At 63.1% G+C, this 115,343-nt stretch carries 99 protein-coding genes, 1 tRNA gene, 1 pseudogene and 1 riboswitch (1 of these 102 only partly in view); of the genes and pseudogenes, 47 read left to right on the top strand and 54 right to left on the bottom strand.

Translation table 11 applies throughout. From position 1 onward, the window contains the following. Positions 1-214: 214 nt before the first annotated feature. Positions 215-1,357, top strand: coding sequence for a DUF4432 family protein (locus ACFSOZ_RS38570; protein WP_379107150.1), 1,143 nt, complete (start codon positions 215-217; stop codon positions 1,355-1,357). Here ACFSOZ_RS38570 and ACFSOZ_RS38565 read toward each other — a convergent pair. Genes ACFSOZ_RS38565 through ACFSOZ_RS38555 form a run of 3 tightly spaced genes read right to left on the bottom strand, consistent with a single transcriptional unit; the run spans position 1,311 to position 5,186 of the window. Beyond that, on the bottom strand, positions 1,311-2,192 hold the full coding sequence (locus ACFSOZ_RS38565; RefSeq protein ID WP_379107148.1) for an alpha/beta hydrolase: 882 nt from the start codon (positions 2,190-2,192) through the stop codon (positions 1,311-1,313). The genes ACFSOZ_RS38570 and ACFSOZ_RS38565 overlap by 47 nt on opposite strands. Positions 2,193-2,217: 25 nt before the next feature. Further along, on the bottom strand, positions 2,218-4,269 hold the full coding sequence (gene fhuB, locus ACFSOZ_RS38560; RefSeq protein ID WP_379107145.1) for a Fe(3+)-hydroxamate ABC transporter permease FhuB: 2,052 nt from the start codon (positions 4,267-4,269) through the stop codon (positions 2,218-2,220). After that, on the bottom strand, positions 4,266-5,186 hold the full coding sequence (locus tag ACFSOZ_RS38555; RefSeq protein WP_379107143.1) for an ABC transporter substrate-binding protein: 921 nt from the start codon (positions 5,184-5,186) through the stop codon (positions 4,266-4,268). Before ACFSOZ_RS38555 ends, fhuB begins: the two co-directional genes overlap by 4 nt. A 225-nt stretch (positions 5,187-5,411) precedes the next feature. Between ACFSOZ_RS38555 and ACFSOZ_RS38550 the strand changes: the two are divergent. The 3 genes and pseudogenes from ACFSOZ_RS38550 to ACFSOZ_RS38540 form a co-directional block, all read left to right on the top strand. Next, positions 5,412-5,927 (top strand): annotated as a pseudogene (locus ACFSOZ_RS38550) (TonB-dependent receptor plug domain-containing protein); the annotation flags it as partial. A gap of 19 nt (positions 5,928-5,946) precedes the next feature. Beyond that, positions 5,947-7,563, top strand: a complete 1,617-nt coding sequence (locus ACFSOZ_RS38545) for a TonB-dependent siderophore receptor (protein ID WP_379107141.1) — start codon at positions 5,947-5,949, stop codon at positions 7,561-7,563. Between the two features lie 410 nt (positions 7,564-7,973). Beyond that, positions 7,974-8,318, top strand: a complete 345-nt coding sequence (locus ACFSOZ_RS38540) for a hypothetical protein (RefSeq protein WP_379107139.1) — start codon at positions 7,974-7,976, stop codon at positions 8,316-8,318. Positions 8,319-8,477: 159 nt separating this feature from the next. On the opposite strand, the gene ggt is transcribed toward ACFSOZ_RS38540, so the two are convergent. From ggt to ACFSOZ_RS38525, 3 genes are all read right to left on the bottom strand, one after another. Further along, positions 8,478-10,217: a gamma-glutamyltransferase gene (ggt, locus tag ACFSOZ_RS38535; protein WP_379107137.1), complete on the bottom strand. Its 1,740-nt coding sequence runs from the start codon at positions 10,215-10,217 to the stop codon at positions 8,478-8,480. Between the two features lie 91 nt (positions 10,218-10,308). Continuing rightward, entirely contained in the window at positions 10,309-11,601 is a 1,293-nt protein-coding gene (gene rhaI / locus ACFSOZ_RS38530; protein ID WP_379107134.1) for an L-rhamnose catabolism isomerase, read from the bottom strand. 114 nt (positions 11,602-11,715) lie between these two features. Then, complete coding sequence (locus ACFSOZ_RS38525; protein ID WP_379107132.1) at positions 11,716-13,818, bottom strand: bifunctional rhamnulose-1-phosphate aldolase/short-chain dehydrogenase; 2,103 nt, start codon at positions 13,816-13,818, stop codon at positions 11,716-11,718. A 183-nt stretch (positions 13,819-14,001) separates the two neighbouring features. Here ACFSOZ_RS38525 and ACFSOZ_RS38520 point away from each other — a divergent pair, with 183 nt between their 5' ends. The 7 genes from ACFSOZ_RS38520 (at position 14,002) to ACFSOZ_RS38490 (ending at position 21,147) form a co-directional block, all read left to right on the top strand. After that, positions 14,002-14,811: a DeoR/GlpR family DNA-binding transcription regulator gene (locus ACFSOZ_RS38520; protein WP_379107130.1), complete on the top strand. Its 810-nt coding sequence runs from the start codon at positions 14,002-14,004 to the stop codon at positions 14,809-14,811. Positions 14,812-14,866: 55 nt separating this feature from the next. Continuing rightward, a complete protein-coding gene (rhaS, locus tag ACFSOZ_RS38515) occupies positions 14,867-15,862 on the top strand; it encodes a rhamnose ABC transporter substrate-binding protein (protein ID WP_027055502.1) in 996 nt (331 codons plus the stop codon). 84 nt (positions 15,863-15,946) lie between these two features. After that, entirely contained in the window at positions 15,947-17,488 is a 1,542-nt protein-coding gene (locus ACFSOZ_RS38510; protein WP_379107128.1) for a sugar ABC transporter ATP-binding protein, read from the top strand. Beyond that, positions 17,485-18,465 (top strand): ABC transporter permease, encoded by a 981-nt coding sequence (locus tag ACFSOZ_RS38505; RefSeq protein WP_379107125.1) that lies wholly within the window; start codon positions 17,485-17,487, stop codon positions 18,463-18,465. The genes ACFSOZ_RS38510 and ACFSOZ_RS38505 overlap by 4 nt, the downstream gene beginning before the upstream one ends. Beyond that, entirely contained in the window at positions 18,462-19,457 is a 996-nt protein-coding gene (locus tag ACFSOZ_RS38500; protein ID WP_379107123.1) for an ABC transporter permease, read from the top strand. Before ACFSOZ_RS38505 ends, ACFSOZ_RS38500 begins: the two co-directional genes overlap by 4 nt. Further along, the gene (rhaM, locus tag ACFSOZ_RS38495; RefSeq protein WP_379107121.1) at positions 19,457-19,774 is read left to right on the top strand and encodes an L-rhamnose mutarotase; all 318 of its coding nucleotides are present in this window, start codon (positions 19,457-19,459) and stop codon (positions 19,772-19,774) included. Before ACFSOZ_RS38500 ends, rhaM begins: the two co-directional genes overlap by 1 nt. Continuing rightward, positions 19,771-21,147, top strand: a complete 1,377-nt coding sequence (locus ACFSOZ_RS38490; protein ID WP_379107119.1) for an FGGY-family carbohydrate kinase — start codon at positions 19,771-19,773, stop codon at positions 21,145-21,147. Before rhaM ends, ACFSOZ_RS38490 begins: the two co-directional genes overlap by 4 nt. Positions 21,148-21,209: 62 nt before the next feature. On the opposite strand, the gene ACFSOZ_RS38485 is transcribed toward ACFSOZ_RS38490, so the two are convergent. The 3 genes from ACFSOZ_RS38485 to galE all read right to left on the bottom strand — a co-directional run bounded on the left by ACFSOZ_RS38485 (position 21,210) and on the right by galE (position 25,387). After that, a complete protein-coding gene (locus ACFSOZ_RS38485) occupies positions 21,210-23,036 on the bottom strand; it encodes an alanine racemase (protein WP_379107116.1) in 1,827 nt (608 codons plus the stop codon). A gap of 2 nt (positions 23,037-23,038) precedes the next feature. Further along, positions 23,039-24,289, bottom strand: coding sequence for a D-amino acid dehydrogenase (locus ACFSOZ_RS38480; RefSeq protein ID WP_379107113.1), 1,251 nt, complete (start codon positions 24,287-24,289; stop codon positions 23,039-23,041). A gap of 102 nt (positions 24,290-24,391) precedes the next feature. Beyond that, a complete protein-coding gene (galE, locus tag ACFSOZ_RS38475; RefSeq protein WP_379107111.1) occupies positions 24,392-25,387 on the bottom strand; it encodes a UDP-glucose 4-epimerase GalE in 996 nt (331 codons plus the stop codon). A 265-nt stretch (positions 25,388-25,652) separates the two neighbouring features. Between galE and hemA the strand changes: the two genes are divergently transcribed. Beyond that, entirely contained in the window at positions 25,653-26,930 is a 1,278-nt protein-coding gene (gene hemA, locus ACFSOZ_RS38470; protein WP_379107109.1) for a 5-aminolevulinate synthase, read from the top strand. A 27-nt stretch (positions 26,931-26,957) separates the two neighbouring features. Here hemA and ACFSOZ_RS38465 read toward each other — a convergent pair whose 3' ends face one another. Both ACFSOZ_RS38465 and mscL read right to left on the bottom strand, forming a co-directional pair. Beyond that, the gene (locus ACFSOZ_RS38465; protein WP_379107106.1) at positions 26,958-28,124 is read right to left on the bottom strand and encodes a pyridoxal phosphate-dependent aminotransferase; all 1,167 of its coding nucleotides are present in this window, start codon (positions 28,122-28,124) and stop codon (positions 26,958-26,960) included. A 109-nt stretch (positions 28,125-28,233) separates the two neighbouring features. Next, on the bottom strand, positions 28,234-28,656 hold the full coding sequence (gene mscL / locus ACFSOZ_RS38460; RefSeq protein WP_379107104.1) for a large conductance mechanosensitive channel protein MscL: 423 nt from the start codon (positions 28,654-28,656) through the stop codon (positions 28,234-28,236). A gap of 276 nt (positions 28,657-28,932) precedes the next feature. On the opposite strand from mscL, the gene ACFSOZ_RS38455 reads away from it, so the two are divergent. Continuing rightward, positions 28,933-32,415, top strand: a complete 3,483-nt coding sequence (locus ACFSOZ_RS38455; RefSeq protein ID WP_379107101.1) for a PAS domain-containing hybrid sensor histidine kinase/response regulator — start codon at positions 28,933-28,935, stop codon at positions 32,413-32,415. Between the two features lie 32 nt (positions 32,416-32,447). Here ACFSOZ_RS38455 and ACFSOZ_RS38450 read toward each other — a convergent pair whose 3' ends face one another. Next, on the bottom strand, positions 32,448-33,107 hold the full coding sequence (locus ACFSOZ_RS38450; RefSeq protein WP_379107099.1) for a response regulator transcription factor: 660 nt from the start codon (positions 33,105-33,107) through the stop codon (positions 32,448-32,450). A gap of 126 nt (positions 33,108-33,233) precedes the next feature. Then, positions 33,234-33,662 (bottom strand): hypothetical protein, encoded by a 429-nt coding sequence (locus ACFSOZ_RS38445; protein WP_379107097.1) that lies wholly within the window; start codon positions 33,660-33,662, stop codon positions 33,234-33,236. 107 nt (positions 33,663-33,769) lie between these two features. On the opposite strand from ACFSOZ_RS38445, the gene ACFSOZ_RS38440 reads away from it, so the two are divergent. Both ACFSOZ_RS38440 and ACFSOZ_RS38435 read left to right on the top strand, forming a co-directional pair. After that, a complete protein-coding gene (locus tag ACFSOZ_RS38440) occupies positions 33,770-34,120 on the top strand; it encodes a DUF952 domain-containing protein (protein ID WP_379107095.1) in 351 nt (116 codons plus the stop codon). Continuing rightward, positions 34,117-35,196 carry a quinone-dependent dihydroorotate dehydrogenase gene (locus tag ACFSOZ_RS38435; protein WP_379107093.1) on the top strand — a complete coding sequence of 360 codons (1,080 nt, stop codon included), beginning with the start codon at positions 34,117-34,119 and terminating at the stop codon, positions 35,194-35,196. The genes ACFSOZ_RS38440 and ACFSOZ_RS38435 overlap by 4 nt, the downstream gene beginning before the upstream one ends. Here the strand turns inward: ACFSOZ_RS38435 and ACFSOZ_RS38430 are convergent. Continuing rightward, entirely contained in the window at positions 35,189-36,529 is a 1,341-nt protein-coding gene (locus tag ACFSOZ_RS38430; RefSeq protein WP_379107091.1) for an MATE family efflux transporter, read from the bottom strand. The two genes, ACFSOZ_RS38435 and ACFSOZ_RS38430, sit on opposite strands and share 8 nt — an antisense overlap. A gap of 132 nt (positions 36,530-36,661) precedes the next feature. Here ACFSOZ_RS38430 and ACFSOZ_RS38425 point away from each other — a divergent pair, with 132 nt between their 5' ends. After that, positions 36,662-37,564: a histone deacetylase family protein gene (locus tag ACFSOZ_RS38425; protein ID WP_379107089.1), complete on the top strand. Its 903-nt coding sequence runs from the start codon at positions 36,662-36,664 to the stop codon at positions 37,562-37,564. 2 nt (positions 37,565-37,566) lie between these two features. Here ACFSOZ_RS38425 and ACFSOZ_RS38420 read toward each other — a convergent pair whose 3' ends face one another. Further along, positions 37,567-37,830 carry a DUF6460 domain-containing protein gene (locus ACFSOZ_RS38420; protein WP_379107087.1) on the bottom strand — a complete coding sequence of 88 codons (264 nt, stop codon included), beginning with the start codon at positions 37,828-37,830 and terminating at the stop codon, positions 37,567-37,569. Between the two features lie 342 nt (positions 37,831-38,172). On the opposite strand from ACFSOZ_RS38420, the gene ACFSOZ_RS38415 reads away from it, so the two are divergent. The 5 genes from ACFSOZ_RS38415 (at position 38,173) to ACFSOZ_RS38395 (ending at position 42,007) form a co-directional block, all read left to right on the top strand. Continuing rightward, entirely contained in the window at positions 38,173-39,192 is a 1,020-nt protein-coding gene (locus tag ACFSOZ_RS38415) for a glycosyltransferase family 2 protein (protein ID WP_379107085.1), read from the top strand. Then, positions 39,185-39,886, top strand: a complete 702-nt coding sequence (locus ACFSOZ_RS38410; RefSeq protein WP_379107084.1) for a class I SAM-dependent methyltransferase — start codon at positions 39,185-39,187, stop codon at positions 39,884-39,886. Before ACFSOZ_RS38415 ends, ACFSOZ_RS38410 begins: the two co-directional genes overlap by 8 nt. Positions 39,887-39,896: 10 nt before the next feature. Further along, on the top strand, positions 39,897-40,340 hold the full coding sequence (locus tag ACFSOZ_RS38405) for a GtrA family protein (protein ID WP_379107082.1): 444 nt from the start codon (positions 39,897-39,899) through the stop codon (positions 40,338-40,340). A 39-nt stretch (positions 40,341-40,379) separates the two neighbouring features. Then, the gene (locus ACFSOZ_RS38400) at positions 40,380-41,861 is read left to right on the top strand and encodes a hypothetical protein (RefSeq protein WP_379107079.1); all 1,482 of its coding nucleotides are present in this window, start codon (positions 40,380-40,382) and stop codon (positions 41,859-41,861) included. A gap of 72 nt (positions 41,862-41,933) precedes the next feature. Further along, positions 41,934-42,007: transfer RNA gene (locus ACFSOZ_RS38395), tRNA-Gly, on the top strand. 2 nt (positions 42,008-42,009) lie between these two features. Here ACFSOZ_RS38395 and ACFSOZ_RS38390 read toward each other — a convergent pair. Continuing rightward, the gene (locus tag ACFSOZ_RS38390; RefSeq protein WP_379107077.1) at positions 42,010-42,246 is read right to left on the bottom strand and encodes a hypothetical protein; all 237 of its coding nucleotides are present in this window, start codon (positions 42,244-42,246) and stop codon (positions 42,010-42,012) included. A 142-nt stretch (positions 42,247-42,388) separates the two neighbouring features. Beyond that, a complete protein-coding gene (locus ACFSOZ_RS38385) occupies positions 42,389-43,378 on the bottom strand; it encodes a LysR family transcriptional regulator (protein ID WP_379107075.1) in 990 nt (329 codons plus the stop codon). A gap of 315 nt (positions 43,379-43,693) precedes the next feature. Here ACFSOZ_RS38385 and chvE point away from each other — a divergent pair, with 315 nt between their 5' ends. The 5 genes from chvE to ACFSOZ_RS38360 all read left to right on the top strand — a co-directional run bounded on the left by chvE (position 43,694) and on the right by ACFSOZ_RS38360 (position 49,381). Beyond that, positions 43,694-44,764, top strand: a complete 1,071-nt coding sequence (gene chvE, locus ACFSOZ_RS38380; RefSeq protein ID WP_379107072.1) for a multiple monosaccharide ABC transporter substrate-binding protein — start codon at positions 43,694-43,696, stop codon at positions 44,762-44,764. 121 nt (positions 44,765-44,885) lie between these two features. After that, positions 44,886-46,418 carry a multiple monosaccharide ABC transporter ATP-binding protein gene (gene mmsA / locus ACFSOZ_RS38375; protein WP_379107069.1) on the top strand — a complete coding sequence of 511 codons (1,533 nt, stop codon included), beginning with the start codon at positions 44,886-44,888 and terminating at the stop codon, positions 46,416-46,418. Further along, positions 46,415-47,707 (top strand): multiple monosaccharide ABC transporter permease, encoded by a 1,293-nt coding sequence (mmsB, locus tag ACFSOZ_RS38370; RefSeq protein ID WP_379107067.1) that lies wholly within the window; start codon positions 46,415-46,417, stop codon positions 47,705-47,707. Before mmsA ends, mmsB begins: the two co-directional genes overlap by 4 nt. A gap of 201 nt (positions 47,708-47,908) precedes the next feature. Then, on the top strand, positions 47,909-48,901 hold the full coding sequence (gene araD1, locus ACFSOZ_RS38365; RefSeq protein ID WP_379107188.1) for an AraD1 family protein: 993 nt from the start codon (positions 47,909-47,911) through the stop codon (positions 48,899-48,901). Positions 48,902-49,051: 150 nt separating this feature from the next. After that, positions 49,052-49,381, top strand: coding sequence for a hypothetical protein (locus tag ACFSOZ_RS38360; protein ID WP_379107065.1), 330 nt, complete (start codon positions 49,052-49,054; stop codon positions 49,379-49,381). 18 nt (positions 49,382-49,399) lie between these two features. Here the strand turns inward: ACFSOZ_RS38360 and ACFSOZ_RS38355 are convergent, their stop codons facing one another. Beyond that, positions 49,400-50,173 carry an ABC transporter substrate-binding protein gene (locus tag ACFSOZ_RS38355; RefSeq protein WP_379107064.1) on the bottom strand — a complete coding sequence of 258 codons (774 nt, stop codon included), beginning with the start codon at positions 50,171-50,173 and terminating at the stop codon, positions 49,400-49,402. A 99-nt stretch (positions 50,174-50,272) separates the two neighbouring features. Continuing rightward, positions 50,273-51,367, bottom strand: coding sequence for a 2'-deoxycytidine 5'-triphosphate deaminase (locus tag ACFSOZ_RS38350; RefSeq protein WP_379107062.1), 1,095 nt, complete (start codon positions 51,365-51,367; stop codon positions 50,273-50,275). 138 nt (positions 51,368-51,505) lie between these two features. Continuing rightward, positions 51,506-51,583, top strand: a riboswitch (SAM riboswitch). A gap of 57 nt (positions 51,584-51,640) precedes the next feature. Between ACFSOZ_RS38350 and ACFSOZ_RS38345 the strand changes: the two genes are divergently transcribed. Beyond that, positions 51,641-52,828, top strand: coding sequence for an O-succinylhomoserine sulfhydrylase (locus ACFSOZ_RS38345; protein ID WP_379107060.1), 1,188 nt, complete (start codon positions 51,641-51,643; stop codon positions 52,826-52,828). 14 nt (positions 52,829-52,842) lie between these two features. On the opposite strand, the gene ACFSOZ_RS38340 is transcribed toward ACFSOZ_RS38345, so the two are convergent. Beyond that, positions 52,843-53,994: a ceramide glucosyltransferase gene (locus ACFSOZ_RS38340; RefSeq protein ID WP_379107058.1), complete on the bottom strand. Its 1,152-nt coding sequence runs from the start codon at positions 53,992-53,994 to the stop codon at positions 52,843-52,845. 223 nt (positions 53,995-54,217) lie between these two features. Between ACFSOZ_RS38340 and apaG the strand changes: the two genes are divergently transcribed. Beyond that, positions 54,218-54,610, top strand: a complete 393-nt coding sequence (apaG, locus tag ACFSOZ_RS38335) for a Co2+/Mg2+ efflux protein ApaG (protein WP_379107056.1) — start codon at positions 54,218-54,220, stop codon at positions 54,608-54,610. A 43-nt stretch (positions 54,611-54,653) separates the two neighbouring features. Here the strand turns inward: apaG and ACFSOZ_RS38330 are convergent, their stop codons facing one another. The 3 genes from ACFSOZ_RS38330 to ACFSOZ_RS38320 form a co-directional block, all read right to left on the bottom strand. Then, positions 54,654-55,688 (bottom strand): Hsp33 family molecular chaperone, encoded by a 1,035-nt coding sequence (locus tag ACFSOZ_RS38330; RefSeq protein WP_379107055.1) that lies wholly within the window; start codon positions 55,686-55,688, stop codon positions 54,654-54,656. A gap of 108 nt (positions 55,689-55,796) precedes the next feature. Further along, positions 55,797-56,708, bottom strand: a complete 912-nt coding sequence (gene argF / locus ACFSOZ_RS38325; RefSeq protein ID WP_379107053.1) for an ornithine carbamoyltransferase — start codon at positions 56,706-56,708, stop codon at positions 55,797-55,799. 17 nt (positions 56,709-56,725) lie between these two features. After that, on the bottom strand, positions 56,726-57,925 hold the full coding sequence (locus ACFSOZ_RS38320) for an aspartate aminotransferase family protein (RefSeq protein ID WP_379107051.1): 1,200 nt from the start codon (positions 57,923-57,925) through the stop codon (positions 56,726-56,728). Between the two features lie 356 nt (positions 57,926-58,281). Between ACFSOZ_RS38320 and ACFSOZ_RS38315 the strand changes: the two genes are divergently transcribed. Beyond that, positions 58,282-58,803: a GcrA family cell cycle regulator gene (locus tag ACFSOZ_RS38315; protein WP_379107049.1), complete on the top strand. Its 522-nt coding sequence runs from the start codon at positions 58,282-58,284 to the stop codon at positions 58,801-58,803. 154 nt (positions 58,804-58,957) lie between these two features. Here the strand turns inward: ACFSOZ_RS38315 and ACFSOZ_RS38310 are convergent, their stop codons facing one another. From ACFSOZ_RS38310 to ACFSOZ_RS38300, 3 genes are all read right to left on the bottom strand, one after another. After that, a complete protein-coding gene (locus tag ACFSOZ_RS38310; protein WP_379107047.1) occupies positions 58,958-59,968 on the bottom strand; it encodes a magnesium and cobalt transport protein CorA in 1,011 nt (336 codons plus the stop codon). A 95-nt stretch (positions 59,969-60,063) separates the two neighbouring features. Continuing rightward, positions 60,064-60,786, bottom strand: coding sequence for a phosphate signaling complex protein PhoU (phoU, locus tag ACFSOZ_RS38305; protein WP_379107045.1), 723 nt, complete (start codon positions 60,784-60,786; stop codon positions 60,064-60,066). A gap of 113 nt (positions 60,787-60,899) precedes the next feature. Continuing rightward, entirely contained in the window at positions 60,900-62,165 is a 1,266-nt protein-coding gene (locus tag ACFSOZ_RS38300; RefSeq protein WP_379107043.1) for a sensor histidine kinase, read from the bottom strand. Positions 62,166-62,286: 121 nt separating this feature from the next. On the opposite strand from ACFSOZ_RS38300, the gene ppk2 reads away from it, so the two are divergent. Continuing rightward, entirely contained in the window at positions 62,287-63,189 is a 903-nt protein-coding gene (ppk2, locus tag ACFSOZ_RS38295) for a polyphosphate kinase 2 (RefSeq protein ID WP_379107041.1), read from the top strand. A gap of 78 nt (positions 63,190-63,267) precedes the next feature. On the opposite strand, the gene ACFSOZ_RS38290 is transcribed toward ppk2, so the two are convergent. The 3 genes from ACFSOZ_RS38290 to ACFSOZ_RS38280 form a co-directional block, all read right to left on the bottom strand. After that, a complete protein-coding gene (locus tag ACFSOZ_RS38290) occupies positions 63,268-64,035 on the bottom strand; it encodes an enoyl-CoA hydratase-related protein (protein WP_379107039.1) in 768 nt (255 codons plus the stop codon). Beyond that, entirely contained in the window at positions 64,032-64,670 is a 639-nt protein-coding gene (locus ACFSOZ_RS38285; RefSeq protein ID WP_379107036.1) for an acyl-homoserine-lactone synthase, read from the bottom strand. The genes ACFSOZ_RS38290 and ACFSOZ_RS38285 overlap by 4 nt, the downstream gene beginning before the upstream one ends. 97 nt (positions 64,671-64,767) lie before the next feature. After that, entirely contained in the window at positions 64,768-65,499 is a 732-nt protein-coding gene (locus ACFSOZ_RS38280) for a helix-turn-helix transcriptional regulator (protein ID WP_379107034.1), read from the bottom strand. Positions 65,500-65,793: 294 nt separating this feature from the next. On the opposite strand from ACFSOZ_RS38280, the gene ACFSOZ_RS38275 reads away from it, so the two are divergent. After that, complete coding sequence (locus ACFSOZ_RS38275; RefSeq protein WP_379107185.1) at positions 65,794-66,609, top strand: transporter substrate-binding domain-containing protein; 816 nt, start codon at positions 65,794-65,796, stop codon at positions 66,607-66,609. Between the two features lie 16 nt (positions 66,610-66,625). Here ACFSOZ_RS38275 and ACFSOZ_RS38270 read toward each other — a convergent pair whose 3' ends face one another. Beyond that, positions 66,626-67,039, bottom strand: coding sequence for a tellurite resistance TerB family protein (locus tag ACFSOZ_RS38270; RefSeq protein ID WP_379107032.1), 414 nt, complete (start codon positions 67,037-67,039; stop codon positions 66,626-66,628). 173 nt (positions 67,040-67,212) lie between these two features. On the opposite strand from ACFSOZ_RS38270, the gene ACFSOZ_RS38265 reads away from it, so the two are divergent. Then, positions 67,213-68,859, top strand: coding sequence for a lysine--tRNA ligase (locus ACFSOZ_RS38265; protein WP_379107030.1), 1,647 nt, complete (start codon positions 67,213-67,215; stop codon positions 68,857-68,859). On the opposite strand, the gene ACFSOZ_RS38260 is transcribed toward ACFSOZ_RS38265, so the two are convergent. From ACFSOZ_RS38260 to ACFSOZ_RS38225, 8 genes are all read right to left on the bottom strand, one after another. Beyond that, complete coding sequence (locus ACFSOZ_RS38260) at positions 68,825-69,676, bottom strand: thermonuclease family protein (RefSeq protein ID WP_379107028.1); 852 nt, start codon at positions 69,674-69,676, stop codon at positions 68,825-68,827. The two genes, ACFSOZ_RS38265 and ACFSOZ_RS38260, sit on opposite strands and share 35 nt — an antisense overlap. A 9-nt stretch (positions 69,677-69,685) precedes the next feature. Further along, positions 69,686-70,336: a S24 family peptidase gene (locus ACFSOZ_RS38255; protein ID WP_379107026.1), complete on the bottom strand. Its 651-nt coding sequence runs from the start codon at positions 70,334-70,336 to the stop codon at positions 69,686-69,688. A 195-nt stretch (positions 70,337-70,531) separates the two neighbouring features. Continuing rightward, the gene (locus tag ACFSOZ_RS38250; RefSeq protein ID WP_379107024.1) at positions 70,532-72,751 is read right to left on the bottom strand and encodes a 3-hydroxyacyl-CoA dehydrogenase NAD-binding domain-containing protein; all 2,220 of its coding nucleotides are present in this window, start codon (positions 72,749-72,751) and stop codon (positions 70,532-70,534) included. A 14-nt stretch (positions 72,752-72,765) separates the two neighbouring features. Then, a complete protein-coding gene (locus ACFSOZ_RS38245; RefSeq protein WP_379107021.1) occupies positions 72,766-73,974 on the bottom strand; it encodes an acetyl-CoA C-acetyltransferase in 1,209 nt (402 codons plus the stop codon). A 39-nt stretch (positions 73,975-74,013) separates the two neighbouring features. Then, positions 74,014-74,415: a DUF4259 domain-containing protein gene (locus ACFSOZ_RS38240; RefSeq protein WP_379107019.1), complete on the bottom strand. Its 402-nt coding sequence runs from the start codon at positions 74,413-74,415 to the stop codon at positions 74,014-74,016. Positions 74,416-74,425: 10 nt separating this feature from the next. Further along, complete coding sequence (locus ACFSOZ_RS38235) at positions 74,426-75,598, bottom strand: acyl-CoA dehydrogenase family protein (RefSeq protein ID WP_379107017.1); 1,173 nt, start codon at positions 75,596-75,598, stop codon at positions 74,426-74,428. 50 nt (positions 75,599-75,648) lie between these two features. Continuing rightward, positions 75,649-77,439 carry an acyl-CoA dehydrogenase gene (locus tag ACFSOZ_RS38230; protein WP_379107015.1) on the bottom strand — a complete coding sequence of 597 codons (1,791 nt, stop codon included), beginning with the start codon at positions 77,437-77,439 and terminating at the stop codon, positions 75,649-75,651. Positions 77,440-77,717: 278 nt separating this feature from the next. Further along, the gene (locus ACFSOZ_RS38225) at positions 77,718-78,179 is read right to left on the bottom strand and encodes a MerR family transcriptional regulator (RefSeq protein ID WP_095082335.1); all 462 of its coding nucleotides are present in this window, start codon (positions 78,177-78,179) and stop codon (positions 77,718-77,720) included. 454 nt (positions 78,180-78,633) lie between these two features. On the opposite strand from ACFSOZ_RS38225, the gene ACFSOZ_RS38220 reads away from it, so the two are divergent. The 4 genes from ACFSOZ_RS38220 to ACFSOZ_RS38205 all read left to right on the top strand — a co-directional run bounded on the left by ACFSOZ_RS38220 (position 78,634) and on the right by ACFSOZ_RS38205 (position 86,029). Further along, on the top strand, positions 78,634-82,641 hold the full coding sequence (locus ACFSOZ_RS38220) for a peptidoglycan-binding protein (protein ID WP_379107013.1): 4,008 nt from the start codon (positions 78,634-78,636) through the stop codon (positions 82,639-82,641). 193 nt (positions 82,642-82,834) lie between these two features. Next, entirely contained in the window at positions 82,835-83,758 is a 924-nt protein-coding gene (locus tag ACFSOZ_RS38215; protein WP_379107011.1) for a sulfite exporter TauE/SafE family protein, read from the top strand. Further along, complete coding sequence (locus ACFSOZ_RS38210) at positions 83,758-84,549, top strand: TIGR02186 family protein (protein ID WP_379107009.1); 792 nt, start codon at positions 83,758-83,760, stop codon at positions 84,547-84,549. The genes ACFSOZ_RS38215 and ACFSOZ_RS38210 overlap by 1 nt, the downstream gene beginning before the upstream one ends. A gap of 223 nt (positions 84,550-84,772) precedes the next feature. Further along, positions 84,773-86,029, top strand: coding sequence for an Hsp70 family protein (locus ACFSOZ_RS38205; protein WP_379107007.1), 1,257 nt, complete (start codon positions 84,773-84,775; stop codon positions 86,027-86,029). A 495-nt stretch (positions 86,030-86,524) separates the two neighbouring features. On the opposite strand, the gene ACFSOZ_RS38200 is transcribed toward ACFSOZ_RS38205, so the two are convergent. Further along, entirely contained in the window at positions 86,525-87,427 is a 903-nt protein-coding gene (locus ACFSOZ_RS38200; RefSeq protein ID WP_379107005.1) for a LysR substrate-binding domain-containing protein, read from the bottom strand. A 278-nt stretch (positions 87,428-87,705) separates the two neighbouring features. Between ACFSOZ_RS38200 and ACFSOZ_RS38195 the strand changes: the two genes are divergently transcribed. Genes ACFSOZ_RS38195 through ACFSOZ_RS38185 form a run of 3 tightly spaced genes read left to right on the top strand, consistent with a single transcriptional unit; the run spans position 87,706 to position 92,308 of the window. Beyond that, positions 87,706-90,636, top strand: a complete 2,931-nt coding sequence (locus tag ACFSOZ_RS38195) for a molybdopterin oxidoreductase family protein (RefSeq protein ID WP_379107003.1) — start codon at positions 87,706-87,708, stop codon at positions 90,634-90,636. Beyond that, the gene (locus ACFSOZ_RS38190) at positions 90,633-91,367 is read left to right on the top strand and encodes a 4Fe-4S dicluster domain-containing protein (RefSeq protein WP_379107001.1); all 735 of its coding nucleotides are present in this window, start codon (positions 90,633-90,635) and stop codon (positions 91,365-91,367) included. Before ACFSOZ_RS38195 ends, ACFSOZ_RS38190 begins: the two co-directional genes overlap by 4 nt. Before the next feature lie 5 nt (positions 91,368-91,372). Further along, the gene (locus ACFSOZ_RS38185) at positions 91,373-92,308 is read left to right on the top strand and encodes a dimethyl sulfoxide reductase anchor subunit family protein (RefSeq protein ID WP_379106999.1); all 936 of its coding nucleotides are present in this window, start codon (positions 91,373-91,375) and stop codon (positions 92,306-92,308) included. 2 nt (positions 92,309-92,310) lie between these two features. Here ACFSOZ_RS38185 and pdeM read toward each other — a convergent pair whose 3' ends face one another. The 5 genes from pdeM to ACFSOZ_RS38160 form a co-directional block, all read right to left on the bottom strand. Further along, the gene (gene pdeM, locus ACFSOZ_RS38180; protein WP_379106997.1) at positions 92,311-93,027 is read right to left on the bottom strand and encodes a ligase-associated DNA damage response endonuclease PdeM; all 717 of its coding nucleotides are present in this window, start codon (positions 93,025-93,027) and stop codon (positions 92,311-92,313) included. Positions 93,028-93,040: 13 nt separating this feature from the next. Further along, entirely contained in the window at positions 93,041-95,560 is a 2,520-nt protein-coding gene (locus tag ACFSOZ_RS38175) for a ligase-associated DNA damage response DEXH box helicase (RefSeq protein WP_379106995.1), read from the bottom strand. 271 nt (positions 95,561-95,831) lie between these two features. Beyond that, positions 95,832-96,692: a C40 family peptidase gene (locus ACFSOZ_RS38170; protein WP_379106993.1), complete on the bottom strand. Its 861-nt coding sequence runs from the start codon at positions 96,690-96,692 to the stop codon at positions 95,832-95,834. A 93-nt stretch (positions 96,693-96,785) separates the two neighbouring features. After that, positions 96,786-97,136, bottom strand: a complete 351-nt coding sequence (locus tag ACFSOZ_RS38165; protein WP_056588405.1) for a MarR family winged helix-turn-helix transcriptional regulator — start codon at positions 97,134-97,136, stop codon at positions 96,786-96,788. Positions 97,137-97,209: 73 nt separating this feature from the next. Then, positions 97,210-98,574 carry a leucyl aminopeptidase family protein gene (locus tag ACFSOZ_RS38160; protein ID WP_379106992.1) on the bottom strand — a complete coding sequence of 455 codons (1,365 nt, stop codon included), beginning with the start codon at positions 98,572-98,574 and terminating at the stop codon, positions 97,210-97,212. A gap of 126 nt (positions 98,575-98,700) precedes the next feature. Here ACFSOZ_RS38160 and ACFSOZ_RS38155 point away from each other — a divergent pair, with 126 nt between their 5' ends. Next, positions 98,701-99,522, top strand: a complete 822-nt coding sequence (locus ACFSOZ_RS38155; protein ID WP_379106991.1) for a tetratricopeptide repeat protein — start codon at positions 98,701-98,703, stop codon at positions 99,520-99,522. A 195-nt stretch (positions 99,523-99,717) separates the two neighbouring features. On the opposite strand, the gene ACFSOZ_RS38150 is transcribed toward ACFSOZ_RS38155, so the two are convergent. From ACFSOZ_RS38150 to ACFSOZ_RS38110, 9 genes are all read right to left on the bottom strand, one after another. Beyond that, positions 99,718-100,740, bottom strand: coding sequence for a type II secretion system F family protein (locus tag ACFSOZ_RS38150; protein WP_379106989.1), 1,023 nt, complete (start codon positions 100,738-100,740; stop codon positions 99,718-99,720). Between the two features lie 9 nt (positions 100,741-100,749). After that, complete coding sequence (locus ACFSOZ_RS38145; protein WP_379106987.1) at positions 100,750-101,763, bottom strand: type II secretion system F family protein; 1,014 nt, start codon at positions 101,761-101,763, stop codon at positions 100,750-100,752. Between the two features lie 20 nt (positions 101,764-101,783). After that, the gene (locus ACFSOZ_RS38140) at positions 101,784-103,286 is read right to left on the bottom strand and encodes a CpaF family protein (protein WP_379106985.1); all 1,503 of its coding nucleotides are present in this window, start codon (positions 103,284-103,286) and stop codon (positions 101,784-101,786) included. A 29-nt stretch (positions 103,287-103,315) separates the two neighbouring features. Then, positions 103,316-104,605: an AAA family ATPase gene (locus ACFSOZ_RS38135; RefSeq protein ID WP_379106983.1), complete on the bottom strand. Its 1,290-nt coding sequence runs from the start codon at positions 104,603-104,605 to the stop codon at positions 103,316-103,318. Between the two features lie 38 nt (positions 104,606-104,643). After that, positions 104,644-105,381 (bottom strand): CpaD family pilus assembly protein, encoded by a 738-nt coding sequence (locus ACFSOZ_RS38130; RefSeq protein ID WP_379106980.1) that lies wholly within the window; start codon positions 105,379-105,381, stop codon positions 104,644-104,646. A gap of 14 nt (positions 105,382-105,395) precedes the next feature. Next, on the bottom strand, positions 105,396-106,925 hold the full coding sequence (locus ACFSOZ_RS38125; protein ID WP_379106978.1) for a type II and III secretion system protein family protein: 1,530 nt from the start codon (positions 106,923-106,925) through the stop codon (positions 105,396-105,398). Further along, positions 106,922-107,737, bottom strand: coding sequence for a Flp pilus assembly protein CpaB (gene cpaB, locus ACFSOZ_RS38120; protein WP_379106975.1), 816 nt, complete (start codon positions 107,735-107,737; stop codon positions 106,922-106,924). Before cpaB ends, ACFSOZ_RS38125 begins: the two co-directional genes overlap by 4 nt. Positions 107,738-107,953: 216 nt before the next feature. Further along, entirely contained in the window at positions 107,954-108,472 is a 519-nt protein-coding gene (locus tag ACFSOZ_RS38115) for an A24 family peptidase (RefSeq protein ID WP_379106973.1), read from the bottom strand. A gap of 178 nt (positions 108,473-108,650) precedes the next feature. Continuing rightward, positions 108,651-108,827 carry a Flp family type IVb pilin gene (locus tag ACFSOZ_RS38110; RefSeq protein ID WP_379017606.1) on the bottom strand — a complete coding sequence of 59 codons (177 nt, stop codon included), beginning with the start codon at positions 108,825-108,827 and terminating at the stop codon, positions 108,651-108,653. Positions 108,828-109,150: 323 nt separating this feature from the next. Here ACFSOZ_RS38110 and ACFSOZ_RS38105 point away from each other — a divergent pair, with 323 nt between their 5' ends. From ACFSOZ_RS38105 to ACFSOZ_RS38095, 3 genes are all read left to right on the top strand, one after another. Further along, complete coding sequence (locus ACFSOZ_RS38105; RefSeq protein ID WP_379106972.1) at positions 109,151-109,573, top strand: pilus assembly protein N-terminal domain-containing protein; 423 nt, start codon at positions 109,151-109,153, stop codon at positions 109,571-109,573. A 138-nt stretch (positions 109,574-109,711) separates the two neighbouring features. Continuing rightward, positions 109,712-110,293 (top strand): TadE/TadG family type IV pilus assembly protein, encoded by a 582-nt coding sequence (locus ACFSOZ_RS38100; protein WP_379106971.1) that lies wholly within the window; start codon positions 109,712-109,714, stop codon positions 110,291-110,293. Positions 110,294-110,339: 46 nt separating this feature from the next. Beyond that, complete coding sequence (locus ACFSOZ_RS38095) at positions 110,340-110,951, top strand: TadE/TadG family type IV pilus assembly protein (RefSeq protein ID WP_379106969.1); 612 nt, start codon at positions 110,340-110,342, stop codon at positions 110,949-110,951. A gap of 58 nt (positions 110,952-111,009) precedes the next feature. Here ACFSOZ_RS38095 and ACFSOZ_RS38090 read toward each other — a convergent pair whose 3' ends face one another. Beyond that, complete coding sequence (locus tag ACFSOZ_RS38090) at positions 111,010-111,930, bottom strand: phosphate/phosphite/phosphonate ABC transporter substrate-binding protein (protein WP_379106967.1); 921 nt, start codon at positions 111,928-111,930, stop codon at positions 111,010-111,012. A 274-nt stretch (positions 111,931-112,204) separates the two neighbouring features. Between ACFSOZ_RS38090 and ACFSOZ_RS38085 the strand changes: the two genes are divergently transcribed. The 4 genes from ACFSOZ_RS38085 to rpsT all read left to right on the top strand — a co-directional run. Continuing rightward, entirely contained in the window at positions 112,205-113,446 is a 1,242-nt protein-coding gene (locus ACFSOZ_RS38085) for a phosphopentomutase (RefSeq protein ID WP_379106964.1), read from the top strand. Continuing rightward, positions 113,439-114,329, top strand: coding sequence for a bifunctional DNA-formamidopyrimidine glycosylase/DNA-(apurinic or apyrimidinic site) lyase (mutM, locus tag ACFSOZ_RS38080; RefSeq protein WP_379106962.1), 891 nt, complete (start codon positions 113,439-113,441; stop codon positions 114,327-114,329). Before ACFSOZ_RS38085 ends, mutM begins: the two co-directional genes overlap by 8 nt. 32 nt (positions 114,330-114,361) lie before the next feature. After that, positions 114,362-115,135, top strand: coding sequence for an enoyl-CoA hydratase (locus ACFSOZ_RS38075; RefSeq protein ID WP_379106960.1), 774 nt, complete (start codon positions 114,362-114,364; stop codon positions 115,133-115,135). A 160-nt stretch (positions 115,136-115,295) separates the two neighbouring features. After that, positions 115,296-115,343, top strand: the beginning of a protein-coding gene (rpsT, locus tag ACFSOZ_RS38070; protein ID WP_013533694.1) for a 30S ribosomal protein S20. The gene runs 219 nt beyond the window's last position; only the first 48 of its 267 coding nucleotides appear in the window; the start codon lies at positions 115,296-115,298; its stop codon lies off the right edge, out of view.

Below are 115,343 nucleotides of genomic sequence, written 5' to 3'. Positions count from 1 at the left end.
CTTCGGCGCAACGTCGGCTGCACCGCACGATCGACGGTGACCGGCAGCGGCGACATATGGTTTCACCGCCACGCAGTTCGAAGCTCTCACCGATGCTGGGAGGGCGCGGAGGCGCTCGATCATCAACCGTTTTGGCAGACCATGTGAGACGCGCTGCCGTTGATTTCCAAACGTTTCCTGCGACTATCAGCCGGCGGCAGACAGAGGCTGAAACATGCACCCCGACCACGTTCTCATTGACCTCGTTCCAGAGCAGTTTGGCTCGTCGGAAACCATCGTTGCGCGATACGCCGGCCTCGTCGCAACCGCATTTCGCTACCAATCCGGCGTCGCCGCTCTTCGGATCAGCAACGAAAAGGGGGAGATCGTCATGCTGCCGTTCCAGGGGCAGCAGATTTGGGACGCGACATTCCTCGGCCGTTCACTGACCATGCGCTCGATGTTCGACGAGCCGATTGCGACCCGGGACTATCTCTCGTCCTACGGTGCGTTCTTCATTCATTGCGGCGCGACGGCGATGGGAAACCCGGGCCCGAGCGATCGCCATCCGCTGCACGGCGACCTGCCCAATGCGCCTTACAGAGATGTGCAGCTCATAGTCGGGGAAAACGCCGAGGGGTCGTTCATGGCTGTTACCGGGCGCAGCCGCCAGACGGTCGCCTTCAGTCACGACTATGTGGCACAGCCAACCGTGCGGCTGCAGCGCGACGGCACCAGCGTGGCCGTCGACATCGCCATCGAGAACCTGAAACACTCGCCAATGGAGCTGATGTACCTGGCGCACATCAATTTCAGGCCGGCGGACGGCGGGCGCCTTGTCGACAGCGTCGCTGATGACCGCGCCGACATTGTCGTGCGGCAGGTGCTCCCACCCTTTTTCACGCCAAGCGACAGCTACCTTGCTTACCGTGACGCCATTGTCGCCGATCCTTCGCGGCATCGTATGCTGACCAAAGGCGAGCCGATTGACCCCGAACTCGTGCTGACGATGAAAGCCAAGGCAGACGCCGAAGGTTGGGCGCACGCCTTGCAGGTGCATCCGGACCAGACCGCGGATTTTGTCAGCTTTCGCCCGGCGGAGCTCAACTACGCCGTTCGCTGGATCACGCGCGGCGCCGACCAGGACGCGCTCGGCCTCGTGCTGCCGGCGACCGCCGAACCCGACGGTTATCTCGCGGCGAAGGAAAGAGGCCGCCTGGTTGTCGTCGCGCCGGGGGGGATATTTCGCTGCGCCCTGCGCTTTGGCGCGATGACCGCGGATATCGCGGCAAGACAGGAACTGGTGATTTCAAGATCCGGACCGGAGGCGCCTAGCCCGACCCACGCACCGCAAACGCGGCCTGAACCGCACGATTGACTGTCACCGGCAGGATCGACATGTGGGTCTCGCTGGCGTGCAGTTCGAAGCTCGCGCTCACGCCCGGGAGAGCGGCGAGACGCTCCGCCATTGTCCGCGCGAATTCGTCGGTGCGTGTCATCTGCTTTTGCTGCAGTCGCTTTTCTTCGTCCTCGGCGCCAATCTGGAACGGCGCCAGCTTCTCGGTCTCGTACTCGCCAGCCGACAGGATCACGTTCACCGCCGGGCCTGCAGGAACGGCGGCCTCGAAGGCTTCGAGAAAGCGGTCGATGGCGCGGTCTTCCCAATAGATGGCGGGACTGGCCGCGATCCAGGTCCGGAACGAGAGCGGGCGGGTGAACAGGGCATAGAGCGCAAACAGGCCACCGAAGGAATGGCCATAAAGCGCCTGGCGGCTTTCATCGATCCGGGCGCGGCTTGCCACCCAGGGCTTCAATTCGTCCTCGATGAAGGCAAGGAATTCCCCTGCCCCGCCTGTCCTGACATCAGGCGTGCCATCATAGAAGGGCGGATAGATCTTGCCCGGCGGCGGGCCGAGATCCCATGAGCGCCGCAGCGGATCATAGGCCCCCTCGACGGGATAGCCGATGGCAACGATGACGCCTTCGCAGACGTTGGTGCCGGCGGGATAGCTCGCCTGCGCGCGCACCACGTCGACGGCGGTACCGATGACGGCATTGCCGTCGGTCATGTAGAGGACCGGCCAGCCGGCGTCAGGCGCCGGCTTTGCCGGCACATGCAGGAATATCCGCCAGGGGTCGTCGCCATGTGCGGGTGTGAAATCATGAACCGTGGTGTCGGCGATCAGGGCTGGCGTCGCCATCGACTTGGGCATGGATATCTCCACAGGGACAAAAAAGTCAGCGGCGGCGCAGCAGCCACATCAATACCGGGCCGCCGATCAGCGTGGCGACCAGGCCGGCCGGGATCTGGTGCGGGAAGATGGCGGTGCGGCCGATCCAGTCTGCTGCAACCATGATCAGCGCGCCGGCGAGCACCGCGCCGGCTGCTTGCGGCAGCGCGCGGGAAAGGCCGAGGCGACGGGCAAGATGCGGCGCCATCAGGCCGATGAAGGTCAGCGGGCCGACGATCAGCGTCGAGGCGGCGGTGAGTGCTGCGACCACCAGCAGCACAAGAAGCCGCGTCCCCTTCAGGTTGATGCCTAGACCTTGAACGGCGGCGGCCCCGAGCGGCAGGATGTCGAGCCAGCGCATGAAGAGGGGCGCGAGCGCAAAGAGGCAGACGGCGATGCCGCCCGTCAGCAGGGCGGCGCTCGGATCGACGCCATAGGTCGAGCCGGTGAGCCAGTTGAGCAGCAGCATGGCGCGCGGATCGCCGGTGGCGGTGAGCACGAGGATCAGCGCGTCGAACAAAGCCGTCAAAGCCACGCCGGCGAGCAGCAGCCGTTCCGGTGCATAGGCGGCACGGCGGCCGATGGCCAGCGTCACCAGAAGAGCTCCGAAGGCGCCAATGGTGGCGGCCGCGGTCTGCAGCGGGCGACTGGAATCGGCGAGCGCGAACAGCGCCACCATCATGCCCAGCGCGGCGCCGGCGCTGATGCCCAGCACTTCGGGGCTGGCCATCGGATTGCCGGTCAGTCGCTGCATCATCAACCCGGCAAGCGCCAGCATCGCGCCGGCACTCAGCGCGGCAAGCACACGAGGCCACCGCCACGACAGCAGCGGCTGTAGCGCATCGCCGAGAGCGAAGGTCCAGCCATGTGGCCCCGGCCCATAGAGCAAGGCCAGTCCCAACAGCAAAAGCAGAGCCAGGCCAATCGCCGCCTGCACAAGGCCGGGCCGGCTCGCGCGCGGCAGGCGCTCGGCCGTCAATGCCGGGGCTTCCGAACCAAGGGCAAGGCGCGGCAGCAGCCAGAGCAGCAGAGGCGCGCCGAGGAGCGTGGTGATCGCTCCGGTCGGCAGCAGGTCGCCTTGCGGTCCGGTGGCGATCTGCACGGCCTGATCGGCGGCCCACAGCAATGCACCGCCGATGAGCGGCGCCATTACCAGCTGCTGACCCAGCCGGCGCGCGCCGCCGATGCGCGCGAGGGTGGCGGCGGCCAGGCCGACAAAGCCGATAACGCCGACAACGGCAACGACGAAGGCGATCAACGCGACGGCCGCCGCCAGCCCGGCGAAGCGATAGAGGCCGAGCGGGACGCCAAGGCTGCGCGCGCCTTCCTCGTCGAGGCCAAGCAAGGTCAGCGGCCGCACCATGAGGAAGATCGCCAGCGCAGCAGTGCCGATGCGTGGCAACAGCCACAGCGTCGTCGACCAGTCCTGCTGGCCGAGCGAACCGGCGCCCCAGATGAACAGGCTGGCCAGCCATTCGTGCCGCAGCACCACCAATGCCGCGCCGATGGCACCGGCATAGAGGCTGACGACCAGCCCGGCCAGCACGACCGAAAGCGGTGACAGGCCCTTGTGCCAGGACAAAGCGAAGACGGCGGCCAGGGCGACGAAGGCGCCGGCCAGCGCCACCCATTCGCGGCCGAAGGCGAGCAAGGACGGTGCAAGAAGCGTCGCCAGCGCCAGCGCCAGATAGGCACCGGCCGAGACGCCGACGGTTTCGGGCGAGGCCAGCGGGTTGCGCAGAACCTGTTGCAGGACGGTTCCGGCAAGTCCGAGTGCCGCGCCGCACAGCAGGCTGACAGCAAGCCTTGGCAGGAAGGCGTAGTGGACGAGCACCTGCCGCATGTCATCGATGTCGGGCTTCGCGAAGGCTTCGAGCCAGAGTCCCGGCGGCAGCTGCACAACAAGGTTGGACAGGGTTGCGACCACCGCGCCGCCGACAAGCACCACGCAAAGCAGGATCGCGCCGAGCGGATAATTGTCGAAGATGCCAGCCGACCGCGCGCGGTCGGCTGAGGCTGGGCTGGTGTCGCCAGGCAAGGTCGCTGCGCCATCCCTCATCGGGTGTTTCCCTCTGTCATCGCCTTGGCCAGAACCCGGGCGAAGCGGGTGGCCGAGGGAAGTGCGCCGAACATCAGCACGGCGGGGAGGCGCATGATCGAGCGGTTGCGCACGAAGGGCATGGCGTTCCACACCGGGCTTTCGGTCAGCGTGCCGCCGGCGCCGTCGGGCAAAGGCTCCAGATAGGCGAGGCGTGCGTCGCGGGATGTCCCCAGGCCGTCGATGCCGACGGTTGCAAACCCCCAATAGTTGGTCTCGCCGGTCCAGGCGTTGCTTAGCCCGATGCGGTCGAACACCTCCTGAAACAGGCTTTTCTTGCCGTAGACGCGCACATTGCGCGGATCCATGAAGCTGACGACATAGATCGGCCGCGCCGATAGCGGCGCCAGTTGCTGGCGAACTTCTGAAAAATACACATCCGTCGCCGCGATCAGCGCTTCGCCTTCGCTTTCCTTGCCGACAAGCCCGGCGAGCTGGCGCGTCGCCTCGACGGCGCGCTGATAGGGCTGCCCGGCTTCGGTATAGAGCCCGATCGTCGTTACCGGCGCCACGCGTTCGAGCAGCGGCTTGATGCCGTCGAGATATGGCATGGCCAGGATGATGTCGGGGGCAAGCTGCTGCAGCAATTCAAGATTGGGCTCGAGCAGCGTGCCGACATCGGCGATGTCGGGCGGCAGCGGCGGCTCGACCACCCAGGTCTCCCAGACGTCGCGACCGGCAATGGCGACCGGGCCGACGCCGAGCATGAGCAAGGTCTCGGCCAGGCCGTCATCCAGGCAGACGATGCGCAGCGGCTTCGCCGCGGCAGATGGCGATGAAATTCCGGTGAAGGGCAGAACCAAAAGTCCCAGCGCGCCGCGCCGGGTGATCTGGCCGCGGCGACGGTCGGCCCTGTGCGATTCGAGGGCCGCTATCACCACACGGCGCCTGTGCGGAAATCCGTCTGGTCGTGGATGTCAGGCACGGTTTTTCTCCAGAACGACGCAATCCCAAAAATCTGGCTGCCGGCAGCCGATGGCCGGTTGACTATGAAACATGAGTTTAATAGTCAACATTGAAGATGATTAAATGAGTCAACAATTTGAATTTGGTGCGCGGCCGGACCGCGGCTGTGCGCATCGCAGGCAGCGAGGGGTATCGAGATGGGGTTGAGTGCATATCGGGCGGCGCGTCGGAGAGGCCGCGTCCAGGGCCTTGTGGTCGCGTCGCTCTCGACGCTGATTTGCGCGCAGGCCCTGGCGCAGGACGCCACGACCGAACTCAACCCGATCAATGTCGAGGGGCAGACCGGCAGCCCGGTCGGCCCGGATGACGGCTATATCGCCAAGAATACCACCACCGGCTCGAAGACCGACACGCCGCTGAAGGAAATTCCGCAGTCGGTGTCGGTCATCACTCGCAAACAACTCGACGATCGCCAGCCGGAGCAGCTTGAGGACAGTCTATCGTACCTTGCCGGCGTCACCCCTTCGCCATGGGGTATCGACGACCGGTTCGACCAATGCCTGATCCGCGGTTTTGACCTCTGCACATCGGCGATCTATCGCGACGGGCTGCCGCAGAAGGTGATCGATTTCTCCGGCTTCAAGATCGAACCCTATGGGCTGGAGCGAATCGAGGTGCTGAAGGGACCGTCCTCGGTGCTCTACGGCGAGAACGAGGCTGGCGGCATGGTCAATGCCATCACCAAGCGGCCGACGGACAAGCCGATTTATGACGGCTTCCTCAGCTATGGCAGCTTCAACACGGTCGAGGCCGGGCTCGATGTCGGCGGCCCGATCGAACGATGCCGGCGTATGGTCCTACCGGCTGACCGGTCTGGTTCGCAACGGCGAGATCGAAACCGACTATTCCCGCAACGACCGCATCTTCGTCGCGCCGGCGCTCAAATGGCAGCCGGATGCGCAGACCTCGCTGACCATCCTGGCCAACTACCAGTGGGACAGGCTGACGCCGATTCAGTTTCTGCCGGCGCAGTATGGCAATCTGCCGCGTAATTTCTTCGCCGGCTCGCCCGACTTCGACCGTTTCGATGCCAACCATGGTTCGATCGGCTACCAGTTCAGCCATGAGTTCGACGACCATTGGACAGTGCGGCAGAACCTGCGCTACTCGCGGCAGGAAACCGACTATCGGCAGCTCTATTATGGCGAGTGGCTTGGTGGCCCGGACATGATCAACGATCATACGATGTCGCGTACGCTGTTCACCGTGGATGAGACGGCAAGTCTGTTCAACGTCGACAACCAGGCCGAATACAAGGCGACCTTCGGCGCGGTCGAAAACAAGCTGCTGTTCGGTCTCGATTACAACAGGCAGTCGGTCGACGGGCAGAACGGCTACGGGGAAGGTCCGCCACTGGACACCCTGAACCCGGACTACTCGATCCCGGTCACGCCGCCGGGTCTCATCATTGCCGATCGCGTGCAGACGATCGGTCAGATCGGTCTTTATGCACAAAACCAGTCCAAGATCGCCGACCACTGGGTCCTGACCCTCGGCGTCCGGCAGGCCTGGGTCGACAACACCAATCAAGACCGGATTGGTACGGGCAGCTACGATCAGAAGGACCATGCCTTCACCGGCAATGTCGGCATCGGCTATCTCTTCGACAATGGCCTGACGCCCTATGCCGGCTATGCCGAATCCTTCACCACCAATATCGGCCAGACACTGGCCAATGTGCCGTTCCAGCCCTCCAAGGGAAAGCAGTACGAAGTCGGCGTGAAGTACGAGCCGACCTTCTTCCCCGGATACCTCACCGCGTCGCTGTTCGACCTGCGCAAGACCAATGTTCTGACGACCGATCCGAGCAATCCGCTTGGCCAGGTCCAGACCGGAGAAGTCCGCCATCGCGGCCTCGAGATCGAGGCCACTGCCGATCTCGCTTTCGGCCTGAGCACGACAGCGGCCTACACCTATCTCGATGCGGAGATAGCGAAGGGCGACGACGCCGGCAACCGCCCTGCCAGGGTGCCGGAACATCAGGCATCGCTGTGGGCCAACTATGAAGTTGGTAGCGGCGTGCTCGAGGGCTTGAGCCTCGGCGCCGGCGTGCGTTACATCGGCGCGAGTTTTGGCGACAACACGAACACGGTCAACGTGCCCGGCCACACGCTGGTCGACGCGGCTTTGCGCTACAAGAAGAATGGCTGGCAGGCGGCGCTCAATGTCTCCAACCTATTCGACAAGACCTACTACTCGACCTGCTATGAGAGCGGCAGCAATCCCGACCTCAGCTGCATCTATGGCGAAGGCCGCGTCATCAAGGGCAGCCTCAGCATGAAGTTCTGATGCATGCCGCCCGGCCTGCCCGCAGACCGCAGTGCTAAGAGCAAGGCTTGAAGTATGACATCATGACGTGTCGCTGGGCCGCGAAATCCGCTGACGCTGCGAGGCGATCCGGTCCGTCACGTCGCCCGTGCGACATCACGCCACCCAAAATCGCCTCCGGCCGGACCGAATCCATATCCGGCATCATCTTTCCTCCACGAATTCAGTCCACAACGGCATGGTCCACGGCCGCCTTCGGGCAAGCCGGCTCCGGGATTGCCTGAGAGAGGACAGCCCGGCACCAATCAAAAAGTCGGCGGCAAGCCGCGACAGAAGGTGTAGAAGACCGTGCCGAACGCATCGAGGGCAGTGCGATCGGGTTGCGCTCGGCAAGCCTTGATGATTTGTTGCCGCTATACGGAGAACGAATAATGCGAGAGCCTGCCGGTCAAAACGAATATGGATCGACGAATCCCTTCGATCCGGACGATCTGCCGACGTTGAACGCGATCGGGCCAACCATTGGCGGCGGCAACGATTTCGAGAAATATGCGGTTGCCGTGATCATCGTGTTCGGCGCGCTGATCATCGGCGGGCTGATGGCCGCGTCGATGACCTTCGGGCACCGCAACGGTTTCCTCTTCGCGCTTGGCGGCGCCACATCGGCCTGGATAGGGGGAAACGCGCTGCTGCTCGACCGGCCGCGAATCTACGCGCTGTTCGTCGCCATCGCCGCCTTGATGCTGGTCGCATCCACCATCACGCTGGTCGCCTAGAGCGTTTCACGGAAACGGAGAACCACTCTATCTCTTTGTTTCGACGCAATTCCCTAAGGGAAAGCGCTACGCGCTTTTCCCGGGAAAACCGTTTCACACTTTTCCTGGAATTGCTCTAATCGGACAGAAAGTCCAGCATCGGCCTTCTGAGCCGATGCTCTAATATCCAAGTGCCTCGCCGGAGGCCGCACGGCTGTCGATGGCGCCGTTGTAGCGGGCGCCGCCGCCCTTCTCGATCTCCGCCAGGCTCTTGCCGCCGACCAGAATGCCCGCAGCCTGACCCCAGGTCGAATCACCGAGATCGAGGTGATAGCCCATGCCGGCCAGCAACTTTTCGGTATCGGGTGAAAGTCCGAACGGCTCGATGTAGACCGTGTCGGGCAGCCACTGGTGATGAATGCGCGGCGCGTCGATCGCCTCCTGGATGTTCATGCCGTGGTCGATGACATTGATGATCGCTTCCAGTGTGATGGTGATGATGCGCGAGCCGCCCGGGCTGCCGATGACCATGAACGGCTTGCCGTCCTTGGCCACCACTGTCGGGCTCATCGACGACAGCGGCGTCTTCTTCGGCTGGATGGCGTTCGCCTCGCCCTGAACCAGACCATAGAGATTGGGCACGCCAGGTTTCTGGGTGAAATCGTCCATCTCGTTGTTGAGCAGGATGCCGGTGCCGTCGGCGACGACGCCGGCGCCGAAGGAGCCGTTCAGCGTGTAGGTGACTGCGACCGCGTTGCCGTCATCGTCGACGATCGAATAATGCGTCGTCTCCTTGCTCTCGCCAAAGCCCTTCGGCATCAGGTCCTGCGACACGCCGGCCCGGAACGGATCGATCTTGTCGCGGATATCCTTGGCGTAGGCCTTGTCCAGCAGTTTCGAGACCGGATTGTCGACGAAATCGGGATCCCCGAGCGCCGAATTGCGGTCGACATAGGCGTAGCGCATCGCCTCAACCATGACATGGACCGTCTCGGCCGAGCCGGCGCCGAGGTAGGACAACGGATAGCCTTGGAGCACGTTGAGGATTTCGCAGATGATGACGCCACCGGAACTCGGCGGCGGCGAGGATGTGATCTCGTAGCCGCGATAGCTGCAGGTCACCGGTTTGAGTTCGCGAACCGCATATTGCTCGAAATCCGGCTTGGCCAGGATGCCGCCCTTGGCGCCGCTCGCCTTGACGATGGCATCGGCAATGGCGCCTTTGTAGAACGCATCAGGGCCTTTCTCGGAAATGGCGGCGAGCGAGGCGGCAAGGTCAGGCTGGATCAGACGCTCGCCGATGCCATATGGCTTGCCATCGGGTTTCAGGAAAATGGCGGCAGCCGCGGGATCCTTCGCCAGCCTGTCGGCGCTGCCGGCAAAAGAGGCGGCGTCGCCCTGATTGAGGATGAATCCGTCCTTGGCATAGCTGATTGCCGGCGCCATCAGATCCTGTCTGGACAATTTGCCATATTTTTCGCGGGCCATCTCTAAACCAGCCACTGAGCCTGGCACGCCGACCGCGAGGTAGCCGTTGAGGCTGGCGCCCTTCACCGGGTTGCCGTCCTTGTCGAGATACATCGTCTTGGTCGCCGCAAGCGGCGCCCGCTCGCGAAAATCGAGGAAGGTCGATTTGCCGTCCTTGAAGCGGATGGTCATGAAGCCGCCGCCGCCGATATTGCCGGCATTGGGGTAGACGACGGCCAGCGCATAGCCGACGGCGACCGCGGCATCGACGGCATTGCCGCCCTTCTTCAAGACCTCGACACCCACTTCGGACGCCAGATGCTGGGCCGTGACCACCATGCCGTGCTCCCCCTTGGCTGGTGCGGGCGACGCGGCGAAGACGCTCGTCAACGGGGCCAGGACGAAGGTGAAGGAAAGTGTGGCGGCGATCAATGTCCGACGGGTGAGAGGCATGGCGGTTCTCCGGGCGGGGGGACGCCTAGAAGAACCCGTCAGGGCCGCCGAGTCCACCATCAATGGTGGACCAGACGGATCAATTCAGATGTCAGACAATGCCGCCCGAGCCGCCGGCGACCGCGGGACGTTCCGCCGCCACCTTGGCGCGGTACCCGGCCGCCCGGTAAGCGGCAACCGGATCGATGGCGCCGCCCGTCTTCAACCGCGCCATGGCGAGGATCGGCTCGACATCGGTGCGGTAGGCGGCTTTCAGCGTCTGCGTCGCCATCAGCGCATCATTGCTGTCCTGGTAGGTTTCCAGCGCCTTGCGGTCGACCAGCAGCGCCTGCGCATAGCCGCGCTGCACCTCGACCGCCGACAGCATCAGGCTTTCGATCGGATCGGTGACATTGTGGCTCTGGTCGAGCATATGGGCCGGATCGAAACCCTCGGCGCCGGAAAGCTCGGCATCGACCAGTTCGTTGAAGACAAGGAACAGCCGGTAGGGATCGATCGAACCGGCATCGAGGTCGTCATCGCCATATTTCGAATCGTTGAAATGGAAGCCACCGAGTTTCTTGAACTGGATCAGCCGCGACACGATCATCTCGATATTGACGTTGGGCGCGTGATGGCCAAGGTCGACCAGGCAGAACGCCTTGTCGCCCAATTCCTTGGCGATCATGTAGTTGGTGCCCCAGTCCTGCACGACGGTGGAGTAGAAGGCCGGTTCGTACATCTTGTGCTCGGTGAACAGTTTCCAACCGTCCGGCAGTCCGGCATAGACCTCTTTCATCGCATCGAGATAGCGCTCGAATGCCCTGGCGAAATTGACCTGGCCGGGAAAGTTCGAGCCGTCGCCGATCCACACCGTCAGCGCCTTGGAGCCCAGCGTCTTGCCGATCTCGATGCATTCGAGATTGTGCTCGACCGCTTGCCGGCGTGTACCGGCATCAGCATGTGACAGCGAGCCGAATTTGTAGGAAAGCGTCTGGTCCTTCGCATCCGAGAAGGTGTTGGAATTCATGGCGTCGAAACCGAGGCCGAAGCGCGAGGCCGCCTGTTTCAGCCGCTTCGGGTCGGCCTTGTCCCACGGAATGTGCAAGGAGACGGTCGGTGTCGCCTGCGTCAATTGCTGGATGACGGCACAGTCCTCGATCTTGTCGAAGATGTCGCGTGGCTCGCCGGCGCCGGGAAAGCGGGCAAAGCGGGTGCCGCCGGTGCCGACGCCCCAGGAGGGAATAGCTACGGCGAATTTCTCGACCTTGTCGCGGATGGCGTCGATGGCAATGCCACGGCGGTCGAGGCGCTCGCCCAGCGATGCGTAGTCGCGCTCGAGATCGGCCTTGCGCGTGGCGTTGTCCTTGTCGACGACGTCGGCGGAAATGATGAATTCGGACACTAAAGTTTCCTCCCAGATGCGTTCGGTCGGCGCTGCCCCTCATCCGCCTGCCGGCACCTTCTCCCCGTCTAGAGACGGCGAGAAGGAAAGCGCTCCGGCGCCGCCTTCAATGGATTATCGCGTAAAGCTCTGCGCGTTGCCGGCGTCGACATTGATGATGTTGCCGGTCGACTTGGCCGACATGTCGGAGGCGAAGAAATAGATCGCCTCGGCAATGTCTTCCGGGAAGACCGAACGCTTCAGCATTGAGCGCGAGCGATAGTGCTCCTCCAGGTCGTCGGTCGACATCTTGTAGGCGGCGGCGCGCTGTTCCTTCCACTCGCCGGTCCAGATCTTCGAGCCGCGCAGCACGGCGTCCGGGTTGACGACATTGACCCGGATCTGCGCTTCCGCGCCTTCCAGTGCAAGGCAGCGTGCCAGATGGATCTCGGCCGCCTTGGCCGTGCAATAGGCGGCGGCATTGGGCGACGCGGCAAGGCCGTTCTTGGAGGCGACGAAGACGACATTGCCGCCGATCTTCTGCACCCGGAACAGCCGGAACGCTTCCCTGGACACCAGGAAATAACCGGTGGACAGGATGTCCATGTTCTTGTTCCACAGCGCCAGCGTGGTTTCCTCGATCGGCGCCGAGGAGGCGAGACCGGCATTCGATACCAGAATGTCGATGCCGCCGAATTCGACCGCCATCTCGGCGAAGCCGGAGATGACCTGGTCCTCTGACGTGACGTTGATCAGCACCGGGCGGACGAAATCCTTGCCATGGGCTTTCGCCAACTCGTCATTGGCGCTGGCGAGCGCTGTCTCGTCGATGTCGGCCAGCACGACGCAGGCGCCTTCGCGCAGCAGCCGGCTGGCCGTCGCGCGGCCGATGCCGCCGGCGCCGCCGGTGACCAGCGCGATCTGGCCGGCGAGCGCCTTCGGCTTCGGCATGCGCTGCAGCTTCAGGTCCTCGAGCAGCCAGTATTCGATGTCGAAGGCTTCCTGTGCGGGCAAGCCGACATAGGACGAGACCGTCGAGGCACCGCGCATGACGTTGATGGCGTTGACATAGAATTCGCCCGAGATGCGGGCCGTCGCCTTGTCACCGGCGAAGGTGAACATGCCGACGCCGGGCATCAGGTAGACCACCGCATTGGGATCGCGGATCGCGGGCGAGTCCGGATGCTTGCAGCTGTCGTAATAGGCCTGGTAGCCAACTCGATAGGCGGCAATATCGTCGGCTAGACGGGCAATGACGGCATCGACATCGGGCTTTGCCGGATCGAATTCAATGACCAGCGGGCGGATCTTGGTGCGCAGGAAATGGTCCGGGCATGAGGTGCCGAGTGCCGCCAGCGGCCGCAAATCCCTGGAGTTGACGAATTCGAGCACGGCGGGCTGGTCGTCGAAGTGACCGAGCTTGTGGCTCTTTTCCGAGATCAGGCCGCGGATCCTGGGCATCAGCTTCGCGGCAATGGCACGGCGTGATGCAGCGTCGAGCGATTTGACCGCTTCGCCGCCGAAGATCGCCAGGCCTTCGGACCGGCGCTCGAACCATTCGATCGCCTGATTGATGACCGAAATCGTCGTCTCGTAGCATTCCTTCGGCGTGTCGCCCCAGGTGAACAGGCCATGGCTCTCGAGAATGACGCCCTTGGCGGCGGGATGTTCGAGGCAGAATTTCTCCAGCCAAAGGCCGAGTTCGAAACCCGGCCGCTTCCACGGCAGCCAGCCGATGGCATCGCCGAAGATCTCCCTGGTCAGCGCCTTGGAATCCTTTGCGGCAGCGATGGCGATGATCGCGTCGGGATGCATATGATCGACGAAAGGCTTCGGCACGAAGGCGTGCAGCGGCGTGTCGATCGAGGCCGCGCGTGGGTTCAAATTGAAGGTGCAGTGCGGCAGGAAACCGACCATCTCGTCCTCATGCGCCAAGCCACGATAGAGGCCTTTGAGCGCGCGCAACTTGTCCATGTAGAGCGTCGCAAAACCGTCTGTTTTAATCGAGGCGCTGTCGCCGCCCGAGCCCTTGACCCAAAGCACTTCGACGTCTTCACCGGTCAGCGGGTCTTTCTGCTGGATTTTCGAGGAGGTGTTGCCGCCGCCATAGTTGGTGACGCGCTTGTCGGAGCCGAGCGTGTTCGAGCGATAGACCAGAAGCTCAGGATCGCTCATCCCCTTGGCCTTCGCATCATCCCACAGATTGGCGAGACGCGAACCGGAGCGCTTGTCGAGCATAGATATCCTCCCTGGGACGCAAAAAGAGCAGTCCATTTTGCCGGGAATGTCTACGCAAGCAGGCCGCTTGTCAATCACAAACGATCAATATCGATCATATTGCACTGCACAATGAAATTATATGATCGGAAATGATTGACATTGCTCGTTTTGAGTGCCTAGATGCTCAGGCAGGGAGGAACCATGCACGAAAAAGAGCGCCACAGGATCATTCTGTCCGCCGTCCAGGAAAAGCCTGTGGTGACGGTGCAGGAGATGGTCGACCTGACGGAGTCCTCCGAGGCGACGATCCGGCGCGATATCGCGGCATTGCATGTCCAGAAGCGCCTGCGCCGTGTGCGTGGCGGCGCCGAGGCGATCTCGCCGCCGCAGTTCATCGGCCTCGCCGGCCGGCCCTTTTCCGTCAACGAAACGCTCAACGCAGCGCAAAAGCGGGCGATTGCACGCGAAGCGGTCGAGTTGTGCAAGGACGGCGAACCGATCATCATCAACGGCGGCACCACCACCTTCCAGATGGTGCATTTCCTGACCGGCCGCCGCATGCCGATCTTCACCAATTCGTTCCCGATCGCCGAGCATCTGCTGAAGCACTCCAAGAACACGGTGATGCTGTCGGGCGGCACCATCTACCGCGAGCAGAACATCATCCTGTCGCCCTTCGACAATGACGTGACGCGCAATTTCTATGCGCGCCGCATGTTCATGGGCGCGCAGGGGCTCGGACCGCTCGGCCTGATGGAAGGCGACCCGCTGCTGATCCAGGCGGAGCAGAAACTGATCGACCAGGCCGACGAGCTGGTGGTGCTGGTCGATTCCTCGAAATTCCGCAAACGCTCCAGCCTGATCCTGTGCGGCCTGTCGCGCATCGCCACTGTCATCACCGATGACGGCATCGAGGATCGCGAAGCCAAAATGCTCGAAACCGCGGGCGTGACGCTGATCGTCGCCCGCAAATCGGCAACCAACAAGGAAGAATCTTCACTGCAGGCCTGAGGCCAACTCACGCCCGCAGCGGCGATGGAATGCAACGCTCAAGGGAGGATATTCGATGAGCTTTTTGAAGAAATTGATGGTGACGGCGGCTTTCTCGGCCGCCATGTTCGTGAATGCGGCCTATGCCGAAAACGTCAAGATCGCGCTGGTGGTGAAGTCGCTCGGCAACGGCTTCTTCGATGCCGCCAACAAGGGCGCCGAAGAGGCGGCCAAGGAACTCGGCGACGTCGATATCATCTACACCGGTCCGACCAAGGCGACCGCCGAAGCGCAGATCGAAGTGGTCAATTCGCTGATCGCCCAGAAGGTCAACGCCATCGCCATTTCGGCCAATGACGCCGACGCGCTGGTGCCGGTGCTGAAGAAGGCCATGGAGCGCGGCATTACCGTCATCTCCTGGGATTCGGGCGTCGCCAAGGAAGGCCGCCAGCTTCACCTCAACCCGTCCGACACCGGCCTGATCGGCGAAACCATCATCAAGCTTGCCGCCGACTACCTGCCGGAAGGCGGCGACGTCGCCATCCTGTCAGCGTCCTCGACCGCGACCAACCAGAACGCCTGGATCGACGCGGCCAAGAAAATCCTGCCGGAGAAGTTCCCCAAGATCAAACTCGTTGCCACCGTCTACGGCGACGATGACTCGGCCAAGAGCACGGACGAAGCCAAGGGCCTGCTTAAGTCCTATCCGAACCTCAAGGCGATCATCGCGCCGACCACCGTCGGCGTCGTTGCCGCGGCTCAGGTGGTGACCGACGAGAACCTGATCGGCAAGGTCAACGTCACCGGCCTGGCGCTGCCGTCCGAGTTCAAGAAGTTCATCGACAACGGTGCCTCGCAGGCCGTGGCCCTGTGGAACCCGATCGATCTCGGCTACTCGGCTGTCTACCTCGCTCACGATCTGGCGGTGAAGAAGGAAGAGGCCAAGCCAGGCGCCACGCTGTCGATCGGCCGCGTCGGCAAGGTCACGCTCGACGACACCAATTCGGCTGCGATGGCTCCGCCCTTCCAGTTCGACAAGAGCAACATCGAGAAGTTCTCCAAGATCTATTGATCTGCAGCTGCTTCGAGCTGTCGCGGCGGGGCTCTCGTTCCGCCGCGACTTCAAACGGACCTTGTTTCAGGGCTTGATACGACTATGGACACGACAGCCCAACACGGCACGGCAAAGGAGAGGCCACCGGCCTCGACTCCGCGTCTGACGCTGTCTGGCGTCTCAAAGAGTTTCCCCGGTGTGCGTGCGCTGCATGATGTCAGCCTGTCGCTCTATCCGGGCCAGGTGACAGCACTGATCGGCGAAAACGGCGCCGGCAAGTCGACGCTGGTCAAGATCATGACCGGCATCTACCAGCCCGATACGGGCACCATCAGCATCGACGGTCAGGCCGTCACTCTGCCCAGCGCGCATGCCGCCTTCGGCTATGGCGTCACCGCTATCCATCAGGAAACCGTGCTGTTCGACGACCTGACGGTGGCCGAAAACATCTTTCTTGGCCACGCGCCGCGCACGCGCTTCGGCACCATCGACTGGCGCACCATGCGCAAAAATGCGCGCGAAGTGCTCGACGCCATGCATGCCGGCCATATCGACGCCGATGCGCGACTGAAGGACCTTGGCATCGCCAACAAGCATCTCGTCGCCGTCGCCCGCGCCATGTCGATCGACGCCCAGATCGTCATCATGGACGAGCCGACCGCGGCGCTTTCGATGAAGGAGATCGAGGAGCTTTTCCTGCTCATCGAGTTCCTCAAGAGCGAAGGCAAGGCGATCCTGTTCATCAGTCACAAGTTCGACGAGATCTACCGCATCGCCGACCGCTACACGGTGTTCCGCGATGGCGAGATGGTCGGCGAAGGCCTGATCAAGGATGCCGGCCAGAGCCAGATCGTGCGCATGATGGTCGGCCGCTCGGTCGACCACATCTTTCCGCAGCGCAAAGCCGAAATCGGCGCGCCGGTGCTTTCCGTCTCCGGCCTATCGCACCCGACCGAATTCAACGACATCGGCTTCGAATTGCACAAGGGCGAAATCCTCGGCTTCTACGGCCTTGTCGGCGCCGGGCGCAGCGAGGTGATGCAAGCGATTTCAGGCATCACCCGCACCACGGGCGGCACGATCACGCTGGAAGGCAAGACGATCGCGCCGAAATCGGCGGCGGATTCGATCGATGCCGGCATCGTCTACGTGCCGGAGGAGCGCGGCAAGCAGGGGGTGGTGATCGGCCTGCCGATCTTCCAGAACGTCTCGCTGCCTTCACTCAAGCGCACCTCGAAATCCGGCCTGCTGCGGCTGTCGGAAGAATTCGCGCTCGCCCGCTCCTACACCGAGCGGCTCGACCTGCGCGCCTCTTCGCTCAGCCAGGATGTCGGCACTTTGTCGGGCGGCAACCAGCAGAAGATCGTCATCGCCAAATGGCTGGCGACCGCGCCCAAGGTGATCATCCTCGACGAGCCGACCAAGGGCATCGATATCGGCTCGAAGGCCGCGGTGCACGGCTTCATGGCAGAATTGGTGGCACAGGGCCTGTCGGTGATCATGGTATCGTCGGAGCTGCCGGAAATCCTCGGCATGTCCGACCGCGTCGTCGTCATGCGCGAGGGCCTTGTCGTGGCGGTCTACGACAACAAGGGACTGGACGCCGAGACGCTGGTCCGGACGGCAGCGGGGATCGCGGCATGAAAGCCTTTCTCAAACACCGCGAAATCTGGCTGCTGGCGGCAATCGTTGTGCTCATCGGGCTGATCTCGACGCGCTTCCCGGCCTTCGCCGACCCCGGCAATCTGCGCCAGGTGTTCAACGACACCTCGATCCTGATGATCCTGGCGCTGGGCCAGATGGTCGTCATCCTGACCCGGTCGATCGACCTGTCGATGGCGTCCAACCTCTGCTTCACCGGCATGGTGGTGGCGATGATGAACGCGGCGCACCCGGCGATCCCGATCCCGCTGCTGATCGTCATTGCGCTGCTGGTCGGGCTGGTGCTGGGCGCCATCAACGGCCTCTTGGTGTGGCGGCTGAACATCCCCTCGATCGTGGTTACGCTCGGAACGCTGACCATCTATCGCGGCGCCACTTTCGTCCTGTCCGGCGGCGCCTGGGTCAATGCCGACAAGATGAGCCCCGACTTCATCGGCTTTCAACGCGCGGCCTTCCTCGGCATCCCTGTGCTGTCCTGGATCGCCATCCTGGTGATTGCGCTGTTCTTCGTCTTGATGACGCGCACAGCGCTCGGCCGTTCGATCTATGCCATCGGCGTCAATCCGACGGCATCGGTCTATGCCGGGATCGATGTCGGCCGAACGAAATTCATCGTCTTCTGCATCTCCGGCATGATCGGCGGTCTTTCCGGCTATCTCTGGATATCGCGCTATGTGATTGCTTCGGTCGAGGTCGCCAACGGCTATGAACTCAACATCATCGCCGCCTGCGTCATCGGCGGTATTTCGATTGCCGGCGGCATCGGCTCGGTCGGTGGCGCGGTGCTGGGCGCGTTGTTCCTCGGCATCATTTCCAACGCGCTGCCGGTCATCAACATCTCGCCCTTCTGGCAGATGGCGATTTCGGGCAGCGCCATCATCCTCGCCGTCGTGCTCAACGCGCGCGGCGAACGTCAGCAGGGCCGCATCATCCTGCGAAAAGTGGAGGCAGTGACATGACCGACGTCCCTGCCCCGCGCCACATTCCCGACCGGCTCGACAAACCGCTGAGTTCGGCGATCTTTTCCTGGGAGGCGCTGCTGGTCGTGGTGGCCGTCGCCATCTTCGCCATCAACAGCTTCGCCTCGCCCTATTTCCTCGACCCGTACTCGCTGTCCGACCTGACCTTCAATTTCACCGAAAAGGGTCTGATCGCCTTTGCCATGGCGCTGCTAATCATTTCGGGCGAGATCGACCTGTCGGTCGCCGCCATCATCGCGCTGGCGTCGACGATGATGGGCATGGCGGTGCAGGCCGGCGCCGGCACGCCGGTGCTGGTGCTGATCGGCATCGTCGTCGGGCTTGGTTGCGGCGCCTTCAATGGGCTGCTGGTGACAAGGCTGGGATTGCCATCCATCGTCGTCACCATCGGCACGATGAGCCTGTTTCGTGGCATCGCCTTCATCGTCCTCGGCGACCAGGCCTACAAGGGCTATCCCGAAAGCTTCGCCTTCTTCGGCCAGGGCTATGTCTGGTGGGTGGTGTCGTTCGAACTGGTGCTCTTCCTCATCGCGGCCGTCGTCTACTGGTTCGTGCTGCACCGGACGAGTTTCGGGCGTCGGGTCTTTGCTATCGGCAACAATCCGGTCGCGGCGCAATTTTCCGGTGTGCGCGTCGGGCGCACCAAGTTCGTGCTGTTTTGCCTCACCGGGCTGATGTCGGGCATCGCCTCGGTGCTGATCACCTCGCGGCTCGGCTCGACGAGGCCGTCGATCGCGCAAGGCTATGAACTGGAAGTGATCACCATGGTGGTGCTCGGCGGTGTCAGCATCCTCGGCGGCGCTGGCAGCATTTTGGGCGTCGTGCTCGCCGCCTTCATCATGGGACTGGTGACCTTCGGGCTTGGCCTGCTCAACGTGCCAGGCATCGTCATGTCGATCTTCATCGGCCTGCTGTTGATCATCGTCATCGCGCTGCCGATCGTCTGGCGGCGGCTGCGCGGAGGACGCTGATGGCTGAGAAATATGCGTTCAAGATGAAACTAAAACCCGGCATGAAGACCGAATACAAGAAGCGCCACGACGAAATCTGGCCGTCGCTGGTCGCTCTCCTGAAGCAGGCCGGCGTTTCCGACTATTCGATTCATCTCGACGAAGAGACCAGTATCCTGTTCGGCGTGCTGTGGCGGCGAGACGATCACGGCATGGACGATCTGCCGAAGCATCCGGTGATGCAGCGCTGGTGGGCTCACATGGCCGACATCATGGAGACCAAGCCAGACAATGAGCCGGTGGCCGTGCCGCTGGAAACCGTGTTCCATATGAAATGAGCGCGATGCGCCACATCGCCGTCATCGATATCGGCAAGACCAATGCCAAGGTGGCGCTGGTCGATCTCGCCACGCTGAGCGAAGTGGCGCTGCGCCGCATAGCCAATGCGCCGGTGCGGCAGGCGCCCTACCCGCATCACAATGTCGAGGCGCTGTGGACATTCATCCTCGACAGCCTTGCCGGCCTCAACCGCGAACAGCGCATCGACGCCATTTCCATCACCACGCATGGCGCGACGGGCGCACTGGTCGACGCCGCGAACGACCTGGTGCTGCCCGTCCTCGATTATGAATTCGATGGCCCCGACAGTCTGGCAGTGGACTATGATGCGTTCCGTCCACCCTTCGCCGAGACCGGCACGCCGCGCTTGCCGCTAGGCCTCAATCTCGGCGCGCAATTCTTCTGGCAGCAGAAGCGCTTCCCGGCGGAGTTCGCCAAGGCCGCCGCGATGCTGATGTACCCGCAGTACTGGGCTCTGCGCCTGACCGGTGTCGCCGCCAACGAAGTGACCTCGCTCGGCTGCCACACCGATCTGTGGAACCCGTGGACAGCGGATTTTTCGTCGCTGATCGACCGCCTGGGCTGGCGCGAGCTGATGGCGCCGGCCCGGCCAGCCAAAGACCGCCTCGGCCCGATCCTGCCTGCACTTGCCGCGCGAACCGGGCTCGATCCGCAGACGCCGGTGTTCTGCGGCCTGCACGATTCCAACGCATCGTTGCTGCCGCATCTCCTGTCCGACGCGCCGCCTTTCTCCGTGGTCTCGACCGGCACCTGGGTGGTGTCGATGGCGGTCGGCGGCAAGCAGATTGTGCTGGATGCGGCGCGCGATACGCTGGTCAACGTCAGCGCTCTAGGCGCGCCTGTGCCTTCGGCGCGCTTCATGGGCGGCCGCGAGTTTTCCGTGCTGACGGAAGGCCAGCCGGACAACTGGACCGAAGCTGATGTCGGCGCCGTACTGGCGCGAAAGACATTGCTGCTGCCATCGACCCAGCAAGGGTCGGGGCCGTTCCCGCACCATGCCGCGACATGGCTTGACGCAGACCACATCACACGCGGCCAGCGCTTCGCCGCCATCTCGTTCTATCTGGCGCTGATGACGGCGACCTGCCTCGATCTGATCGGCGCCGACGGCCCGACCACGGTCGAGGGGCCCTTTGCCCGCAACCGGCTCTTTGTCGGCATGCTGGCGGCAAGCACGGCACGCGCCGTTGTCGCGTCAGAGGCCGCCACCGGCACCAGCATTGGCGCAGCACTGCTCGCTTCGGGTCCGGTAACGGCCCATGGCAAAGGCGACAGAATGGAGCCGCCGACCGATCCGGTCTGGGGCGACTACATCAGCGCATGGCGCGCGGCAGTCGAAGAGCAGGGATAGGGTCTGTGTTTGAGCATGATCTTTTCCGAAAACCGGAACCCACTTTTCGGGACCATGCTCAGCTACAAGATCCGCTTGCCGAATGCCGACATGACGAAGTTGACCGTATCGGTGCCGATCCGAGGCTCCAGATCCGCGGTCAGGCCCGAAACATCCATCGACAACAGCCCGCCGGAGAGCGCGATCGCCTCCATCGCCTGATGTGTTTCGCGCACGGTGAGGCCACCGGAACCTGCCGCCCAGCCGGCGAATTCGGTGACATCAGGCGAATAGCTGACGTGAAAACCCTGCGTGCCTGAAGTGGCGATGCGGATCGCCTCGTGCATCAGGTCGCGCATGCCCATGGCGTCGATATCGGTCATGGTGAAGGCGGCGACGCGCGAATCCTTCAGCACTCTCGCCTCGGCCGGATCGGCATGGCGCAAGCCGACGATGACGACATTCTCCGGCGACAGCTGCGGCTGCAGCGCACCCGCCTTGTGATCGAGGCCAAGCGCGCGGGCCAGCACCGCTCGTTCCGGAAGGTCGATGCCATCCTCGTCCTCGGGCATCAGGGCAGCGATGGAATCGATCCAGATCAGGCCGAAGGAATGCGTCGCGCGCGCCGTTGCGGTCAGCGCCTTGTGCGCGATGCGGCGGTCGGCGCCGGCGGTCAGCCGGATCAGCCCCGATGGCGGCCGCTCGATATCGGCCAATTCGACGACGTCGAAATTCATCGCTTCCAGCCGCGCGCCGGTACCTTCCCGAGCCAGAATCCCGGCGGCGCCCTGTTCCGCCAATATCGACACCATCTTGCGGCCGGAAAAATCCTCGACATCGTGCATCGGGGCCTTCTCGACATATTCCGAGGTCATCGCCAGCAGCATGGCGCCGTAGCTCATGCGGAAGGCGACGCGGTCGCCGACGCCGGGCGGCGGGTCGGCATCCGCCACATCCAGCAGCAGATGGTCGCTGGAGGCGCCGAGCACGCGCACCCCCTTGGCGATCGGCGTCAGTCCCTCGACCAGCACGTCCTCGCGGCCGATATTGGCGATGGCGCGCAGCCTGTCGCCCTCGTCGGGGAAGACCGGCTGGTTGCCGAAGGCGTCGTAGCCGGATTGCCCGATCGGCCGTGACGGCTTGAGCTTGACCTCGATGATGTCGCTGGTCAGGCGGCAGGCGTCGGGTTCGAGTTCAGCCCACGGCACATCGCGGAAAGTTTCGACCCCGCCTTGCAGGATCGCTTCGCCGACGCGCAGATTGTTGATGCCGGCGGGTAGCTTGCCTTCAAGCAGCAACGGCAGCGACGATGAGGCGCCGCCCGAGATCCAGTCGAGGCTTTTGCCGGACAGGCGCTCGGTCTTGTAGGCGTGGGCGACCAGCTGCCCGAGATTTTCCTCGGTCGGCATGATGGCGCCGAAACAGCCGAGATTGGTGCCGATGCCGGCGATGCGCACGCCCTTGAACTGCAGGATCTGTTCGACCGTGGGGATCAGGTCGCTCGGCCAGATGCCTTCCCTGAGATCGCCGAGATCGATCATCAGCATGATGTCATGAACGCGGCCCATGCGCTCGGCGATGCGCGAAATCTCGCGGATGATCGTCAATTCCGACTGCAGGCTGATGTCGACGGTGCGCACCACCTCCTCGACACGCGCCATCGGCGGGCTGCGCAACAGCATGATCGGTGCGTTGACGCCGCTGTCGCGCAGCCGGCGGATGTTCTCGAAACGCGACTCGGCGATGCCGGCGACGCCGCCGCGCAGCATGGCGCGCGCCACTTGCGGCATGCCGCAGGTGCCCTTGGTGACGCCGAATACCTTGATGCCCGACTGCGCGCAGCGTTCGACGATCGTGCGGGTGTTGCGCTCGATGCGGCCAAGGTCGATGGCGACTTGCGGTCCCGACATTCCTAGCCTCCGTAGACCAGCCCCTGCGGATCGATCTCCGGCTTGCGGCCGGCGACCAGATCGGCAAGGAATTTTCCGGAGCCGCAAGCCATGGTCCAGCCAACATGGCCGTGCCCGGTGTCGAGATAGAGGTTCTTGTAGCGCGCCTGGCCGATGACCGGCACCGAGTTCGGCATCATCGGCCGCAGACCTGCCCACAGCTCCGCCTTCTTCTCGTCGAAGGCGCCGGGGAACAAATCCTTGCCGGTTCTGAACATGGCGGCGAAGTCGCTTGGTCTATGGGTGCGGTCGAAGCCGGTGAATTCGGCGGTCGAAGCGAGCCGCAGCCGGTTGCCAAGCCTGGAGTAGGCGATCAGCTGGTCTTCGTCGGCGCCGCCCATGGTCGGACCCTTGCTCTCGTCCTCCAGGGGTATCGTCGCCGTATAACCCTTCACGGGATAGACCGGCAGGTCGATGCCGTAGCGGCGGCCGAGCAGGCCGCTTTCCGGTCCCATCGAGATGACCACGGCATCGCCGGCAATCGGACCAGCCGAGGTCATCACCGCGCGCACCCGGTCACCGTCGATGTCGAGGCCTTCGACCGTGGTGCCGTAGAGAAATGTCACGCCGAGCTTCTCGGCGGCGTGGGCGGCGAGCTTTTCCACGAACTGCCGGGAATCGCCAGTCTGGTCGATCGGCGAATAGACGCCTCCGGCGATCTTTTCCTTCACGCCGGCAAGACCAGGTTCAAGCTCGATCAGCCGGTCGCGGCCGACGATCTCGATCGGCAGGCCGTGCTCGGCCAGATAGCGATAATTGTCGGTGCCGGTGTCGAGGCTGTGCTGCGAGCGGAAGAAATAGAGGATGCCCTTCTTGCGCTCGTCATAGCCGATGCCCGTATCGGCGGAGATGGCGTTGATGCAGTCGCGCGAATAAAGCGCCAGGCGCAGCTTGACCCGGCTGTTGGCGCGCAGGCGCTCTTTCGTGCACTGGCGCAGGAAGCGCAGGCTCCAGGCGAGGAAATAGGGGTCGAAGCGCAGCCGCACCTTGATGCCGAGATCATGGTTGTAGAGCGCGCGCAGGAAGGTCTTCAGCGCCGCCGGCGAGGCCCAGGCGGTGGCATCACCCGGCGACACCAGGCCGGCATTCGACTGGCTGGTGCCGCGCGCCGGCGCCGGATGGCGCTCGATCACGGTGACCTCATGACCGTCGCTGGCCAGATAATAGGCGGCCGCCGTACCGACAACGCCGGCCCCGAGCACCGTTATTTTCATGCCATCCCCCAAGCTCTCCGCGGCGCAGCGCCTCCACGCTTGCCGCGAATGCCTTCAATAGCGCTTCACTGCCTGCCTTGCGAGCCCCTGGGAGAACGCGCCTCAGCCTCGCGCCGAGTTCTTGCCGGTCAGGATGCGCTCCCAGGCGAGCGCATCGGCGACGATCTGGTCGAGATCGTCGCGTTGCGGGGTCCAGCCGAGTTCCGCGCGGGCGAGATCCGAATTGGCAACCACCGCCGCGGCGTCGCCGGGACGGCGATCGCCCATTTTCACTTCGAAATCATGGCCGAAGGCACGCCGCACGCTGTCGATGACCTCGAGCACCGAATAGCCATGGCTGTAGCCGCAATTGGCGACCAGGCTGGCGCCGCCGGCGCGCAGCCGCTGCAGCGCAAGACGATGCGCCGCCGCCAGATCGCTGACATGGATATAGTCGCGCATGCAGGTGCCGTCCGGCGTCGGATAATCGGTGCCGAACACCTGCATGAACGGGCGCTTGCCGAGCGCCGTCTCGCAGGCGACCTTGATCAGATGGGTGGCGCCCGGTGTCGACTGGCCGGTGCGGCCCTTCGGGTCGGCGCCGGCGACGTTGAAGTAGCGCAGCGCTGTGTAGCGGAGCCCATGTGCGATCGCCGCATCGCGCAGCATCCATTCGCTCATCAGCTTGGACAGGCCATAGGGCGATTCCGGCGCCAGGCGGGCATCCTCGCGCACCGGCTCCAACCCGGCGCCGCCATAGACGGCCGCGGTCGAGGAAAAGATGAAGTTGGGCACGCCCTCGCGCACCGCGGTTTCGATCAGCGTTCGCGTCTTGCAGGTATTGTTCTCGTAATAGCCGAGCGGGTCGGCGACCGATTCCGGGACCACGATGGAACCGGCGAAATGGATGATCGCGTCGACCTTATTGTCACGAATGATGCCGCCAACCAGTTCCCTGTCGGCGACATCGCCGACGACCAGCTTCGCCTCCGGCGCCACCGCCCATTCGAAGCCGGTGGAAAGACGGTCGAGAACGACCACGCTCTCGCCGGCATCCAGCAGTTCCCAGACCATATGGCTGCCGATGTAGCCGGCACCGCCTGTCACCAAAACCGTCATCCCAAATCCTCGCATCTCAAGATTTATCGGAAACTGTCTCAACCACCGCCTTACTGGAAAGCGTGACGCATTGCCATTAGAACGGTGGTACCGGTATCGTCGGCACGTGGCATCATCCTGAAACAAAATTGATCCACATCAAGGGAATAGGCCACGGCTCGTGGTCGTTAGGAACAGGTCCGGGGCGTGGCATTTTGACCAAATTGGCCCGGTGGACGACCAATCGGCCAATGATTATGATCCCGCGCAAAATTGGGAAGTCGACATGAACTATCAGCGGTTCTTCGAGGAAGCGATCGATCAGCTCCATGCCGAGCGTCGCTACCGCGTCTTCGCCGACCTCGAGCGTATTGCAGGCAAGTTTCCGCGCGCCATCTGGCGTTCCAATGGCCGCGCCGAGGAAATCACCGTCTGGTGTTCCAACGACTATCTCGGCATGGGCCAGCATCCTGATGTCATTGCCGCGTTCCAGAATGCGGCTGGCAAGATGGGCTCTGGCGCCGGCGGCACCCGCAACATTTCCGGCACCAGCAACCCGCTGGTCGAGCTCGAACTCGAGCTTGCCGACCTGCACGACAAGGAAGCCGCGCTCGTCTTCACCTCCGGTTTCGTCTCCAACGAAGCCTCGATCTCGACCATCGCCCGGCTTCTGCCCAATTGCCTGATCATCTCGGACGAGCTGAACCACGCCTCGATGATCGAAGGCGTGCGGCGTTCGGGTGCGGAAAAGAAGATCTTCCGCCACAATGATGTCGCGCATCTGGAAAGCCTGCTGCAGGCGGCGGGCCGCGAACGCGCCAAGCTGATCGTCTTCGAAAGCGTCTATTCGATGGATGGCGACATCGCGCCGATCAGGCAGATCGTCGAGCTCGCCGAGCGCCACAACGCCATGACCTATATCGACGAGGTCCATGCCGTCGGCATGTACGGACCGCGCGGCGGCGGCATCACCGAGCGCGAAGGCCTCGCCGACCGCATCGACATCATCGAAGGCACGCTGGCCAAGGCATTCGGCACGCTGGGCGGCTACATCACCGGCACCAGCGCTGTCATCGACGCCGTGCGCTCCTATGCACCGGGCTTCATCTTCACCACCGCGCTGCCGCCGGCGATCGCCGCGGCGGCGACCACGTCCATCCGCCATCTCAAGCGCTCGCAGGCCGAGCGCGATGCCCAGCAGCGGCAGGCGACGCGTACCAAGCAGATCCTCTCCGCCGCCGGCCTGCCGGTGATGGAGTCGCCGACCCATATCGTGCCGCTGCTGGTCGGCGACCCGGAACTCTGCAAGATGGCGAGCGACCGCCTGCTTGGCGTGCACGGTATCTACATCCAGCCGATCAATTACCCGACCGTGCCGCGCGGCACCGAGCGGCTGCGCATCACGCCGACGCCGTTCCATTCCGACGCGCTGATAGCGTCGCTGCAGGATGCACTGGTCGAGACCTGGGACGCGCTCGGCATTCCCTACGGCTCGGCCGGCCGGCCATCGGTCGCCAAGAGCGACCGGATCATTCCCCTCCTGGTGCCCAAGTCGGGCGGCTGACGGCGAGCGGCTGAAGCCGCCGCCTGCTCAAACAGCCTTCATCCACTTCGCCAGCCGGTGCGCCGCTTCCTCGACCTGGTCGAGGCGGCGGTGGAAGCAGAGCCTGAGGAAGGCTTCGCCGCCGGGGCCGAAGGCCGTGCCGGGCGCCAGGCCGACATTGGCCTTGTCGACGATGTCGAAAGCGGCGGTGCGCGAATCGGTGATGCCATCGACGGTGAAGAACAGGTAGAATGCGCCTTGCGGCACGGTGAACCGGGCGCGATCGGTGGCCCCGAGAATGCCGCAGACCAGGTCGCGCGCCTTCCTCGCCCGCTCCACCTGTTCGGCAATGAAACCATCGCCCTGATCAAGGGCCGCGACCGCGCCGCGCTGCATGAACTGGGCGACGCCGGAGTTCGAATACTGAATCAGGTTTTCGAACACCTGCTGCAAGGCGGGATGGGTCTTGATCCAGCCGACACGCCAGCCGGTCATCGCCCAGTTCTTGGAAAAGCTGTTGACGAACAGGATGCGGTCTTCCGCCACCGCGATGTCGAGGAAGGACGGCGCGCGGCCATGGCCGTAGTGGAACAGCGAATAGATCTCGTCAGCAATGATCCAGAGATTTTTCGCACGCGCAAGATCGAGGATCGCCTGCAAGGTCTCATGGTCGGCGGTCCAGCCGGTCGGGTTCGACGGCGTGTTGATGAACAGCGCCTTGGTGCGCGGCGTGATCGCCGCCGCGATCTTCTCGACGTCGCAGGACCAGCCATTGCCGGAGTGATCGAGCGTAACCGGCACCGGAACGGCTCCCGATATTGCCGCGGCAGCGTCGAAATTCGGCCAGGCCGGCGACAGATAGACAACCTCGTCGCCGACGCCGGCGAGCGCGTCGAGCGCCAGCTGGATGGCATGCATGCCGGATCCGGTGACGATGAATTGCTCCTCGGGGAAGGTCTTGCCGAAATGCCTGGCATAATAGCGGGCAAGCGCCTGCCTGAGATCGGGGATGCCCCTCTGCCAGGTGTAGAACGTCTCGCCGCCGGCCAGCGCTTTCGACGCCGCATCGGTGATGAATGGAGGCGTCGGCAGGTCACCCTCACCGGCCCAGAGCGGGATCATGCCCTCGCGCAGGCGGCCGTAATTGACGACGGCGACAATGCCGCTTTCGGGCGCGGCGCGAGCTTCCGCGCGCAAACTGTCGATCAAGGTCATGTCGGGTCCGTTCCAATCTCGGCGTTAATCAGCGCTCCATACCAGATGCGAAAACAGAAAACCCCAGCCGCGAACGACCGGGGTTTTGGTCCAGCAATGCAGCCCGAGCTTAGCGCTTGGCCAGCAGGTCGCGAATTTCGGTCAGCAGCGCAACGTCTGCGGGCGGCGGCGCGGCAGGTGCTGCCGGCTTCTCGGCCTCAAGCCGCCTGCGCAGGTTGTTCACCGCCTTGACCATCAGGAAGATGATGAAGGCGAGGATGATGAAATTCAGCGCCACGGTGACGAAGCTGCCATAGGCGAAAACAGCGCCTTGCTTTTTGGCGTCCGCCAGCGAGGTGGCGGTGACGGTCGAGGAAAGCCCGACGTAATAGTTGTTGAAGTCCAGCCCGCCGAAAATCGCGCCGACGATCGGCATGATGATGTCGTTGACAAGGGAATCGACGATCTTGCCGAAGGCAGCGCCGATGATGACGCCGACGGCCAAGTCCATCACGTTGCCCTTGGAAATAAACTCCTGAAATTCTTTCAGCATTCGACCCTCCTTGTCATGACCGGCCGCGCTGCCGTTCCGTCCCTGCGGCATCGACCCAGAGGCAACATAACAAAAACCTGGGGTTGCAACATGGGCAAAAGGGAGAAAACAACCGGTTTCTCCTTACCTCGCGGCACATCGGATGGCAGCTTGGTTGAGCTGTCTGAATGTCGCGGCCGCGATCATGCTCCCAAAGCCGCAATGGACTCCGACGCCAAGCTGTGATTGCGTCCGGGCAAGCCGGATAAAAAGACGGCAAAGGAGGAAATTCCAGGCGTGCAGGGCTTGTTCATCGTCATCATCGCGATCGCCTATGTGACGCTGCTGTTCGCCATTGCCAGCCTGGGCGACCGCCGCTCGGCCACAGCTGGACCCAGCCGGGCTCGGCCCTTCATCTACGCGCTCAGCCTTGCCATCTACTGCACGTCCTGGACCTTCTTCGGCTCGGTCGGCCTCTCCTCGGAACGCGGCCTCGAATTCCTCGGCATCTATATCGGCCCGGTGCTGGTGTTCGTGTTCGGCTTTCCGCTGCTCAACCGCATCGTGCGGCTGGCCAAGACCGAGAAGATCACCTCGATCGCCGACTTTCTCGGCGCCCGCTATGGCAAAAGCTTCACGGTCGCGGCGATCGCAACGCTGATCGCCACCATCGGCGCGGTGCCTTATATCGCGCTGCAGTTGAAGGCGATCTCCGGTTCGGTCAGCCTGATGGTCGAGCACTACACTGGCTCGCCACCTTCCTTCGATCCGTTCGTCAGCGACATCTCGCTGGTGGTCGCCATGCTGCTGGCGCTGTTTGCTGTGCTGTTCGGCACACGCCACGCCGACGCCACCGAACACCAGGACGGGCTGGTGCTGGCAGTCGCGGTCGAGACCGTGGTCAAGCTTGCCGCCTTCCTGGCGATCGGCCTGATGGTCACCTTCATGATCTTCGGCGGCCCTGGCGACATGTTCGACAAGCTGGCGCAGAATGCTCAGGTCCGGCAGGCAATGGGCTACAACACCTCGCTCGCCACCTGGCTGGTGCTGACTTGCTTGAGCGGCTTTGCCATCATCATGCTGCCGCGGCAGTTCTACGTCACCATCGTCGAGAACCGCGGCGAGGCCGAGTTGCGCACCGCGACATGGGTGTTTCCGCTCTACCTCGTGGCGATCAACCTGTTCGTGCTGCCGATCGCCTTTGCCGGCCTGTCGCTGGTCGGCACCGGAACCAGCAGCGATCTCTACGTATTGTCGCTGCCCTTGTTCAGCGGCCATGATGTGCTGGCGATGGCGGCCTTCATCGGCGGGCTGTCGGCGGCAACGGCAATGGTGATCGTCGAAAGCGTGGCGCTGTCGATCATGATCTCCAACGACCTCGTCATTCCGCTGTTCGTGCGCCGCCTGCTCAAGACCTCGACCTCCGATGACGAAGACTGGTCGACGCTGATCCTCAATGTGCGGCGCGGGGCGATCTTCATCCTGCTGTTCATCGCCTTCCTCTATTACCGCGAGAGCACCAACAGCGCGCGCCTGTCGTCGATCGGCCTGATGTCCTTCGCGGCCATTGCGCAGTTCGCGCCCGCGCTTATCGGCGGGCTGATCTGGCGCGGCGCCAACGGCAGGGGCGCGGCACTCGGCATGGTCGCCGGCATCCTCGTCTGGGGCTACACGCTGCTGTTTCCATCGCTTGCCTCACCCGATACCGGCATCATCGTGCACGGGCTGTTCGGCTTCGAGGCGTTGCGGCCTCAGGCACTGTTCGGCACCGTCGCCGAACCGCTGAACCACGGCGTGTTGTGGAGCCTGTCGATCAACGGGGTGTTCTTTGTGCTCGGCTCGCTGTCCCGCGCCTCGGTGCCGCTGGAACGCATCCAGGCCTCGATCTTCGTCCCGCGCGATGCCGGCCCGATGCCCAGCCTGCGCCGCTTCCGCACCGCCATCACCGTCAACGACCTCAAGGACACGATCTCGCGCTATCTCGGCGTCGAGCGCACCGAGCGCTCCTTCCAGTCGTTCGAAAAGACCAACGGCACCTCGCTGCACGGCAAAGAGCAGGCGAGCATGGACGTCATCCGCTTTTCCGAGCAGCTGCTGGCCAGCGCCGTCGGTTCTTCCTCGGCGCGGCTGATCCTGTCGCTGCTGTTTCGGCGCCACGACCGCGAATCCAGGGACGCATTCCGCTTGCTCGACGACGCCACCGAGGCGCTGCAGCACAACCGCGACCTGTTGCAGATCGCGCTCGACCAGATGGAGCAAGGCATCACCGTCTTCGACCGTGATTTCCGGTTGATCTGTTGGAACCGCCAGTACCGGGCGCTGTTCGACCTGCCCGACGAGATGGGCCAGGTCGGCGTCTCGCTCGACCGCATCCTGCGCCACCTCGCCGAGCGTGGCGACATTCCCGCGGACCAGCGTGTGGCGATGCTCAACCGGCTGACCAGTTTCGTCAGCCCATGGCAGATGGAACTCAAGACCAGCGGCCGCATCCTGGAGCTGCGTTCCAACCCGATGCCGGATGGCGGCATCGTCGCCACCTATGCCGACATTTCCGGGCGCGTCGAACAGGACCTGGCACTCAAGCGCGCCAATGAATCGCTGGAACAGCGCGTCAAGACCCGCACCATCGAGCTGACCCGCGTCAACGAGGAGCTGGCGCAGGCGCAAATGCTGGCCGAGGAGGCCAATCTCGGCAAAACGCGCTTCCTCGCCGCCGCCGGCCACGACATCCTGCAGCCCTTGAACGCCGCCCGGCTCTATTGCTCGTCGCTGATCGAGAAGGCCGGCAAGGGGCCCGCCGGTAAGGCAGCGGTCAACATCGAATCCTCGCTGGAATCGGTAGAAACGATTCTCGGCGCCGTGCTCGACATCTCCCGCCTCGATGCCGGCGCGATGAAGCCGGACGACACCGCCTTCAATCTCGACGGACTGCTGCGCCAGATCGGCAACGACTTCCAGCCGCTGGCCGCCGAGAAAAAGCTCGGCCTGACGATCATGCCATCATCGTTGACCGTGAAGACGGACCGCAACCTGTTGCGACGGCTGATCCAGAATCTCGTCTCCAACGCCATCAAATACACGCGCCACGGCCGTGTGCTGGTTGGCGTGCGCCGGCGTGGTGAACTGGCCGAGATCCAGGTGATCGACACCGGCATAGGCATCGCCGGCGACAAGCTCAACACCGTCTTTCACGAGTTCACCCGGCTGGACGAAGGCGCGCGCGAAGCCGAGGGCCTTGGCCTCGGCCTTTCGATCGTCGACCGCATCGCCCGGGTGTTGCGCCTGGAGATCCGGATCTTTTCCAATCCTGGCAAGGGCACGCGCTTCTCCGTCATCCTGCCGGTCGCGGCCGTGCAGGAGCCGCGACGCGAGATCGAAACCAGGGCTCCTGCCCGCGCCACAGCGTCGCTGGCCGGGCTGCGCGTGCTCTGCATCGACAACGATGCCCGCATCCTCGAAGGCATGCGGCTCCTGCTCGAAGGCTGGGGCTGCAACGTCGACACGGTGTCCGGCTCAAGGGATCTGGCCGCGATACGCCGCCCGGACATCGTCCTTGCCGACTACCATCTCGATGGCGAAACCGGTCTCGACATCGTCGTCAGGCTGCGCGCGATCCATGGCGATAGCCTGCCGGCCGTGCTGGTGACCGCCGACCGCTCCAACGAGGTGCGCACAGCGGCGGGTGCGCTGGAGATTCCGGTGATCAACAAGCCGCTGAAGCCGGCGGGGCTGCGTTCGATGATGGCCAGGGTCAGGCCACTGGCATCGGCCGCCGAATAATCCAGTCGTTTGATTTCGCCGGGGACCGCGTGTCAGCTGGCCGGCTGCAACGGGTCGTTGCCGATCTTGGACAGCAGGATCACTGCCTGGGTGCGGCTGTCGACGCCGAGCTTCTGCAGGATGGCCGAGACATGCGCCTTGATGGTCGCCTCAGAGACACCGAGCTCATAGGCGATCTGCTTGTTGAGCAGGCCCTCGGCCAGCATGCCGAGCACGCGGGTCTGCTGCGGCGTCAGCGCCTGCAGGCGTTTGATCAGGTCGGAAATCTCGGGATCGCGCTCGACGCCGAGATCGACGCCGACGGGCGCGGCGATGTCGCCGGCAAGCACCGACTGCACGGCATTGCGGATCTCTTCCATGCTGGCCGACTTGGAGATGAAGCCGGAAGCGCCGAGGTCGAGCGCACGCCTGATGGTGGCCGGATCGTCATGCGCAGACACCACGACCAGCGGCACCGCCGGGTGGATGCCACGCAGCGAAATCAGGCCGGAAAGCCCGCTGGCGCCCGGCATCGACAAGTCGAGCAGCACCAGATCGACATCCTCGTTGGCCACGACCAGCGCCTTGGCGCTCTCGAAATCGCCGGCTTCGTGGATTGCCGCGACATTGCCGATGCCGGCGAGCGCTTCGCGCAACGCACCACGAAACAGCGGGTGATCGTCGGCGATGACGAAAGAATAGCCTGACGGCAAATGTCCCTCCCCGAATCCCCCGATGTTTTTTTAGCTTTTTCCGGGACCAGTTGGACGATTATGAGGGGCTGCGCGCTGTTTTCAAGCGGCAAAGCCAGCGCGCCGCGTTTTCCCTATTTTGAGCGCTCAGGTCTTCTGCGAGTTGAGCTGGGCGCCGTCGTCCTTGTCCATTTCCTTGACGATGCCCATGAAGCCGCGCAGGAAACGCTCCATGTAGCTCATCGTCTTGTTGAAATCCTCCTCGCTCGGCAATTTCGATTCGAGGCGGGCAGAGAGCGAATTCTCGAGCTTGGTAACACGCTCGTCCATCGCCTTCATCGAGGTCTGGAGGCGGTCGACCTCGTCCTGGAAAGCGGCGCGTTCGTCAGCCGCCATCTTGCAGACGAGCTGGCCGGAGCGCTCCTCACAGATCGACATCGCACCGGTCTGCGTGTCCATCCGAACATAGCCGTTGTCAGACTTTTCCAGCCGGTAGCGGTCGGTTTCTTCCGAATAAGCTGAAGCCGCGACCAGCGAAGCGAGCGCGGCGGGGATCAAGATGTGCTGCAGACGCATGTTGTCCTCCATGGCCAAACTCAGAATTATCACATGTTTGCGCCGGAAATGGGGAAGACCCCTGGCGTGGTCTTTCCCGCGTGGCTGGTTCGGACTATAGCGCAACCATGTCTCAGATTATCTACAAGATAACCCCGGAAGCGCCCTGGCGCGAGGCCGAAGCCAATGGCCGCTACACCGGCGCGCCGATCGATGTCGCCGACGGCTTCATCCATTTCTCCACGGCAGGGCAGGTCAAGGAAACGGCGGCAAAGCATTTTACCGGCCAGACCGGCCTTCTGCTGGTCGCCATCGACGGCCCGCGTCTGGACGCCGCGTTGAAATACGAGGTCTCGCGCGGCGGCGCGCTGTTTCCGCATCTTTACGGCGTGCTGGACCTGAAAGCCGTCCTGTGGGTCCAACCGTTGCCGCTCGGCGCCGACGGTGCCCACCAGTTCCCGGCGCTGGAGGCCGAATGAGCGTGCTCGACCGTATCGGCCAGAAACTGCTGTTCACATTCGATCCGGAAACCGCGCATGGCATGTCGATCGCGGCGCTGCGATGCGGCCTGCCGGTCGGCGCGCGGACGACACGCGATGCGCGGCTGAAGGTGACGGTCTGCGGCCTCGATTTTCCGAACCCGCTCGGCATGGCGGCGGGCTATGACAAGAATGCCGAAGTGCCGGACGCGCTGCTTGGGCTCGGCTTCGGCTTTGCCGAGGTCGGCACGATCACGCCGCTGCCGCAGGCGGGCAACCCGAAGCCCCGCATCTTCCGGCTGACGGCGGATGAAGCGGTGATCAACCGGCTGGGCTTCAACAATGAAGGCCACGCGGCCGCCGAAAAGCGCCTCGCTGCCCGCAGGGGGCGTGCCGGGATCGTTGGCGTCAACATCGGCGCCAACAAGGACAGTGCCGATCGCATCGGCGACTATGAGCGCGGCGTTACCCGCTTTGCGTCCTACGCCAGCTATCTGACCGTCAACATCTCCTCGCCCAACACGCCGGGCCTGCGCAACATGCAGGCGCGCGAGCAGCTCGGCGAACTTTTGTCACGTGTCATGGCCGCGCGCGCCACAGCAACAGCACGGCCGCCGATCTTCCTCAAGATCGCGCCGGACCTGGTCGAGGCCGAGCTGGAAGACATCGCCGCCGAGGCCACTGAAAAACAGATCGATGGCGTCATCGTCTCCAACACCACCATCTCCCGGCCGGCGCTGCGCAGCGGCGACGCCGCGCGCGAGACCGGCGGGCTCTCCGGCAGGCCGCTGTTCGAACGCTCGACCATCGTGCTGGCCAGGATGCGCAAACTGCTTGGCCCCGAGCGCGCCATCATCGGTGTCGGTGGCGTCGATTCCACCGACGCGGCACTGGAAAAGATCCGCGCCGGCGCCGATCTGGTCCAGCTCTACACCAGCATGATCTATGCCGGCCCGGCACTGCCAGGCCGCATCGTCGCCGGGATGGCACGCTTTGCCGAAACGGGGCGCCTCAGATCCATTCGCGAGTTGCGTGACAGCCATCTCGATCAATGGGCGTCTAAGCCGCTCAGCTGAACGCTGTCCGCAGCCGCAACCGCAAAATCGTCAGCAGGCTGAAGCCCCGCGCCAGCAGGAAGACGTGCAGCGCCGCCCATAGGCCATGATTGCCGAAGGCAGGCGCCAAGGTGAGCAACGCGACTGCAAAGACAAGAAACGACAGCAGCATCATGTTGCGCATGTCGCGTGACCATGTGGCGCCGATGAAGACTCCGTCCATCTGAAATGCCAGCACGCCGCTGAGCGGCGTCAACGCCGCCCAGGGCAGATAGATGTCAGCGACGCCGCGAACGTCCAGCGACGTTGTGACCAAGGCGACCAGGCCGGCACCGCCCAGCCAGAAGATCAGCGTGGCCGCGCCCGCCAGCCCGAACCCCCAAAACAAGGTGAGCCGCACGGCCTGCCGGAACGGTGTGGCGGCACGCGCACCGACGGCACGGCCCGCCAGCTGTTCGGCGGCGGTGGCAAAGCCATCGAGGAAATAGCCGGCGACGAGAAAGAAATTCATCAGCACGGCGTTGGCGGCCAGCGTCACCGTGCCGAACTGCGCGCCCTGGCGGGTGAACAGCGCGAAGGCGGCGAGCAGCGAGAACGAGCGGATCATGATGTCGCGGTTGAGCGACAGCATGCGCAGGAAGGCCGCCATGTCGAGCAGGCGGTGGCGCGGCAAAGACGGAGCCGCCCGGAACCGGCGGACGACGATCGCCAAGCCCAGCAGCATGGCGAGGAATTCACCGGTGACGGTCGCCCAGGCGACGCCGGCGACGCCCCAGCCAAGCTTCAGGCCGAGCAGGAAGCAAAGCGCGATGTTGATGCCGTTCAGCACCAATTGCAGCATCAGCCCGAGCCCGCCCTCGCCACGGCCCAGGACATAGCCGAGGATGGCATAGTTGATCAGTGAGAAGGGAGCTGCGAGCAGCCTGATGCGGATATAGACGCCCATCGCCTCGCTGACGCGCGGTTCGGCACCCATGAACTTTTGCCCGGCGATGGCGACCAGCGGCGCAAGCGCTGCCAACACGATGCCGGCGACGACCGCGATCAGCACGGCGCGCCAGAACACCGCCTGTTCCTCCAGTTCGTCGCCGCGTCCGAGAGCCTGGGCGACGAGGCCGGTGGTGCCCGAACGCAGGAAATTGAAGGTGGTGAAGACGACGTCGAAGATCAGCGCGCCGGCCGCCAGGCCGCCGAGCAAGGCGGCGTCGCCGAACTGGCCGACAACCGCCGTGTCGACCAGGCCGAGCATCGGTGTCGTCAGATAGGCAAGCGTCATCGGCACCGCGATGGCGAGCACGGAACGGTTGGTGACGACAAAGGATCTGGCGTCGGCTGGGGTTGCACCCTTGTCCAAGGATTGCTGCCTTGCTGATTGCGGCTTGATCGAACAGCCGGTGTGCCCCATTTTCCCGGCATCGCGCAATCACCCATCCCGTGACGGCCAACCGAAATCCCCGGTCTGGCGTGAGCCCGCCGGATCCAGTCCATGCCCCTGCAGATCGTCCACCATCCCGACTACGACGCCGGCTTCGCCGTCAATCATCGCTTTCCGATGAGCAAATATCCGCTGCTGATGGAAGCGCTGCGGGCACGCGGACTGGTTGAACCCGACGCACTCAACACCGCTGAACCGGCGCCGGCAGCGTGGTTGAAACTCGCCCATGCGGCGGACTATGTCGACCAGGTCATCAACTGCTCCGTGCCCGAAAAAATCGAGCGTGAGATCGGCTTTCCGGTCGGCCCACGTGTCTCGCTGCGCGCGCAGCTTGCGACCGGTGGCACGGTGCTGGCGGCGCGGCTCGCCATGCGCCACGGCATTGCCTGCAACACGGCCGGCGGCAGCCATCATGCGCGGCGCGCGCAAGGCGCCGGCTTCTGCACCTTCAACGATGTCGCCGTCGCCGCACTGGTGCTGCTCGCCAATGGCGCCGCACAAAACATCCTGGTCGTCGATCTCGACGTTCACCAGGGCGACGGCACGGCGGACATTCTCGCCGACGATCCGCGCGTGTTCACCTTTTCCATGCATGGCGACCGCAACTACCCCGTGCGCAAGATCGCCTCCGACCTCGATGTCGCGCTGCCCGATGGCACGGGTGATGCGGCTTACATAGAGGGGCTCGCCGCCATCCTGCCGGAACTCAGCTCCCAAAAGCGCTGGGACATCATCTTCTACAATGCCGGCGTCGACGTTCACGCAGAGGACAGGCTTGGACGGTTGTCGTTATCGGATGACGGACTGCGCGCCCGCGACGAAACGGTGATCAGTCACTTCCGCAGGCTCGGCATCCCCGTCTGCGGCGTGATCGGTGGCGGCTACTCCACGGATGTGCCCACACTCGCCGCACGCCACGCCATTTTATTCGAGGTCGCAGCCGGTTACGCTTGAAGTCACTTCCGGTAGCTGGCGATCCTGAGCAGGATGAAGGCCGGAACGACGATCGCCGCACCCAGCAGGATATAGCCGAGGAAGCGATCGATGGCATGGAAGCCGAGATTCCACAGGTCGCGGAAGAACCTCTGGATGCCGTAAAGCACGTCTATCGGCGACCAGCCGAAGGCATTCATGACGAGGCCGACGAGGAACGACACCACAAGCAGCTTCAGGATCACCCTGAGCGGCGAGTCGCCGAGAAAGCGCGTCAATGCGGACAAAGCCCGTCTCCGAGTGAGGTGCCCATACCGAGGGGCGTCGGCCCAGACATACGCACTTGGCTTGCCGGCTTCAAGCCGACAGGTCTCCGGGATGACACGTGGCGCGGGTCTGGGTTTGAACCTTGCCCGCCAGATCGCGTTGCTGCACAATGGCACCATTCGGATATTGACCGGCCCTGGCGGGCGCCCGGATCCGCATGGAATTGAAGGTTCGTTCGTGATCTTGGCCGCTGACGGCAGAAAGGCTGGCCGACCAAGGGCCGTGGCCGCTGGTTTATCTGTTTTCTAACCAATTCCCGCTATTGCCATTCCAATAGCGGGAGCAAGGGGCTTTTGGTGGAGATGGAGAAAAACACCGCGCGAAGCGCCGTCATGTTGTCGGTGGTCGTCCCATGCTACAATGAGCTGGATGGGGTGGCCGAACTTCATCGACGGGTGACCGACGCATGCCTCGAACAGGGATCCTCCTATGAGATCGTCCTTGTCATCGACGGCGCGACCGACGGCACGCGCGAGGCCATTTTCCAGTTGGCCGAAAAGGACGACCATGTCGTCGCCATCGACCTTGCCCGCAATTACGGCCACCAGATCGCGTTGAGCGCGGGGCTCGAATTCTGCCGCGGCCAGCGCATTCTCATTCTCGATGCCGACCTGCAGGATCCGCCTGAGCTGCTCGGCGCCATGATGGCGAAGATGAATGAAGGCTTCGATGTCGTTTACGGCCAGAGACTGAGCCGAGACGGGGAAAGCTGGTTCAAGCTCACCTCCGCTTCGATGTTCTATCGCTTGCTGCGCCGCATGGTCGACGTCGAGATCGCGCCGAATTCCGGGGATTTCCGGCTGATGAGCCGCCGCGCGCTCGACCATCTGAACGCGATGCCCGAGCGATACAGGTTCATTCGCGGCATGGTGAGCTGGATCGGGCTGAAACAGGTTGCCTTCCCCTATGAAAGACACCGGCGCTTTGCCGGCACCACCCACTATCCCCTGAAGAAGATGGTTCTTCTGGCGGTCGACGCGATGACCAGCTTTTCCATCGCGCCGCTGCGGTTCGCCTCGCTGCTCGGAATGCTGTTCGGGCTTCTGGGGCTGGTTGTGCTCTGCTACACCCTCATCGAATGGTCGGTCGGAAACGTCTTGCCAGGCTGGACCAGCCTTGCCGCGATCGTGCTGATCCTGGGCAGCGTCCAGCTTATGGTGCTTGGTATCTTCGGCGAGTATCTCGGGCGCATGTACATGGAGACAAAGCGGCGGCCGCTTTACTTCGTCAACGAGATCGTTTCGCGCAACCGGGCAGCCACTGACAAGGATCTGCCGGTCCATCGCCTGCAGAAGATGGCAAAGAGGGCCGCACGTGCTTGAGGCGGAGTTCGACCAGTTTGCGCGCGAATACCAGGAACAGCATGCCGCGAGCATAAAGCTGAGCGGTGAAGCGCCGGAGTTCTTCCACAAGTACAAGATCGACGACATCGCCGCGACGCTGCGGCGGGCCGGCGTGAAACCGCGACGGATACTCGATTTCGGCGCCGGTGTCGGCAATTCGCTCGGCCATATGCGCAACGCGTTTCCCGACAGCGAGATCACCTTGCTCGATCCTTCGCGGGAATCGCTGGACATCGCCAGCAAGCGCTTTCCCGACCAAGCCGCCTTCACGCATTTCGATGGCAAGACAATTCCCTTTGCCGACGGCAGCTTCGAACTGGCTTTCGCGGCCTGCGTCTTCCACCATATTCCCGAGAACCTCCAGATCGGACTGCTCGCGGAGATCGGCAGGGTGCTGGCCGATGGCGGCAGCTTCTTTGTTTTCGAGCATAATCCGTGGAACCCGCTGACCACGCACGCGGTGAGAAATTGCGCGTTCGACGAGAACGCGGTTTTGATCAATGCGCGCGAGATGCGCAGACGCATGGCCGCGGCGGGTCTTGCCAACACCCGGATCGTCTACCGGATTTTCTTTCCCCGGCTGCTTGCGAGGCTGAGGCCATTCGAGCGTTTCCTCACCAAGATTCCTGTCGGAGCCCAATATTTTGCGCATGCGGTCAAACCTGCCATTTGACTATCCGAGGATGCTGCGATTTGGCGCCGTCGGTCTGTTGAACACGGCGCTGGGATACGCGGTCATTCTGGCCGGGCTTGCACTGGGTCTTGGCGACATCGTCGCCAACGCCACGGGCTATGCCGCCGGCCTTGTCCTCGGCTTCGTCCTCAACCGCCAATGGACCTTCACGCGAGCCGATGGCTTCCGAGCCGGAACCCTGTTGCGATATGGGGGCGTCTTCCTGGTCGCTTACAGCATCAATCTGGCAGTCGTGATCGCCGCCCGCTCGGCAGGCATCACCGAAAGCCCCCTGGTTCACCTGGCGGGGATCTGCGTCTATTCGGTCGTCTTCTACCTCGGTTCGGCTCACTTCGTATTTGTCGGACGCGAAGGTCGCGCAGTCGACAGGGTCGACCCGGACATCCATGTGACCGATAGGCCCCGGCGGGCGCCGACCAGTCGAACTCCTTGAACCAAACTGTCATCGGAAACGATTAAAGGCGGCGCACTTATGGACAACGCCCTGGCCAGTGTGGAGGCCGCAACGGACGACGAGCGGATCCGCCTGATATTCTGCCTGTTCACGGCCTGTGTCTCGGCGGCATTAATGGGGGCCTTCGCCAATTCCGTCCTGCAGGATCCCGACAGTTGGTGGCAGGTAAAGGTCGGGCTGGATTTCCTGGCAAACCGGACATTTCCTACGGTCGACCCTTACTCCTACACTTTTGCCGGCCAGCCATGGATTGCCAAGGAGTGGCTGGGCCAGGTCATGCTGGCTCTTGCCTACCGGGCAGGAGGCTGGAACGGCGTGGTCACGCTGATCATCGCCACGATTTCCCTGACGGTTTTCCTGATGGGATGGTTTCTCAGCTCATGGCTGAAGCCGATCCTGGCGGTTACGCTGGCCTTTGTCGCGGCGGTCGCGATTGCCCCGATCTATACCGGGCGCCCACATATCTTCACCTTCCCGATCATCGTCATCTGGACGGCGGTGCTCTTTCGTGCGGCAAGGGAAGAACGGGCGCCGCCCTGGTGGCTGCTTGTGCTGGTTGTGTTGTGGGCGAACCTGCACGCGACCTTCACCGTGAGCTTCGTCATCGCAGCTTTCGCCGGTCTCGATCTGCTGACCCGTACGGGTCTCTCGAAACCGGCCCTCTTGGCAAAATGGATCGCATTTGGTCTGCTTTGTCCGCTGGTCAGCCTGATCCACCCCTATGGCGTCGAGGCCATCCTGGCGACCTTCGCGGTGGCCTATGGCAATGAGGCAGTGTCGCTGATCGTGGAATGGCGACCGTTCAATGTGCAGGATTACCCACTCCAGGAAGTTGTGATGCTGCTGGCGCTGTTCGGGCTGCTGGTGTCACGGTTGCGAATTGGCTGGGCCAAGGCGTTGTTCATCGTTTTCACCTTGCATGTCTTTCTCGCCCATGTGCGTTTCATGTATTTGTTCTTCCTCCTGGTTCCGCTGGTGATCGCGATGGAGGTCGCACAGCAGTTTCCCTCGCTGTCGGTCACCGCTTGGCTGGTTGAAAAGCGCGACGGACTGGAAAAATTCGTCGCCAGGCGGTTCTACGCGGTCTGCGGCGCGGCAGCTGTCTTGCTGATCGGCGCGGTCGGCGTGCTCGGCAGCGTCTACCAGCTCTCGCCGAGCCCGAAGACGTCGGCCAGCGGAGCGCTGGCATTCGCCGAAAGCCATCATCTGTCCGGCAACGTGCTGAATTCCTACGATTTCGGCGGCACGCTGATTTTTCATGGGATCAAGACCTATATCGACGGACGGACCGACCAGCTGTTCTTGGGCGGTTTTACAAAAACCGAGGACGAGATGGGGCAAAGCAACGGCAAGCCGCTCCTCGAAGCCCAGTTGAAGAAATACGCAGTCGACTGGGCGCTGCTGGCGGCCGGCGACAAGCGCATTCCCTTTTTCGAGGAGTTGGGCTGGAAGCGCGCCTATTCGGACGAGTACGCCCTGATCTACCTGCCCGGCGCTTGAGCCTGCCGCGCCAGTGCGGGGGCCGTTTTGGCGATTGCCCGAAGCCGGGCCATCATGGTATCGAGGGCTCACGCGGGTATGATGTAATGGTAGCTTGTCAGCTTCCCAAGCTGAACGCGAGGGTTCGATTCCCTCTACCCGCTCCAGCTTAGGGTGCCAGAAACAATTCAGCGCCTGCCTGTTCGTCGAACAAAACCGAGCAGCCTCGAGCAAGTGCCACCGTTGCGAGGGCGTTTGCTACATCGTCATCCGATGAGACGAAATCGCCGGTCAGTACCCGCAATTCTTCCACGCCTTCGGCCATCGAGACGAAATTCCCGACCGATCGATCGTGCTTGCAGGCCTCGACCACGCAAAGCAGGTCGATGATTTCGAAGCTGCGCATGTTCATCTCCAGAAGAAATCGTCCCTTGCAAGATCATGAACGCGTCGGCACGAAATAATGTTCCCGGCTCGCTGTTCGCCGGCCTCGGCCAGGCGGCTCTTTCATAAGCTCTACGCGCCCCGGCAGGTGCCCGAGTTGACCGTTATCCCACCTCTCGCAGAATGAAGTCGTGCAGCATCTTGGCGGCCGGCGACAGCACGCGGTTCTTCACCGTGATCAGGCTGTAGGGCCTGACCTCGATGTCGAATTCGGTCTGGACGACGTCGATGGCGCCGGCCAGCCCGTCGGGATTCTGGATGAATTTCGCCACCTGGATCGATACCGGCGCAATGGCATCGGACTGTGCGACCATGACCAGGGTCAAGAGCAGCGAGCTGGTGTTGAGGATGCGGTCCGGCAAGGCGATGTTGCGGTTGAGGAAATTGCTCTCCATCGCCTGGCGCAAGGGCGAACCGCCAGACTGGAAAACCCAGTCATAGGCGGCGGTCTCTTCCAGCCGCACCGCCTCGCCCTTGGCGAGCGGATGACCCCGGCGCACGATCAGGCAGGCCTTCTCGACGCCGATGACGCGCGATTCGAACAGCCGCGGATTGAGATCGTCGGGGATGCGCGCGATGATGAAATCATGACGCGTAGCGATCAGTTCGCGTGCCAAAACGTTGGAGGTCTCGACCTGCATGGTGATCTCGATGCGTGGATAGATGCGGCGGATTTCGCGAATTGCCGGCACAGCCAGCTCGATCGCCGGTGCCGTCACGGCCCCCAGGAACACCGAGCCGCCCTTGCCCGCCTTGAGTTCGGAAATCTCGCGGTCGACCTCGCGCATTTCGAGCAGGATCGAGCGCGCGCGCCTGGCCAGTGCCTTGCCGTAGGGCGTCAAGGTGATGCCGCGCGGCAGCCGTTCACACAGCTTGACCTCCAGCACGGCCTCCATCTCGCTGATCATGCGCGAGGCCGCCGGCTGCGAAATGTTCATGACCTGAGCTGCCGCGCTCACCCGGCCATGGTCGTCGAGTGCGACGATCATGCGCATGTGGCGCAGGCTGAGACCACTGCGCAGCAAGGTTTCGCCGTCGCCTGGACGCTCCTTGTAACCGCCTGAGATCCCAACAGAATTGCGCAACCTCGCCATGATTTTCCGTACTCCCACGCGTATGACGAACTGGCCACGGGGCCACGTTTTCATGCGCTTCTAATATATATCAGCTTCGATATATCAACCATCAAAGATCGCATTTGACAGTTATGGCAAAGGGCCACACCCTATGGCGCGTTCTGAGACTTGACGGTCGATAACGAGCAAAATCGTATCGACTGAAATCAGCGTCTCGGGACCATTGGGAGGATACCAGAGATCGATATGCCGGCGGCGGCGCCTTGCGCTTCCGCTCGACTGCGCGGCCCGCGAAGCCCCGGGGTGCCGCGTCCATCAACCAGGGAGAGTTAAGTGAAAATCATCAAGACACTGGCCGCCGTCGCGGCCCTTGGCATCGCTGCCATGACCTACTCGGCGCACGCAGCCGACAAAGGCCTGATCGGCGTGCTGATGCCCACCAAGACCTCGCAGCGCTGGATCAATGACGGCGACGCCGTCAAGTCCCAGCTCGAGGCTCTCGGCTACACTGTCGATCTGCAATATGCGCAGGACGACATCCCGAACCAGCTCAGCCAGCTGGAAAACGAAATCACCAAGGGCCCGAAGGCACTGATCATCGCCTCGATCGACGGCACCACCCTGTCGGATGCGCTGCAGAAGGCTGCTGACGCCGGTGTCGTCGTCGTCGCCTATGACCGCCTGATCAAGAAGACCGCCAATGTCGACTACTACACCACCTTCGACAATTTCGGCGTCGGCGTCATCCAGGCGAACTCGCTGGTCAAGGGCCTCAAGGAGCGTTTCCCGAACACCAAGCCGTGGAACGTCGAACTGTTCGGCGGCTCGCCGGACGACAACAACGCCTTCTTCTTCTACAACGGCGCGATCTCCGTCCTGCAGCCGCTGATCGATGACGGCTCGATCAAGATCAAGTCCGGCCAGACCGGCATGGACAAGGTCGGCACGCTGCGCTGGCTCGCCGCCACCGCCCAGGCGCGCATGGACAACCTGCTCTCGGCCAACTATTCGGACGGCAGCCGCGTCGATGGCGTTCTGTCGCCCTATGACGGCTTGTCGCGCGGCATCACCGCCTCGCTGCGCGCTGTCGGCTACGGCACGGACGCTCAGCCCTGGCCGATCGTGACCGGCCAGGACGCCGAGACCGCCTCGGTCAAGCTGATCATCTCCGGTGAGCAGTACTCGACCGTGTTCAAGGACACCCGCGAACTGGCCAAGGCCACTGTCGAACTCGTCGACAAGGTGCTCTCGGGCGGCAAGCCGGACGGTCTCGATGAAAAGACCTACAACAATGACGTCAAGGTCGTTCCTTCGATCCTGTTGACGCCGCATGATGTCGACAAGTCGAACTACCAGGCGCTGGTGGTCGACTCCGGCTACATCAAGGCCGAAGAGCTGAAGTAATCTCGGTTACAAAGCCTGGGGTCCCGCGCACAGCGGGGCCCCTTTTTGCTAGCGCGGCGAATCCAAAATTCGCATACTAGCCCCCGGCATTGTTCCGGACCTCGGAGGAGCGGTATTCCTGATGGCCTCGACGATTTTGGAGATGCGCGACATCACCAAGACGTTCCCCGGCGTGAAGGCGCTGTCGAACGTCAACCTCAGCGTCGAGGAAGGCGAGATCCATGCCGTGGTCGGCGAGAACGGCGCCGGCAAATCGACGCTGATGAAGGTGCTGTCAGGCGTGTACGCATCCGGCACCTATGATGGCGCGATCGTCTACCGTGGCGAGGAATGCCATTTCAAAGGCATTCACGACAGCGAACACAAGGGCATCGTCATCATCCACCAGGAACTTGCGCTGGTGCCGATGCTGTCGATCGCCGAAAACATTTTCCTTGGCAACGAACACGCCAGATTTGGCATCATCGACTGGAATGCCAACGAGACACGGACCAGCGCCTTGCTGAAGAAGGTGGGCCTCAAGGAGGACCCCAAGACGCTGATCACCAATATCGGCGTCGGCAAGCAGCAACTGGTCGAGATTGCCAAGGCGCTCAGCAAGGAAGTCAAGCTGCTGATCCTCGACGAGCCGACGGCGAGCCTGTCCGAGAAAGACAGCCAGGCGCTGCTCGATCTGCTGCTCGAGTTCAAGCGGCAAGGCATCACCTCGATCCTGATCTCGCACAAGCTCAACGAAGTGAACCGGGTCGCCGACAAGGTCACCATCATCCGCGACGGGCGGACCATCGAGACGCTGGCCAAGAAAGACATCTCGGAAGACCGCATCATCACCTCGATGGTCGGCCGCTCGCTCGACGACCGTTATCCGCCGCGCGAACCCAGGATCGGTGAGATCGTGCTGCAGGTGAAGGACTGGTCGGTCTATCATCCGATCCATGCCGAGCGGCAAGTGATCAAGGGCATCGACATGAATGTCTGCAAGGGCGAAGTGGTGGGCATCGCCGGGCTGATGGGCGCCGGGCGCACCGAATTCGCGATGAGCCTGTTCGGCCGCTCCTACGGCCGCCGTATCACCGGCGAGGTGCTGCTCAAGGGCAAGCCAATCGATGTCTCGTCGGTGAGCAAGGCGGTGGAACACGGCATTGCCTACGTCACCGAGGATCGCAAGACCTACGGTCTCAACCTGATCGATCATATCAAGCATAACATCACGCTGGCCAATCTTGGCGGCGTGTCGCGCCACGCCGTGATCGACGATTTGCGCGAACTCGCCGTCGCCAACGACTACAAGGCCAAGACCAACATCCGCTCGTCCAGCGTCTATCAGATGACCGGCAATCTGTCGGGCGGCAACCAACAGAAGGTGGTGCTGTCGAAGTGGCTGTTCGCCAATCCGGAAGTGCTGATCCTCGACGAGCCAACGCGCGGCATCGACGTCGGCGCCAAGTACGAAATCTACACCATCATCGCCCGCCTCGCCTCGGAGGGTAAGGCGATCGTCGTCATCTCGTCGGAGATGCCGGAACTGCTCGGCATCACCGACCGCATCTACGTCATGAATGAAGGCCGCATGGTCGGCGAAATGCCGGCGAGCGACGCCAGCCAGGAAAAGATCATGCGCGCCATCGTTCGGGGAGAAGGAAAACCATCATGACCACCGAGAGCGGTCCCGCGCCGAAAAGCGGCGTCGCCGAAGATGTGCAGCAGGGGCCGCGTGTGGCCGTCTCGGCGCTGATCACGAATCTGCGCGAGTACGGCCTGATCCTGGCGCTGATCGCCATCATGGTGTTCTTCCAGTTCACCACGTCCGGCACGCTGTTCAAGCCAGTGAACCTGAGCAATTTGGTGCAGCAGAACAGCTTCATCATCGTGATGGCGCTGGGCATGCTTTTGGTGATCGTTTCGGGCCATATCGACCTCAGCGTCGGCTCCGTCGCCGGTTTCATCGGCGCGCTGGCGGCAATGATGATGGTCATCTGGCCGCTTGGTCCCTTCAGCAATCCGCTGGTTGTGTCGATCATCTGCCTCATCATCGGTGGAGGCATCGGCGCGGCCCAAGGCTACTGGATTGCCTATCACCGAATACCGAGCTTCATCGTCACCCTGGCGGGGATGTTGATCTTCCGCGGCATCTGCCAGGCGCTGCTGGGTGGCGGGTCTTCGGTGGGGCCGCTTCCAGACGGCTTCAAGGCGCTCAGTTCCGGCTTCATTCCGGACGTGATCGGCCCCTTGACATTGATCCCTCCGACCGTGAACGCCGCCGGCAAGACCATCATGGGCAGCGGCCTGACCCTGCACATGACGACGATTGTGCTGGGCCTGATCGCCGTGCTCGCCTATGCCTATTTCGGGCTCAGGGCACGGCGCACCCGCGAGCAGCACGGCTACGAAGCCGAGCCGTTCTCACTGTTTGTCGTCAAGACCCTGGTGACCAGCGCGCTGGCGCTGTTCCTGGTCTACCAATTCGCCAGCTACAGGGGCCTGCCGATCGTTCTCATGGTGATGGGTGTGCTGATCGCACTGTTCGTGTTCGTCACCAAACGCATGACGATCGGCCGGCGCATCTACGCAATGGGCGGCAATGCCAAGGCGGCGCAGCTATCGGGCATCAAGACCGAGCGGCTGACCCTGATGGTGTTCGTCAATATGGGTGTTCTGTCGGCGCTTGGCGGCCTGATCATCGCGGCGCGCCTTGGGCAGGCGGTGCCGGCAGCGGGCCTCGGCAGCGAACTCGACGTCATCGCCGCGGTGTTTATCGGCGGCGCCTCGGCGATGGGTGGTGTCGGTCAGGTCATCGGCGCGGTGGTCGGCGGTTTCATCATGGGCGTGATGAACAACGGCATGTCGATCATGGGCGTCAATGTCGACTGGCAGCAGGTGGTAAAAGGCCTGGTGCTGCTCGGCGCGGTGGTGTTCGACGTCTACAACAAGAACAAGGGCTGAGGGAACCAGGAAGGCATACGGGTCACATCGCGGCGCTGCTCGGCAACCCGCCGGCACGAAAAGAAGTCCCCCGAGGGACCAGGCTCGCGAGCGCAATCCGAATGGAGAATTTCACCCGTGGCATGGGACGAGGTCCTGGCCGCGCTGGGCAAGGTTTGCCGTTCCGGCAGCCCTGCCAAGGCAAATGAGAGAGGATTCATCATGCTGATCTCCCAGATTCTCGACGACGCCGAGACCATCCGCGTCGTTGCCCGCAACGGCGGCAAGACCCGGATCATCAATGGCGCCCGCAGCGTCTATTCGCTGGCGATGGAGGCTGCCCGCACCGGCGTCGGCCTCGTCGCGCTGATCGAACGCAAGGGCCTAGGCGAGGCGGTCGATCTCGATGCCGCCTACAAGAAGGGGCGGCTGCTGTCGCCGATCAATCACCCCGATCCGGCGCACCTGCATCTGACCGGCACCGGACTGACGCATCTCGGATCGGCCGCGACACGCGATTCCATGCACAAGAAGCTCAGCGCCGATGGCGAGGAACAGTTGACCGACTCCATGAAGATGTTCCGCATGGGGCTGGAGGGCGGCAAGCCCGCGAAAGGCCAGATCGGCGTGCAGCCGGAATGGTTCTACAAGGGCAACGGCACGATGGCGGTGGCGCCAGGTGCCGCACTCCTGTCACCGGCCTTCGCCAAGGACGCCGGTGAAGAGCCTGAGGTGGCCGGCATCTACGTCATCGGCGACGACGGCGCGCCGTTCCGCGTCGGCTTCACGCTGTCGAACGAGTTTTCCGACCATGTCACAGAGCGTGTGAACTATCTGTTCCTCGCCCACTCCAAGCTGCGCAACGCATCGTTCGGGCCGGAGATCCTGATCGGTGACCTGCCTGCCGACATCAGGGGCACCTCGCGCATCTATCGCGACAACGAGGTGCTGTGGGAAAAGCCGTTCCTGTCTGGTGAAGCAAACATGTCGCACACCATCGCCAATCTCGAACACCACCACTTCAAATATGCGGCCTTCCGCCAGCCGGGCGACGTGCATGTGCACATGTTCGGCACGGCGACGCTGTCCTTTGCCGACGGCATCAACACCGAGGCCGGCGACGTGTTCGAGATCGGGGCCAAGGATTTTGGCCTGCCGCTGCGCAATCCGCTTGAGATCGAGCAGCCGGTGAAGGTGGCGGTGAAGGCGCTGTGAAGACCGGGCGCGCCAGAAGGGTCGGCCGATGGGCAGCATGCGACTTGGTATTGCATCCGTAGGCCTGGCAATCGTCCTCGCCCATCCATCAGCGGCCTACAGTGCGGGACAATGCAGCGCGCAAGATCGTATCGCGAAGCTCGTACGGCGATGACGAACCGGCTTCTGGCCACGGGATATTCAAGAGCGCAGGTCGGCTTCCTGATGCGCAATGCGGATCGGATGACCTCCGCACTTCGCAGCGACAGATTGAACGACAATGCCAAAGCCTGCGGCATCGATTCCGCCAGGTCGCATGTCCTCGGTTGCCTGGACAAGCAGCTGTTTCCCTTGGGGGCGGGATCAAGCGCCTCGCTTGACGAGGAGAAGCGGAACACCGCGTTCTGGGGCAGGAAGCGATTGGCCGTGCGAGAACTGCTCTTTGTCGGCCATTTCCATGCCTGCCTCGGCGCCGCGAAAGAGTATCTCTTTCGCGGCTGACCAAGGCTTGCGACACCCTCAATAAATATCGAAGTCGAAATATTTGGCCTGGATCTTCTTGTAGGTGCCGTCGGCAACGATGGCGTCTATCGCCGCGTTGAGCTTGTCGCGCAGCGCGGTATCTTCCAGGCGCACGGCAATGCCGGCCTGGGTCTCCGTGCCCTTGACGTCGCCGACCAGCTTGCAGCAGCCGTCGCTAGCCTTCTTCAGCCAGTCCACCAGCACGAACTTGTCGGACAGTACGGCATCGAGGCGGCCGTTCGTCAGGTCGGTGATCGCCTCTTCCTGGGTCGGGTAGAGTTTCGCCTCCGCGCCGGCCTTGCCATAGACATTCTGGGCGTAGTCGGCCTGCGTGGTCGAAGCCTGGGCGCCGACCGTCTTGCCGGCAAGTGCCGCCGGTTCGGTCGATGTGAGATCGGTATCCTTCGGCGCCACCAGCGCCAGCGGTGTCGTGTAGTATTTGTTGGTGAAGGAGACCTGCTTCTTGCGCTCCTCGGTGATGCTCATCGAGGCGATGATGGCATCGAATTTCTTGGCCTGCAGGGCGGGAATGATGCCGTCCCAGTCCTGGGTGACGATTTCACACTCGACCTTCATCTGCGCGCACAGCGCGTTGGCGATGTCGATGTCGAAGCCGACGACCTTGCCGTCCGAGGTGATGGTGTTGAACGGCGGATAGGCACCCTCGGTGCCGATCTTCAGTTTCTCCGCCGCCTGCGCCGACAGAGAGCCGGCCGCCATCACCAGCATGGCAGCACCAGCTGCCGATATGATCCATCTGGAAATCTGCATTTTCTTGGTTCCCTTGAACGCCGGCATCTTGACAGCCAGCAAGGCAGCCAAGCATGGCAAGCCGGCGCAGGCAAGCATATTGCCTGACGGCAATGGGGGTCAGCGCGCGGGGCGGAAATGCTTGGACAGCTTCAGGCCCTGCGCCTGGTAGTTGGAGCCGAGATCGGTGCCGTAGAGTGCCTGCGGCCGCTTCAGCATGTGCTCGTAGACCAGCCGGCCGACGATCTGGCCATGGTCGAGGATGAACGGCACTTCGTGGCTGCGCACTTCGAGCACCGCCCGGCTGCCGGTGCCACCGGACGCCGAGTGGCCAAAACCCGGATCGAAGAAGCCGGCATAGTGGACGCGGAATTCGCCGACCAGCGGATCGAACGGCGTCATCTCGGCGGCGTAGAGCGGCGGCACATGCACTGCTTCCTGGCTGACGAGGATGTAGAATTCATCGGGATCGAGCACCAGTTCGCCGGCGCCGCTCTTGTGGATCGGCTCCCAGAAGTCGACGACCTCTTGCGCGGCGCGTTTGTCGACGTCGACAAGTCCGGTGTGATGCTTGCCGCGATAGCCGACCAGCCCGTTCTGATCGCCGTTGAGGTCGATCGACAGCGCGATGCCGCCACCGGAAATGTTCGGCGGCTCGGTGGCGACCAGCATCTCGGCGCGATGCAGGTCGTGCAGCTCGGCTTCCGACAGCAGCGCATTGCCGGTGCGGAAGCGGATCTGCGACAGGCGCGAACCGGTGCGCGCGACGATCGGAAAGGTGCGCGGGCTGACCTCGAGATAGAGCGGTCCGTGATAGCCCGCGGCGATCTTGTCGAACTCGTGGCCACGATCGGTCATCACGCGGGTGAAGATGTCGAGCCGCCCGGTCGAACTCTTCGGATTGGCCGAGGCCGAAATGTCCGCCGGCAATGCCAGGCTTTCAAGCAAGGGCACAATATAGACGCACCCGGTCTCCAGCACCGCGCCATCGGCAAGATTGATCTCGTGCAGCTGCAGCCGGTCGAGCTTTTCCGAAACCTTGTGGTTGGGACCCGGCAGGAACGAGGCCCGGACCCGCCAGGCCTTGTCGCCGAGCCGCAGATCCAGGCTCGCCGGCTGGATCTGGTCGATATCGAGCGCGCGGGTCGACTTCAGCGCGCCGGACTGGAACAGCGCCGAAATGTCCTGATCGGGAAGAATGCCTGTCTGCCGCAAGGCTCCACTCCTAGGCCAGACGATTTTCTCGTCGCAGGTTCCTGCCGCAAAACCGTGGAACACTTTTGCGGAACCTGCTTGGTACAAACCTCTTAATCAAGCCGGCAATTGACGCAAGCGTGGCGCGGGTTTAAAGGGTCGTTATCCCGTGGTGATTTGGCCGGTCGGCTTGCAGCCACGTTAAACAAGTCGCTAAAGGACCGTCGGGCCGCAAGGCCGTATGGACCGGTTGCGACTTTCGCGGCCGGTTTTTTTGTGTCTGGAACAAAAGCGATGAGCACCAAGAAGCGCAACTGGAAGCCTCAAACAGCACTCGTGCATAGCGGAACCCTGCGTTCCGGTTTCGGCGAAACCTCCGAGGCGATGTACCTGACCCAGGGCTATGTCTACGAAACGGCACAGGCTGCCGAAGCCCGCTTCAAGGGCGAGGAGCCGGGCTTCATCTACTCGCGCTATGCCAATCCGACCGTCGACATGTTCGAAAAGCGCATGTGCGCGCTCGAAGGCGCGGAAGACGCGCGCGCCACGGCGTCCGGCATGGCGGCGGTTACGGCAGCCCTTCTGTGCAGCGCCAAGGCCGGCGACCATATCGTGGCGGCGCGGGCGCTGTTCGGCTCCTGCCGCTGGGTGGTCGAGACGCTGGCACCGAGATACGGCATCGAGGCGACGCTGGTCGACGGAACCGACATCGCCAACTGGGAAAAGGCGGTCAAGCCGAACACCAAGCTGTTCTTCCTGGAAAGCCCGACCAACCCGACGCTGGAAGTGGTCGACATCGCTGCCGTCGCTTCGCTTGCCAATTCGATCGGCGCGCGGCTGATCGTCGATAATGTCTTTGCCACGCCCTTGCAGCAGAAACCGCTGCAGCTCGGCGCGCACATCGTCGTCTATTCGGCGACCAAGCACATTGACGGCCAGGGCCGCTGTCTCGGCGGTGTCATCCTGTCGGACAAGAAATGGATCGACGAGAACCTGCACGACTATTTCCGCCACACCGGTCCGAGCCTGTCGCCGTTCAATGCCTGGACGCTGCTGAAGGGCCTGGAGACGCTGCCGCTGCGCGTGCGCCAGCAGACGGAAAGCGCCGGCAAGATCGCGGATTTCCTGGCCGAGCGGCCCGAGATCGCCCGCGTCATCTATCCCGGCCGCGCCGATCATCCCCAGGCGGCCATCGTCAAGAAGCAGATGTCGGGTGGCTCGACGCTGATCTGCCTGGACGTCAAGGGCGGCAAACAGGCGGCTTTCGCCTTGCAGAACGCCCTCGACATCGTGCTGATCTCCAACAATCTCGGCGACGCCAAGAGCCTGATCACCCATCCGGCAACGACGACGCACAAGAATCTGAGCGACGAGGCCCGCGCCGAACTCGGCATCGGGCCTGGCACGCTCAGGCTGTCGGTCGGCCTGGAGGATACCGACGATCTTCTGGAAGACATCGAACAGGCGCTGAAGGCCAAATAGGAGGCCTTTGGCTTTCAGGCACCGGACGGCGTCTCTTCCAGTTCGGCGGCCTTGGTGCCGATGGTCATCGCGTTGCCGCGCCAGTCGACGGCGCCGCCGAGCCAGCCGCGCGCCCACATCGCCGGCAGGATCACGTCGCGCACCATGATCGCCACGACCATGCGCGGCGACAGGTACCAGCCCTTTGACCAGGCCAGGACGCACTCCGGAAGGTAGAAGGCCGCCAGCACGGCAATGGCGGTTGCCCAGAGGCTGACGCCGGCGGCTGCCGCCGCAACCAGCGCAAGCACCAGCGGCACCACAGCGCCAGTCAGGATCTCGGGTGCGAAGAACAGCGGGAAGGTGACGCGGCGCAGCCGCGCCCAACGGGCCTGACGCGACCAGATCTCGCCGAACGTGCGCCGGCCGAGCGGCTGCTCGAAGGGCGCGGTGACGAGATTGACGCGCAGCCCAAGGCCATTGGCCAGCTTGGTCGCAGCGGCGTCCTCGGCGATCTCGGCGGCCAGCGCACGGATGCCGCCGCTGGCGTCGAGCATCGGCTTGTTCCACAACATGCTCTTGCCCTGGGCAAAGCCGAGGCCAAGCGCATCGCCGGCATATTGCCAGCGCGCCTGCAGCGTGTTGAGGAAGGCGCATTCGACTTCGGCCCAGAAGCCGGCCGGCCGCGAGCCGATCGGCGTCGAGCAGACAAGGCCGGTATCCGGCCGCCACGCCGCCATGAGGTGCTGAATATAGTCTCTCGGCATCAACACGTTGGAATCGGCCAAGACAACCCAATCGTGGCGCGCCGCCTCCCAGCCTTTGACGCAATTGTTGAGCTTCGGATTGGCGCTGATACGGTCGTCGCCGATCAACAGCCGGGCCGGCACCTTGGGGAAGCGGGCGATGGCGGCGTAGATCAGCCTGACCACCGGATCATCGGCATGGGCGACGCAGAAGATCAGCTCGTAGCGCGGCCAGTCGAGCGAGAAGGCACGCTCCAGCGTCTCCTGCGTGAACGGCTCGACGCCACGCGACGGCACGACGATCGACACCGGCCGCGACTTGCCGGCCGGCGGCGCGATGGTGCGGCGCCGCTTCAGACGCGAAGCGGCGAGCAGGATGCTGGCGAGATTTGAGAGAATGAGAGCGATCGAAAGCGAGGCGGTTATGAGCGTGAGTTCCATCGAGATCTGGTCACTCCAGAAAAGACGGCCCGCGTGATGGCCGTTTTCAACAGTTCGACAGAGCGCCGAGTCGCCCGCTTCGTGCACACCACCATTGTCATGTGTCACTTAAATGACATTCTTTGTCGGCACCTGCCTTTCAGGCCGGGCGCGACAAGACGCGCACGTTGACCTGCTCGCTCGGAGCGAGGACAGTTCGACCTGGATTGTTTTGGAGCCGCTTATGTACCGCGCCGTGACGCGCAACATCGAAGTGCAGGTCAGGCCGTTCTATCTGGAGGACCGCTCGGATCCGTCCGAGAACCGCTATGTCTGGGGCTATCAGATAACGATCGACAACCAGTCGGACGATTTCGTGCAGCTGTTGTCTCGCTATTGGCACATCACCGACGGCACCGGCCGGGTCGAGGAGGTGCGCGGACCGGGCGTCGTCGGCGATCAGCCCGAACTCAATCCCGGTGACAGCTATCAATACACGTCCGGTTGCCCGCTCTCGACACCGTCCGGCATCATGGTCGGGCACTACACCATGCGCAACAAGCGGGGCGAGACGTTCGACATCGCCATCCCCGCCTTTTCGCTTGATCTGCCGGGCACCCGGCGAACGGTGAATTAGTTCGCTCACCGGCCGCGAAGCAGCCGGTGATGCGTATTTTTCTCTACTGAGCCGCCGTAAATTCCGCCGGATCGAAGTCGTATTGCTTCGAGCAGAATTCGCAGGCGACGTGGATGCCGCCGTCCTCGGTGCTGTCCTTGATCTCCTGCGCCAAGAAGCCCTCGAGGATGCCGCGGATCTTGTCGCGCGAGCATGAGCACTGGTCGGCGACCGGAACGCCGCCGAAGACGCGCACGCCATGTTCGTGGAACAGCCTGTAGAGCAGCCGCTCGGCGCCGATCGTCGGGTCGATCAGTTCGGTCGGCTCGATGGTGCCGAGCAATGCCAGCAGCTCCTGCCAGGAATTGTCGGCCGGACCGTGGATTTCCTCGCGCGGATCGCCGTCACCACCCGGCAGGTCCGGAACCCGCATGCGCTCGGGCGACTGCGGCAGGAACTGCGCCAGGATGCCGCCGGCACGCCATTGCTCGCGGGCGCCGCCGACGCCAGGCGTCAGCAGCTTGGCCACCGAGAGCCTGAGATCGGTCGGGATCTGCTCCGACTGACGGAAATAGGTGCGTGCCGCATCCTCCAGCGTTTCGCCGTCGAGCTGGACGATGCCCTGATAGCGCTGCGTGTGAGCGCCCTGGTCGATGGTCAGCGCCAGCACGCCGCTGCCGAGCAGCGTCTGCTGGGACGTTTCGCCGGCCGCGACCAGCGCCTCCAGCCGGTCGGCATCGAAGCGCGCATAGGCGCGCAGTGCCGAGGGCGTGGAAAAATCCGCCACCAGCATGTCGACCGGCCCGTCGGTGCGGGTCTGCAAGATGAACTTGCCCTCGAATTTGAGCGAGGTGCCAAGCAGGACCGTCAACACACAGGCTTCCGCCAGCAGGCGGGCGACCGGCTCGGGGTAGTCGTGGCGGGTCAGGATGGCGTCGAGCATCGGCCCGAGCTGAACGGTGCGGCCGCGCACATCGAGCGGACCGACCTCGAAAGGCACGACGTGATCGTCACCGGCGTAGCCGAATTCGCCGAGTTTGGGGTGATGTTCAGTCACTTGATAGGTTTCCAACATGACAAAGCTCCGGGGCGCGGCCATGCCGCCCTCCGGGGCGCATGCGTCGAAACGCGCTGTTTTTGCGTGATGGCCCGCAGATAGGCATCACCCAGCCCTGTATCAAGTCGGCCCGGATCAAGTCGGCCCGGATCAAGCGCCGAGGCACCACGCCAGAACCGCCTTCTGCGCATGGAGTCGGTTCTCGGCCTCGTCGAAGACCACCGAATGCGGCCCGTCAATGACCTCGTCGGTCACTTCCTCGCCGCGATGCGCCGGCAGACAGTGCATGAACAATGCGTCCGGCTTGGCCTTGGCCATCAGCTTGGCATTGACCTGGTAGGGCGAGAACACGTTGTGGCCGCGGGCGCGATGTTCCTGGCCCATCGACACCCAGCAATCGGTGACGATGCAGTCGACCTGATCGACGGCTTCCTCGGGCGAGCGGGTGAAGTGTAGTTTGCCGCCATGCGCTTGCGACCAGTCGATATGCTTCTGCGCCGGCTCGCTGCCTTCGGGCACGGCGACGTTGAGGTTGAAGCGGAACCGCGCCGAGGCCTCGAGCAGCGAATGCAGCACATTGTTGCCGTCGCCGGTCCAGGCGATGGTCTTGCCGGCGACCGGACCGCGATGCTCCTCGAAGGTCATGATATCGGCCATCAGCTGGCAGGGATGGGTGTCGTCGGTCAGGCCGTTGATGACCGGAACGGTGGCGTTCTCGGTCAGTTCCAGCAGCCGCTCATGCGAGGTGGTGCGGATCATGATCGCGTCGACATAGCGCGACAGCACCTTGGCGGTGTCGGCAATGGTCTCGGAACGGCCGAGCTGCATCTCGGTGCCGGTCAGCATGATGGTCTCGCCACCAAGCTGGCGCATGCCGACGTCGAAGGACACGCGCGTGCGCGTCGACGGCTTGTCGAAGATCATCGCCAGCACCTTGCCTTCGAGCGGCCTGGTGCGCTCGCCGGCCTTGAGGCGAGCCTTTCGCACCACCGCATCGTCAAGCATGAAGCGCAGATCGCCTTCGGAAACGGCGGAAAGATCGGTGAAGTGGCGGACTGACATCAGCAATGGTTCCGGGATTACTTCGCGGCGGCGGAGGCGATCGCCTCCGCCAGGCCCTTGGCGCCGGCGCGGATGCGGTTGAGCGCGTCGTGGATCTCGGCATCGGTGACGGTGAGCGGCGGCAACAGACGAATGACGTTGTCGCCGGCCGGAACGGCCAGCAGGTGCTGGTCGCGCAGTGCCATGTTCACCTTGGTGTTGGGCATCGCGCATTTGAGGCCGAGCATCAGCCCGGTGCCCCTGATGTCCTCGATGACCTCGGGAAACTCGTCGGCGACCGCCGCCAGCCCCTGCTTGATCAGCAGCGCCTTGCGCTGGACATCCTCGAGGAAGCCGTCTTCCAGCACCACGTCGAGCACGGCGTTGCCAACCGCCATGGCCAGCGGGTTGCCGCCGAAAGTGGTGCCATGCACGCCGGATGTCATGCCAATGGCCGCCTCATCCGTGGCAAGGCAGGCGCCCATCGGGAAGCCGCCGCCAATGCCCTTGGCGATCGCCATGATGTCGGGCGTGACACCGGACCATTCATGCGCGAACAGCTTGCCGGTGCGGCCGATGCCGCACTGGACCTCGTCGTAGATCAAGAGCAGGCCGTGCTGTTCGCACAGCTGCCTGAGCCGCTTCAGAGATTGCGTCGGCACCGGGCGAATACCGCCCTCGCCCTGTACCGGTTCGATCAGGATCGCGGCGGTCTCCGGCGTGATCGCCTTTTCGGCCGCATCGATGTCGTCGAAGCCTACCTGGTCGAAACCCTCGACCTTGGGTCCAAACCCTTCAAGGTACTTGTACTGGCCGCCGGCAGCGATGGTCGCCAGCGTGCGGCCATGGAAAGCGCCTTCGAATGTGATGACGCGGAAGCGTTCGGGATGTCCCTTGACGAAATGGTAGCGCCGCGCCGTCTTGATCGCGCATTCCAGCGCCTCGGCGCCGGAATTGGTAAAGAACACCTTGTCGGCGAAGGTGGCATCCACCAGCCGCTCGCCGAGCCGGCTCTGCCCCGGAATCTCGTAGAGATTGGAGACATGCCACAGTTTGGCGGCCTGGTCGGTGAGTGCTGCGACCAGATGCGGATGACTGTGGCCCAGCGAATTGACGGCGATGCCGCCGGCGAAATCGAGATATCGCTCGCCCTTGTCGGTAATCAGCCAAGTGCCTTCCCCGTGGTCGAAGGCCAGGGGGGCGCGAGCAAAGGTCTCGTAAAGCGCCGAACCGCTCATTATATGCGTCTCCGGTACCGGAAAATCAAAAAAGCCGCCAAAGCGGCGGCCTGTGCGGCTTATCGTGTTTTTCGGCCATGAAGTCAACGAAAACGTCGCGTAGTGGCGCGCAACAAGCCCTCCAACGCAGCGCCGGCTCACGAGCGACCGGGCAAGTTGGGGAAAACCGAAAAAACCGATTCGTGTTGCACTTCGGACTCTTGTCACCGAGTCAGCGCATAGAGTAGTTGTAGTCGAGAAATAACTAGATTTCGTGCGGCGGACCTAATCACCAGATATATGTGGTGTCTGCCCCGGCAAATGTTGCCGGGTCGGGAGTGGATTCCGATTGCGCACGCTTAGAGGAGCGCGGTCTCATGAACTGGACTGACGAGCGGGTAGAACTTCTCAGAAAACTGTGGTCGGAGGGTCTGAGCGCAAGCCAGATTGCTGCGCAGCTCGGAGGGGTCAGCCGCAATGCGGTCATCGGCAAGGTGCACCGGCTGAAACTGTCGGGCCGCGGACGTTCGACCGCCACGCCGGCACGCCAGAAGAAGGCGGCGCAAGGATCGACTGTTCAGAAATCGGTGTCGCGCGCCGCAAGCGCGGTCCGTCATGTCACGTCATCGATCGGCTCCACGGCCTTGCAGACGCAGTTCGACGCCGAACCGGTGGCGCGCCACCACTACATCCGCCCGGTCGAGAATGTCGTAGTGCCGATCTCACGGCACCTGCAGCTCGTCGAGCTGACCGAGCGGACCTGCAAATGGCCGAACGGCGATCCGCTTTCGGAGGACTTCCATTTCTGCGGCAACGATGCCGCCGAAACCGGACCCTACTGCAAGTACCACGCCCGCGTGGCGTTCCAGCCGGCATCGGAGCGGCGGCGGAGTCGCTGAGCGGATAGCGAATAGCGAATAGCGAATAGCGAATAGCGAATAGCGAATAGCGAATAGCGAATAGCGAATAGCGAATAGCGAATAGAAACTGATTGAGCCCCCGCGAAGAGGCAATCCTGTTTTCCTCTATTCGCTACTCGCTATTCGCTCTCTTTCACAGCCAGCCATTCTTGCGAAAGCGCCAGTAGAGAAACGCGCAGATCAGCGCGATCGCGGTCAGCACCACCGGATAGCCGTATTCCATCTTCAGTTCCGGCATGTCGTCGAAATTCATCCCGTAGATGCCGGCGAGGGCTGTCGGCACCGCCAGGATGGCGGCCCAAGAGGCGAGCTTCTTGGTGTTCGCCGTTTCCTGACTCTGGCCGACCAGAAGGCTGGCCTCGAAAGCAAACGCCAGCACCTCGCGCAGGCTGTCGATCTTTTCCTGCACGGTGCGGATATGGTCGGTCACGTCACGAAACAGCGGATGCATGGCCGAGTGGATCTGCGGCAGCTCGGAACTGGTCAGCCGGCGGCAAACCTCAACCAGCGGCAGCGCCGCATTGCGCAGGCGCAAAAGATCACGGCGCAGCATATAGAGCCGCTCGATATCGGGGCCGGTCATCGGCTTCAGCAGAATCTTGTCCTCGATCGCCTCGACCTCGTCCTCGATCTGCTCGAGCACCGGCATGTAATTGTCGACGATGAAATCGAGAATGGCATAGAGGACGAAATCCTCGCCCTTGGCCAGCGAATGCGGGCAGCTTTCCCAATGCTGACGAACGGCGGCATAGGAGGTGGACGGGCCGTGCCTGACGCTGACGATGTAGCCGCTGCCGACGAACAGATGGGTCTCGCCGAAGGTGACCCGGCCGTCGATCAGCTGCGCGGTGCGGGCGACGATGAACAAGGCGTCGCCATATTGCTCGATCTTCGGCCGCTGGTGTGGGTGCTCGGCATCCTCGATCGCCAGCTCATGCAGGTGAAACTGCGCCTGGACCCGAAGCAGCAGGTTGCGGTCGGGCTCGAGCAGGCCAATCCAGACGACGTGACCGGATTTTTTTGCCCATTCGCCGGCTTCCTCGATGGGAATGTCGGCAATACGGCGCCCGGCCGTGTAGACGCCGCAAGCGATAATGCCGGATGTCGGCGCAGGCGCCGGGGTCAGGTTCCGAACATTTTCCATCACGACCTCCCGAAACAAATCCACGGACGAGGATACAGGAAAGCCCGGAAAGCTTAGCGCAATTCGGCCGACGCTTCGAGAGCACGACCGTTTAATTAACCGGGCGGTGTCGAGGACATGCCGATCTTGTCGGTCATGTCGCCCTTCGGCCGCTCGGCCGGCATCTGCTCCCCGGTGACGATATAGTAGATGGTCTCGGCGATGTTGGTGGCGTGATCGCCGATCCGCTCGATGTTCTTGGCGCAAAACAGCAGATGCGTGCACGGCGTGATGTTGCGCGGATCTTCCATCATGTAGGTCAGCAATTCGCGAAACAGCGATGTGTACATGGCGTCGATCTGGTCATCGCGGTCGCGCACGAAGCCGATCTTGTCGACCGAGCGCGATGCGTAGACGTCGAGCACTTCCTTGAGCTGGGTCAGCGCCAGGTTGGCCAGGGCCTCGAGGCCGCGGAACAAGCTGGTCGGCTGGCGGCCGTCGATGACGGCGACGACCCGCTTGGCAACGTTCTTGCCGAGGTCGCCGACCCGTTCGAGATCGGCCGAGATGCGGATGGCGCCGACGATCTCGCGCAGGTCCGTCGCCATCGGCTGACGCTTGGCGATGATGATGATCGCCTTGTCGTCGATTTCGCGTTGCCCTTCATCCAGCACGGCATCGTCGCGGATGACCTTCTGGGCAAGGCCGGGGTCGGCATTGACGAGGGCGGCAATCGCCTGTTCGACCATACGCTCGGCATGGCCGCCCATCGCCGCGATGCGCTTCGACAGATATTTCAACTCCTCGTCATAGGCGCTGACAGTATGCACGGACTGCATGGACGAATGCCTTCCACGGGCTGTTTTGACTTGCGTCGTTTCCTCGAATCCCCGCTGATACGCTAGCCGGATGACAGAAAAAAGAAACCGTCCCGTGGAAAACTAGGGCGGTATCAGTGCGTCGGCAAATGAACCGAGAAGGCAGCGCCCTTGCCGACTTCGGACTTGATCGAAAGCCGGGCGTTGTGGCGTGTCAGGATATGCTTGACGATCGACAGACCAAGGCCTGTGCCCTTCTGGGTGCGGCTGGTCTCGACATCGACGCGATAGAAGCGCTCGGTGATGCGCGGAATGTGCTCCTCGGGAATGCCGGTGCCAAAGTCCCTGATGGTCACGTCGATACCCGGCTCCGGGCCGGCATCGCTGTGCGTGATCGACACCACGACGCGCCCGCCCGACTGCCCGTATTTGCAGGCGTTCTCCAGGAGGTTCTCGAAAACCTGGAAAAGCTCGTCGCGATCCCCCGGTACATCAAGCGGCCCGTCGGCGTAATCCCGCTCGATGGCAACGCTGTTTTCCCTGGCCAGCGGTCCGAGCGAATCGATGACGCTGTCGACTGTCTCGCGCAGGTCGACCTCGGTTCCCTGGATCAGATAGGGCTTCATCTCGAGCCGCGACAGCGACAACAAATCGTCGATCAGACGCGCCATGCGACCGGTCTGGCTCTGCATGATCTGCAGGAACTGGTCGCGCGCCGCCGGGTCGTTGCGGGCCGGACCGCGCAGCGTTTCGATGAAGCCGGCGATCGAGGCGAGCGGCGTGCGCAGTTCGTGGCTGGCATTGGCGATGAAATCGGCGCGCATGCGGTCGATCCTGCGCGCTTCGCTCTGGTCCTTGAACACCAGCACATAGAGATCTGTGCCGTGGCCGACCGAGGACGCGCTCACCCGGTAAACCCGTTCGACCGGCAGCTTCTCCGTATAGTCGACGACGTCGGAGGCGACATCGCCCGACAACACGCCGTCCAGTAGAGCCTGCATTTCCGGCGCCCGGAATTTTAGCGACAGCGACAGGCCAGGTGCGATCCCGCCGAAGGCGGCAAAAGCGGCGGCATTGGCGTGGACGATGGTGGCGGTCCGGTCGAAGATGATCAGCGGGTCGGCGACGGCGGCGGCAAGATATTCGCCGGAGAGCCGTTGCAGACCGATTGCCTCGATCGCTGAGCCACTCTCGGCGGATTGGCGCGTACCGGTGGCCGGCAGCATTGCCGCTGCAAGCAGCAGCGCCAGCGCCGCAAGGACGACATAGGCAGATATCGCAGCCAAAGCATAAACAGCGAGAACCGCGACGACACCGGCGGTCAGTAGCCAGCGGCTGTTCCACAGCCGGACGGCCAGGGTTTGCCCCATGCCTTTCTGCTCTGCGTCCAGCTCAGCCATTCGCTCGCGCGCCCGCACCCGACGTCTTCACACCGGTCGCACGGCTGACGGAAACTTCCGCTGGACCGCTCCGGAGGCTCCCAATAGCATGAGTCCGGAAGCAGGAAAGGGGTTCGTCTCGATGAAAAAAACCAAGGAAACTCCCGCCGCGCCGTCTTCGGGTCCGTTGAAGATCAGGATCGACGGCAAGGAGCGGGAGTTCGATATCGAAAATCCCGTGCTTCCCGCCTGGGTCGAGGACAACAAGCTGACCGCCGGCGACTATCCCTACGACAAGAAGATGAAGAGCGACGAGTATGACGAGACGCTCGAGAAATTGCAGATCGAACTGGTCAAGGCGCAGGCGTGGCTGCAGTCGACCGGCAAACGGGTGATGGCGCTGTTCGAGGGCCGCGACGCCGCCGGCAAGGGCGGCACCATCTTTGTGGTGCGCCAATATCTGAACCCGCGTACCGCGCGCAACGTGGCGCTGACCAAGCCGACCCCGACCGAGCAGGGGCAGTGGTACTTCCAGCGCTATGTCGACCATTTCCCGACATCGGGCGAATTCGTCACATTCGACCGCTCCTGGTACAACCGTGCCGGCGTCGAGCCGGTGATGGGTTTCTGCACGCCGCAGCAGCACGAACAGTTTCTCGACGAGACGCCGCATTTCGAACGGATGATCTCCAACGAGGGCATCCACTTCTTCAAGTTCTGGCTGAACATCGGCCGGGAAACGCAGCTCGAGCGCTTCCACGATCGCCGCTACAGCCCGCTGAAGAGCTGGAAGTTTTCGCCGATCGACATTGCCGGCATCACCAAATGGGACGACTACACCAAGGTCCGCGACACCATGTTCGAGCGCACCCACAAGGAGTTCGCGCCGTGGATCGTTATACGGGCCAACGACAAGCGCCGCGCGCGGCTGGCGGTGATGCGGCGCATCCTGTTGTCGCTGCCCTACGACGGCCGCGATCTCGAAATCATCGGCAAGGAAGACAAGAAGATCATCGGCGAAGGGCCGTCGTTTTTGAAAGAATAGGATGGCCTGGGAAACAGGACTGACGCTTTTGCGCCGCGCAGCCAGAGGCCGCGCGGCGATGCTTTTTGCCCGCGGCTCCTAAGCTACCAGCCGGGCAATGCGCTGCAGGCGACGCAGCGTGGTGTCGTCCTGCAGTGCCTGCTGGAAGAGCGAAATCTCCTGGTCGATGCGGTCGCACAGCGCGCCGGTGTTGCCCTTGAGTAGGCCGCGTGTCTGCAGCAAGGCGGCGACCGGTTTCTTGACAAGCTGTCTCGCCCGGCCGAGGGCCGCTTCCTCGACGCTGCCACCCGGCACGATCTCGGCGACGAGGCCGAGCGCCCTTGCGTCCTCTGCGCGGAGCGTGTCGCCGAGGCAGAAGAAGCGGAAAGCACCGGCATAGCCGAGCTTCTGCGGCGCCAGAATGCTGGTCGCCGCATCCGGCACCAGGCCGAAATCGACGAACGGGACCCGGAACGTACTTTGATCGGACGCAATCACCATGTCGCAATGGAACAGGATGGTGCAACCGACGCCGACGGCATCGCCATCGACGCAGGCAAGGATGGGCTTTGGAAACGTCGCCAGCGTGCGGAACAGATCGGTGACGGCAGCGATCAGTTTCTGGTGCTTGGTGGCGTCGAGGAATTCGGAGAAATCGCCGCCGAGACAGAAGCAGCCTGCCAGGCCGCGCAGCACGACGACGCGGACCTCCTCATCGTCGGCGGCTTCGTGGAAGGTCTTCGCCAGGCTTTCGTAGGCTCTTCTGTCCAACACCGGCCGGCCGTCATTTGAGGACACGGTGACGATCAGCGTGTGGTTGCGGAGTTCTGGTTGCGGGTGTGCGCCCATGACTGCCTCCGATCTCATGACGCGCGCCTTTGCCCGAGCATGTCGGGATATCCCCTGGCAAGCACGGGGGCAAAATGATTGCGGCGCGAACGCACCACATCGAGCGTGTGCTCGTTGAAGGTAAGCAGGGTGGCGACGACCTGCTGGTTGCCATAGGTGCGCTGATAGCCCAGCGGGGTCGCCAGGAAGTGCAGCTGCAATGCACGCAGCACCCACATAGGCTCGAACTCGATGATCATCTGGTTGACGTTGCGCTTCAGCCCCCACTCGACGAAGCCGGCAATCAGCTCGGTGCCGACAGTCGACACACCGCGGCGGCCATCGCGGTAACCGGGAGCGACCGCATAACGGGTCAACTCGTAGATGCTCGGTCCGGAGGGTGGCGTTCCCTCAAAGAGATCGGTCAGCACCTCGGTCAGAAGATGCCCGCGTGTCGTCGGCAAGAGCCTCTGGTAGCCTGCGACTTCACTGCCCCTGATGACGATCTGATGGACGGCTTCGTCATGATCGAACTGATCGCATTCGAGCCCGTCGGGGCGCCTGAGATCATCCCATCCCATCTCCTCGACGAATATCTTGTAGCGCAGGCGATGGACGGCCTCCCAAAGGTCTGGACGTTCCATCAATTCTTGGGTTGAGAGAGAAAAAAGCATACCGTCATCTCCTGGTTCCAGAGGAAGATACGGCCGTGCTTCGATGAGAAAATTGCGTGATCGCGTAGGCTAGAATTGCTAGGCCGGCACGGCCGACCTAACTAATGTAGCCGCGCCTTATCGCTTCCGCGACGGCCTGCACCCGGTTGACGGCACCAAGTTTGCTTTTGGCGTTAAGAAGATGTTTCTCCGAGGTGTGTTCGGAGATGCCGAGGATTTGCGAAATCTCCCATTCGGACTTGCCGACGGCGGCCCATTGCAGGCATTCGCGTTCGCGCGGCGTCAATACGATATGATCGATGGTCTTGTCCGCCATCGTATGGAGCTGCATGGCGCGGCCGACCGCATAGGTCGACACCAGCGACACCAGGCCGAACTCGGCCGCCGACAATTCGACTGCCTCGCCGCCCAGCGACACCATGACGATCTGGCCATCGAGCGTGATCAGTGGGAAGGCCAGTCCGTCGCGCAACTTGAACACGCCGGCATCGCCCATCACTTCGCCGCTGCCCTTGTCGATGCGGGCGCCCTGCGAGGCTTCGCGCCACTGGAACGGCGCCTGCAGCTGCTTCATGTGGCTGACGACCGGGTCGTGATCGACATAGTTGCGCGCGACATAGCGCTCCAGCCATTCAACAGGCCAGTCACAGAGAAGCACATGCTGCTTTTGCTGGCCGGCCGGCGTGCCAGGCTGCGGCACGGTTCCCGCCATCAGTGCGGTGAGTCCGAAATCCGACGTTATGCCCAGCAGCTTTTCACAGACTGCCGCCGCCGTTCCGGCGTGCTGTAGCTGATCTATGTATTCCAGCGTGCGATCGAACTGACCCATCGCAACATCAACCCCATGTTGCCTCATGCATTGAGACCGATGGTCCATGCCTGCTTTGCATTTCGCCACGGTCCACGGATTGCAAAGCGCTCGTTTCCGGTTGTGGTTCTCAACCCTGGTCCCCCACCAAGGCAGCCACTGCTATTTGCAATCCCCCTAAAGCATACCCTGAAATTGACGCTTTGAAATCAAAAAGCATTGTACCTGTGTCATTTTCGTACCAAAACCCTGCCAACGCGACTGCGGCGGAGTATTATTGTGGCGTTCCAGTGGAGGTTCTTGGCTCTTGCGTCGATGCTGGTCGGAGCGCTGTCGGTCGCCGGTGCCGCGCGCCCCGCCCAGCCGCAGGTTCCGGTGCTGTGGGATGCCAAGGAGCGGTTGCCGAAGCCGGACCTTTCGGCGCTGCCCCGTTTGCGATTCCTGACGACCACGGATTTCCCGCCCTTCAATTTCCTCGATGGTGCAGGAAAGCTGTCCGGTTTTCACATCGATCTGGCGCGCGCCATCTGCGCCGAACTTGGCATTGTCGACAAATGCCAGATCCAGGCCTTGCCCTGGGCCGAGCTGGAGACAGCGCTGCAGAAAGGCGAAGGCGAGGCGATCATCGCCGGCATCGCCGCAACACCGGAATCGCGTTCGACATACGCCTTCTCACGCTCCTACCTGCAGTTCCCGGCACGCTTCGTCGTGCCGAAGAACAAGGCGCTGGTCGAACCGGTCTTCGACAAGCTGCGCGGCAAGCGTGTCGGCGTGGTCGCCGGCTCGGCGCATGAGCGCATGCTGCGCGACTATTTCAACACCGTTCAGATCGTCCCCTTCGACAGGCCGGAAGATCTCTATGCCGATCTCAAGGCGGGCAAACTCGACGCCGCCTTCGGCGACGGCATGCGCCTGGCCTTCTGGCTTGGGGGCTCGGACGCAGCGGGCTGCTGCCGCTTTGCCGGCGGCCCTTATCTGGCGCCCGAATATCTGGGGTCGGGCATGGCCATCGCCACCAGGGCGGACGACCCGGCGCTGGCCGCAGCACTCGACTACGCGCTGCAGGAGATTTCGATGAAAGGCACGTTCGCCGAGTTCTACCTGCGCTATTTTCCGGTCAGTTTTTTCTAGGCGAACACAGAGCCGACTAGGTTAAGGTGCGCAGCCGGGCCTTGGCGCCGCGGCCGATGGCGGCGACCGTCAGCGTGTCGAGATCGAGCTGACGCCGGATCAGCTGCAGCACCCGCACTTCTTCCATGCGCATTTCGAGATCGACGGCGGCCACTTCGAAGGCGGCGGCATAGGCAGTGTCGCGCAAGCGCTCGGGCAGAACCTCGGCAACCCGCGCAAGAACGCCTTCCAGCCCGTCCTTTTCAAGCAGCATCTGCTGGCAAGCCTGGGCGACGCCGACCAGCCGGTCGTGGTTGAAATCCTCGAACACCGGCCATGAGCGGACGACCTCGCCGATCCGTGCCAGTTCGACATCGGTCATGTCGCGATCGGAGGCCGAGGTGATGACCATCAGGTAGATCAGCGCTTCATGCGGCGTCGGCAACGGCATTCTTTTCTCCTTGAATGGGTTCCGAAAGTAGGAACGCGGTATCTGCACCGCAAGGAAAAAGCGTTGCACGCGTTGACGCTCCGGCGATGCACGCCTAGAGACCGGTTGAAAACCCCTGCTCCGGCCCCGTCTTCGAATGATCTAGGCCGGCGAATAATTTGGAAAACAGTGACATGGCGGGATCAAACATCATCGATCTCAATCCCGAGCTGCTGGCGGCTGCGACCGAGAGCAAGGCATGGCCTTTCGAGGAAGCCAAGAAGATCATCGAGCGCTACAAAGGCTCCGACTTTCCCCAAACGATCCTGTTCGAGACCGGCTACGGACCGTCCGGCCTGCCGCATATCGGCACCTTCGGCGAGGTGGCGCGCACGTCGATGGTGCGGCATGCCTTCCGCGTCCTGACGCAGGACAAGGTTGCGACCAAGCTGCTGTGCTTTTCCGACGACATGGACGGCATGCGCAAGATACCCGACAGCGTGCCGGATCGCACAGCGCTGGAGCCGCACCTGCACAAGCCGCTGTCGTCGGTCCCCAACCCTTTCGGCGGCGACTACGCGAGCTTTGCCGATCACAACAACGCGATGCTTTGCCGCTTCCTGGATACGTTCGGCTTCGACTACGAGTTCGCCAGCGCGACGCAATATTACAAGTCGGGCCGCTTCGACGCGATGCTGCTGCGCGCCGCCGAACGCTATGACCAGATCATGGCGGTGATGCTGCCGACGCTCGGCCCCGAGCGGCAGGCGACCTACAGCCCGTTCCTGCCGATTTCGCCGAAGAGCGGCCGCGTGCTGTACGTGCCGATGAAGCATGTCGACGCCAAGGCCGGCACCGTCACCTTCGACGACGAGGGCACCGAGACCACGCTTTCGATCACCGGCGGCAGGGTGAAGCTGCAGTGGAAGCCGGATTTTGGCATGCGCTGGGCAGCGCTTGGCGTCGATTTCGAGATGTTCGGCAAGGACCACCAGACCAATGCGGTGGTCTATGACCGCATCTGCAACATTCTGGGCGGGCGCGCGCCGGAGCATTTCGTCTACGAGCTGTTCCTGGACGAGAACGGCCAGAAGATCTCGAAGTCGAAGGGCAACGGGTTGACTATCGACGAATGGCTGACCTATGCGCCGACCGAAAGCCTCGGGCTCTATATGTACCAGCGGCCGCGGCAGGCCAAGAAGCTGTATTTCGACGTCATCCCGAGGGCGGTGGACGAGTATTACACTTTCCTTGCCGCCTATCCCCGGCAGGACTGGAAGGAGCGGCTGGGCAACCCGGTCTGGCATATGCATGACGGCAACCCGCCTGCCATCGACATGCCGGTGCCGTTCTCGCTGCTGCTCAATCTGGTCAGCGCTTCCAACGCGCAGAACAAGGATGTGCTGTGGGGGTTCATTTCGCGCCATACCCAAGGCGTGACGCCAAAGACGCATCCCGAGCTCGACCAGCTGGTCGGCCACGCGATCCGCTATTTCGACGATTTCGTGAAGCCGACGAAAACTTTCCGCCCGGCCGACGAGGTCGAGCGCGAAGCGCTGGCAGCCCTCGACACGGCGCTTGGCGCGCTGCCGGCGGACGCCAACGGCGAAGCGATCCAGAACGCTTCGCTCAACGTCGCGCGCAGGATCGAACGCTATCAGGATCATTCCAAACAGAGCCCGGAAGGCGGCCCCGGCGTATCGGGCGCCTTCTTCCAGATGATCTACCAGGTGCTGATCGGCCAGGAGCGCGGCCCGCGCTTCGGCTCTTTCGCCGCGCTCTATGGCATTGCCGAGACGCGGGCGCTCATTGAGCGGGCGCTGGCTGGTCAGCTGGCTTGAGCACGCCGTCGACCTCTTCCAGGATCGAGCTCGGCGCCTGGGGCGCCGGGCTCGGTGCGGCCGGCATCGCCGGCATGCCGGACAGGTTCGGCGCCGATCCAAAAATGCCTTTCTTCGCCGTGCGGGCCTTGTCGCCGGCCTCGACATAGGGCCCACCCTTGGCGGCCCGCGCCCAGCCGTTCTCGACCAGCCATTGGCCGACATCCTGCTTGCCGATCCGGCATTCGGCGGCGATCAGGTCGCGACCGCCCTCAGGTGGCACGGTACAGACCACCGCGCGGCCGCGCAGGAAGGCGCGGAACGCAGTCCGCGCCCGGACGCCGCACGGCCAGGATTTGCCGTCATCGCTACAGGTCTCGTCCTGCCTGACGACGTCGACGCCGGAAACCGCGACCGAATAGCCCTTCGCCTGGATCAGGCCGGCGGCCGGCGCAACCGGCTGGAACAGCTTTGTCCCGTTCCAGTCGTCGGGCATTTTCGGCTTGGGCGGCACGGCCAGCGCCAGCTTGCTCAACGGCGCGCGCGGCTCGACACGCTCAAGTCCCTCGGCGGGCAGTTCAGGTGGCGCGATAGTTTCGGGATCGATCGCCCGCGAATGTGGCGCCGGCTTTGGCGGCTGTGGGGCTGATATGGCTGAAGTGACCGGCTCTTCGGGCACCGTCCCGGCGCCCTCCTGCGGGAGCGTATCGGCGCTTGGATCAACCTGATCCACAGTGACCACGCTTTCACTTCTCTTCAGCGTGCGACCGCCAGCGACGACGATCGCCGCCATCACCGGGACCATCAGAACCGCCAGGGCAAGATGAGGGAGCCGCACCGGCCGGACCTACTGGCTTGCCCAGACGATCCGCGCCACCCATTCGACATCGCGCATGGGAATGTCGCGGTCCGGATGATCGGGATTGAGCGAGACCAGCGCAATCGACTTGACGGTCTGGCGCTCCAGCACCTTGGCCATCACCTCGCCGGCGGTGGTCTTGACGACGACGCGATCGCCCTTGCGGGTGACGGCGCCCGGCTCGACGATGAGAACGTCGCCATTGCGGTAGAGCGGCAGCATGGAATCACCTTGCACCTGCAGCGCATAGGAGCTCTCGGTCGATTGCGCCGGCACCTCAACCAGGTCCCAGCCCTGCCCGGCCGGAAAGCCGGCATCGTCGAAGAAGCCGCCTGCGCCGGCCTGGGCAAAGCCGAGCAACGGCACCGAGCGTCTGCTGGCGACCGATGCGGCCTGGACGGATCCGGCCCGGCCTTCGATCAGACCGGTGAATTCATCGAGCGAAGCGCCCGTCGCCTCGATGATCTTGGCCAGCGATTCGGTCGAAGGCCAACGCGGGCGGCCGTCCGACGACAGACGTTTCGACTTGTTGAAGGCGGTCGAATCGAGCCCCGCGCGCCGGGCCAGGCCCGAAGCCGACAGCGAATAGCGCTCGGCGAGAGCATCGATGGCAGCCCAGACACGGTCATGCGAGAGCAATCTCGCTCTCCCTCGAAACAGGAAAAAATGCCTCTTCCTGTCTAACGCGCAACCGCCGCGATGTCCACCGGGCGCGGCCGGCGGATCGCCAACAAAACTGTGGGCCACCATAACAGCGTAACGCGCCTTGGCGCCCTTTGCGCGTCCGAAGGACGCGCGGCGCTGTAGTCACGCCCAGACATGCATCGACTGGCGTCAGGCTGCCTGCTTCACGGCACCCTTGGCGTAGGGATCGAAGCGCTGGTAGAAGGTTTCGCCCTTCTCGGCCATGTCGAGCAGCAGCCTGGGCGCCTTGAATTCGGCGCCGTATTTCTTCTGCAGGCTCTTGGCGATCTTGACGAATGCCTTGGCGCCGATGCCGTCGATATAGGACAGCGCGCCGCCGGTGTAGGGCGCGAAGCCGAAGGCCAGGATCGAGCCGACATCGGCCTCGCGCGGATCGGTGACGATGCACTCCTCCATCACCCGCGCTGCTTCCAGTGCAATGGTGACCAAGAGCCGCTGCTGCAGCTCCTCATAATCGACCGTCTCCGGTGCCAGCTGCGGATAGAGGTCCTTGAGTCCCGGCCACAGCTTTTTCTTGGCCGGCTTGGCGGGATAGTCGTAAAAACCCTTGCCGTTCTTGCGGCCAAAGCGGCCATGGGTGTCGACCAGCGTGTTGATCAGCGCCATCTGCTTCTGGTCGACGGCCTTGTCGCCGAGATCGCGCATGGTCTGCTTCATGATTTTCTGCGCGAGGTCGATGGCCGTTTCGTCGGTGAGCGCCAGCGGGCCAACCGGCATGCCGGCGGCCTTTGCCGCGTTCTCGATCATTGGTGCCGGCACGCCTTCGATCAGCATCTTGTAGGCTTCCGACATGTAGCGCAGCACGCAACGGTTGACGTAGAAGCCGCGCGTGTCGTTGACGACGATCGGCGTCTTCTTGATGGCACGGACGAAGTCGATCGCGGTGGCCAGCGCCTTGTCGCCGGTCTTCTTGCCCAGAATGATCTCGACCAGCATCATCTTGTCGACCGGCGAAAAGAAGTGGATGCCGATGAAGTTTTTCGGCCGCGCCGAATTCTTGGCCAGCGACGAGATCGGGATGGTCGAGGTGTTGGAGGCAAAGATCGACGACGGCTTCAGCACGGCTTCAGCCTGTTCGGTGGCGCTCTTCTTGACGGCGGAATCCTCGAACACCGCTTCAACCACCAGGTCGCAGCCGGCAAGGTCGGCATAGTCGGCCGTCGGCGTGATCAACGACAGCAGTTTGTCCTTCTCCTCGGGCTTGGCGCGGCCCTTCTTCACCTGATCCGAGGCCAGGCTGTCGGAATGCGCCTTGCCCTTGGCGGCCGACTCCATGTCGCGGTCGAGCAGCACCACCGGAATGCCAGCCTTGGCGGTGACATAAGCAATGCCGGCGCCCATGAAGCCGGCGCCGAGAATGCCGATCTTCTTGAACCTGGTTTCCGGCACTGCGGCCGGACGACGCGCGCCCTTGTTCAGCTCCTGCAGCGAGACGAACAGCGAGCGGATCATCGCCGCCGCTTCTTTGGTCTGCATGATCTCGGTGAAATAGCGCTGCTCGATGCGCAGGCCGGTGTCGAACGGCACCAGCAGGCCTTCATAGACACATTTCAGGATCGCGGCAGCGGCGGGATAGTTGCCATAGGTCTCGCGACGCAGGATGGCGATGGCCGGCGGCCAGAGATTGGCGCCCGCCACTGAATAGATCGGACCGCCGGGCAGTTTGAAGCCCTTCTCGTCCCAAGGCGCCACTGGCTTCAACCCGTTCCTGATCATCGCCTTGGCGGTGTCGACCAGCCTGGCCGGCTCGGCGATCTCGTGGATCAGGCCCATCGACTTGGCCTTCTGCGCCGACAGCGTCTGGCCGGAGGTCAGCATCTGCAGGGCCTGCTGCTGATCGGTCAGCCGCGGCACGCGCTGGGTGCCGCCGGCCCCCGGGAAGATGCCGATCTTCACCTCTGGAAGCGCCATCTTGACCTTGTCGCTATCGGCCGCGACACGGCCGTGGCAAGCGAGCGACAATTCGAAGGCGCCGCCCATGCAGGTGCCGTTTATCGCCGACACCCAGGGCTTGCCCGACGTCTCCAGCTTGCGGAACAGGCCGGTCATATAGCCGGCATTGTCAAACAGCGCCTTGGTCGCCTTTTCCGCGTCCTTGCCCTTGTCAGTGGCGAAGGTGGCCAGCATCTTCTGCAGCATGGTGATGTCGGCGCCGCCGGAGAAGGTATCCTTGCCGGAGGTGATCACCGCGCCTTTGATGGCGGCATCGCCGGCCACTTTGTCGACGATGGCGTTCAGTTCCAGCATCGCCTCTTCGGTGAAGACATTCATCGACCTGCCCGGCATGTCCCAGGTGACCAGCGCAATGCCGTCGGTATCGATGTCGAGGGTGAAATTGGTGTAGCTCATGATTTCTCTCCCCGTCAGACGCGTTCGATGATGGTTGCGGTGCCCATGCCGGCGCCGATGCAGAGCGTCACCAAAGCGGTGTTCAGATCGCGGCGCTCGAGTTCGTCCAGCACCGTGCCGAAGATCATCGCGCCGGTGGCGCCGAGCGGATGACCCATGGCGATGGCGCCGCCATTGACGTTGATCTTGTCGTGCCCGATATCGAAAGCCTGCATATAGCGCAGCACGACAGAAGCGAAGGCCTCGTTGAGCTCGAACAGATCGATGTCGGACAGCTTCATCTTGGCGCGCTTCAACAGCTTCTCGGTGACGTCGACCGGACCGGTCAGCATCAGCACCGGTTCGGAGCCGATGTTGGCGAAGGTGCGGATGCGGGCGCGCGGCTTCAGCCCCATCGCCTTGCCGGCCTTCTTCGAGCCGAGCAGCACGGCGGCGGCGCCGTCGACGATGCCGGACGAATTGCCGGCATGGTGGACGTGGTTGACCTCTTCCACCTCGGGGTGCTTCTGCACGGCAACGGCATCGAAGCCGCCCATTTCGCCAGGCATGACGAAGGACGGGTTGAGCGAGGCCAGCGACTGCATGTCGGTTGACGGGCGCATATGCTCGTCATGGTCGAGGATGGTCAGGCCGTTCTGGTCCTTGATCGGAATGACGGAATTCTTGAAACGGCCATCGGCCCAGGATCTTGCCGCGCGCTTCTGGCTCTCGACCGCATAGGCGTCGACGTCGTCGCGCGAGAAGCCGTATTTGGTGGCGATCAGGTCGGCCGAGATGCCTTGCGGCACGAACCAGCCGGGCAGGCCGACGGATGGATCCATGAACCAGGCGCCGCCGGAGGCGCCCATGCCGACGCGCGACATCGATTCGACGCCGCCGGCGATGACGATCTCATCGGCGCCCTGCGCGATCTTGGCAGCCCCGAAATTGATGGCATCGAGGCCGGACGCACAGAAACGCGAGATCTGCATGCCGGGCGCCTTGGTGTCATAGCCGGCCTCGAAGGCGGCGGCGCGCGGAATGACCGAACCCGCCTCGCCGACCGGATCGACGCAGCCGAAGATGATGTCATCGACAGTGCCGGTGTCGAGCCCATTGCGGTCGCGCAACGCTTCGAGTGTCTTGGCGGCAAGCCGCACCGCCGGCACCTCGTGCAGCGATCCGTCCTTCTTGCCCTTGCCGCGCGGCGTGCGCACGGCATCATAGACATAAGCTTCGGCCATTTTTCGGTTCCTTCCTTGTGGTGCCGTCTAAGGCTTGCTTTAACGCAAAGCCGCACGCAGGCGATTCAGTTCGTTCTTGAAGTTGGCTGCATCAGCAGGAGCGGCTTCAGCCCAGAGTTCCATGAGTTCAGAGTTAGGGCTGCTCACGCATTCGACTGCCTGGATTGCCTTGCCCTTCAATCCACTCAAAGCTTGCCAGTTCGAGACATTTCGCAATGCTGTTTCTGCGGGTTCCGACAAGAACTCGGACTTCCCGCTAGTTGCGGCGACAATTGCAGCGGCGGCCAGTGCAACCGAGCCATCCGGAGCCTCGATGTAGTCCAGATTGTTGCAAGCCACATCGAGCGCGCCTGCAACAGCGACGGCGCCACTGTTCTCAAATTCGGCGACGAAATCCGCAGCGTCATCGTTTTCGAAAATCTTGAAACCCCATGCGCCCATAATTGCTATCCTAAAGGCTCCGCCCAATCAGCAATTTCATGATCTCGTTGGTGCCGCCGTAGATGCGCTGGACGCGAGCGTCGCGGAACATGCGGGCGATCGGATATTCATTCATGTAGCCATAGCCGCCATGCAATTGAAGGCATTCATCGACGACCTTTCCCTGCAGGTCGGACAGCCAATACTTGGCCATCGATGCGGTCACCGGATCGAGGCCGCCGGCGATGTGGCGGGTCACACAATCATTGTAGAAGACACGGCCGATGGTCGCTTCGGTCTTGAGTTCGGCCAGCTTGAACTGGGTGTTCTGGAAATCGATGATCGCCTTGCCGAACGCCTTGCGTTCCTTGACGTAGTCGATGGTCAGCGCCAGCGCCCGCTCGATCATGGCGATCGCCCCGGTGCCGATCTGCAGCCGCTCCTGCGGCAATTGCTGCATCAGCTGGACAAAGCCCTGCCCTTCCTCATGGCCGAGCAGGTTGGAGGTCGGCACGCGCATATCGTTGAAGAACAGTTCCGAGGTGTCGTTGGCCTTCAGCCCGATCTTGTCGAGGTTGCGGCCACGCTCGAAGCCTTCGACCTCGTCGGTCTCGACGACGATCAGCGAGGTGCCCTTGGCGCCCTTTTCCGGATCGGTCTTGGTGACGACGATGATGAAGTTGGCAAGCTGGCCATTGGTGATGAAGGTCTTGGAGCCGTTGATCTTGTACTGGTTGCCATCCTTCTGCGCCCGCGTCTTGACGCCTTGCAGGTCGGAGCCGGCACCGGGCTCGGTCATGGCGATGGCGCCGATCAGTTCGCCGGTCGCCAGCTTCGGCAGCCATTTCTTCTTCTGCTCTTCCGAACCGTAGTGAAGGACGTAAGGGGCGACGATCGAATTGTGCAGGCCGATGCCGAAACCATCGACACCGACATGGCCGATGGCCTCGATGATGGCGCTCTCATGCGCGAAGGTACCGCCCGAGCCGCCATATTCCTCCGGCATCGAGGCACAGAGCAGGCCGGCAGCACCGGCCTTGCGCCAGCTCTCGCGGTCGACCATCTCGTTCTTCTCGAATTCGTCGTAGCGCGGCGCGATCTCCTCCGACATGAAGCGGTGCGCCATGTCGTAGAGCATGCCGACCTCATCCGCCGCCCAGGCAGGCTTCGGCAAAGAGAGCACTTCGGCGGGATTTGTCGCCACGATTTCCTCCGCGTATCGACAGACAGGGCCGGCGGTGCCGGCGTTCGAGCTTAGAACGCTTCCGCCGGCAGAGCCATCAGCGTATCGGCACCGCTCGAAATGCGGGCGAGGTGAGCGCCGGTCTCCGGCATGATCCGCTCCATGAAGAAGCGCGCCGTCACAACCTTGTTGTCGTAGAAGGACTGGGAACCGTTGGCGCCCGTCTTGAGAAGTGCCGCCTTGGCCATCTGCGCCCACATATAACCCAGCGCCACAAGGCCGAAGAGATGCATGAAATCGGTCGAGGCAGCGCCCGCATTGTCGGGCTTGGCCATGCCGTTCTGCAACAGCCACATGGTCGCCGCCTGCAGATCGTTGAGGCCCTTCTTCAGGGCCTTGGTGAAGGGTGCCATCTTCTCGTCGGAGCGGTTTTCCTCGCAGAATTCGCCGACCTCCTTGAAGAAGGCCTGCACGGCGCGGCCGCCATTCAAACCGAGTTTGCGGCCGACGAGGTCGAGCGCCTGGATGCCATTGGCGCCTTCATAGATCATGGCAATGCGGGCATCGCGCACGAACTGGCTCATGCCGTGTTCTTCGATATAGCCGTGACCGCCGAACACCTGCTGCGCCATGACGGCGTGGTCGAACCCCTTGTCGGTGAGCACGCCCTTGACCACCGGTGTCATCAGGCCGGTGTAGTCGTCGGCGGCCTGGCGGTCCTTGTCGTCAGCGGAGCGGTGGGCGATGTCGGACTTGATCGCCGTCCACAGCGCCAGCGCGCGGCCTGCTTCGTTGAAGGCCTTCATGGTCATCAGGCTGCGGCGGATGTCGGGATGGACGATGATCGGGTCGGCCTTCTTGTCCGGCGCCTTCGCCCCCGACAGCGAGCGGCCCTGCAAGCGGTCCTTGGCGTAGGCGACGGCGTTCTGATAGGCGATCTCCGACAGGGACAGCCCTTGCAGGCCAACGCCGAGCCGCGCCTCGTTCATCATCGTGAACATCGCCTTCAAGCCACCATTGGCCTCGCCGAGCAGCGTGCCTTCGGCCTCGTCATAGTTCATGACGCAGGTCGAATTGCCGTGGATGCCCATCTTCTCCTCGATCGAACCGCAGGAGACGGTGTTCCTCTTGCCCGGCTTGCCCGATGCATCGAGCTTGAGCTTCGGCACGATGAACAGCGAGATGCCCTTGACGCCTTCCGGCGCGCCTTCGATGCGGGCCAGCACCAGATGGACGATGTTGTCCGACATGTCGTGCTCGCCGGCCGAGATGAAGATCTTCTGGCCTGAAATCTTGTAGGTGCCATCGCCATTCGGCACCGCCTTGGTGCGCAGCAGGCCAAGATCGGTACCGCAATGCGGCTCGGTCAGGTTCATGGTGCCGGTCCAGGCACCCTCGACCATCTTCGGCAGCCATTGGGCTTTCTGCTCGTCGGTGCCGTGGGTGATGATCGCCGCGATCGCGCCTTGCGTCAGGCCAGGATACATCATCAGCGACATGTTGGCCGACACCATGTATTCGGCGACAGCGGTGTGCACGGCGTAGGGCAGGCCCTGGCCGCCGAATTCGACCGGTGCGGCCAGTCCCATCCAGCCACCCTCGCGATACTGGTCGAAGGCCTCCTTGAAGCCTTTCGGTGTCGTCACCGAGCCGTCGTCATGGCGGACGCAGCCTTCCATGTCGCCGACACGGTTCAGCGGATGCATGACGTTTTCGGCGAGCTTGGCGCCTTCGGCGAGGATGGCCTCCAGCACATCGGGCGTGGCGTCGGCAAATCCTGGAAGGTTCGAATAGCGCTGGTAGCCCAGCACCTCGTTGAGCACGAACAGCGTGTCCTGGACCGGGGCCCTGTATGTCGGCATGCTTTTTCTCCACCCTGCAGACCTGGTCCGGAAGCCCCCGAAGTCGGCCAGGGGCGGCATGCGGACCTATGTTGAGGTCGGGATAGCAAAAATTGACGTTTGCGTAAACGTCAATTTTTTCGATGCGACAAGATTTCCCGCCCAACCGCTTGCAACAAGCGTAGCTGCGCGGCGCTGCACACGCCAGCGCCGCGAGGCTGCATGGGCGTGGCCAAGACACCGAAAAGCCGCGCGGCAGGGCCACGCGGCTTTTGGTGGTCAGACAATCAGCGGATGGGTTAACCCGCGACGCTCGCCTGCGGCGCCGAACGCTCGGCCAGCATCTGGCGCACCGCCGACATCGAGCCGCTCAGTTCGTTGATGGCGTCGTCGATCAGCGCCCGCTGCTTCTGCAGGCGGGCAAGCTGCTTTTCCGACTTGTCCAGCGCCAGCCGCAACTGCTTGGTGTTGGAACCGGTCGGATCGTAGAGGTCCATCATCTGCTTGACGTCGCGCAGCGAGAAGCCGACCTTGCGGCCAAGCAGGATCAGCTTCAGCCGGGCCTTGTCGCGGCGCGTGTAGAGACGGGTCGAACCGTCGCGCTGCGGGTTGAGCAGGCCCTTGTCTTCATAGAAACGCAGCGTGCGCAGCGTCACTCCATATTTCTTGGCCATCTCGCCGATGCGGACAAGGTCCTCGCCGGTTTCGACAGACATATTGTTGGTATTGGCCGCGGTCTCGCCGGCCGAGATAAGCTTCATGGTCACTGGCTTTCCCCGTCTGGTGGCGTCGCGGTCCTGGACCGTGCGTCGCCTGACTGGAAGCGGGGGCTTGCTTCCGGTCGTGGTTTCAACAAACAAATCGCAAATAGCACGCTCAATGCGCCTTTTACGTTTACGTCAATTCTATACCGATAGCCGCCTCATGACGCAAGGGCGTTCTGCGCGCCGAGCTTTATGCCGCACCGTCAGGCCGGCATCCAACATCCTTCCAACTTCTTAAGTTTGGTTAACGCGTTGTTTACCACGTTGGGCGAAATGTGGGCGCGTCGGCTACCCGTGTTTATCCTGTATCGAATTTTTCACGGTTTTTCGGAGCGCGGGTGAGAACCCGGGAAGCTCGTCTTCCACTGCGGCATCGCCGCTGTCGCCTCGTTCCGACAGGGACTTGGGGAACCTGGCCGCGAGCCAGCCATTCTGAAAGACGGACGCACCGATGAACAGCAAGCGGTCCTATCTCGACACACTCAACGCCGGCAGGCAGCGCAGGCCGCAGACCACGCTCGAGCAGTTGAACCGTTCCCTCGAAACGCTGGAGCAGCGGCTGGAGCGGACGCGCGAGGATCCGATGGCACGTCCCGATCCCCGCCAACATGGCACCGACGCGCGCTATCCCGCCGCCCGCCCCACCGGCCAGCAGCGCTGGTATGAGGATCCGCAGCCGGCGCCGCGCCCGAAGAGCCCGATGCAGCCCGCCGCCGCTTTCGAGCAGAATTACCAGGCCATTGCCCGCGACATCGATCGCGTGCGCGGCCAGGAAGACGGCGTTGCCATGGTCGGCAAGATCGCCGGCGAGTTGCGCGGCATGCGCGAGGAACTGCGCCACCAGATGACGGCCGGGCTGCAGCGGGAATTCGAAGCGCTGCGCAAGGACATCGAGCGGGCTTTCCAGTCAGGCGCCAAGCCCGGCGCCTCGGCCAAGGGCAGCGCCGAACTCGGCCTTGAATTCGAGCGGCTTTCCGGCGCCATCCAGACCCTGGCCGAGAAAAGCGACGACAGAAGCGTCAACATGCTGCGGCTCGAGCTCGAGCAGGTCAAAGCCGCGCTCGACACGCTGGCGCGCGAGGAGAGCGTGCAGAAGGTCGACCGCCGCTGGGACGATTTCGATCGCCGCTGGACGGCCTTCGAAGATCGCGTCGACGCCGACCAGCGCAAGCGCTCGGACGACCCCGGCCTGTCTGTTCTGACCGACCGGCTGGAGCAGATCAGCAATGCCGTCAACAACCTGCCGGAATCGCTGTCGCTGCGCTCGCTTGAGGAAAAGGTGCGCACGCTTGCCGGCGCTGTCGACCATTTCGCCAGCCAGCAGGACAATCGCGGCAGCGACACGCTTGGCATGATCGACGAGCGGCTGGACGAGATTTCCCGCGCCATCGTCGCCTCGACGGTCGCGGCGCAAGCCAATTCATTCGACCACGAGGCTTTCGAGCGCATCGAGCGGCGGATCGACTCGCTTGCCCAGCAGATCGAGGAGGTGGCGCAGGATCGTCCCGGCAATGCGGTCATGGACCGGCTGAGCACGCTGTCGAGCCGTGTCGACGAGCTCGCCGGCCGCGCCAACCTGCCCGAGCAGGCGATGGAGCGCCTGGCCAAGCAGATCGCCCTCATCGCCGACAAGATCGACCAGGCGCCGGCCATGCCCGACGCCGACTATATCTTCCACGGGCTGGAGCAGCGCTTCGACGTGCTGTCGGGCATGATGGAACGCCGCCAGGGTGACGCCATCGAACAGGGCAACATGCTGTTTCGCGATCTCGAACGCCGGCTGGACGAGGTTGCCGACAGGCTGGACCAGCGCATGCCGCAAGTCGACAGCGCCGGCATCATGGAAGCCATCGACGCTCGCTTCACCGCGCTGGCCAAGCGCATCGAAACGCGTGTTCCCGATCCCGCAGGCGAGGCGGCGATCCGCGGCCTGGAAAGCCGGCTCGAAGACATTTCAAGCCGGCTGGACGCGTCAGCCGCGCAGGTGGCCGGCATCGATCCGGCGCTGATCCGCAGCCTGGAGGCGCAGGTCGCCGGCCTGTCCCTCCACCTTTCAAAGCCCAGCACGCCGCTGCCGGAATTCGAGGATATCAGCCCGCGCCTCAACGAGATCGAGAAGTCGCTAGCCGGAACCCGCGATTCCATCCTCGGCGCGGCGCGCGAAGCGGCCGAGAACGCGGTGCGTTCGCTGGCCGGCTCGAGCGCCAACACGACGGCCGTTTCCGGCCTCGCCCAGGACCTGAAGACGCTTGAAACACTGACGCGGCGCTCGGACGAGCGCAATTCGAGAACGTTCGAGGCCATCCACGACACGCTGCTCAAGATCGTCGACCGGCTGGGTTCGCTGGAACCCGGCGAGCCGGTCGAGGCGGTCGAGGCGGTGAGCGAACTTCTGGATGCGGCGTCTGTCGAACCGAACAGCCGGCGCGGCGCGCGGCGGTCCAAGATGGCCGTCGATGCGCCGTCGATGGATATCGATCACCCGATGCCGCTGACCGGGGACATGGCCGATCTCGATGGCCGCGCCGCCGCCATCCTGCGCAATGAGCCGGGTTCGCGAAATGAACCGGGCATGCGCAGCGACCTGGGCACGCGCTCGCCGGCCGAGGCCGCCGCTGCCGCGGCCTTGGCTGCTCTCAGTTCCGACACGATCGCCGAGAAAAGCGAACAGGCAGGCGGCCGCAAATCATTGTTCGGCGGGCTGGCACGTGCATTCAAGGGCAAGAAGGAGGCGGACATTCCCCCGCTGGCCGGCTCGGCGTCGACTGCCTCGATCCCAAGTGTCGACCTCGACGAACCGCTTGATCCGAAAATGGCCAACCGGCCGCTGGAGCCCGGCTCCGGCGCACCTGATCTCAATGCCATCATGAAGCGCGTGCGCGACGAGCGCGGCCAGCCGGCCAAGCCGAGCGACACCGATGCCGCCAAATCGGACTTCATTGCCGCCGCCCGGCGTGCGGCGCAGGCCGCCGCCGCCGAAGCCGATGCCCTGAAGCGCCAATCGACGATGACCGGACCGGTGAAAGCGTTGCGGATCGGCGACCTGCTCAAGGCGCGACGCAAACCGATCCTGATGGCGGCCGCCGCAATCATGCTGGCGCTTGCCGGCCTGCAGCTGGGCAAGGCCTTCTTCGCCGATCCGGCGGAGGTGGCGAGCAACGACGCGGCGCCGATCGCCGCCGCCCAGCCGGTGCAAACCGCCTCGGTGGACGCCGCAGCCCAGCCGAAGACGGACGTTCAGCCCTCGGCAGTGGAAAGCGCACCGGCCCGTGCCGTCAGACAGGCCGAGCCGTCCGAACCGGAAACCAAGGATGACATGGCCGCGCAAGGCACGATGGCCACGCCATCAACCATCGAGCCGTCGATGGATGCCGCGCCGACCGCCGAGCCGGTTCCCGCGCCTGTTGCTTCAACCACGCCCGCCGATGCGAATGCGGCGGCGTCCGACACGACAGCTTCAGCTGGTCCGGCCCCGGCTGCCGCGACCGCCGCGCAAGCGAGCGATGCCGATGCCGAGCCGATGGCGGCCGAGCCGACCACGGCCAAGGACACGACGGGCGCGGTTCCGCCGGCGGATGCTTCGCCGGCGGCGACAACGGCCAAGATCGACATTCCCACCGACGTCGGCCCGGTCGCCTTGCGCGATGCCGCCGGCAATGGCGACGCCAAGGCGTTGTTCGAGATCGGTTCGCGCTACGCCGAGTCGCGTGGCGTCAAGGAAGACATGGCGGCAGCCGCCAAATGGTACGAAAAATCGGCAGAGCTCGGCTTCGCGCCGGCCGAATACCGCATTGGCAATTTCTACGAGAAGGGCATCGGCGTCGCGCGCGATATCAAGAAAGCGAAGACCTGGTACCAGCTCGGCGCCGAGCAGGGCAACGCCAGCGCCATGCACAATCTGGCTGTGCTGTTCGCCATGGCCGCGGATGGTGTCACCGACAATGAGTCGGCTGCGCACTGGTTCCAGGCGGCCGCCGACGTCGGCGTCAAGGACAGCCAGTTCAACCTCGGCATCCTCGCCGCCAAGGGCGTCGGCATGAAGCAGAACCTCGAGGAATCCTACAAATGGTTCGCGCTCGTCGCCAAGACCGGCGACAAGGATGCAGCGGCCAAGCGCGACGAGATCGCCAACGCTCTGCGGCCCGAGCAGCTCGAACGCGCCCGCGCCGCGGCCGAAATGTGGAAGGCCAAGCCGCTGGATGCGGCAGCCAATTCGGCCGACATTCCCGAATCCTGGCAGGACGGCACGCCGCAGACGACCGCCAGCATCGACATGAAGAAGGCCGTCCAGAACATCCAGCGCATTCTCAACAAGAATGGCTACGATGCAGGCGACGCCGACGGCAAGATGGGCGAGAAGACGAAGACCGCGATCATGGCTTTCCAGACCGACAACAAGTTGCCGGCGACCGGCGCGGTCGATGAAAAACTGGTCAAGGCGCTGCTGGCGCGCAAATAACGGCAGATGCGTCGCTTCCACGACGCCCTTGCCACACATTTGCCTGTTAACTGATTGAGATGTTTTTTGTTTCGGCGGCGCGACGCGGTTTGACTTCGTTGCACCTCCAGCGCAAGACCAAATTGGCTTGTCGGGTTCAAGATGCCCGCAACGGTTGCATTCACCGACAGGCAGAACTGATCGAGACTGACGGGTGGGCATCTATCTCCCGATCGCGGAAATTTCCGTCAACGTCTTCGTGCTGCTGGCCATGGGTGCGGCAGTGGGTTTCCTGTCGGGCATGTTCGGCGTCGGCGGTGGCTTCCTCATCACGCCGCTGCTGATCTTCTACAACATCCCCCCGGCAATCGCGGTCGCCACCGGCGCCAACCAGGTCATCGCCTCCTCCTTCTCCGGCGTTCTTTCGCACATGAAGCGAGGCACGCTCGACTTCAAGCTCGGCGGCGTCTTGTTGGCCGGCGGCATCGTCGGCTCCACCGGCGGTATCTTCGTCTTCGCCTTCCTGCGCAGGCTCGGCCAGCTCGACCTGTTCATCTCGCTGCTGTACGTCGTGCTGCTCGGCACCGTCGGCGGGCTGATGCTGGTCGAAAGCGTCAATGCGCTGCGCGCCACGCGCAGTGGTGCGGCACCGGTGCTGAAGAAATCCGGTCAGCACAACTGGATCCACCGCTTGCCGCTGAAGATGCGATTCAGGGCCTCAAAACTGTTCGTCAGCGTCATCCCGGTGCTGGGTCTGGGCGCCGGCATCGGCTTCCTGTCGTCGATCATGGGCGTCGGCGGCGGCTTCATCATGGTGCCGGCGCTGATCTATCTCCTGAAAGTGCCGACCAACGTCGTCATCGGCACTTCGCTGTTCCAGATCATCTTCACTTCCGCCTACACGACGCTGGTCCACGCCACCACCAACCAGACGGTCGACGTCGTGCTGGCCTTCCTGTTGATGGCGGGCGGCGTTGCCGGTGCGCAATATGGCGCCAAGGCCGGCCAGAGGCTGCGCGGCGAGCAACTCAGGGCGTTGCTGGCGCTGCTGGTGCTGGCGGTGGCGATCCGGCTCGCCATCGATCTCTTCGTCACCCCGCCCAATCTCTATTCGCTGTCCGCCGCGGGCCTCAACTGATGACGGGCCCGAAAGCGTTCGCAACCGTCCTTCTCCTGTCGCTGCTCGCGGCCACCGTGCCGGCGAAGGCACAGACACCGCTGACGGAAGGCATCCAGATCGGGCTCTCCACCGACAATGTTTCGATCACCGCCGGCTTCTCCGGTGCCGACCTGACCATTTTCGGCTCGCTGGAAAATCCCGACCCGCTGGTTGCCCGTCAAGGCAGATACGATGTCATCGTCGTGCTCGAGGGCCCACCAAGACCAGTGGTGGTGCGGCGCAAGGACCGGGTGCTCGGCGTCTGGGTCAATCTTGAGTCCGAAACCTTCGAGAACGTGCCGATGTCCTATTCGGTGGCGACGACGCGGCCGCTGCAGGACATCACCGAACCGAACAGCTACAGGCAGCTGTCGCTCGGCGCCTCCAACCTCTACATGCAGCCCGCCGATGCCGGCGACAGCCCGGCGACCATCGTGGAATTCACCGCGGCACTGCGCGACCGCAAGTCGGCCACCGGCCTCTACAGCGAGAATGTCGGCGGCGTGCAATTCCTGTCGCAGAACCTGTTCCGCGCCACGGTCAGGCTGGCGCCGAATGTTCCGGTTGGCACCCACAAGGCGCGCGCCTTCCTGTTCAAGAGCGGCCTGTTCATCAAGGAGAGCTCGGCCCAGCTTGAAATCCGCAAGTCCGGTTTCGAGCAATCGATCTTCCGCGTCGCCCACGACTATTCCTTTTTTTACGGCGTCTTTGCGGTATCGCTGGCCATGCTGACGGGCTGGCTCGGAAGAGTGGTGTTCCGAAAGGATTGATAAATGTCGCTCAAAAGTGGCTCCAGTTTTGAGACAACGACATGCATGGAAACAAAGACTTGAAGCGCGTCGGATGAACCCGCTTCGACGCGACGTGCTTTAAGCGCCGGACCTTTTTTTCGAAAAAAGGTTTCCCTTTCCGGTGCCGTGCGTTAGAGCACGCCCCCGGCCCGGCCGGACACGAGCTGCCGCTCCCCAAAAGACGAAATACAGGAAACTTGCCATGCGACCAGCATTCGGCGGTATCGACTTTGGCACTTCAAACTCTACCGTCGGCGTGGTTCGCAACGGGCGGCCGCGCCTCGTTGCGCTTGAAAATGGCCAGGTCACGCTGCCCAGTGCCGTGTTCTTCAACTTCGAGGACAACCGCACGTGCTTCGGCCGCCACGCCATCGCCAATTACACCGACAGCATCGAAGGCCGGCTGATGCGCTCGCTGAAGAGCGTGCTCGGCAGTTCGCTCGCCCACGAGAAGACCCGCATCAAGGCCCGCTCGATCGGCTTCATGGAGATCGTCGGCCTGTTCCTCGGCCATCTCCGCAAAAAACTTGAGGAAGATGCCGGCGGCATGGTCGAGACGGTGGTGCTCGGCCGCCCGGTGCAGTTCGTCGACGACGATCCCGAGGCCGACGCAAACGCCCAGGGCGAGCTTGAAAAGGCCGCGCGCGCGCAGGGCTTCAAACACATCGCCTTCCAGTTCGAGCCGATCGCGGCGGCGCTCGACTATGAGCAGAAGGTGACGCGCGAGGAACTGGCGCTGATCATCGACATGGGCGGCGGCACGTCGGACTTCTCGATCGTGCGCGTCTCACCGCAGCGCTCCCGGTCGCTCGACCGCAAGGACGACATCCTGGCCAGCCGCGGCATCCATATCGGCGGCACGGATTTCGACCGGCTGCTGAGCATCGCCCATGTGATGCCGCAGCTCGGTTATCTGACCCCGACCAAGGACGGCAAGCGCAACCTGCCGGCCAGCTATTTCATCGATCTCGCGACATGGCAGCGCATCAACCTGGTCTACACCGCCAAGGCGATGACGCATCTGCGCCAGATCCGCTACGAGGCGGTGCGCGCCGACCTGGTCGACCGCTTCATCCACATCGTCGAGCACCGCTATGGACATGCGCTGGCAGCGCTTGTCGAAAAGGCCAAGATCGAGCTGACCGACAGATCATCGTCTGAAGTGGCGGTGAAGCTGCCGGGCGCGGTGTTCGCCGCCGACATCACGCGCGAAGGGCTGGACGCCACGATTGCCAGGGACATCGAGCGGGTCACCGCAACGGTCGGGCAGACCATCCGCGACGCCCAGGTCAAGCCATCCGACATCACCGCGGTGTTCCTGACCGGCGGCTCGACCGCAATCCCGCTGGCAAGACGAGAGATCCTGTCACTGGTGCCGCAGGCATCCGTCATCGACGGCGACATGTTCGGCTCGGTCGGGCTTGGCCTGGCGCTGGACGCCCAGCGAAAGTTCGGCTGATCCCGTTCGCCCGCCGGAGCCCTTCTGGAGCCGATCACCCAATCAATTCCGAAGAGGGGCTAGAACAAGAGCCCACGGAAACCACATTAAAAACCGTACCATAATCAGAAGCAAAATCGGTGCTAACGATGCGTAACTCAGAAGCAGCGCCCAGAATGCCAGACGATCGCCTTGCTCTGCACGCAACCTGAGTAACTGAGCTTTTTGACTTCGCCCGTTGTAAAACAGGGATCGTTCGATACGCCCTTCTCGAATCTCTTCTTCCAGTAGCCGTCGCCCATAGACGTGGAACGGCAAGGAAAGAACAAAAACTGATACAGCGACAAGCACAAACCAGTCACTAAACGTAGTCATGATCGGACCGCTGCCTGCCCACTGCAAAGACTGCAGTTAAACATGAGGCGTCGCAACAGTCGACTGCTGCGGCGTTCTCTGCTCTGATTGGCCAGATTCGAAGCGTCGGCTCATTCGGGCCGCTTTTGCTGGACTTCGGCACTACATCGAACCGTTTCCAGCAGTTTCGGCGCCGAGATGTACCTTGAGCGCCATCTGGGCCAGGCTTGCCTGGCGATCGCGATGGGTGATCATGGCGAAGTCGCGCTTCGGCAATTCGAGCGGCACGGACCGCAGGCTGCCTTCGGCGACGGCGCGCGCCACGACAAGCTCCGAGATGATGGTGGCGCCGGCTCCCGCCTCGACCGCCTGGCGAATCGCCTCGTTGCTCGGCAGCACCAGGAATATCTGCAGGTCGGCGAGTGAAATGCCTTCGCGGCGCGCCAGATCCTCCAGCACCTCGCGTGTGCCCGAACCACCCTCGCGGATGATCCAGCGCAGGCCCTTGATGTCGGGCCGGCCCTGAGAGACTTCGGCGATCTCCGGATGGGAGCTGGCGACGACCAGCATCAGCCTGTCGACGTCGACCTTGGTGCGGCGCAGGATGTCGGATTCGGTTCGCCCCTCGACCAGGCCGAGATCCGCCGCACCGTCGAGGACATTGGCCTCGACCTGCCTGGTGTTGCCGATGGTGACGCTCAGCCTGACGGCGGGATAGGCTTCGTGGAAGGAAGCCAGCCGGCGCGGCAACCAATAGCTGGCGATGGTCTGGCTGGCGGCGATCGAGAGGCTGCCGGTGACCGTCTGCGAGACATGCTCCAGCACGTTGCGCGCAGCGGCGGCTCGCTCCAGCACGGCCTTGGCTTCCGGCAGGAACCGGTGCCCTGTCTGGGCGAGCTCGATGTTGCGGCCGACGCGGTTGAACAGATGGACGCCGTGCTGTTCTTCAAGCGCGCGGATGGCGGCCGACGCGGCCGACTGGGAAATGCCCAGCAGCTCGGCCGCCTTGGTCATGTGGCCGCGCTCGGCGACGGCGACGAAAATCCGCAACTGGTCCAGGGTCATGCGCGCATTAAGAACCAATATCGATCGAATTTACAAGAACAACTGATTAGACAGATCGATAGCTTTATTCTACGTTTTCGAGCGAAGTTAGAAAAAATTCGCCATTGGATGGCAGAGACTAAAATGATCGGGCGGTTCAGATCCCTGCTTGCCCATTGGACCCGCGGCATCCGCCGGCAGCTGGCCGGCGACCGCTATCACCCGGAAGAGCACTACATGCGCGGCCCCGGGCCGAAGACGCGAGCCAAATCCGCCGGCCGCGCGGGCACCCCCAGATCATGATGCACGGACCGCCGCGCGGCGCGAATTCGGCACCATCGCAACGCCCGCTTGCCGACACCAGCGCGCCCGATGAAGGCGACGGCGTCGACACTTCGCCAAGCATTTCCGACAGCATCGCCAAGACGACCTGCTACATGTGCGCCTGTCGTTGCGGCATCGACGTCCACATCAAGGACGGCAAGGTCCGCTACATCAACGGCAACAAGGACCATCCGGTCAATCGCGGCGTGATCTGCGGCAAGGGCAGCTCGGGCATCATGCAGCACTACAGCCCGGCGAGGCTGAAGAAGCCGCTGCTGCGCACCGGCCCGCGCGGCTCTGGCGAATTCCGCGAGATCGAGTGGGAAGAAGCGTTCTCGATCGCCACGGAACGGCTCTCGGCCATCCGCCGGACCGATCCGAAGAAACTGGCCTTCTTCACCGGCCGCGACCAGTCGCAATCGCTCACCGGCTGGTGGGCAAGCCAGTTCGGCACACCGAACTTCGCCGCCCATGGCGGCTTCTGTTCGGTCAACATGGCGGCGGGCGGCCTCTATACGATCGGCGGCTCGTTCTGGGAGTTCGGCGAACCCGACTGGGACAACACCAGATACTTCATGCTGTTCGGCGTCGCCGAGGATCACGATTCCAACCCGATCAAGATCGGCCTCGGCAAGCTCAAGGCGCGCGGCGCCAAGGTGGTTTCGATCAATCCGTGCCGTACCGGCTACAACGCGATCGCCGACGACTGGATCGGCATCCGGCCCGGCACCGACGGCCTGTTCGTGTTCGCACTCATCCACCAACTGCTGAAGGCCGGGCGCGTCGATCTCGACTACCTCCTGCGCTACACCAACGCCCACATGCTCGTCATCCAGGCGCCGAATGCTGCCGATGACGGGCTGTTCGTCCGCGACGCCGACGGCAATCCGCTGGCCTGGGACAGAGTTGCGAAGCGACCGGTCAGCGCCACCGATGCCAGTGCCAAACCGGCACTGACCGGCAGCTTCACCGTCGACGGCCGCCGCTGCGTTCCGGTGTTCCAGCTCATCGCCGACCGCTACCTCGATGAGAGCTACGCACCCATTGCGGTCGCGGAGCGCTGCGGCATTCCTGCCGACACGATCCGCAGGATCGCCGCCGAACTCGCGCATGTCGCCTTCGAACAGACGATCGAACTGCCGGTGGCCTGGACCGACTGGGCCGGGCGCCGGCACGAGACGATCAAGGGCCGGCCGGTCTCGATGCATGCCATGCGCGGCATCTCCGCCCATTCGAACGGCTTTCATACCTGCCGCGCCATCCATCTCTTGCAGGTTCTGCTCGGCACCGTGGACGTTCCCGGCGGCTTCCGCTTCAAGCCGCCCTACCCCAGATCGGCGCCGCCAGGGCCGAAGCCCGCCGGCAAGACCGTCAAGCCGATGACGCCGCTCGACGGCATGCCGCTCGGTTTCGTCTGCGGGCCGGACGACCTTTTGGTCGACGAGGCCGGCACAGCTGTTCGGATCGACAAGGCCTATTCCTGGGATGCGCCGCTCGCCGCGCACGGTCTCATGCACACCGTCATCCGCAATGCCTGGGCCGGCGACCCGTACCCGATCGACACGTTGATGATGTACATGTCGAACATGGCCTGGAATTCCTCGATGAACACCGTCGAGACGATGGCGATGCTGACCGACAGCGACGAAGCGGGCAACTACCGGATCCCCTTCATCATCTATTCCGACGCCTATTATTCCGAGACCGTGCCGTTCGCCGATCTGGTGCTGCCGGACACGACCTATCTCGAGCGCCATGACTGCATCAGCCTGCTCGACCGGCCGATCAGCCATGCCGACGGACCGGGCGACGCCATCCGCCATCCCGTCGTCGAGCCGGACCGCGACGTCAGGCCGTTCCAGTCGGTGCTGATTGAACTGGGTGCGCGACTTGGCCTGCCGGGCTTCGTCAACGACGATGGCTCCGCCAGATACCGCGACTATGCCGATTACATCGTCAACCACGAGCGCACGCCCGGGATCGGCCCGCTTGCCGGCTGGCGTGGCAAGGATGGCACCTCGTTTGGCACTGGCGAGGCCAATCCGGACCAATTGCAGCGCTACATCGAGAATGGCGGTTTCTGGCACCAGGATTTCGCTGAAGACCAGCGCTACTACAAGATGGCCAACCGCTCCTATCTCGACTTCGCGGTGCAGATGGGGTTTGTCCCCAAGGCGGAGCCGATCGTCTTCCAGCTCTACTCCGAATCCCTGCAGCGCTTCAGGCTGGCCGCGCGCGGCCATGGCAGTGTGGTGCCGCCAGAGGGCGACCGTCAGCGCATCGAGACCTACATGGACCCGCTGCCGTTCTGGTACATGCCGTTCGAGGAAGCGGCAGTCGACCTCGAAAGATATCCGCTGCATGCGCTGACGCAGCGGCCGATGCATATGTATCATTCCTGGGGCTCGCAGAACGCGTGGCTGAGACAAATCACCAGCCAGAACCGGCTGTTCGTGCATCACCAAACCGCCAGCAGTCTCGGCCTTGTCGATGACGACTGGGTGTGGATCGAAAGCATCAACGGCAAGGTCAAGGGGCAGATCAAGCTCGTCGACGGGGTGAACGAAAGCACGGTCTGGACCTGGAACGCGATCGGCAAGCGGCGTGGCAGCTGGGGGCTGAAGGATGACGCCGCCGAATCCAATCGCGGCTTCCTGCTCAACCACATCATCGGCGACCAGACCTCGGCTGACACCAATGGCAAGCGCTATTCGAACTCCGACCCCGTGACCGGCCAGGCAGCGTGGTTCGATCTGCGCGTGCGCATCGTCAAATGCGCGGCCGAGGAAGCCGGCTTCACCGAGCCGCAATTCGAACGTTTCCAGCAACCGCCGCATTTCGAACCTTCACCCGACAAGCTCAGTTTCGGCGCTGACTTCCGGCGGGCAAGAGAGGTGGCCGAATGACCTGTCTGCCAAGTCAAAGCGGCAAGAAGCTCGGCCTCGTCATCGATCTCGATACCTGCGTCGGCTGCCAGGCCTGCGTCACCGCTTGCAAGGAGTGGAACACCGGTGGCCATATGGCACCATTGACCGACATCGACCCCTATGGCGGCAATGTCGACGGCGTCTGGTTCAACCGCGTCCATAGCTACGAACACACCACCGAGATGGGCGGCCGCACGGTCAACTTCCCACGCTCCTGCCTGCATTGCGAGACGCCGGCCTGCGTCACCGTCTGTCCGACCGGCGCCTCCTACAAGCGGGCCTCGGACGGCATCGTGCTGATCGACGAGGACAAATGCATCGGCTGCAAATTGTGCAGCTGGGCCTGCCCCTATGGGGCGCGCGAATTCGATCGTGATGTCGGGGTGATGAAGAAGTGCACGCTGTGCGTCGACCGCATCTACAATGACAATCTGGCCGAGGAAGACCGCGTGCCGGCCTGCGTCGCCGCTTGCCCGACCAGCGCCCGGCACTTCGGCGACCTCGGCGATCCCGCGTCGGCTGTCTCGCAGCTGGTGGCGGAGCGCGGCGGCGTCGACCTGATGCCTGAGCTCGGTTATCACCCGACCAACAAATACCTGCCGCCGCGCGCCCACACCAAGCGCGCCGCATCGGTGGCCGCGCCGGCACTCGAACCGGTGCGGGCCGAAGGCGGCTTCCTCGGCTGGGTCGACCGCATGCTTTCGAACTGACATCCATGCATCCAGCCTTCTCCGTCGTCTTCTTCACCACCGCCACGGGCGCTGGTTACGGGCTGCTGGCGCTGCTTGGCGTGCTCGGAGGCTTCCAGATCATCGCGCCCGATTTCTGGCTGGGCTTGATCGGCATGGGCTTGGCGATCGGCCTGATCGCGGCCGGGCTGTTATCCTCGACGGGTCATCTCGGCAGGCCTGAACGCGCCTGGCGGGCGTTCTCGCAATGGCGCAGTTCATGGCTGTCGCGCGAAGGCGTTGCCTCGGTCATCACCTTTGTCCCGGCGGGACTGTTCGGTATTGGCTGGGTGGTTTTCGGCCGCACCGGCGGCTGGGTAAGTGTGGCCGGATTGCTGGCGGCCATCGGCGCGGTTATCACCGTCTGCACCACCGGGATGATCTATGCATCGCTCAAGCCGATCGCCCAGTGGCACAGCCGCTTCACGTTGCCCGGCTACCTGATCTTTTCGGCGATGACCGGCAGCGTGCTGTTGAACGCGCTGCTGCAGGGATTTGCGATCGGCTCGAAGACCCTTCTGGCGGCCTCGGTGCTGCTGGGTCTGCTCGGCTGGGGCTGGAAACTGGCGACCTGGCGCTACAATGACCGCCTGGAAATCCCGACCAATGCCAATACCGCGACCGGGCTGGCCGGCGGCACGGTACGGTCGCTGGAATGGCCGCATACCGAGGAGAATTACCTGCTCAAGGAGATGGGTTTCCGCATCGCGCGCAAGCACAGCGCCCGCCTGCGCCAGATCACCCAGCTGCTGGCCTTCGCCCTGCCCATCCTGCTGCTTGCCGCTGCATTCGCCTTGCCGTGGCCCTTCGCGGCGCTGCTGTCGGTGCTCGCGGCCATCGTCCAGTTCGCCGGCATTCTGGTCGAACGCTGGCTGTTCTTCGCCGAGGCGAAGCACACGGTTACCTTATATTACGGACGCTGATCTCAGCCCGGCCGCAGCATCGAGCGGGAAATCGCAAAAATGCGCTCGGCGCCAAGCATGTAAGCCATCAGAGTGTCCAGCCGGAACAGCCCGGCATAGGCGCGGTCGAGCACGTTGAGCGAGCCGGTATAGGCGCCGAACGCCGGCATGATCATACGGCCGCCATCGGCGGCAAAGCAGCGCCGCCGCACCGAACGGCCGCGTTGGACGATGCGCGCGCACGGGTGCAGATGGCCCGCTATTTCGCCTTCGACACGCTCCTTCGACGGCTCATGCCGAAACAGCAGCGAGCCTATGGCGAGTTCACGCACCGTCTCGCCGGGCAGATCAGCGGGCGCTTCCGGATCGTGATTGCCGGCAACCCAGAACCAGTCGCGGCCAGCTATCAGCGCTTCCAGCCGTTCGCGGAAGCTCGCATGCATGCGCTCGGCGCCGCCGCCATCATGAAAACTGTCGCCCAGGCTGATGACGATGGATGGCTGGTAGTCGGCGATCACGGCCTGCAGCCGCAGCAAGGTCGCGCCGGTGTCATAAGGCGGGATCAGCGCACCGCGCCGCGCCAGCGACGAACCCTTTTCGAGATGCAGGTCGGAAACAGCCAGAAGCCGCAGATCCGGAAAATAAAGCACGCCGCGCGGGTCGCAGACGGCACGCTCGCCGGCGATGCCGACAAGGTCGGCCTCGGCGATCAGCGACGTGCGCGCCAGCGAAAAATTCATCAGGAAATCCGTCTCATCTTTGGCCCATGGCCTCCTCGACCAGATCGGCCGCTTCCATCAAAAGCGACTCGTTGGCGCCGCCATTCACCGATTCCTTGCCGATCTCCAGCATGATCGGCACGGCCAGCGGCGATATCTGCTCGAGATGCTTATGCATGATTCGACCTCGGACACGCGAGAGCATCTCGGCAAGTCTGCTGACATCGAGCAGTCCCGCCGATGCATCGGTGCGCGTCGCCTGCAGCAGAATATGGTCCGGCTCGTGGCTGCGCAGCACATCATAGATCAGGTCGGCCGAGACGGTCACCTGGCGGCCGCTCTTCTCCTGCCCGGGAAAGCGCTTCTCGATCAGTCCGGCGATGACCGCGCAGGTACGAAACGTGCGCTTCAGCATCCAGCTGTCGTTCAACCAGGCCTCGAGATCGTCACCCAGCATGTCTTCGTCGAACAAGGCGGCCAATGACGGCTTCTTCGCCTTGAACAGTGCCGCCATGTCGTCCAGCGCCCAGACGGCCAGCGAATAGTCGGTGGCGACGAAACCGAGCGGGCGGGCATTGGCGCGCTCCAGCCGCCGCGTCAACAGCATGCCTAGCGTCTGGTGCGCCAGCCTGCCTTCGAAGGGATAGGCGACCATGTAGTGGCGGTTGCCGCGTGGAAAGGTCTCGACCAGCAGGTCACCGCGCTTCGGCAGCACCGACTTTTCCTTCTGCAGCCGCAGCCAGTCGGCGACCTGCTCGGGCAGCGCCTGCCAGCGGTCGCTATCGGCCAGCATGCCGCGCACCTGATCGGCCAGATAGGTCGACAGCGGAAACTTGCCGCCGGCATAGGACGGCACGATGATGTTGGCGCCGGCGCCGTTGGAGACGACGCATTCGTTTTCGCGGATGCCCTCGAAGCGCAGCACCTTGCCGGCAAACAGGAAATTGTCGCCGGGCCGCAGCGTCTCGGCGAAATACTCCTCGATCTTGCCCAGCACCGGCCCGCCGCGCCCAGCCATGCCACGGCCTTGCCTGACATAGCGGACATTGAGTTCCGGCATTTCGACGATGGTGCCGACATTCAGCCGGTACTGCTGGGCAATGCGTGGATGCGAGACGCGCCACAGCCCGCCGACCGTCTTGCGGATGCGGGCGTAGCGCTCGTAGTTCTTTAGTGCGTAGCCGCCGGTGGCGACGAAGTCGATGACACGGTCGAAGGTCTCGCGCGCCAGCGTGGCATAGGGCGCGGCACTGCGCACTTCTTCGAGCAGATGGTCCGCATCGAAGGGAGCGCCACAGGCGACGCCCAGCACATGCTGCGACAGTACGTCGAGCGCGCCATTGATCAGCGGCGGCGTGTCCTGTGCGCCGAGATAGTTGGCGTCGAGTGCGGCCCGGCATTCCAGCACCTCGAAACGGTTGGCCGGAATGAGGATCGCCTTGGATGGCTCGTCCATGCGGTGGTTGGAGCGGCCGATGCGCTGCGCCAGCCGGCTGGCACCTTTCGGCGCACCAACATGCACGACCAGGTCGACATCGCCCCAGTCGATGCCGAGATCGAGCGTCGACGTCGCGACGATGGCGCGCAACGCGTTGTCGCCCATCGCCTTCTCGACCCGCCGGCGCTGGCCGACATCGAGCGAGCCGTGATGCAGCGCGATCGGCAGCGAGTCCTCGTTTGCCCGCCACAGTTCCTGGAAGAGCAGTTCGGCCTGGCTGCGGGTGTTGACGAACAGCAGCGTGGTGCGGTGCCGCTTGATCGCCTCATAGATTTCGGGAATGGCGTAACGGGCCGAATGGCCGGACCACGGCACATGCTGTTCGGAGTCGAGAATGGAGATGTCGGGCTTGGCTCCACCCGCCACGGTGATCAGTCCGGCCATGGGGCCTGGCGGATTCTGTCCGACCAGCCAACGCCGCAATTCGTCAGGCTCGGCGACCGTAGCCGACAAGCCTATCGTCTGCAGGCCAGGCACGTAGCTGCGCAGCCGCGCCAGGCCAAGCGCCAGCAGATGCCCGCGCTTCGACGTCACCAGCGAGTGCAACTCGTCGAGCACGACATAGCGCAGATCCTCGAAGAAGCGGCGGGCGTCAGGCGCCGCGATCAGCAATGCCAATTGCTCGGGCGTGGTCAGCAGAATGTCGGGCGGCACCAGTTTCTGGCGCTGACGCTTGTGCGACGGCGTGTCGCCGGTGCGCGTCTCGATGGTGACAGGCAGGCCGATCTCTTCCACCGGCTTGCCGAGATTGCGCTCGATGTCGACCGCTAGCGCCTTCAGCGGCGAGATGTAGAGAGTATGGATACCGCGATGCGCCTGCCCCGGTTTTCGCCTGGGCCGGTTGGCCAGTTCGGTCAGCGACGGCAGGAACCCGGCCAACGTCTTGCCGGCGCCGGTCGGGGCGATCAGCAACACCGATTGCCCGCTTTGGGCCCTTGCCAGCAATTCGATCTGGTGGGCGCGCGGCGACCAGCCTTTCTCGCCAAACCACCTGATGAATGGTTCTGGCAGGGCCACAGTGGCATTCTGTTCAGCAAGGCGCGGCTGTTCTGTCACCCGCCAGAGGTAGCGCGACGGCGGTCAATCGCCAAGAAGAATCGGAACAAAAGGGGATCATTCTTTCCCTTCCCCCCCTTGTGGGGGAAGGTGGATTGCCGCGGAGAGGCAAGACGGATGAGGGGTGCTGGAAGAAACGCGGCGTTCAAAAATGGAAGGATTTTAATCGCTTAAATGTTCAAGGCAGCGATCCTTCCAGCACCCCTCATCCGTCTCGGCGCTGCGCGCCGATCCACCTTCTCCCACAAGGGGAGAAGGACAAGTTCCCTCCTTAAGGCCGCCGAAACCCGGTCGTGCCACCATAGAGGTAGCCGATGCGGGTGATCGCCTCTTTCAGCCCTTCGCGCGATACCAGCATGGTGTGCCCATTGGCATGGATCACGGTGTCGGTGTCGGTCATGACGGCGACATGGCCTTTCCAGAAGACGAGGTCGCCGCGCCGCAACCCGGCATAGTCCGGGCCAGGATCGAGTGGCTCGCCGAGGGTCGCCGCTTGCATGTCGGAATCGCGCAGCACGTCGCTGCCGGCCATGCGCATCGCCAGTTGCACAAGGCCCGAACAGTCGATGCCGAAGCCCGAAGTGCCGCCCCAGAGATAGGGTGTGCCGAGAAACATCTCGGCCACCGAAACATAGTCGGCGGCCACATCACTGAGCGGCCGCAGATGACCCGCGATGATCGCCTCGCCGGAGGGCAGGACGGCATAATGCGTGCCCCGGGTTTCGGCAGCACCCGTCACCGTCACCGTCGATCCCATCGACAATTGTCCCGCAATCGGAAACCGCAAATCCGGCCCGGGATAGAGGAAGGTGCGCTGCACCGACACGATGTGGGTCGCGGCATGGTCCTGCCCGCCCAGCATGGTATCGGCGATATAGCCGACATAGCCGTCGCGTTCGGCCTGGATCCAGGCCCAGCCTTCGGCGACCTCAAAGACGAGGACATCATCACCGAACAGAAGCTGTGTATTGACGCCGGCATCCGGCCGCGGCGCCTTGCGCACATCGGCCACGGACGCAGTGATCCGCGCCGGCCGACCGGCGACGAAGCGGTCGGCGGCGACCTCGCCCTTCAGCCGTGCATCGGCAAGGTCGGAACGGAAAGCGTGAAGGCGGGCATCCCTGGCAGTCAAATCGTCAACTCTGAACTACTTTGTTTGCGCATAATCTTGTCCGAGAACCGGTTCCCACTTTTGCTACGCTGACCTGCGGTTCGGGACCATACTTTAGATGGGCAACTCGTGGGCTTTGGCGATGATACCATCGCCGAAGCGCTCGACAAAGAGCGCCCCCTCGACCGTGCGCCTGATCAGAACATTGCGCTTGTCGAGTTCGTCGCGATGCCGCGACACCAGTTTCAACGCACCCATCGTGTCGAGCGCGCGCGTGATCACCGGCTTGGTGACATTGAGGCGTGCTGCGAGCCCGCGCACCGTGTGCGGCGGCGGATCGAGATAGATGGTGAACAGGATCGCCGTCTGACGCATGGTCAAATCGGGCGCGTCGTCGCGCACCTGCGACAGCATCACTTGCTGCCACAGTCGCAAGGCCTGGCTCGGGCGCATCGCAATCGACATCGCGCCAGCATGACGGCAAATTGTTTCGGTTCCGTTTCAGTTTCCGCAATTTTGCCGGCTTCTGCCGTAGCCATCAGCCAAAGCGTTTCGAGATGATCCGCTCCAGCGCGCGAATGCCTTGCGCCTCGCCGCCGGCGGGGCCATGCGGACGGTCGGCGGGGTTCCAGGCGAAGATGTCGAAATGCGCCCAGCCCGCGGTCTTTTCGACAAAACGCTTCAGGAACAGTGCCGCCGTGATCGAGCCGGCGAAACCGTCCGTGGTGACGTTGTTGATGTCGGCGATCTTCGACGACAGTTTTGCATCGTAAGGCCGCCACAAGGGCATCCGCCACAGCGGATCTTCGACCACGACGGAAGCCGCCGCCAGGTCGGACGCCAGCGCTTCGTCGCCGGTATAGAAGGGTGGCAGATCGGGGCCGAGCGCGACACGGGCTGCCCCGGTCAGCGTCGCCATGTCGACCAGCAGCCGCGGTTCCTCCTCGTCGGCCAATGCCAACGCATCTGCCAGCACCAGCCGTCCCTCGGCGTCCGTGTTGCCGATCTCGACGGTGATGCCCTTGCGGCTTGCCAGCACATCGCCGGGCCGGAAGGCGTTGCCGGCGATCGAATTCTCGACCGCGGGGATGAGCACGCGCAGACGCACGTTCAACTTGGCTGCCATGACCATCGAGGCCAGACCAAGCACATTGGCGGCGCCGCCCATGTCCTTTTTCATCAACAGCATGCCGGACGACAGCTTGATGTCGAGACCACCGGTGTCGAAACAGACACCCTTGCCGACCAGCGTCACCTTCGGCGCGCCTTGCTGCCCCCATCTCATGTCGATCAGGCGCGGCGCGCCAGCCGACGCGCGACCGACGGCATGGATCATCGGGAAATTCTGGTCGAGGAGATCGTCACCCTTCACCACCGAGACTTCGGCGTTGTGCGTTCCGGCCAGGATCCGCACCGCCTTCTCCAATTCTTCCGGGCCCATATCGCTGGTCGGCGTGTTGACCAGATCGCGTGCCAGGAAGACGCCGTCGGCAATGCGGCGAACGCGGCCGGCATCGACGCCGGCCGGCAAGTCGAAGCGCAGCGCCCTGCCGGATTTCTTGCCGTAGCGGGTAAAGACATAGCCGCCGAGCACCAGCGCAATTGCCGCCAGCTCCGGCTCGGCCGGCACCGAGGCGAAAAGCCAGTCGCCTTCCGGCAAGGCTTTCGACAACGCGCCGACGGCGAGCGCGCCCTCACCGTCGCCGATGCCAAACAAGGCGCCACCGAGCGCTCCGTTTTCGCCGGGCACGACCAGGGTCCTGCCTGCCTCGCCGGAAAAGCCATTGGCCCTGGCCCAGGCAATGGCGGCTGGCGCAAGACCGGCTGCGTCCAGACCGTCCCTGGCGACCAGATGGACCGGCAGCGCGCCCGGCAATTTCTTCTCGACGAGTTCGACAGGCATTCGATGTTCTCCGTGCGGCGGCCCCCTGAGTCGCCGTTCTTAACCATCCGTTAGGGTTAACAGAATATTTCTGGGGTAGGGAAGACGGCCACGCAATGGCCGCGCATGAATGGAGGCCCGGTGCCGATGCCGACCAACCGCACGATCAACGCCAGGGGAAAACGGCTCATCACCACGGCCCTCGTGCTGGCGCTCGCGGCCGGTGTCGCCGGTTGCGCAACCGACAAGTTCACCACCGGCTCGATCGGACGCACCAGCGGCAAACCGCTGGAAACCATGTCGGCGGGAGAATTGCACAATGCCACGGGGGCACTTGGCCAATCCTACGCCAGGAACCCCAACGACAAGAGGATAGCGACAAATTATGCGGCGGCGCTGCAGATGGATGGCGACGCCGACCAGTCGCTCGCCGTAATGCGCAAGCTGGCGATCGCACTGCCGAAGGATCGTGACGTGCTCGCTGCCTATGGCAAGGCACTGGCCGCCAATGGCCAGTTCGAGGCTGCGCTGGACGCCGTGCGCCGCGCCCAGACACCGGAATATCCCGACTGGAGGCTGGTATCGGCCGAAGCGGCCATTCTCGACCAGACCGGCCAGAAGGACGATGCGCGCCAGCTCTACCGCAAGGCGCTCGATCTCAAGCCCAACGAGCCTTCGATACTCTCCAATCTCGGCATGTCCTATGTGTTGGAAGGCGACCTGCGCACCGCTGAAACCTATATGCGCTCCGCCGCGCAACAGCCGGGTGCGGACAGCCGGGTGCGCCAGAACCTTGCGCTGGTCGTCGGCCTGCAGGGCCGTTTCGACGAAGCCGAGAAGATCGCCTCACAGGAACTCTCGCCCGATCAGGCGCAGGCAAACGTCGCCTATCTGCGCCAGATGCTGGCCCAGCAGAACGCCTGGAGCCAGCTCAAGGACCAAGACAAGTCAAAGCCCGCAACCAACTAAAGCGCGTCGCGCTGAAAACGGACTCAGTCGACGCGCTTTAAGCCCTTGTTTGGATGCATGTCGTTGTCCCAAAACCGGGGCCACTTTTGGGCGACATGCATTTAGACGACAATCCGCAACGCCCTTGAAAATGAAAGAAGCCGCGCTGCGTTCAGCGCGGCTTCTTCGCATGTCATGCCCGGATGTGCCGCGCCGCTATTGGGAAGTTGGTGCTGCTCCCGAATGATCGCCGAAGATGCCGCGCTGGCTGACCTGAATGCCGGCGGGGCCGAGGATGATGGCGAAGAGCACCGGCAGGAAGAACAGGATCATCGGCACGGTGAGTTTCGGCGGCAGGGCTGCGGCCTTCTTCTCGGCGGCATTCATACGCATGTCGCGGCTTTCAGCGGCAAGCACGCGCAGTGCATGCGCCACCGGCGTGCCGTAACGCTCGGCCTGGACGAGTGCCTGTGACACCGACTTGACCGATTCCAGGCCGGTGCGGCTTGCCAGGTTCTCGTAGGCCTGCTTGCGCTCCTGCAGATAGGAAAGTTCGGCGTTGGTGAGGATGAATTCTTCCGCCAGCGCCACCGATTGGGCGCCGATCTCGTCGGCGACCTTGCGCAGCGCCGCTTCCACCGACATGCCCGATTCGACGCAGATCAGCATCAGATCGAGCGCATCCGGCCATGCCATCTGGATCGACTGCTTGCGCTTGGTGGCGCGGTTGTTGACGTAGACGACCGGGGCGTAGAAGCCAGCATAGGCAACGAGGATGCAAACGAACAGCCTGATGACCAATGGCTTGTCGGGCAATCCTCCGAGCACGAGGATGTAGATTACGGCCAGCCCGAAGCCGACGAAAGGAAGCACGAGACGGAAGAAAAGAAACCGCGTCAGCGGGTTCTGCCCGCGAAACCCGGCCACCTTGAGTTTCTGCAATGTGCCTTCATCGGCGAGCGCGCGCCTCAGATCCAGCCGGTCGACAATGTTGCGCATGCCAACCGACTGTTCCTCGCGCAGGCCCTTGCGACGGCGATCCGCCTCGACCGCAAGCCGGGCGCGCTGCTTGGCACGCAGTTCGTCGCGTTCCAGCGCGACGGTTTTCATGCGCGACTTGAGCTGGTTTCCGCCAAACGCCGGCAGCAAGGTGAAGACGGTCGCAAACACCGCTATGCCGACCAGCAACGCGATCAGGAAGGTCGGATCCGTCAGAGATTTGATGACTTGGTCGGTCATGCCGCGATCCTAGACTTCGAAGTTCATCATTTTGCGCATCACAAAGATGCCGATCGACATCCAGACTGCCGAACACCCAAGGATCAGGTGTCCAACGCTGGTGACGAACAGCGGCATCAGGTAGCTCGGGCTCGACAGGTAGACGAGAAACGCGACAATGAATGGCAACGCACCGATGATGGCGGCGGACGCTTTCGCTTCCATCGACAGGGCCTGGACCTTGGCTTTCATCTTCTTGCGATCGCGGAGCACGCGCGAAAGGTTACCCAGCGCCTCGGATAGATTGCCACCGGCCTGCGACTGAATCTGGATGACGATTCCGAAGAAGCTTGCCTCCGTGCAAGGCATGGTTTCGGGCATGCGCAAGGTCGCGTCGGGGATCGATAGGCCCATCTGCTGGGAATCGACGATACGACGAAATTCGGTCTTTACCGGTTCGGGAGATTCGTTGGCGATCAGGCGTACGGCGTCGTTCAGCGGCAGGCCGGATTTGACGGCGCGCACGATGATATCGAGCGCGTTTGGAAATTCGTTGAGGAATGCCTTGACGCGGCGGGCGCGACGAAACGAGACGAACCAGCGCGGCAGGCCGAGCGCGCCAGCCAGCAGCACGCCCGGCAACACGATCAGCGGCGCTCCGGCCACAAAGACAGCCATCGTCAAAGCGAGGCCGCATATGGCGGAGTATACGTAGAAGCGCTCGACTGTGGTCTTCAGGCCGGCCTGACGAAGCTGGGCTTTCAGCGGTGGTTTCTTGACCGCGCTGTCCTTGGTTTTCTGCTTTGCGTCGAGCTCGTTCAGCGAATCCTGAACCGATTTGCGCCGCTTGACCGCTTCCGCCGCGCGGTCGCGCGAGGCCTTGACGACGGAGCGATCCGTCTCGGCGGTCTTGATCGTTTCAAGCCGCTTGCCGACCTGTTTCTCGTTGCTGATCCGGGTGAACAGAAATGCATAGGCGACCGCGCCGGCGCTGAAGCCGGCGAGCACGACAAACGCCAGTACTGTGCCGTCAAATCCAAACATTGGCCAGAACCCTCACGCCGTCAGTCAGCGCGTTTCTCCATCGCCTCGAGCGCAGTAGCGAGGCGCTGCTCCTCGCCATAATAGCGAGCCCGGTCCCAGAAATGCGGACGACCGATGCCGGTCGATACATGCTCTCCCAGCAGCCTGCCATTGGCGTCCTCGCCCTTGATATTGTAGAGCACGATATCCTGCGTGATGATGACGTCGCCCTCCATTCCGATCACCTCGGTGATGTGGGTGATGCGACGCGACCCATCGCGCAGGCGCGCCGCCTGGATGATCACGTCGATAGAGCCGACAACGATTTCGCGCACGGTCTTCTGCGGCAGTGAATAGCCGCCCATGGCTATCATGGATTCGATACGGTTCAGGCATTCGCGCGGGCTGTTCGAGTGGATCGTTCCCATCGAGCCATCATGGCCGGTGTTCATCGCCTGCAGAAGATCGAACACCTCGGGTCCGCGCACTTCGCCGACGATGATGCGCTCGGGCCGCATTCGCAGGCAGTTCTTGACCAGGTCGCGCATCGTCACCTCGCCCTCGCCTTCCAGATTGGGCGGGCGGGTTTCGAGGCGCACGACATGCGGCTGCTGCAATTGCAGCTCGGCCGAGTCCTCGCAGGTGATGACGCGTTCCTCGCGGTCGATATAGTTGGTCAGGCAGTTGAGCAGCGTCGTCTTGCCCGAGCCGGTACCGCCCGAGATGACGATGTTGCAGCGAACACGACTGATGATCTTGAGAACTTCGGCTCCCTGCGGTGAAATGGCGCCGAACTTGACCAGTTGATCGAGGGTCAGCTTGTCCTTCTTGAATTTGCGGATGGTGAGCGTGGCACCGTCGATGGAGAGCGGCGGCGCGATGACGTTGACGCGGGAGCCGTCGGGGAGGCGCGCGTCGCAGATCGGGCTGGATTCGTCGACACGGCGGCCAACCTGGCTGACGATGCGCTGGCAGATGTTGAGGAGCTGCTGGTTGTCACGAAAGCGGATGCCGGTCTGTTCGACCTTGCCGTTGACTTCGATGTAGACGTTCTTGGAGCCGTTGACCATGATGTCGGCGATGTCGTCGCGGGCGAGCAACGGCTCGAGCGGCCCATAGCCGAGCACATCGTTGCAGATATCCTCGAGCAGTTCTTCCTGCTCGGCGATCGTCATCGCGAAATTCTTGATCGCGATGATGTCGTTGACGATGTCGCGGATTTCCTCGCGTGCGCTTTCGGGATCGAGCTTGGAGAGCTGCGACAGGTCGATCGTGTCGATGAGCGCGGAGAAAACCTGGCTCTTGGTGTCGTAGTAGGTTTCGCTCTTTTCGCGCTGGATCCGCTTCGGCTCCGGCACCGATGGCGGTGCCTCGATCGCGCGGCGTGCCGGCGGAACGACAGGTGCGCTTGGCGCGGCCGCGGGCCGGGCCAGAACCGCCGTATCCGCAGAATTTGCGGCCGCCGGCGCAACAGGGGCCGGTGCTGGCTGGCGAAATTCCGGCGTGAACCGGCTTCCGTCGTCGCTGCCTCGTTTACCAAACATGATCTGCTACCGATTCCACCGCTGAAACGTCACTTCTTGCTGCGCGAGAGCTTGCCAAGCAGATTGCCAAGCCCGGCTTTCTTCTTCGTCTTGATTTCACTGCGGCCGGTCAGCACATGCGCGATTTCGTTGATCATTGCGACAACCGAGTTCTTGGCATCCATTTCGCCAAGCATGCGCCCGTTGTTGGCAGCATTGCCGAACAGCAATGGGTCAAAGCCAATGACCGACATCGGCGTCAGGCCGAGCGGCTCGGCGAAATCGGACGGTGAAATCTCCGGGCGCTTGGGCACGCCGGCCTGGTTGATGATCAGCTTCGGCGGCGGGTCGTTGGGACGAAGCCGCTTCAACATGTCGACCAGGTTCTTGGTGTTGCGCAGATTGGCCAGTTCCGGCGTTGCCGTGATGACAATCTCGTCGGCCTTGACCAGAGTGTTCTTGGTCCAGCCCGTCCAGGCATGGGGAACATCGAGCACCAGCAGCGGCACGCTGCGCTGGGCGGTGTCGATGAGCTGCGTGAAGGCCTCGGGATCGAAGTCGTAGACCCGTTCGAGCGTCGAAGGTGCCGCCAGCAGCGACAGGTGTTCGGCGCACTGGGTCAGCAGCCGGTCAAGATAGACTTCATCGATGCGCTCCGGCGAAAACACCGCCTCGGCGATACCTTGCGCCGGATCCTGGTCGAAATTGATGTTGGCCGTGCCGAAAGCGAGATCGAGATCGGCGACGACCACCTCGGATTTGAACAGGGAAGACATCGCCCAGGCCACATTGTGGGCAATCGTCGAGGAGCCGACACCACCCTTGGCGCCGACAAAGGCGATCGAGCGGCCGAGCGGCTCGGCTTCCGGATCAATGAAAATCGACGAGACCACGCTGACGATGTCAGCCATCGACACCGGTGCGATCACATATTCGGAAATGCCGGAGCGGATGAGCTCGCGGTAGAGACCGACATCATTGTAGTGACCGATCACCACCACCTTCGAGGTCGGATCGCAGTATTCCGAGAGCTGGGCAAGTTGCTCCAGCAGTTGCTTCGGCTCGCTGCGTGATTCCAGCAGGATCAGGTTGGGTGTCGGCGCCGACTGGTAGAATTCGATGGCGGTGGGGACGCCGCCCATATGGACCTTGAGATGCGCCTTCGTCATGCGGCGATCCTCGCCGGCGCGTTCGACCGGATTGGCAACGCCCTCGGTCTCGCAGAATGCCTGGATCGAGATGCGCGGAATCGGCCGCAATGCCTGCATCGCGGCGATGTCCTGCTGCGAGGTATCGCTGCCATCCACCGGGGCGTCGTAGGCAAGGTTGCTCATCGTCATGCTCTTTCCCGTGGCCTGTTCTATCCGAGACTGGCGGCTCAGTACGTCACTTCCGAATTGCCGAGGAACTCGTCCGAAATGCCTCTTGCGCGGTAGACATCGATCACCGCGCCGCGATTTTCGGCATCGATGGTGGATGACTTGCGCGGACCGAGCAGATCGGCCGGGTTGGCCATCTGGGCGGCAAGATTGTTCTGATAGGAGCAGCCGAAGTCGGCATAGTGCTTGTTTTCCGCCGTATCGACCAGGTCATCTGGCCAGCGTCCGCATTTGTCGGTCTGGGCTCTCACCGCGACATAGGCGACGCGAACCGGCGAGGAGATCTCGACCGAGGCGGCCTGATAGGAGGTGACGACGATCCGGTTGCGCTTGACGCCGGCGGCGACCGCGAGCCGGGCGAAATCGCGAGCGGCTGCCGTCGCGGCGACCTCGTTGGCCGATCCGCTCGGGACCTGGATCGTCAGCGTCGGGGCGGCACTCTTGTCATAGCCGTCGAGGAAGCCCAGAAGCGTGTCGCGCTGCGATCCGGTCATGCCGCGATCGCCGGCGCCGACAGGCAGGTCGATCTTCTGGTTCTTCTCCGCGATCACGATCGGATGATTGGTGCGATAATCGTCCGGAATGGCGCCGACGGTGATGCTGTCGCGCTGGGCGCAGCCGGCCAGCAACGCCGCCACCGCAACCGCCAGGACCGGTGCGGCTCGCCCGCATATCCGCGAACGGCCAAGGCGCATCGTGGTGGCGATGGTGCTTGCCTTCAATGCTGACTGAGACATGTCCGCTTCCCCGCTTACTTGTAGATGAAGCCGACAACGCCGTGGTAACGGCCGTTGGGCTTGTCGGTCTGCATGGTGCCGTAGACGCGATTGACCCGGCCAAGGAACATGGCGGCGCCGTCGCTGGCGGCGTTGAAATTGTCGTCCGGCTTGGCGAGGTCGTTGCGTGCCACCGGCTTCACCAGATAGGGCGTGATGATGATGACGAGCTCGGTCTCGTTGCGTACGAAATCCCTGCTGCGGAAGAGCGCGCCGAGCACCGGGATCTTGGCCAGACCAGGTAGTCCCGCGACCGCCTGACGAACGTCATCCCGCACCAGGCCGGCAATCATCATGGAACCGCCGGAAGGCAGCTCGACAGTGGTATCCGCCAAACGTTTGCGGATCGACAGCATGGTCATTCCAGGCTGGGTGCCCGATCCTTCGAGGGTCGGCGCACCTTCCGTGGTCGGCTCCGAAACAGCCGTTCTGACCTTGAGGCTTATGCGCCCCGCGGACAACACAACCGGCTCAAACTCGAGGCCAATGCCGTATTCGACCTTGTCAAACGAGTATGTGGTCAGGCCGGTCTGGTTGTCGGTCGACACGTTGCTCGAGCGGCTGTTGACCAGATTGTACTCGCCACCCACCTTGAACGTTGCCTTCTCGCCCGACACAGCGGTGAGGGTCGGCTCAGCCAGCGTCTTCATCACGCCGCTTTGCTCCATGGCATTGATGTAGGCCTGGAGGCCGTTTCCGATCCCGTCCCCCAGCAACAAACCGGACGTCTGCGAAAGCGGCTTTCCCAACCCGAAAGCAGGCGAACTCGCTGCGCTGTAGGAAATGCCGTTGGAGCTGCCGGTGCCGACCATGTTGACGCCGAGCTGCTTCATCACCGAGCGGCTGACTTCGGCGACCGTCACCTTCAGCGTGACCTGATCGTCGCCGATGATCTGCAGCAGGTTGACGATCTTGCTGGTGCGGCGCTCCTGGTCGGGGTTGTTGATGTCGACACCGCTCTGGGCCGAACCGCCGGCCGCGGTCTGCGAATATTGTCCCGTCGTCGCTTCACCGCCCGAGACGAAGATCGTCGCCAGGTCGACCGCGCGTTTTGCGTCCAACGGCGTGTCGACCGTCCCTGTCAGGACGACGTTGTCATTCAGAAGTTCCACCTTGATGGTCGACGTCGGGATGAAGCGCTTGATATAGTCTTCAAGGCCGGCAACGTCGCGTTCGACGGCCAGATCCAGACTGACGATCTGCTCGCCATTCGGACCGAAGACAAAGATGTTCGTTTCGCCGACCGCCTTGCCGAACAGATAGATGCGCCTTGCGGTGCGGGTCACCGCGTCGGCGACCGCCGGGTTGGCGACGAGAATGTCGTAGGCATCGCTCGGCAGGTCGATGACCACCGACTTGTTGAGGCCGAGCTTGACGCGCTGGGTGGCCGTCGATGCGGTGACCTGAGCGTTCTTTGCCTCGACAACGCCTTGCAGATTCGTTCCGACGAGCAGCAGGCCGAATGCCGCGGCCACGATTGCCGGCAGTTTACCACTTAGCCTCATTTCCTTGCCCCTACTTCGGAAACTTCGCCCGACTTGATCAGCCTCACCGTTCCCCTGCGGCCATTGCCGGAAACGAGATAGTCGGCCTCACCCAGATTCTTTTCCTGGGTGTCCGCGACCGCCCGCAGCGCCAGGGTCAGGCGATCCGCCATCTGCTGGGCAACCGTGATGATCTCCGCCTGACGCGGTGTCAGTTCCAGCGTGGCGGTCTGGCCCACCCTGGTCTTCTTGCCTTCCTCGTCCTCCTGAATGGTCTGGTCGATTGCCAGGACGCGGATGTTCTTGAGGATGGTTTCGGTGTTGAAACTGGTGGCGCCGCCGGCGGTGGCATCGGCCCTGCGGGTCATGATGACATCGACGAAATCGTTCGGAAGAATGAAGCCGCCGGCCGACGTGTCGGCCGAGATGGCCGTGGCGACCGCCCGCATGCCGGAAGGCAGGATCGACGACATGAAGCTCTGCCCCTCGCCGATCAGCTTGGAACGCCGCAGAGGCTCTCCGGCGTACATAGCCATTCGGGCAACGGAACCCTTCAGCTTGTCCAGCGCTTCAGGCTCGGCGGTGCGGGTGATGAAATTCGCGTTGATGCCGTCGGCGGGCCAGGATTGCCAGGCGATGTTGTTCTCGAGCGGGCTGCCCATCGGAACGTCGCCCGAAAGCACTAGCACATCCTGCAGAGCCACCGCCGGCGCCTGGGGGCCGGAATCGACGACGATCTGGGGCGGTGGTGCGACCATGTTTTTCGCGACATAACCGGCACCACCCGCCGCGGCCACCGCCACGCTCAGAATTATCAATCGCGATGCTGGCATCTGTCCGAACCCTTGCCCTGGCAAACCACGTAGCCAAGCCGGACTTTGCAGCGGCAATCGTCAAAACAAGGTTAATGTAATGCTTACGATCGTGATTAATTTAACGTTTACATAAATTGGCCGGAATGTGGCCTGACCGGCCCAAATGGCCGGCGCGGCCCGTGTTGAAAGCCGGCGGCGGTCATGCTGATAAGATAAAAAGAAATCACGTCGTGCTCAGCTCGCCAGCCTTGTCAGCGCCCAAACCATCAAAGGCGAATCCGGATAGGTCAACAACCCGCCAAGGCCAAGCGCGATGCCGTAGGGAACGCCGTTTGCCTCATCGGCGAAATGGCGCAGAAACGGATTGCGGCCGGTAACGGTCGCAATCATCGACTTGCGGTAGAGGATGATTGCGAGCGTCAGCAGGCCACCGAGGATTGTCGAGGCCACAAGATACTCGACGAGATGCACATTGAGACCCATCCACATCGCGGTGGCGGCCAGCAGCTTGGCGTCGCCGCCGCCCATGCCACCCATTGCGAACAGGCCGAACGTCACGGCCAGGACCAGGGCGCCGGCGGCGAAATGCCCGCCATAGGTCGCCCATTCCATACCCGTCAGCGGTGCAACCAGCGCGAAAACGACGACAAGCAGGACCGGCACGCGATTGGCGATCGTCATCGACAACATGTCGGAGATCGCGGCAAACAGCATGCAGAACGGAAAGACGACGAAGATCAGGGCTTCAAGCATCGGCGCTATGCCTATTGTCCGATTTCACGGGGCTCAATCTAGACATGTTCGATTAACGATTGATGAGGCCCGGAATGAAAAGACGACAAGATACTGATATTGGCAGCGGCATAGAAAAAGGGCCGCCACGTGGCGGCCCTTTTCCAAAACGCAATTGAGCGCCCAGCAATACGGCAGATTAGCTGCCGCTGCTGTTCAAGGTGTTGCCGATAAGGGTGAACTTGCCGTTGATGGCATTGCCGAGCGCGCCGGCGCCGGTGATGATGGCGAGCGCGATGAGAGCGGCGATCAGACCATATTCAATAGCGGTCGCGCCGGATTCGTCCTTCACAAAACGTGCGATGAGATTAGACATTTGAGAGCTCCTACTCCACGTGTTACAGCACTTCCGTCAACTTCTGTGATGGTTGATCGGATACTGCCAATCTAGGGAGAAGCTCTTTCGATCGGCTTAATAAACAGCCTTACCGATTCCTTTCCCGGTTCGAACATATTGCGTGGTTAACTTCGGACTAAGTGCTGGCCGGCCCTTCCGTTTTCACGGGTCGATGGCGGGGGCCCGCACTGCGCCGGCAATCACGTTGGCTCCCGCACCTTCGGCCAAGGTGCCCGCTTAACCGTTGGTTCACCAATCTCGTTCATGTTCCGTTGATCAGTCTGCTTGCGTGGAGCGCCTCAATGGCCCAGCCGAGATCGTCAATCCTGATTGCCGCGCTTCTTGCCGCCACGGCCTTCGTCGCGCCCGCCATGGCCGGCGCCGGCATCGAGGTCACGATGAACCAGGCCAAGATCGTCAAGCTGTCGCGCCCAGCCGATACGATCGTGGTCGGCAATCCGGCAATCGCCGACGCTTCCGTACAGGACGCCTCGACGATCGTGCTGACCGGCAAGGGTTTTGGTGTCACCAATCTGGTGGTGCTCGATACGGACGGTAGCCCGATCGTCGACGAGCAGGTTACCGTCGTGCGGCAGGCCGCCTCGTCCGTGCGTATCTATCGGCGCGCCGAAATACAGACCATGTCCTGCACGCCCTATTGTGAAAGCTCCTACAAGAGCGACGCGGAGAAATCCTCCGAGGCCGAGATGAACGCCAGCCGATAGGATGGCGCGGTGGAATGCCGTTCAGGTTATCGGCTGGTTAAGGCGCCAACGCCGACTTTAACGATCATTCAAACCGGGCCTCAATTGGTTTGCGCTAATGCTCCGTCCGAGACCGCATAGAGATCGGCAGGATCAGACATGAGCAAGGAATTCGGCTCGGCAGACGAGCACAAGGCGAGACGCCCAAGGTTTTTTGCCCGCTTCCTTCGCGACCGGCGCGGCAGCACGGCAATGGAATTCGCAATCCTTGCAATCCCATTCGCGCTGCTTGTCTTTGCCATCCTGGAAAGCTGCATCTCATTTGCCGGCCAGGAAGTGATGGCCAACATCACCGATGATGTCGCGCGCCAGCTGCGCACCGGCCAGTTGAGGCCGACCGACGTCGCCGGAACCAATTTGAGGGACAAGATCTGCGACAAACTGGAGATAATCGTCTCGCAGGATTGCCCCAATCTGCTGATGGTGGATCTCCGCCAATATGCGACGTTCGCCGCCGCAGCCTCGGCCGGCTTCAAGATCCAGAACGGCGATGTCATCCTGACGAACGGCGCCACCACACAGTCCTTTACTGTTGCGCCGGGTCCGGCGGAATCGAGGAACATGCTGCGGGTCTTTTACAAATGGCCGATCATGACCGATCTGTTGGCGCAGTCCATGGGCGGCAACAAGACTCTGCATTTCGCATCGGTGACCTGGCAGAACGAGCCGTTCGACAATTGAGTTCGAGGCGAGTGCACGAGCAGTACAAGAAAAAAGGGCAATGGGCATGATGCGTGCGGGGGCACATCTCTGGACTACAGGAATTTGGCGGAAAGCAATCCGGTTCTGGTCCGATCGCCGTGGTATCGCGGCTGTCGAATTCGCCTTGATCATGCCTCTTCTGCTGATCATGTATTTCGTGACCATGGAGGCGTCTCAGGCCATCGAGACCAGCAAGAAGGTCAGTCGTATCGGCAGTATGGTGGCTGATCTGATCACGCAGCAGCCAACCATCGTCAAGGCGGATATCGACGCCATCATGCAGATCGGCACCGTCACCCTCCAGCCCTACACCCGCTCGGCCCCGAGCATCACCGTGACGGCAATTCAGGTCACGACCGACGCAACGCCGCTGGTGCAGGTGGTGTGGTCGCGCAAGCTGGTCAACGGCGTCGCCAGCGCTGGCCCTACCACCACCACGGTCCCGGCAACACTCAAGGTCGGCGGCACCTTCCTCATCCGCGTCGACAGCAATCTCGGCTACAAGCCGGTCATCACCTGGTCGGCGGGCAGCCAACAGAAGCTTGGATTGACGTCGGCTTTCAACAACATATCGATGGGCGAAACCTATTATCTGCGTCCCCGCCGGAGCGTGACGATCCCTTGCAGCGACTGCTGAACCGAGGCCGCCAGGCGGTTCATCGTTTCACGGAAACGCAGAACCGAAGCGCGTCACATTACTGCTGCGACCCACTGCCCGAGATGAAACGCACGACAGAAGCGGCCATCTCGTAGTCGTTGGGCGTCACGACAGAGAAGCCACCGGAATGCTTCGATTCCAGGAGGTCGTAGACGTCTGGCGTCATCGACTTGAGGTTGGTTAGGAACACGGTGAGCCGGCGCTTGGCTTCAGGGTCGAGATCGCTGCGGACCGCATGGGGGCCATATCTCAGCAGGCCCGACGTCCATACGACCTGAAGTGCGGCCGCCGAAAGCCCTGCCGCTTCGAGCCTTGCCTGCGTGCCCGATGCTTCCGGCCGGCCGTCGGCAGCGGCCGTCACCCAGCCGAACAGGCCATCGGCCTTGCCATCGACCAGCATCGTTTCCGCCGCAGCGACCGAATCGGCATGGACCAGAAACGGTGCATCTTCCGCAATCTTGCGGCCTTCCGCGGCCAACGCCGCCAATGGCAAGAGAGAACCGCCGACGCTGTCTGAAGGTGCCATTGCGATGCGATGGCTCTCCAATGCCGCCAGATCAGGCAGCTTGCCGTCCCGCGTCAGCAGAACGGAGCGGATGCCGATCGCGCCGTCAAAATCGACCGGAGCGACAAGCGGCTCGATACATCCGCAGCGTTGCGATGCCGTTGCATAGGCAGTCGCCGAATAGATTGCGTATTCGATGCGGGCATTGGCCTGCGCCTCGATCAGCGCGGCATAGTCGCGGGCAACGACGAACTCGACCTTCATGCCCAAGGCCTTGGTGTAGGCATCGGTCAACTGTGCCAGCCCTGGAACGGTGTTGCCGGCGCCTGGCTCGGCAACAATACCGATGCGAAACGTGCCGATATCATCGCGCCAGTCGGCATGCGCCGGATTGGACCAGAGCGCGCCCTGCACCAGCATGAGAGCGGCATATGCCTTCAGGGCAACCCTCATGACAGAACCGCCGTCTGCTTTTCTCGATCCATGCCCATGCCCGGCGCATCGTTGCGACACGCATTCTCTATTTGTGCATGTCGTTGTCCCAAACCGCTGCGCACTTTTGGGCGACATCCATTCTCTGTTTGTGCATGTCGTTTATCCCAAAACCGCTGCGCACTTTTGGGCGACATCCACTAGACTATCACGCCTGGCCGTTGCCGTTTGGTTTCCGAATTGCCAATGAAGGCGCGGAACCCTATGTCTGGTCGTTCAAACTGGCAACAATTCGATGGCGCGCGCTTTCCTCTTCGTTCTGGACTCCTTCGGCATCGGCGGCGCGGCCGACGCCGAGCGCTACGGCGACGCCGGCGCCAACACATTCGCGCACATCGCGGAAGCCTGCGCCGAAGGCCGCGCGGATCGCGAAGGGCTTCGCAGCGGACCGCTTTTTGTCCCCTACATGGGATCGCTCGGGCTTGGCAAGGCTGCCGAAACCGCCACTGGACTGGGCTTCGCCAGCGGCGGGACGGATCTGCTCGCCACGGCCTTCCACGGCGCAGCGCAAGAGGTTTCAAGCGGCAAGGACACGCCGTCGGGCCATTGGGAAATCGCCGGCCTGCCGGTGCTTTTCGACTGGGGCTATTTCCCAGATACGGTTCCTGCCTTTCCGGCAGCGCTGACCGAGGCGATCATCCGCGAGGGCAAGGTGCCGGGTATTCTCGGCAACTGTCACGCGGCGGGCACCGAGATCATCGAGCGGTTCGGCGAGGAGCACATCCGTACCGGCAAGCCGATCTGCTACACGTCGGTCGACTCGGTCCTGCAAATCGCCGCGCATGAAGCCCATTTCGGCCTCGAGCGGCTTTATGAATTCTGCAAGGTGGTGCGCAGGCTGGTTGACCCGCTGAGGATCGGACGGGTGATTGCGCGGCCGTTCGTCGGGGAAACCACCGCTACCTTCGAGCGAACCTACAACCGCCATGACTACGCCGTACCGCCGCCGGAGCCGACCCTGCTCGATCGGCTGACGGCGCGTGGCAGCCGCGTCATTGCCGTCGGCAAGATCGGCGACATCTTCGCCCATCGCGGAATTTCGCAAGTGCGCAAGGGCGCAGGCAACATGGCCATGTTCGACGAGGCGCTGGGCGCGATGGATGATGCCGGCGACGGCGACCTCGTCTTCGCCAATTTCGTCGACTTCGACACGGAATTCGGGCATCGCCGCGATGTCGCCGGCTATGCCGCGGCGCTCGAAGCCTTCGACCGGCGACTGCCGGAGGCATTTGCAAGGCTGCGGCAGGGCGATCTTCTCCTCCTGACGGCCGATCACGGCAACGATCCGACCTGGCGCGGTACCGACCATACGCGTGAACGCATTCCGGTGATCGGCACCGGACCGGGTTTCAAGGGCGGCGACATCGGGCTGAGAACGACATTCGCCGACATCGGTGAAACCGTGGCCGAGCATCTTGGGCTGGAGCGCGGCCGTCACGGCACGTCTTTCTATACAGCGATTGGCGGCCATGCCTGAATTGCCGGAGGTCGAAACGGTCCGGCGCGGGCTGCAGCCGGTTCTGGAAGGCGCCACCATCACCCGTGTCGAGGCGCGCCGACCGGACCTGCGCTTTCCATTTCCCGAGAAATTCTCGCAGCGGCTGACCGGCAAGACGGTCACCGCGCTCGGCCGCCGGGCCAAGTATCTGACGATGGACCTTGAAGGCGGTCCGGTGCTGATCTGCCATCTCGGCATGTCGGGTTCATTCCGCATCGAGACCGCGGATGGCAGCGACATGCCGGGCGTCTTCCAGCACGACCGCTCGAAGAGCTCCACTCACGACCACGTGGTCTTCCATGTCGTATCGCCGGCCGGCGCCAGTTCCCGCGTGATCTTCAATGATCCGCGCCGCTTCGGCTTCATGTTGTTTGCCGAAGGGCTGCCGGACGTCCATCCGATGCTGGCCGGGCTCGGCGTCGAGCCAACGGGCAACACATTGGACGGCGCGCTGCTTGCCTCATTGATGAAAGGGCGGCGATCACCGCTGAAGGCGGCGCTTCTCGACCAGAGACTGATCGCAGGGCTCGGCAACATCTATGTGTCGGAGGCGCTGTGGCGCGCCAGCCTGTCGCCGCTGCGCGAGGCGGGCACGATCGCAAAGCCCGGCAAGAAGGCCCTGGCCCAAAGCGAACGCCTCGCCGAGGCCATTCGCTCGGTGATATCAGATGCGATCGCGGCCGGCGGATCCTCGCTCAGGGACTATATGCAGACCGATGGGTCGCTGGGCTACTTCCAGCATTCCTTCGCCGTCTACGACCGTGAGGGCGAGCCTTGCTCGAAACCCGGCTGCAGCGGCCACATCGAGCGGATCGTGCAGAGCGGCCGATCGACCTTCTATTGCCGGACATGTCAGCGGTAAGCTAGACGATGGCGCAGTGAGGAGAAGCAGTCATGGCCTATGAGACGATCGTCACCGAGACGCGCGGCAAGGTCGGTCTTGTCACGCTGAACAGGCCGCAGGCGCTCAATGCGCTGAACTCCCAGATTCTGGCCGAACTGGTGGCGGCCGTGAATGGCTTCGGCGCCGATGCCGGCATCGGCGCCATGGTCATCACCGGTTCCGAAAAGGCTTTCGCCGCAGGCGCCGACATCAAGGAGATGCAGTCGATCTCCTATGCCGACGCCTTTCTGCAGGACTTCTTCGTCGGCTGGGAAGAGCTTACGCGGGCGCGGAAGCCTGTTATCGCGGCGGTGGCCGGCTATGCACTTGGCGGCGGCTGCGAGCTGGCGATGATGTGCGATTTCATCATTGCCGCCGACACGGCCAAATTCGGCCAACCCGAAATCACGCTCGGCGTCATTCCAGGCATGGGCGGGTCGCAACGGCTGACCCGCTTCGTCGGCAAGTCGAAAGCGATGGACATGTGCCTGACCGGGCGGATGATGGATGCAGCCGAAGCCGAGCGTTCGGGCCTGGTGTCGCGGGTCGTGCCTGCCGGCGAGCTCGTTGAGGAGGCGCTCAAGGCGGCAGCCAAGATCGCCGACTTCTCGATGCCATCGGTGATGATGGCGAAGGAAGCTGTCAACCGCGCCTTCGAGACGACCCTTGCCGAGGGATTGCGGTTCGAGCGCCGACTGTTCCACTCGCTATTCGCACTCGACGACCAGAAGGAAGGCATGGCGGCCTTCGCTGAGAAGCGGAAGCCGAATTTCACCAACCGTTGACGTCAGTCGGATGGCCGCCAAAAAGAAGGCCGGGCAGCGTTGACGCGCCGGAAAAGCTGAACTATAAGCCGCACCAACCGAGGCGGCCCCGTGGCTGCCCGTTTGTTTTTTGCGCCCTGCGGCATCCCGCATGCGCCCACCAGATCAGAAGAGAGGCATCATGGCCAATACATCCTCGGCCAAAAAGGCAACGCGCAAGATCGTACGC

The organism is Mesorhizobium newzealandense, from assembly GCF_042682145.1.
Classification (GTDB): Bacteria; Pseudomonadota; Alphaproteobacteria; order Rhizobiales; family Rhizobiaceae; genus Mesorhizobium; species Mesorhizobium newzealandense.
Note: the sequence above shows the minus strand (reverse complement) of the source record. Positions and strands in the feature narration are given on the sequence as shown.

Coding starts and splice junctions, on each gene's coding strand:
- ACFSOZ_RS38570 (WP_379107150.1), top strand. CDS start 215: ATGCACCCCGACCACGTTCTCATTGACCTCGTTCCAGAGCAGTTTGGC.
- ACFSOZ_RS38565 (WP_379107148.1), bottom strand. CDS start 2,192: ATGCCCAAGTCGATGGCGACGCCAGCCCTGATCGCCGACACCACGGTT.
- fhuB (WP_379107145.1), bottom strand. CDS start 4,269: ATGAGGGATGGCGCAGCGACCTTGCCTGGCGACACCAGCCCAGCCTCA.
- ACFSOZ_RS38545 (WP_379107141.1), top strand. CDS start 5,947: ATGCCATCACCAAGCGGCCGACGGACAAGCCGATTTATGACGGCTTCC.
- ACFSOZ_RS38540 (WP_379107139.1), top strand. CDS start 7,974: ATGCGAGAGCCTGCCGGTCAAAACGAATATGGATCGACGAATCCCTTC.
- ggt (WP_379107137.1), bottom strand. CDS start 10,217: ATGCCTCTCACCCGTCGGACATTGATCGCCGCCACACTTTCCTTCACC.
- ACFSOZ_RS38525 (WP_379107132.1), bottom strand. CDS start 13,818: ATGCTCGACAAGCGCTCCGGTTCGCGTCTCGCCAATCTGTGGGATGAT.
- ACFSOZ_RS38520 (WP_379107130.1), top strand. CDS start 14,002: ATGCACGAAAAAGAGCGCCACAGGATCATTCTGTCCGCCGTCCAGGAA.
- rhaS (WP_027055502.1), top strand. CDS start 14,867: ATGAGCTTTTTGAAGAAATTGATGGTGACGGCGGCTTTCTCGGCCGCC.
- ACFSOZ_RS38510 (WP_379107128.1), top strand. CDS start 15,947: ATGGACACGACAGCCCAACACGGCACGGCAAAGGAGAGGCCACCGGCC.
- ACFSOZ_RS38505 (WP_379107125.1), top strand. CDS start 17,485: ATGAAAGCCTTTCTCAAACACCGCGAAATCTGGCTGCTGGCGGCAATC.
- ACFSOZ_RS38500 (WP_379107123.1), top strand. CDS start 18,462: ATGACCGACGTCCCTGCCCCGCGCCACATTCCCGACCGGCTCGACAAA.
- rhaM (WP_379107121.1), top strand. CDS start 19,457: ATGGCTGAGAAATATGCGTTCAAGATGAAACTAAAACCCGGCATGAAG.
- ACFSOZ_RS38490 (WP_379107119.1), top strand. CDS start 19,771: ATGAGCGCGATGCGCCACATCGCCGTCATCGATATCGGCAAGACCAAT.
- ACFSOZ_RS38485 (WP_379107116.1), bottom strand. CDS start 23,036: ATGTCGGGACCGCAAGTCGCCATCGACCTTGGCCGCATCGAGCGCAAC.
- ACFSOZ_RS38480 (WP_379107113.1), bottom strand. CDS start 24,289: ATGAAAATAACGGTGCTCGGGGCCGGCGTTGTCGGTACGGCGGCCGCC.
- galE (WP_379107111.1), bottom strand. CDS start 25,387: ATGACGGTTTTGGTGACAGGCGGTGCCGGCTACATCGGCAGCCATATG.
- hemA (WP_379107109.1), top strand. CDS start 25,653: ATGAACTATCAGCGGTTCTTCGAGGAAGCGATCGATCAGCTCCATGCC.
- ACFSOZ_RS38465 (WP_379107106.1), bottom strand. CDS start 28,124: ATGACCTTGATCGACAGTTTGCGCGCGGAAGCTCGCGCCGCGCCCGAA.
- mscL (WP_379107104.1), bottom strand. CDS start 28,656: ATGCTGAAAGAATTTCAGGAGTTTATTTCCAAGGGCAACGTGATGGAC.
- ACFSOZ_RS38445 (WP_379107097.1), bottom strand. CDS start 33,662: ATGCGTCTGCAGCACATCTTGATCCCCGCCGCGCTCGCTTCGCTGGTC.
- ACFSOZ_RS38440 (WP_379107095.1), top strand. CDS start 33,770: ATGTCTCAGATTATCTACAAGATAACCCCGGAAGCGCCCTGGCGCGAG.
- ACFSOZ_RS38435 (WP_379107093.1), top strand. CDS start 34,117: ATGAGCGTGCTCGACCGTATCGGCCAGAAACTGCTGTTCACATTCGAT.
- ACFSOZ_RS38425 (WP_379107089.1), top strand. CDS start 36,662: ATGCCCCTGCAGATCGTCCACCATCCCGACTACGACGCCGGCTTCGCC.
- ACFSOZ_RS38415 (WP_379107085.1), top strand. CDS start 38,173: ATGGAGAAAAACACCGCGCGAAGCGCCGTCATGTTGTCGGTGGTCGTC.
- ACFSOZ_RS38405 (WP_379107082.1), top strand. CDS start 39,897: ATGCTGCGATTTGGCGCCGTCGGTCTGTTGAACACGGCGCTGGGATAC.
- ACFSOZ_RS38400 (WP_379107079.1), top strand. CDS start 40,380: ATGGACAACGCCCTGGCCAGTGTGGAGGCCGCAACGGACGACGAGCGG.
- ACFSOZ_RS38390 (WP_379107077.1), bottom strand. CDS start 42,246: ATGCGCAGCTTCGAAATCATCGACCTGCTTTGCGTGGTCGAGGCCTGC.
- ACFSOZ_RS38385 (WP_379107075.1), bottom strand. CDS start 43,378: ATGGCGAGGTTGCGCAATTCTGTTGGGATCTCAGGCGGTTACAAGGAG.
- mmsA (WP_379107069.1), top strand. CDS start 44,886: ATGGCCTCGACGATTTTGGAGATGCGCGACATCACCAAGACGTTCCCC.
- mmsB (WP_379107067.1), top strand. CDS start 46,415: ATGACCACCGAGAGCGGTCCCGCGCCGAAAAGCGGCGTCGCCGAAGAT.
- araD1 (WP_379107188.1), top strand. CDS start 47,909: ATGCTGATCTCCCAGATTCTCGACGACGCCGAGACCATCCGCGTCGTT.
- ACFSOZ_RS38360 (WP_379107065.1), top strand. CDS start 49,052: ATGACGAACCGGCTTCTGGCCACGGGATATTCAAGAGCGCAGGTCGGC.
- ACFSOZ_RS38355 (WP_379107064.1), bottom strand. CDS start 50,173: ATGCAGATTTCCAGATGGATCATATCGGCAGCTGGTGCTGCCATGCTG.
- ACFSOZ_RS38345 (WP_379107060.1), top strand. CDS start 51,641: ATGAGCACCAAGAAGCGCAACTGGAAGCCTCAAACAGCACTCGTGCAT.
- ACFSOZ_RS38340 (WP_379107058.1), bottom strand. CDS start 53,994: ATGGAACTCACGCTCATAACCGCCTCGCTTTCGATCGCTCTCATTCTC.
- apaG (WP_379107056.1), top strand. CDS start 54,218: ATGTACCGCGCCGTGACGCGCAACATCGAAGTGCAGGTCAGGCCGTTC.
- ACFSOZ_RS38330 (WP_379107055.1), bottom strand. CDS start 55,688: ATGGCCGCGCCCCGGAGCTTTGTCATGTTGGAAACCTATCAAGTGACT.
- argF (WP_379107053.1), bottom strand. CDS start 56,708: ATGTCAGTCCGCCACTTCACCGATCTTTCCGCCGTTTCCGAAGGCGAT.
- ACFSOZ_RS38320 (WP_379107051.1), bottom strand. CDS start 57,925: ATGAGCGGTTCGGCGCTTTACGAGACCTTTGCTCGCGCCCCCCTGGCC.
- ACFSOZ_RS38315 (WP_379107049.1), top strand. CDS start 58,282: ATGAACTGGACTGACGAGCGGGTAGAACTTCTCAGAAAACTGTGGTCG.
- ACFSOZ_RS38310 (WP_379107047.1), bottom strand. CDS start 59,968: ATGGAAAATGTTCGGAACCTGACCCCGGCGCCTGCGCCGACATCCGGC.
- phoU (WP_379107045.1), bottom strand. CDS start 60,786: ATGCAGTCCGTGCATACTGTCAGCGCCTATGACGAGGAGTTGAAATAT.
- ACFSOZ_RS38300 (WP_379107043.1), bottom strand. CDS start 62,165: ATGGCTGAGCTGGACGCAGAGCAGAAAGGCATGGGGCAAACCCTGGCC.
- ppk2 (WP_379107041.1), top strand. CDS start 62,287: ATGAAAAAAACCAAGGAAACTCCCGCCGCGCCGTCTTCGGGTCCGTTG.
- ACFSOZ_RS38290 (WP_379107039.1), bottom strand. CDS start 64,035: ATGAGATCGGAGGCAGTCATGGGCGCACACCCGCAACCAGAACTCCGC.
- ACFSOZ_RS38285 (WP_379107036.1), bottom strand. CDS start 64,670: ATGCTTTTTTCTCTCTCAACCCAAGAATTGATGGAACGTCCAGACCTT.
- ACFSOZ_RS38280 (WP_379107034.1), bottom strand. CDS start 65,499: ATGGGTCAGTTCGATCGCACGCTGGAATACATAGATCAGCTACAGCAC.
- ACFSOZ_RS38275 (WP_379107185.1), top strand. CDS start 65,794: ATGCTGGTCGGAGCGCTGTCGGTCGCCGGTGCCGCGCGCCCCGCCCAG.
- ACFSOZ_RS38270 (WP_379107032.1), bottom strand. CDS start 67,039: ATGCCGTTGCCGACGCCGCATGAAGCGCTGATCTACCTGATGGTCATC.
- ACFSOZ_RS38265 (WP_379107030.1), top strand. CDS start 67,213: ATGGCGGGATCAAACATCATCGATCTCAATCCCGAGCTGCTGGCGGCT.
- ACFSOZ_RS38250 (WP_379107024.1), bottom strand. CDS start 72,751: ATGAGCTACACCAATTTCACCCTCGACATCGATACCGACGGCATTGCG.
- ACFSOZ_RS38245 (WP_379107021.1), bottom strand. CDS start 73,974: ATGGCCGAAGCTTATGTCTATGATGCCGTGCGCACGCCGCGCGGCAAG.
- ACFSOZ_RS38240 (WP_379107019.1), bottom strand. CDS start 74,415: ATGGGCGCATGGGGTTTCAAGATTTTCGAAAACGATGACGCTGCGGAT.
- ACFSOZ_RS38230 (WP_379107015.1), bottom strand. CDS start 77,439: ATGCCGACATACAGGGCCCCGGTCCAGGACACGCTGTTCGTGCTCAAC.
- ACFSOZ_RS38225 (WP_095082335.1), bottom strand. CDS start 78,179: ATGAAGCTTATCTCGGCCGGCGAGACCGCGGCCAATACCAACAATATG.
- ACFSOZ_RS38220 (WP_379107013.1), top strand. CDS start 78,634: ATGAACAGCAAGCGGTCCTATCTCGACACACTCAACGCCGGCAGGCAG.
- ACFSOZ_RS38210 (WP_379107009.1), top strand. CDS start 83,758: ATGACGGGCCCGAAAGCGTTCGCAACCGTCCTTCTCCTGTCGCTGCTC.
- ACFSOZ_RS38205 (WP_379107007.1), top strand. CDS start 84,773: ATGCGACCAGCATTCGGCGGTATCGACTTTGGCACTTCAAACTCTACC.
- ACFSOZ_RS38200 (WP_379107005.1), bottom strand. CDS start 87,427: ATGACCCTGGACCAGTTGCGGATTTTCGTCGCCGTCGCCGAGCGCGGC.
- ACFSOZ_RS38195 (WP_379107003.1), top strand. CDS start 87,706: ATGATGCACGGACCGCCGCGCGGCGCGAATTCGGCACCATCGCAACGC.
- ACFSOZ_RS38190 (WP_379107001.1), top strand. CDS start 90,633: ATGACCTGTCTGCCAAGTCAAAGCGGCAAGAAGCTCGGCCTCGTCATC.
- ACFSOZ_RS38185 (WP_379106999.1), top strand. CDS start 91,373: ATGCATCCAGCCTTCTCCGTCGTCTTCTTCACCACCGCCACGGGCGCT.
- pdeM (WP_379106997.1), bottom strand. CDS start 93,027: ATGAATTTTTCGCTGGCGCGCACGTCGCTGATCGCCGAGGCCGACCTT.
- ACFSOZ_RS38165 (WP_056588405.1), bottom strand. CDS start 97,136: ATGTCGATTGCGATGCGCCCGAGCCAGGCCTTGCGACTGTGGCAGCAA.
- ACFSOZ_RS38160 (WP_379106992.1), bottom strand. CDS start 98,574: ATGCCTGTCGAACTCGTCGAGAAGAAATTGCCGGGCGCGCTGCCGGTC.
- ACFSOZ_RS38155 (WP_379106991.1), top strand. CDS start 98,701: ATGCCGACCAACCGCACGATCAACGCCAGGGGAAAACGGCTCATCACC.
- ACFSOZ_RS38150 (WP_379106989.1), bottom strand. CDS start 100,740: ATGACCGACCAAGTCATCAAATCTCTGACGGATCCGACCTTCCTGATC.
- ACFSOZ_RS38145 (WP_379106987.1), bottom strand. CDS start 101,763: ATGTTTGGATTTGACGGCACAGTACTGGCGTTTGTCGTGCTCGCCGGC.
- ACFSOZ_RS38140 (WP_379106985.1), bottom strand. CDS start 103,286: ATGTTTGGTAAACGAGGCAGCGACGACGGAAGCCGGTTCACGCCGGAA.
- ACFSOZ_RS38135 (WP_379106983.1), bottom strand. CDS start 104,605: ATGACGATGAGCAACCTTGCCTACGACGCCCCGGTGGATGGCAGCGAT.
- ACFSOZ_RS38130 (WP_379106980.1), bottom strand. CDS start 105,381: ATGTCTCAGTCAGCATTGAAGGCAAGCACCATCGCCACCACGATGCGC.
- ACFSOZ_RS38125 (WP_379106978.1), bottom strand. CDS start 106,925: ATGAGGCTAAGTGGTAAACTGCCGGCAATCGTGGCCGCGGCATTCGGC.
- cpaB (WP_379106975.1), bottom strand. CDS start 107,737: ATGCCAGCATCGCGATTGATAATTCTGAGCGTGGCGGTGGCCGCGGCG.
- ACFSOZ_RS38115 (WP_379106973.1), bottom strand. CDS start 108,472: ATGCTTGAAGCCCTGATCTTCGTCGTCTTTCCGTTCTGCATGCTGTTT.
- ACFSOZ_RS38110 (WP_379017606.1), bottom strand. CDS start 108,827: ATGTCTAATCTCATCGCACGTTTTGTGAAGGACGAATCCGGCGCGACC.
- ACFSOZ_RS38105 (WP_379106972.1), top strand. CDS start 109,151: ATGGCCCAGCCGAGATCGTCAATCCTGATTGCCGCGCTTCTTGCCGCC.
- ACFSOZ_RS38100 (WP_379106971.1), top strand. CDS start 109,712: ATGAGCAAGGAATTCGGCTCGGCAGACGAGCACAAGGCGAGACGCCCA.
- ACFSOZ_RS38095 (WP_379106969.1), top strand. CDS start 110,340: ATGATGCGTGCGGGGGCACATCTCTGGACTACAGGAATTTGGCGGAAA.
- ACFSOZ_RS38090 (WP_379106967.1), bottom strand. CDS start 111,930: ATGAGGGTTGCCCTGAAGGCATATGCCGCTCTCATGCTGGTGCAGGGC.
- ACFSOZ_RS38085 (WP_379106964.1), top strand. CDS start 112,205: ATGGCGCGCGCTTTCCTCTTCGTTCTGGACTCCTTCGGCATCGGCGGC.
- mutM (WP_379106962.1), top strand. CDS start 113,439: ATGCCTGAATTGCCGGAGGTCGAAACGGTCCGGCGCGGGCTGCAGCCG.
- ACFSOZ_RS38075 (WP_379106960.1), top strand. CDS start 114,362: ATGGCCTATGAGACGATCGTCACCGAGACGCGCGGCAAGGTCGGTCTT.